Source organism: Bradyrhizobium genosp. P (genome assembly GCF_049949265.1).
Taxonomy (GTDB): Bacteria; Pseudomonadota; Alphaproteobacteria; order Rhizobiales; family Xanthobacteraceae; genus Bradyrhizobium.
On sequence record NZ_CP188195.1, the window covers coordinates 1,072,138 to 1,185,535 of the forward strand.

Sequence of the window (113,398 nt, forward strand, 5' to 3'; positions counted from 1 at the left end):
CCCGTGAACTTGATCTGACGCACCGGCGTCTTGACGCCCTCGGTGATCCCATAGATGAGGTCGACCCGGCCGTTGCCGCGGTCGATGATCTCCGGCGTCACACGGACATCGTTACGTCCAACGTGCCGGTAGGCCTCCAGGATGTGGGCGCTATCCGCCTGGACTGTGGCGCGCTGCAGGCTGCCGCGCGGCTTGGATTCTATCGCTGTGGCAAGATCAGCATCGTTTACTTTTTTATTGCCTTCGAACGCGACTCGATCGAGCACGGGAGCTTCGGTCACGTGCACGACCAGCCGTGCGCCGGCGCGCTCAATCAGGACTCTCTCGAAAAGGCCTGTTGCGACCAGCGCCTTCAACGCTGCGTCGCGCGCGGCCTCGTCGAACCGCCCGTCGGGCGCGGCATGAAAATAGGAGCGAACGGTATCGGCTTCGACGCGGCGATTGCCCTCAACGGTGATTGAGCCTTGTAGCGACAACGCGGTTCCGGCCGCAGCCGCCGTCGCGACGATCACTCCGATCGCGGAGGCAACCGACCAGCCCGCCACACGCCGCTGAAGCGATCGCCAACGTTGCGTGATGCGTTTGATCTTCACGTCCCACCGGCCTCCCGCCGACTGGCCGCGATCGAATTGCTCGCGCAGGGCAAAACGATGTCTTGCGCGAGGTCAGTTGCTGGCCGGATTCGCGCTGAACGCCACAATTTCGACGGCTCACCTTAATGTAGGCGCTCTCAGAATTGTCGTAATGGTCACCCCATGCTTGGGGACCGAGACGCTCGCGCTGCGCGGGTCGCATGCGCCAACGCTCGCCAGGAGCATCACATGCGTTTTGCAGCTCTCATCGCCGCCTCGCTCATGCTGATTGAGCCGGCGCTTGCGGAGAAGACGACAGACATCGATCCTCGCGCTTCGCTCGCTGTGGTCCAGCAATGGATCTACAACTACCGCGCCAAACCCGACTACGCCCACATTCCAGCGGCCGTGCGCGTGCTCTTCCATTCGCAAAGCTTCAAGGAGCCGGAGAACTCCGGCATTTATCTCGGGTTCATCGCGGGCGCGATCGGCTCCGATCCGGCAAAGGCCGAACAGCTCATCGCAAGTTTCTTTCCCATCCCGCCAGAAGATGAGTGGGTCATCGTCCGCGCTATTGCCTATTCGGGACTGCCGGACTGGCGAAACATATTGCGCCGGCTTGAGCCGCGGATACCCGAGCGCAGGGTGATGATCGACAGCTACCTCTCCGGTAAACTGCCGATTTTGACCGCTATCCCGCTGGAAGAGCCAAAGCCCGGCATGCTCGACAAGCTGCGGGGCACCTTCGCGCGAAATCCCTTCTCCAAGGACGAGAGGAAATCGAACACCACGCTGACGTTTGCCGGCAATCAGGACCTCCTGGACACCTTGTGGGGATATTATTTCGCGACCGGGTCTCACGTACCGGTTCAGCGCATCATCCAGATGCTGCCCTGGAGCAAGAGCCGCGACACCGTTGACAAGCTGACGGTCGGAAGCCTGGCGCGCTATACGCTGGCAAGCTACGCGATCCGTGACGCCAGCTTGCGCGACTATCTGCGCAGCGAACTAACTACGCAACCGGCACCGATCAGGGGCCCCCTCGCCGAGGTGGTCGAGGCCGCCGATACCGTGGAAATAGGGGCGTTGCGCAAGGATGCCTTGGCTGCTGTCGACGAGCTCAAGATCAAGGGCTCGGACAGCCGGCGTAACCTGGACTTCTGGGGGCAGCTTGGCGTGGGCGCGGTGGCGTTGGGCTGCGTTTCGGCGGCGGCGCTGGGGCAGATTGCGGTTGGGATCCCCTGCGTGATCGGCGGCTCGGCCTCGCAAGGCTTGTTGCAGTTCTGGGAGAAGCAGCAATGATCGCTAAGACGCGATCACTCAACGTCTCCTTACGCACGGTGATCCTCGATAGCTCGTACCTCACGAAGCCGTCCTCTCGCTCACCGTCTTACGGGCGTTTCGCCCTCAGAATCTCTTGCCCCTGCCGCCGTATGGCTTCTGAACAGTGGTTGCGCTCTTCATTTTGTCCTGCCTGACCCGGCAGTCGCCGCTCTAGCCAGACCGCAACTGGTAAATGTCTTCCCCGTTTCACCTGCGGCAACTCCGAAACGGCGCAGTCGCTTCTGCTGAAACTGGAGACCGGATTGGCGTCAGAGAGATGCTGTGACAATCCGATTCAAGACGTTGGACGAGCTGAACGCCTGGTTGCTCGATAAATGTATCGCCTACGCTAAGGCCCAGTCCAACGCCGGTTGACATTCTGCATCTTGCCTAAGCGGAAACAAAACCCCGACTAGCGGCAAGCCGGTGTTCGTCTGGGCATATCCCGGTCGCGGAAAATTCAACGCAGCCGTGCCGATCAGTCCAATGAACTCCCGCCGCCTCATGTCGGCCCCTAAATTTATTTGAGGCAATGCTAACAGCGGATTTGGAGCGCGGTAAGTGCCGAGGTGAGCGCGAACAAGACCGTCCTACCATGACTGCGAGGGTAAAATCACGAGCTTCGGGGTCGGCTTTGGGGTCAGAAGCCGAACTCACCGTAGCAACCGCTTTTGTCGCGGGAGCAGACATGAGCCACAGTATTTGGCGACCCGTTGAAGAAGCCGCAGCTCAGAGCACGTTGATGCGGTCGAGCGCCAGAAACCCCATCAATGCAACGGCTATGACCATCGTCAAAAGCGAGATCGGGCGCCGCACCGGTCAGTGCGGTTTTCTACCCGCTGTTTGACGTTGCCTTCATCATCAATACCTTCCTCTTCGCCCGTTGACGTCCTCGGCAGCGGACTATTCACTCCGCAGGAAGCGTGGTGGTATCGCCGTGAGCAGCATGCCCTTTCCCGAGCGTCGAAACCCAGATTCGAAGACGATCGAGGTAGAGATAGACCACCGGTGTCGTGTACAGGGTCAGCAGCTGCGACACGAGCAGACCACCCACGATGGTGTATCCGAGCGGCTGACGAAGCTCCGCGCCGACACCGGTCCCGATCATCAGGGGCACGGCGCCCAGCAGTGCTGCCATCGTGGTCATGAGGATCGGGCGAAAGCGCAGCACGCAGGCCTTGTAGATGGCGTCTTCCGGCGACAAGTGCTGATGGCGTTCGGCCTCGAGCGCGAAATCGATCAGCATGATCGCATTTTTCTTGACGATGCCGATAAGCAGGATGATTCCGACCAAAGCGATCACGCTCAGATCGAAGCGAAATGCCATCAGGATCAGTAGCGCGCCAATGCCGGCGGACGGCAGCGTCGAAAGGATCGTGATGGGGTGAACGATGCTCTCGTACAGCACGCTCAGGATGATGTAGATGACGATGAGCGCCGCGGCGATCAGCATCGGCGTACTCGACAGCGATGACTGGAATGCCTGTGCGTTGCCCTGGAAGCTGGTGCTCAGGGAGAGCGGCTTGTTCAGTTGCCGCTCTGCCTGCTGGATAGCAGCCACCGCATTGCCGATCGACGCTCCGGGCAGCAGATTGAAAGAAATCGTGGTCGAGGGGAATTGGCCCTGGTGGTTGATCACGATTGGCGCGACTTTCTCGACGGCCTTGACCAGGGTGTTCAGGGGCACCTGCTGCCCGCTCGACGAGGTAACGTAGATATCGCTCAAGGCGCCGGGCCCGAACTGGAACTCCGGGGAGACTTCAAGCACCACGTGATACTGGTTCTGCTGGGTGAGTATGGTCGAGACGATGCGCTGACCGAACGCGTCGGAGAGCGTATTGTCGATGGTCGCGGGCAGGATTCCGTGGCTCGAAGCAATGTCGCGATTGATGGTGATATCGAGCAGAGGGCCCGCGTTCTGCTGGTCGCTGGCGACGTCGGAAATGCCGGAAATGCTCTTCAGCTTGTCGAGGAAGATCGACGACCAGTAGTTGAGTTCGCCGGGGTCTGCGTCGACAAGCGTATATTGATACTGCGTTCTCGAAAGCCGCCCGCCAATGGTGATGTCCTGCGCCGCCTGCATATAAAGCGTAATCCCCTGAATCCGGGCGAGCTTTGACCGCAGCCGATTGATGACGTCGTCCGCACTGGCGGCACGCTCGCCTTTCGGCTTCAGCGTGATGAATATCCGGCCGTTGTTCAGTGTAGCCGTCGGGCCGCCAGGCCCGATATACGAGCCGACCGAGGCGATCGCAGGATCCTGTAGCACCGTATCGACCACCGCCTGCTGACGCTCGGACATCGCCTGGAAGGAAATATCCTGGGAGGCCTCGGTAATGCCGAAGATGAATCCGGTGTCCTGTTGCGGGAAGAACCCCTTCGGAATGATGACGTAAAGGTATCCCGTCAGGGCAATCGTGGCCAGCAGGGTCATCAGCGTGATGAATTGGTGACGCATCACGATCTTCAGTCCGCGCTCGTAAAGCGCGAGCAGCCCATCGAATCCGCGTTCGAGTATCCGATAGAGGAAGCCGTGCTCACGGCTCTCGGGTTTGAGCAGGCGCGAACACATCATCGGCGTGAGCGTCAGTGAAATCACGAGCGACAGCACCAGCGATACGCTGACGGTGATCGCGAATTCCCGGAACAGCAGTCCGACATAGCCGCCCATCAGGAACAGCGGGATGAACACGGCGATCAATGACAGCGTGATCGACACAATGGTGAAGCCGATCTCGCCTGCGCCGGTGAGGGCCGCCTGCATCGGCGAGAGGCCATCCTCGAGATGGCGGACGATATTCTCGATGACCACGACCGCGTCGTCCACCACGAAACCGACAGCGATCGTCAACGCCATCAGCGACAAATTGTCGAGGCTATAACCGAGTTCGTAGAGCACAGCGAAAGTACCGATCAGCGAGAGGGGTACGGTCACGGCTGGAATGATCGTGGCCCAGAAATTGCGCAGGAACACAAAGATCACCATGACCACCAGCGCGACCGTCAACACCAGCGTGAATTGCACGTCGCGGATCGAGGCGCGGATGGTCTGGGTACGATCCGACTGGATCGAAACCTTGATGTCGGAGGGAATCGACGCCTGCAGTTGGGGCAACATTGCCTTCACGCGATCGACGGTCGCGATGACGTTGGCGCCCGGCTGGCGCTGGATGGCGAGTATGACAGCCGGCTGGCGGTTGTACCACCCGGCGAGCAGATCGTTCTCGGGCGCGCTGATTGCCTTGCCGATGTCGCTCACCCGCACCGCCGAGCCATTGCGATAGGCGACGATCAAGGAGTTATAGGCATCCGGAGTTGGCAGCTGATCGTTGGTATTGATCGTATAGGTCTTGCGCGGGCTGTTGAGGGTGCCCTTTGGCATATCGACATTGGCCTGGCTAACAACGTTGCGCACGTCTTCAAGGCCGATCCCGCGCGCGGCGAGCGCCTGCGGATTGACCTGTATCCGTATCGCTGGCTTTTGCTGGCCGCCGATGCCGACGAGACCCACCCCGGAAATCTGTGAGATTTTCTGCAGCAGGATGTTCTCGGCGTAGGCATCGACCGTGGTCATCGGCAGCGTATTGGACGTCAGGGCGAGGAGAAGGACTGGTGTGTCTGCTGGATTGACCTTGCGGATGGTTGGCGGAAAGATCATGGCAGGCGGCAACTGCCCGCTGGCGGCATTGATCGCGGCCAACGCATCCGTCGCAGCTCCCTCGATGTCGCGATTGAGGTCGAGTTGCAACGTGATCGCAGTGGTCCCAAGCGCGCTCGAGGAGGTCATCTGGATGAGGCCAGGAATTTGGCCGAACTGCTCCTCGAGCGGCGTTGCGACCGAAGACGCAATGGTCTGGGGATCGGCGCCCGGCAGTTGGGCTGTTACCGAGAGGGTCGGATAATTCACGTTCGGCAGCGCCGCGACCGGCAGCAGCGGGTAGGCTGCAAGGCCGAGCAGCAACAAGCCGACCATCAGCATTGAGGTCGCGATCGGCCGCATGATGAATGGCGCGGAAATGCTCATGGGATGGCAATCTGCTGGGCACTCTGCGCGGCGGCCTCGGCTGCTGCCTTGCCGTGCAGGATGGTGACATGGCTGCCGGGTTGCAGCTTGTATTGCCCGTCGACGACAACCTGTTCGTTCGCGGCAAGCCCGCTATCGATCAGCGCCTGACCGTTGCTGGTTTGCCCAACCGTAATCGTTCGCGCTTCAACGGTGCTGTCGGGCTTGATCACGTAGGCATAAAAACCCTGCTGGCCCTGCTGAACAGCTCCGGCCGGAACCGTCAATCCATTCTGCCGCGTATCGAGCAGCAGCCGCGCATTGACCAGTTCCCCCGGCCACAGCCGATGCGCGGTGTTTAGAAATTCGGCCTTGAGCTGGACCGCGCCGGTTGTCTGCAGAATCTCGTTATTGATCAGATCGACCTTGCCGATATCAAGCTGGACCTTGTCGTCCTGGCTGTAGGCAAGAACCTTCAGCGGAGTTTGGCTGGCCGCCATCTGTTGCTGGATTTGCGGCAGATCAGTTTCGGGGAGCGTGAAGATCAGCGAGATCGGTTCGATCTGGGTCACGACAACCAGACCATTGGGGTCGCTCGGGTGAATGATGTTACCGACGTCGACCTGCCGCACGCCGGTGATGCCCGAGATCGGCGACGTCAATCGGGTATATCCAAGCTGGACCTGGGCCTGTTCGATCAGTGCGTTATCGGATTTGACGGCGTTTTGCAGTTGCGCCACCTGTGCCTTCTGGGTGTCGAGGAGCTGCGCCGTCGCATCTCCTTTGCTCGCCAGTTGCACGTAGCGACCGAGGTTGGCAAGCGCGTTTGTCAGCTGTGCCTGATCGCGATCGCGCGTGGCGGTCACTTGGTCCAGCTGCGACTGAAAGGGACGCGGATCGATCTGGGCCAGCAGATCGCCAGCTTGAACCACGTGGCCTTCGGTGAAAGCGATCTGCGTCAGCTGGCCCTGGATCTGGCTGCGCACGATATCGGTGTTGTAGGCGATGACGGTGCCGATACCGCGCAGGTAGATCGGCACGTCCTGGGTGCTGACGGTTCCGGCGACGACCGGCATCGAAGGTGGCGGCGCTTGCTGCGGTCGCGGTGAGGCTTTGTGCGTAACGGCAAACGCGCCGCCGCCTGCGATCACGATGCCAACGATGGCAGCAACGGGCGTTCGCAAATGCATGATGTGGGTCCTGTGAACGTGGTGTCAGCAGCCACTGGAGGACATCGATGATCCTGCCATGGTCGACGCTCCCGTAGTCGGACATGGCACGGGACCGGTCGGCGCGACGGTCGACTGGTTCTGCGTAGGATCCGGCGATGGACTAATGCCGCCCGTTCCGAGCTCGGTCGATCCCATCGAAATTCCGACGCGGCCAACGGTGCTCCGCGAGCCGAGGGTTGGAGACGAAGCCGACGAGGTTGGACTGGACGATGCGGTCGCAGCGCTCGTGCACGTACCCGACGCGGTTCCGGCGATCCCAGTGCCGTCGAACAGCGGGGTCGGCGCCGAGGTTCCGGAAATAGCCCCCGTCGACGAAGATTCTCCCGGGAGCGAACCGGCGGTTCCGCCTGTCGAATTGCCCATGCCGGAGGTTGCCGTCTGCATTGCTCCCATGGTGCTGGAACACGCAGAGGGCGCCGTCATCGCGCTTAAGCCAGACGAATTTGCCGTCATCGGACTAACGCCCGGCGTCGCAAGCTCGGTGGCCCCAAGTGGAACGCCGGTCACGCCGACCGGCGCCGCTCCACCGATTCCGAGCGGCGAAGTCATACCCAGCGGCGGGGTGACGGCCCCCATGCCGACCTGTGCGAATGCGGCGCCAATGTCACACATTGACGAGACGGCCGCAGCGATCAAAATTCCCTTCGCAGCCCTTTGTGCATTACAGTTCTTCATTCTGATCTCTCTTTCTCTGGCATTGTTCCGAGGAACTCGGCGTGAAATCGATCGGTTGGGCTCACCGGACCCAGACCGCGATGATGACATCGACATTGCTGCGGATCGCATTCGAGTACGGGCAGATCGCATGAGCACCCTCGACGAGCCGTTCAGCGGTCTGTTGGTCGATGCCGGCAATGGTTACGCCAAGCGCGGCGGCCACGACGAAGCCTCCTGTGCCATTTCGACCAAGGTCGATCCTGGCGACGACGTCGATATCGTCATCGGCAAAGCGGTGGCCGCCATCCCGGCTCACATGAAGGAGTGCGTTCTCGAAGCAGGCCGCATACCCGCCGGCGAAGAGTTGTTCGGGATTGGTCGCATTGCCGCTTCCGCCAAGGGCCCGGGGCAGCGCGAGCTTGAGGTCGAGCAGACCGTCTTCGCTGCGGATCGAACCGTGACGGCCTCCGCTCGCCGTGACTTTTGTGGAATATAGACTGGCCATGACACATATGCCTTCTTCGCTGGGAGTCGCTGATTTGGGACCGGTCGTCCGGACTTCGCCGCACGTCATCAGCGAACGGCCCGTGGACGTGGACGCACACCTGCCAAGTGGGCGGGCTGTCCGGCGGCTTCCAGGATCAACCGGGTGATTTCGTCGGGATGAGAGATCATCGAGAGATGGCTCGCCTTTACTTCGATGGTCTTGGCGCCCATGCGCTTGGCCATGAAGCGCTCGAGATCGGGATTGATCGTCCGGTCTTCCGTTGAAACGGCATAGAAACTCGGCTTCGACCGCCAGGCCGCATGCGTCGTCTTGCCCGTGAGCAGAGCCTTCTGGAACGGCTCCTGGACCGCATAGAGGATCTTCGCCTTCGCTTCCGGCAGGTCGCCCGCGAAATCGCGCAAGAACGCGGCCTCGCTGAGACGTCCTTCATCGCCGTCGAAGACAATCCCGGCGGACGCCGGTGGCGCAGGAAATGCCTTGGCCAATGCCGTGTAATCCTCGCCCGCATCCGGCGCCCGCGCCGCCACATAGACAAGAGCCGACACGTTCGGATGCTGACCTGCCTCTGTCACGATCATTCCGGAGAAGGAATGCCCAACCAGCACCGTCGGACCATCCTGCCGCGCCAGCACGCGCTCGGCCGAGGCTACCGCGTCAGGCAGCGTTGTCAGAGGATTTTGCACGGACGTGGCATTGAGCCCCGCTGCCTGCAATCGTGCGATCACTTCGGACCAGGATGACCCGTCCGCGAACAGCCCGTGCACCAGGACGACGTTTCGGGCCCTCGGCGCGGGCTGCGCAGCGGAGGCGTTGCCCTGGATGAGAGTGCTTGCCGCCCCCGCAGCCACCATGCTTACGAATGCGCGTCGATTGATTGGATGTCTCTGCCGAAGATCGTCTTGGCTGTTCATGGAAGTTCTCCTTTGCGTAAAGTTGGAGTTGGCTACTGGAAGAGTTTGAGTTGGCTACATGGAAAGTTTGAGTTCGTGAGAGTCGATTGCAGATCCTCCTATTGCCCTTGGCTTTCTGGCTACCTGAGTTCGGCACCGAATATGTTCGGCGGCCAACAACGTCTCGACGTTGCCTGTGAGTTCATCGCGAGTTGATGTGGTCTCACGTGACTACTAACGCCCGGCGGGCGTTATGCTGGCATTGGCGTCCTTTGCGACCTGCCGCGCATTCAGATGGTGTTTCTGTGCCATGACGGGAGTTGCCAGCATGGCTGCAGCAATCATCCCAGCCGACGGAAGTTTAAGCTTAGTCATTTAGTTTCTCCTTAGCGAAGCGATGCGCTTCAATGCGTCCTTCGGGCGAAATGCCGCTTTCGCAACCGGCTCACGCGGCTGTGATTCAAATTTCTGAGGCGAGAACCTACTTTGTAAGCCTGAGGCAGCGAGAGCCGAATAGATGATCGTGGAAGAGCGCGAGCAGCGCTGGGCAGAGGCCATGCACGCCGAGCGGCGCGGCGAAGGCCTCGCATATGAGCGCATGCTCAAAGAAATCGCGACTGCCCTGCGTCGCTCGCTTGCGCCGCGTCTCGCTCGCGTGGGTCTCGGCGCACATGAGGCTGAAGATTTGGTACAGGAGATACTCATCGGCCTGCACGGCAAGCGGCATACCTGGGATCCGACACGCCCGTTCCTGCGTTGGTTGTACGCGATCGCTCGCTACAAGCTCATTGACTTCACGCGCCACCGCCGACATGAGACGCGGCGGCGCGTCGATCTGCCTCTTGAGGATTGGCTCAATATCGTTGAGTCGCCGGCCGACGAGGCCAATCACTCAACGTGGGAGGTGGATCGGCATCTTGCGGTGTTGCCCGTCAGCCAACGCAAGATCGTCCGCGCGATCGCGATCGAAGGCGTATCCGTCCGCAATGTCGCCCTGGGCCTTGCGACCAGCGAGGGCGCGGTCCGGGTGACGCTGCACCGCGCGATCAGGCGTCTTCTGGGCGCTGCAGATCCTGCTCCGACGATCGAACCGCCCTCCAAGGAACGCGCATGACAAGCACCGATGATCTCATCCGCTCCCTTGCGAGCAGGGCCGGCACGCGGCGGAGCGCTTCCCTTCAGGCCGCCTTCGCAGTGACCGGTGCCGCGTCGCTTGCCTGCGCGCTCCTTCTTGTCTTTTCGGTGATCGGCATCCGTCAAGACTTCGCCGATATGGCGGTCCGCATGCCGTTCGCGTTCAAGCTTGCTTACACGGGCGTCCTGGTGGTCGGGTCGTCCGTCGTGGCGCTCTACGCCGCGACGCCCGGCGCATCGGCGACTGCGCTATACGCTTTATCGCCAGCGGTCATTTTACTAACTTTGGGCGTCATATTCGATCCGACCGCTTTTCCGATCATGGGAAGAACCAACACTGCCGTTGCCTTCTGCATGGGCCACATTCTTTTTCTTTCGCTGCCGGCCATGATCCTGATCTTCGTCGTCGTCATGCGGAAAGGCGCGTCGACGCGGCCTCTCTTCGCGGGAGCAGTCATTGGAATGCTTTCCGCATCTCTCGGCGCCATGGCATATACGCTCGCCTGCAAGAATGACGGCACGGCTTTCGTCGCGATCTGGTACGGAGTGGCCTGCGCCATCATGGCGGCCATCGGCGCTATCGTGGGACGCCGCGTCCTGCGCTGGTGAGATGGAGGCGTTGAGTCGTCAGGAATCTTCGCCGGTCGGCGCGATGGCAACGTAACGTCCGTCGGACGCTGCATAGGCGTGCCGCCCGGTACCGGATTTGAAGACGAATACCAGCTCATGCTGGGAGCGGGAGAGCGATCCCATCCAACGATTGTTTTTTATCCACACCGCAATATTTTTTAGCTCGGAGTAGACGTCTTCACCAGCCGCAAGCAATTCTGCAGCGTGCCGCCAATCCATACAAACATAATGGATCGCCCCATCGATGCTATGCTTCGCGAGCAGTCCGCAACTACTGGTCAAAAAGCGAGTAAACTCGTCTCGCTTGAACTCGCCAGAACCCTGGGCGAACTCGCGATGTCGGATCTTTCCCTTTCCAGAAACATGGTCCTCAATCCGAACATTCTACGGCGGATCGACGAAAACCACTTGTGCGAGCTCTTCTTTCATCAAGATCTCGAAAGAGGCCTCGGAGGTCGCGTCCATCCCTAGTTTTTTTGCTGCAAGCACCCGGCCGTGCCCAATAGTGCCCTGAAACAACTGCACAAATCGACAAGGTGGTGGGGTCCCGATCGGCGCCGATCGGGACCCCGCCCTGAACGAAATTTCTTCCGCTATATTAGGGGCTTGAAGCGGATCGGCGGGGGGGCCCACTTCGGTGCTGATTTACAACGGGCAAGGGTAAGGCCGTCGTGTGTTTCGTTTCCTCTAGGACGATGCTCGATTGCGTTTCGCCGACTCCTTCGATGGCGACGAGGCGGTCGCGTATAAAGTGTCTGTAAGTCTCCACATCCGCCACGCGCACGTGGATCAGGTAATCATAGTTGCCGGCGAGTAGGTAACAGCCCATCACCTCCGGCAACTTCCTGACCGCCGCTTCGAACGCGTCGAACGTTTTTGCCGCCTGCGTGTTCAGTCGCACATTCACGAAGACCCTCAGCCCAATGCCCAGCTGCTCCGGATCGAGCAGGGTCACGTAGCGATCAATCACGCCTTCGTCTTCCATTCGCTTCACCCGGCGCGCGCATGGCGTGGCGGAGAGCCCCACGCGCTCCGCCAGTTCCTGCGTGGTAACGCGTGCGTTCTCCTGCAGCACACGAAGGATTTTCAAATCGAACTCATCGAGCGGTATCATGGAATCACCAAATATCTTGAAGTTATTGGTTATAGTCACCGCAAATTCTGGCTTCAAGACGAAAAATAGCCAATTATCACTCCCATCTTGGCGTTAACATTTGCCAGCTCTCGACCTTCGGGAGGATCGCTAGATGACGTCAACGAGGACAGAAATGGACGGTATACGGACAAGATTCAACGGTTCGGACAGCGCCGTGACGGGTGTGGTCCCCATGCCATCCGCTCCCATGAATGGGGCCCAGAGCTTGGCGCATACGCTCGTCGACAGCGGCGTGGATGTCTGTTTCGGCAACCCGGGTACCTCGGAGATGCACTTCGTGAGCGCCCTCGATCGGGTGCCTGGCATGCGTTCGATTCTCGGACTTTTCGAGGGCGTCGTTACCGGCGCGGCCGACGGATATGCCCGCATGACGGGCAAGCCAGCGGCAACTCTGCTTCACCTGGGGCCGGGTCTGGCGAACGGGCTCGCTAACCTGCACAACGCCCGCAAGGCAGGAACGCCCGTCGTCAACATCATCGGGAACCATGCGACGATCCACCAGTGCTTCGATGCGCCGCTGACCTCGGACGTCGCCGCCTTCGCGCATACCGTGTCACACTGGGTCCATGAGTCGCGTAGCGCTCGGGACGTCGCGGCTGATGCGGCCCGGACAGTGCAGGCAGCGCGCGTCGCCCCAGGCCAAATCGCCAGTCTGATCCTGCCGGCGGACACCGCCTGGAACGACGCCGAGCGCTCCTATCCGGCGCTGCCCGTGAACGGCCCCGCCCAGGTTGGCGATCTGGCGGTCAAACAGGCCGTTGCCGCGCTCCGTACCGGCGGCAAGGTTGCTTTCTTGTTGCGTGGGGAAGCCCTGCGCGGCCATGGCCTTGCGGCCGCCGGGCGGATCGCAGCCGCCACAGGAGCCCGGCTCATCTGCGACACCTTCGCGCCCCGGATCGCGCGCGGCGCAGGGCGTGCGATCGTAGAACGGATGCCTTATCGGCCGAAGCCGGCGATCGAGTTCCTGACCGGAACCGAGACGTTGATTTTGGTTGGCACGCAGGCACCGGTCGCCTTCTTCGCCTATCCTGGCCTGCCAAGCGAGTTTACGCCTCCGGGATGCACGCTGCTCGTGTTGGCACAGCCGCATGAGGACGGTCCGGGCGCGCTCGAAGCACTCGCCGACGCGATCGGCGCCAGGAAGGCCGCCACTGTCGCGCGGTTGCACCCCCCCGATATGCCGACGGACGGCGCCCCGCTGAGCAATGAGGCGGTGCTCAGGATTGTGGGGCAATTGATGCCGGAAAACGCGATCATCGTCGATGAGAGCCTGACGGCTGTCTTCCCATACTACGATCTGCTCGATACTGCGGCTCCCTGCGACTATCTGCAACTCACCGGTGGCTCAATTGGTGATGGCATCCCGCTGGCGACCGGTGCCGCGGTCGCCTGTCCGGACCGGAAGGTGGTCACTCTGCAGGGTGACGGAAGTGCTATGTACACGCTACAGGCGCTGTGGACGCAGGCACGCGAGAAGCTTGACGTCACCACGATTATCTATGCGAACGGCTCCTACGCGATATTGCGCCAGGAATTGGAAAAGGTGGGCGCGGCCGAGGGGGACAAGGCCTTCGCGATGCTTGACCTGCACAACCCGACGCTGGACTGGGTCCACCTCGCCCAGGGCATGGGCGTGGAAGCCGTGCGCGTTGACACTTGCCGTGGGTTTGAGGCGGCGGTCCGTTCCGCGATGAAGGCGCGCGGCCCACGCCTCATCGAGGCCCTCGTCTAACATCAGGCAAAATCATCAACAGCGATATTCTGCGTCATGGCGTGATCTCCTCCGGCTCCCGAACTGCCGGGTTGCTTGCAGTTGCAATTTCAGCGCGCTCCGCAGAGCCGTCAGGACGTTTCGCAGCTCCGCCCCGTTGGCTTCTAGTGTGAAAGGACAAGTAGCCGTGACCCTCGTGCAGAGCGTTCGCCCAACGGTGACCATCGCCGGCTTTCCCCTCTCCGCCTGGGCTTTTGCGCTGCGGATCTGGGCGGCCATGATGGTAGGGCTGTACGCGGCGTTCTGGCTGCAGCTCGATAGCGCCTCGACCGCTGCGGTCACCGTCGGCGTTCTCGCTCTGCAGACGCGGGGGCAGGCCTACCAAAAGGCCGCCTACCGGGTCCTCGCCACTATCATTGGGGTTGTCGCGTCGTTTGTGATCGCTGGGTTGTTCCCGCAGACGCGCGAGCTGTTCATGGTCGGCTTCGCGGGCTGGCTCGGGCTCTGCGTCTATGTCGGTGGACTTTTGGACGGCAACAGGGCCTACAGCGCCGTGCTGTCCGGTTATACGGTTGCTCTGGTCGCTGTGACCGAGATCGACTCGCCGCAGAACATTTTCTTGGCCGGCGTCAACCGCGGCGCGGCGATCGTAGTAGGAATTGCCGCGCTCGCCCTGGTCAGCGACGTGTTTGCCGCCCCGAATGTCCACACGGGCCTTTCCGGCAAGCTTACGGCAGCCCATCGGCGCGTGCATGTCTTCGCGCTCGCCATCCTCGGCGGTGAGTGTGCGGACCCGATCCGGTCGGCGAATCTGCTGCGCGAGATCACCGCCCTTCATCCCGACATCACTTCGCTCGCCTCCGAATCGAGCGGCGGATGGGCGCGAGGCGCGGCAGCCCGGAGCGCCGCCGTCGCATTGGTCGCCGAGGTCAGCGCCGCGCGCGCAATGGCGTCGCTCCCTGCCACGACGTTGCCATATCTTCGCAAAGCGCTTGGCAAGGCCCTCGCCGATGGCCTCGGGGAGGAGAGCCGTGCGTTGCAGCTTTGCCTGCAGGCGCACACGGATGTTACCTGCGCCGATCCGCACGACGCGCTTTTCGCCCGCCATGCTCGCGGCTTACTAATCGCGAATCGGCGGGCGCAGGACGCCATCGAAGACCTGGAGGCGGGCCGCGATCCTGCGCGCCGTATCCTTACCCCCATCTACCGCTCGCGTCGGGCGGCAGTGCGAGACGGTCTGCGTGCGTTTCTGGTGGTGCTGATCTCCGCCACCCTGTTTTCCCTCGGCGGCTGGCCGTTCGCGTCGCAGGCCGTCTCCCTGGTTGGGGTGTTCATAGCTTTGAGCGCGAACACCCAGAACCCGCGAGCCTTCGCGGCCAGCGCTGTTATCGCGATGCCGATCGCCGCGCTGCTTGCGGGCGTGACGGAGTTCGTGATCCTCGACGGCGTCGACCAGTTTCCCCTTCTGGCGATCGGCATGGCGCCAGGCGTCCTCGCCGCCGCCTTGCTGGTCACGATCCCGAACCCGGGACTGGCTGGGATCGCGTCCCTGGTGCTCGTCTTCTTCCCCACGATGCTCGCCCCAACGAACCCGCAAAGCTATAACCCCGATACCTATCTGTTCTTCAGCTTCATGGCGATCACGTCCGCCATCCTGGTGTTTGTCCTTCTGCGGATTGTCCTGCCGACATCCGACGCGCTACGGCGGCGCTGGTGCCTGGCATCGGCACGAGCGGAGATGCGCGACCTCCTGGCCGGCGGCCGGTCCCGACGCCTGGATGACGAGGCCCTGTTCCGCGACGCGGATCGCATCGGGCAACTGGCCGCACTGCAGCCCACCGACGACGATGAACGCCGTGACGACCTGTGTCAGGCTCTCGACATCTTCGGACGCGCGGCGGCTGTGCGACGGGTCAGGACAGCGCTCGCCGAACTGTCCGCTCGCACGGGCGGGCGCCTGGTTGGGGACGGATATTCCGCCCTGGTCGCCTGTGACCCCTCTGGCCTGCGCCGCGCCGCCGCCGATCTCGCGGCTACGGCGACCCAGCTCGATCATGATGGTCAGGCAAAAGCTCGCGCGGCCAGCCTGGATCTGATCTGGGCCGCCTTACTGATCGACACCAGTCCTTTCGGCCTCGATCCACACCGGAGGACCAGCTCATGATGCACAGCTTCCCCGAATTGACGATCGGCGGGGTGCTCGTCGCTCCTTTCGTGATTTACGCGGGCGCCGCGATCGCGATCTTCGCTGTGCTGCGTCCTTTCCTTCGCCTCGTCGCCTTTGGTCGCGCCTTCAGCAGCCCGCCGGTCGCGGAACTGAGCCTCTACGTTCTGATCCTCGCGCTGCTAATCGTGCTGTTCTAGGAGGTGTCCTTGCAATCGCCGAGCTCCATCCCACACGACCGAACGACGTCCGACGTCGCCGAGCTTGGTCGGGGGCCGGCCGAGCGCTCCGTGCTTTACGTCGGCACCCCCGTGCCGAGCGAGGAGGGTGGAGCTGCTTTGGAAGGGCCTACGCCGATCGCCGATCCAAGTGAGCGTCCACCGAAAGGGCCGGCGCCCGGTCGTCCAGGTCGTACGGCTCGTTTTGCTCGGGAAATGCTCAAGACGGCGGCGACGCTGCTCATCCTCGCCCTCGCGGTGCTCGCCGCGCTGGTCATCTGGGACTTCTATGTCACCGCGCCCTGGACACGAGACGGCAGCGTCCGCGTGCAGGTCGCGAGCATCGCGCCCGAGGTGTCGGGGCAGATCACGGAAGTCCGGGTTGTCGACAACCAGTTCGTCCATCAAGGCGACGTGCTTTACGTCATCGATCCCTTCGACTTTCAGGTGGCGCTCGACACAGCCAAGGCGCAGCTGCAGCAGAAAGCCGCCGATCTGCAGGTCAAGAGGCAGCAGGCGGAGCGTCAGCTGCACTTGGACGACCTCGCCACGACAGCGGAGCAGCAGCAGCTGTTTGTCGGCAACGCCACGCAGGCGCAGGCCGCCTTCGACGCCGCCCAGCAGCAGCTCGCCCAGGCCGACATCAACCTCAAGCGGACGCGGGTGCGCAGTCCCGTGAACGGCTATCTCACCAATCTTCTGATGCGGGTGGGCGACTTTGCTCACGTGGGTACGACGAACATCTCGGTGATCGATGCCGACAGTTACTGGATCGACGGCTATTTCGATGAAACCAAGCTGGCCCATGTCTGCGTCGGCGACCGCGCCGAGGCGATGTTGATGGGCTACCGCGAGCCGATCGTGGGGCGGGTCCAGACCGTGACCCGCGGCATCAGCGTCTCGAACGCCGCGTCGGGCACCCAGGGCCTGCCGAACGTCGATCCGGTCTTCACCTGGGTACGACTAGCGCAACGCGTGCCGGTCCGCATCCGCATCACCGATGTCCCGGCCGGCGTCCCGCTCGTTTCGGGTATGACCGCGACCGTGACGATCCGCGACGCCGAGGCGCGGGAAAGCGGTGGCTGGCGCCAGCGCTTCGCCAGCCTTGCGAATCGCCTCGGTGACATCATTCGCGGGTCGAAGCCGTCACCCGGCTGCATTCCACGGATCGGAGGCGAGAGTGGCGCGACAGTAGCCCTTCCCACACCCAAACCCGCTACACCTCTCAATCCCGAAGAACTCAACCCTGGCCTCGCCCCCGGCATGAACAAGCCACCCGCGGCGCAGTGAGCCGCGATGCCTTGCAGAATGCTCACGCTCCAATCACCCCGATTGGGGGACCAGCCGTGACCAAACGTCCTAGTGCGGTATCGAGTGGGATACTTGTGCACCAGGATTATCGTGCTGTGTTGCTTCGGCGCGAACTCTCCACTTCAGATGGCCACCAAGCTATTGGCGCTCACCGACGATTTTTCTCCGGATTGCTTACTTGCTCGAATGAGCCGGCGCTGGAGCTTTTATCGGAGCGCGCATACAGCGCTGTAAAATAAAGAAAAACCGGCGTACCCGACACTTCAAACGTGTGACCTTTGCCTTCGGAGCGCAACGGTCAGGCGCGCAGACGATCTCTTAGTCACGGTGTGCTACGGAAGGCATAGATAAATCTACTCCTCATTCACGCCTTAGCCGTCCAGCGACCCAATGAAAGTAATCCGCTGGGCCTCTGTTGCGACATCGTCAAACCAGTGTTCGCTGGAGCGACATGGCCGGCTCCAGCTCGACCAGGCTGATCGAGAGCTGATGCTCGGCGTCAGCGCAGCCACCATTGATCGCCTGCTGGTCGAGCGAAAACTGCCGCGGCCGGCGGTAAGCGGGGGCGCCAGGCATATTGGCAAGACGGCGCGAAAAATTCTATTCCGCCGTTGATACTCCGAAGTCTTCGAATGTTCGTTGATGCACGCTGCCATACGCGCCGGCCCTCGGATGTTCGCATTGACGTTGGACGTCACTTAGTCGACTCTGGCTTTGCTGAGTTTTAGCGCGAATAGGAGGGTTCGTGAGATACCGTCCACGAAAAGTGAATGAGAGAGAGCAGCCACAACTTGCTCCATGCACCGCGAAATCCGGAAATCCGCATACGATTCCATTTGCTCAGCGGTTCACCTGTACGATCGACGAAGCCTACGAGGCAACCGGCCTAGGGCGCACAAAGCTCTACGAGCTGATAGGCGCTGGCCAACTCGTCACTACAACGGTCGGACGCAGGCGTTTGGTGCTAGTGCGATCCCTTCTCGCACTTCTGGACGCGCGGCTACGTCGACGTGACCAACTGCCACTTCTGAGTGTTCTTCAAGCGCTTATTGTGACAATGCGACCGTTGTCTTCACGATCCGTCCGCCCACCAGCTCATCATTCGTACGCGTTCTTGCCAAAATTTGGCGGCGTGGATGTAGGCGCCACTGATTTCATTGCCTCCTGATGCGCATGCTGATGTTCGATCGCATCCGCGTGCCGTTTGCCGCCTTCATTTAGGAGCGTTGACGCGGTGGATCGCAGCCCGTGAACGGGCAATTCGGTCTTATCGATATCCGAGACGACGCGGGGGTGCGTTGAGAGTGTGGTGACGATGTTAGGGTTGCCCTGACGGAAGCTGATACTTTGATCCGCCAGTGAGGTCTTGCAGCTCGCCGAGGACGGCAAGCGTTTGAGGCGCCGACAGTCAGCCCGTGCGGTCCCCTGGCCTGCGTTTTCGAGGGGCACGACCCTGTAGGAAGGGCCGGTGTTCTGGCAGTGCGGCCCAGCACAGAGGTGGGGCGGAACGACAGCGTCTTCCAAAATGCTCGAAAAAAAAGCAGGGCGCGACCGGCATCACCACGGTCGCGCCCTACGTCACCGGTCAATGGGGCAGGGGGAATAACCGGCTGCCGTGATGACTCGGAGCCCCCGGGACTCGTTCCAGGCGAGTGAAAATATTTTCGTACACGGTTAAGTGATGGTGGGGCTCGCGAACCCCTGGGTTCCACTCGCGTTGTGTTCCTGATCGCCAAGGGAATTTTCACGGGGCGAGGGACATCCAAACATGTCACAGATTCAAAAGGGAATTCTCGGCGTCCTCGCGGTCGGCCTGACGATCAGCGTCGTCCAGTTCGCATTCGGCCACGATCTGATCGGCAGCAAGGTCACCACGTCGGCCATGCCTGAGTCTGCCGTGCCTGAAACTGTCGTCAATCGCGCCGGCAAGACCGATCGCGCCGAGGTTCCGGCGCTCGGCCAGAAGAGCCGGACCATTGCACTGAAGTTCGACGGGCTTGCCGATACGTCAGTGCTGGTTCGCATTCCCTCGGCGAGGGAGGAGGCACGCAGCCGCCCGGCTGGTCCCGGCCTGTCGAAGCCCGGCGAGGGCCGCAAGGTTGCCTGTGAGCCCGTGGTCAGCGTGTTGACCGACGTCGCCAAGCTGCTGCAGCCCGGCCGTTGCATCACCTGAGCTTCGGATCGCAAGCCGCCCCTGGCACTGATTTGCCCGACGGGGGCAAGCCCCCGTGACAAAAACATTTCCGTTTATCGGAATTGCAACTTAGTGTATGAATCCGCCTGTCCCACCCGATTGAGGGGCGAGCGCACGTCACGAACGCGCGGTGGGATGCGGTGGACGCCGATTGCGCAAAGAGCACGTATAAGCCGTAACCCATCGCGCAGGGAAAGCCGGAGTTCCCGGTTACACCTGTGGTCCTACCCCCGTGCTTTTTGTTGCACCGGGCCCATGGGTGCGATCGGCACCCGGCTTTCCCTGCGCCCTCTACCAAGAGAGAGGGCAAACGAAATGCAAAGCTCGTGCAAATCATGTCGCGAGAACGCGGAGCTGAATCCCCCTTCACATCTGTCATCGCCCGGCTTGACCGGGCGACCCAGTATTCCAGAGACAGTCGTGATTGAGCTGATGTGTCAGCTATGTCTTCGAACACCCGTCAGTGATCTGTCCCGGCTAAACATCAAGCCGGGCGATGACATCATCTTGGTGGAGGCCGTAGTGATGCTATCGGATCAGCGCGACCTTGGAACGCTACGGCTCCTCCGCGGCCTCGCTGCTCGCTGCGCTGCGGCTGGCCATCACACCGAGGGCGATGCCGCCGACGGCCAGGATCGGGATCAGGCGCTTGACCCCGATGGCGCGGACGATCTGCAGGCCGGTGGCGAGCAGCATGGGGTCGGCAAGCAGGCTAGTTGCTGCGGCCGATTTGGCGGTTTTCGCCGCCTCCGCGGCCCGTCGCCGCATCTGACGCTTGCGCACCATGTAGCTGATGGCTGCGATCAGCGCGACCACGAAGAAGATCGCGGCGCCGGCCAGGCACGCCGGCACCGGACCGAAGTTCTGCAGCACTGCCACGAAGGCGGCGGCGCACAGGAAGGCGGTGGTGATGAACAGCGCAATCGCGGCGGCGCCGGCGAGCGACGTCAGCCGCACCGCGCTCCCGGCCGATTCCTTGACGTCATCGATCAGCCGCTGAAGCATGGAGTTGCCTTGCCTTGAAGGGTTGCCTTGCCTTGAAAAGAGCGTGGACGAAATTCGCGGCAACAAACCAGCGCTGCCATCTCGCCCAAAAGGGTGGTTTGCGCGCGACTGCCATCACTGGCCTCATCGGCTGGGGAATATCGTCTGCTTACCGTCGCCAAGTAACGCCAATCAGAAAGCCGATGCCGATGGCGAGGCCGACGGTCGCGAGCGGCCGCTGCGTGATCACCTCTTCCAGCGTCTCCTCGATCGAGGAAGCCGCATCCTGCGCCGCGCCCATCATCGCGTTGCCGCGCTCCGACATGTCGTCGAAGGTGGATTCGGCGTTGGCGCGCGCGTCCTTGTAGCGGCGGCGGGCTTCCTTGCTCGCATTGCCCGCAAACGAATTGAGCGCGTCGGTGATCTGTTCGGTGAGGGCGGCGATATCGTTTTTCACGGCAGTGACATCCTTCTCGAGACGATCGTAGGTTGCTTTGTCCGTCATGGTCCTGCTCCCAAATGCGCTGTCCGTGCTCGACATCGAAAGCTCCCGGAAAACCTGCGTTTCGATGAGCAAACGTTCGGCCGCCGCCGAAGTTCCGTCGCGGAAACCCAAGGCAAACCTAGAGCTAACCGTCCGGCAACTGCGGCGAATTGACCGGCATCAAATGCTCTTTCACGATCAACCCCACGATCAGCAGCGGCGACGACAGGAAGGCGCCCATCGGGCCCCACAGCCAGGTCCAGAACGCCAGCGCGAGGAACACCGCGAGCGCGTTCAGCGACAGCCTGCGGCCGACGATCGTGGGCGTCACGAAATGTCCTTCGAGGAACGTCACGACCGCGAAACACGCCGGCGCGATCAGCCCGGCGCCGATGGTCGGAAAGGCGATGATGCCGACGGCGATCAGCACCGCGAACATCGCGACCGGGCCGATGATCGGGATGAAATTCAGCGTCGCGGCGAGCGCACCGAGGCCGGCCGGGTTCGGCATGCCTGTGATCGCGCAGATCACGCCGGTGATGACGCCGACACCGACATTGATCATGGTCACCATGAGCAAATAGTTGCCGAGATGCGTCTCGAGCTCGTTAAGGATGCGCAGCGCGCGCAGCCGGGCCGCACGCTCGCCGAAGGTCATCACCAGCGCGCGGCGCAGATCCTTCCAGCTCGCGATGAACAGGATCAGGGTCGCGATGAACAGCAGGAATTCGGCGAAGGTCGGCGACAGGAATTCCAGCGTCGGCTGTACCCATTCGAATTTCGGCAATTGGAAGGTCGCCAGCGTCCCGGGGCCTCCGACCATGGTCTGCAGTTCCTGCCACAGCGCGAGCGGCCGGTCGAACGCATGCATCTTGTCCCTCAGGATCGCGCCGAGTTCGGGCAGCCGGGAGCTCCACTCCATCAGCGGTGCGGAAATCAGCCCGACCATGAAGGCGACCGTGGCGCCGACCGCGGCCACCAGCAGGACCGCGCCGAGCGGGCGGGGAATCCGGTAGCGTTCGAGCAGGCTTGCGGCCGGCGACAGCATGGTGCCGACGATGAAGGCCATGGTGATCGGGAGGAACAGCGCCCGGGCCTGATAAAGCACTGCGACCACGACGATGACGAGGAGCGCGACCAGCGCGAAGGCCACCACCTCGGCGCGGCGGATCACCGGCGGCAGTTCGGCCTCGCTGTCGGGGACCGGTACACCTTGAGGGCCACCTTTGGACGCGTTGGGGAGCAGTCGTTCACCGGGAAGCACACGCACAAATATTCTCCCGCCGAGGCGCGGCCGAAGCCGCGCCGCCAAGTCGCCTCGCGTGTCGAACTGATGGGGTGCCAACGGCCAGTCCTGACGAAGGTTCCATCGCGGGATCGTGAGGTTGCGCGGGTTGACAATCGTGCCCTTGGGATGATTCGCGGCGGAACCGGCGGCCATGGGCGGCGTTGGCTCGGCATAGCATCACCACGATGCGTCACGCTTCAGGGGCAGTCCATGACACAGCAGTCTGCATCCAGCCGCCGGCTTCCTCCGTCGCGCGCCGCGCGCACTCTTCCTTCGCGCGCCGCTCGCACGCTTGCCATCGCCAGCGTTTTGCTCGTCGCGCCGTTCGTCGCCGCCAGCTCGGCCAGTGCGCAAAGCTACGGCCAGAACAGCTACGGACAGGGCACCTACGACAACAGCCAGGCGCTCGGCTATGCGCGGACCCAGCCCGGCGGGTTTCCGAACGACCAGGTGATGACCGATCCCGCCACCGAGGACGGCGCGCTGCCGGAGCGGCTGCGCCGTACCACGGTTGCGATCAACACCAACGAGGCGCCCGGTACCGTCATCATCGATACCGGCAACACTGCACTCTATTACGTACTCGGCGGCGGCCGGGCGATCCGCTACGGCGTCGGCGTCGGCCGCGAGGGTTTTACGTGGTCCGGCGTGCAGACCATCAGCAACAAGGCAGAGTGGCCGGATTGGCATCCGCCGGCCGAGATGATCAAGCGCCAGCCCTATCTGCCGCGCTTCATGGCGGGCGGCCCGGGCAACCCGCTCGGCGCGCGCGCCATGTATCTCGGCTCGAGCGAATATCGCATCCACGGCACCAACGATCCCACGACGATCGGCAAGTTCGTGTCGTCCGGCTGCATTCGCCTGACCAATGAAGACGTCAGCGACCTGTTCAGTCGCGTCAACGTCGGCACCAAGGTCGTGGTGCTGCCGAAGAACGCGCCGCACATCGCTGCCCGCGAGCTCGGCCCGACGACGACGCAGATCTCGGTCCGTCCGGGCTCGGCGCAGCCGCGTCCGGCGGTCATGACGACGTCCTCGCTGTACTGAGGATCGATCATGGCGAGGCGTCATACCAGGCGATGGGTGTTCGGGACGGTCGCGCTGCTCGGTCTCTCGCTGGCGCCCGCCGCCCAGGCCCAGGACTTCTTCTCGCAACTGTTCGGCGGCTTCATGCATGGCCGCCCGCCGGTAATCCGGATGCCGTTCGATGACGGCAGCGCGCCGGTCGTGCAGCGGGTCGAGCGCCAACGCTTTGGCGGCGGCCAGGCCTATTGCGTGCGGACCTGCGACGGCCGCTATTTCCCGCTCGCGGCAACCGGCAACCAGAGCAAGGCCGAGGCCTGCAACAGCTTCTGTCCCGCGAGTGCCACCGAGGTGGTCTATGGTGGCAGCATCGACAGCGCCGCGACCGAAAACGGAAAACCCTATTCCGAGCTGCCGAATGCGTTCCGCTATCGCGACCAGATCGTCGCCGGCTGCACCTGCAACGGCAAGGATCCAGTTGGGCTCGCGGCGGTCAAGATCGAGGACGATCCGACGTTGCGCAATGGCGACATCGTCGCCGCCAAGGACGGGCTGATGGTCGCCCGCCGCGTCGATCGCCGCGGCGCCGAGCTGAACTTCACACCGGTGCCGGAGCGCATCCGCGCCAAGTATGAGCGTGCGCCGATTGTGGCGCGCGAGTAGCGCCGCTGTCGCGCAGCCGATCTGTTTGGGTTCCATGGCATGGAACTGGCCACCCCTTGGCACGTTGATGAAGGGCGAACAGCACTTTCACCGATGCCATCAGGGGGCCCAGCATGCTCGTCGGCGTACTCGTCACATTCCTTGTCATTATTCTCGTGCTTTATCTCATCAACATGCTGCCGCTCGACGGCCGCGCCAAGCAGATCGCCCGCCTCGTGGTGATCATCATCGGCATCGTTTCGCTGCTGAAATATCTCGCGGTGTTCTGAGCTGCGGCCAACAAAAAAGCCCCGGCTCGGTGCCGGGGCTTTTGCTTGTCGTCGCGGTTTCGCGGATCAGCCCGCCGCCTTCGCCTCGCGGCGGCGCGCGGTGAGGATGTATTCGGTGTAGCCGTTCGGCTGCGTGCGTCCCTCGAAGACGAGGTCGCAGGCCGCCTTGAACGCCACGCCATCGAACGACGGCGCCATCGGCCGGTAGAGCTGGTCGCCTGCGTTCTGCTTGTCGACGACGACGGCCATCCGCTTCAGCGACTCCATCACCTGGTCGTGGGTGACGACGCCCTGATGCAGCCAGTTCGCCAGATGCTGGCTGGAGATACGCAAGGTGGCGCGGTCTTCCATCAGGCCGACATCGTGGATATCAGGCACCTTGGAGCAGCCGACGCCCTGATCGATCCAGCGCACGACGTAGCCCAGGATGCCCTGGCAGTTGTTGTCGATCTCCTGCTTCACGTCGTCGGGCGCCCAGTTCGACTGCGACACCGGGATGGTGAGGATGTCGGACACCTTGGCGCGCGGCCCGCCCTTGGTCAGCTCCTGCTGCCGTGCCATCACGTTGACCTGATGATAGTGCAGCGCGTGCAGTGTGGCTGCGGTCGGCGACGGCACCCAGGCGGTGGTGGCGCCGGCCTGCGGATGGCCGATCTTCTGTGCCAGCATGTCCGCCATCTTGTCGGGCGCGGCCCACATGCCCTTGCCGATCTGGGCGTGGCCGGGCAGGCCGTCGATCAGGCCCATGTCGACGTTCCAGTCCTCATAGGCCTTGATCCAGGGCTGCGCCTTCATGTCGTTCTTGCGGATCATCGGACCCGCTTCCATCGAGGTGTGGATCTCGTCGCCGGTGCGGTCGAGGAAGCCGGTGTTGATGAACATGATGCGCTTCGAGGCGCGCTGGATGCAGGCCTTGAGGTTGACCGTGGTGCGGCGCTCCTCGTCCATGATGCCGACCTTGATGGTGTTCTCGGCGAGCCCGAGCATCTTCTCGACTTCGGCGAACAGCTCGCAGGTCAGCGTCACCTCGTCGGGGCCGTGCATCTTCGGCTTGACGATGTAGACCGAGCCGGTGCGGCTGTTTTTGAGCTTCGACGAGCCCTTGAGATCGTGGATCGCGAGCAGGCCCGCGACGGCGGCGTCGAGAATGCCTTCCGGAATCTCCTCGCCATTGGCGTCGAGCACCGCGTCGGTGAACATGTGGTGGCCGACATTGCGCATCAGCAGCAGGCTGCGGCCGTGCAGCTTCAGCTCGCCGCCATCAGGTTTCTTGTAGACGCGGTCGGCATTGAGCGCGCGGGTCAGCGTCTTGCCGCCCTTCTCGAAATCGGCGGACAGCGTGCCGTTCATCAGGCCGAGCGTGTTGCGATAGACCAGCACCTTGTCCTCGGCATCGACGGCGGCGACCGAGTCTTCCATGTCGAGGATGGTGGAGACGGCCGATTCCATGACCATGTCGGCGACGCCGGCCGGATCGTCCTTGCCGGTGGTGTGGCTGCGGTTGATCCTGACCTCGACATGCATGCCGTTGTTGACCAGCAGGATCACGGAAGGCTGAGCCGCATCGCCCTGGTAACCGGCGAACTGCGCGGCGTTCTTCAGCGCGGTGGCGTTGCCGCTCTTCAGCTTGGCCGAGAGCTGGCCTGCGATCACGCTATAGGAGGTGACGTCGGTGTGGCTTGCGGTCGCCAGCGGCACGGCGGCATCAAGGAAGGCTTTTGCCTTGGCGATCACCTTGTCGCCACGCGCCTTGTTGTAGCCCTTGCCGGTCTCGCTCGCATCGTGCGGGATCGCGTCGGTGCCGTAGAAGGCGTCATAGAGCGAACCCCAGCGCGCGTTCGCAGCGTTCAGGGCATAGCGGGCGTTGGTGAGCGGCACCACGAGCTGCGGGCCGCAAATCTTGCCGATCTCCTCATCGACATCAGCGGTCTCGACCTTGTGCGTCGCAGGCTCAGGGAGCAGATAGCCGATCTCCTTCAGGAACGCGGTGTAGGCGTTGAGGTCGAAGGCCTTGCCTTTATGAGCGCGATGCCAGTCGTCGATCTTGCCCTGCAGCGTGTCGCGGACGGCGAGCAGCTCGCGATTCTTCGGCCCGAGCCGCTCGACGATGGCGGCCAATCCGGCCCAGAACGCGTCAGGCGCGATTCCGGTCTTGGGCGTCGCCTCCTTGGCGATGAAATCAAACAGGACAGGGGCGATCTTCAATCCGTGGGCATTGACACGAGTCATGGTGGGCTTTCTCAAAAGAACCGGGCGTTTAGAGACTGCCTTCAGAAGAAAAACAGCAAGAAACGCGCCAAAGGGCCGCGTTGACGGTTCTTTTAGCCCTAAAGCCACGGTTCTGAGAAGGCCCCCTTTATCGCCCCGCGCTGCTGTCATGCCCCGCTTCAAGCGGCGCATCCAGTACGCCGCGGCCGTTCGGCTCTCGCGTCGGCGTCTCTGGAATACTGGATCGCCCGGTCAAGCCGGGCGATGACAGCGGAGGAGGCCTCGTTAGATATTCGCCGCGAAGTCGGCCAGGTCGTCGAACAGGATGCCGGTATGGGCCAGCATCCGCTCGATCTCGTCGGCGGCCTCAGTAACCGAACGGTTCGAGGTGTCGATGGTCAGTTCGTTGCCCGTCGGCGGCTGATAGTCGTTGCCGATGCCCGTGAAGCCTTGCAGGGCGCCCGAACGGGCCTTGGCGTAATGGCCCTTGGGGTCGCGCGTCTCGCAGACTTCGGCCGGGGTTGCGACATAGATCTCGCGGAACGCGCTGTCGGCGATGCGGCGTGCAGCGGCACGGTCGGCGGCCGCCGGCGACACCGCGGCAACGATCGCGATGTGGCCGTTGCGCGCCAGATGCGTCGCGACCTCAGCGAGCCGGCGAATGTTCTCGGCCCGGTCCTGTGGCGAGAAGCCGAGATCGCTGTTGAGGCCGGCGCGCAAGGTGTCGCCGTCGAGCAGGATCGGCGAGCCGCCAAGGCTGAACAGCCGTCGCTCCAGCGCGCGCGCCAAGGTCGACTTGCCCGAGCCGGGCAGGCCGGTCAGCCAGATCACCGCGCCGTTGTGGTGATAGCGCGCCGAGCGCTCGTCGGGCCGCAGTGCTGATTCCACCGGCACGATATCGACCGGCACGGCACGCTGGCCGGCATCGACCGACAGCACGAGGCCACCGCCGGCGATGCGGCCGTTGACCTCGATCACGAGACGGCCGGTGCGCGGATTCTCGGTATAGGGATCGGTTGCGACCGGCTGCGCCAGCGAGATGTCGATCTCGCCGACATGGTTGCGCGCGATCGCCGTGGTCTCCTCGTTCGACAGCGCGCCGGGATCGACAGCCTTCTCGATCGCAACCACGCTGCCGCGGGTTTCGCGCGTGCCGAGCCGGATCAGGATCTGGTCGCCCTTCGACAGCGGCTTGTCATGCAGCCAGAAAATCCGCGCGTGAATGCGGCGGGTTTCCCGCGGGCTCTCGCCGACATGGCCGATCACGTCGCCGCGCTCGATGAACAGCTCGCGGTCGAGCGTGATGCCGACCGAGCGCCCCGCGGTCTGCGGACCGTCAACCGGGGTCACGGGCCAGCTCTCGACGGTCTTGATCTTCGCGATCTTGCCGGCCGGCATGATCACGATCTCGTCGCCGGCCTTCAGGCTACCGGACTCGATGCGGCCAGCCACGATGCGGCGGTCGTCGAATTTGTAGATTGCCTGCACCGGCAGGCGCAGTGCGAGCTGCTCCAGCGGCCGCGCCGGCTCCAGCGCATCGAGCGCCTCGACCACGGTCGGACCGGCATACCAACCGATCCGCGGCGTCCGTTCGGCAACGCCGTCGCCGTCACGTGCCGAGATCGGGATCACAGCCGTTGGCTTCACGCCGAGGCCGGTCAGATGCGCCGAGATCTCGTCGCTGATCTCCTTGAACCTGTCAGGGCTGAAGTCGACGCGGTCCATCTTGTTGACGACGACTGCGACCTGCTTCACGCCGAGCAGATGCAGGAGGTAACCGTGCCGCCGGGTCTGGTCGCGCACGCCTTCGAGCGCATCGATGATCAGCACCGCGCCGTCGGCCTGCGAGGCGCCGGTGATCATGTTGCGCAAAAACTCCGCGTGGCCGGGCGCGTCGATCAGCACGACGTCGCGCGAGCCGGTGCGGAAGCGGATCTGCGTGGTGTCGATGGTGATGCCCTGGTCGCGCTCGGTCTGCAGCGCATCGAGCAAGAACGACCACTCGAACGGCATGCCGCGCCGCGCGCTGACTGCCCTCAGCATCTCGAGCTTGCCGTCCGGCAGGCTGCCGGTCTCATGCAACAGCCGGCCGACCAAAGTGGACTTGCCGTGATCGACATGGCCGACGATGACGATACGCACTTGCGGCCGGGTGGTGCCGTTGGGCGTTGCCGAGATCGCGGCGGTGGGAAGGATCATGTTCATCGGAACGCTCGCACGAAGGGGAAAGCCCAGTATTGTCTAGAGATAGCCGGCGACACGCAGCCGCTCGAACGCATCCTCGGTCTCGTGATCGAGCGCGCGGCCGGCCCGCTCCGGAACCTTGGTATCCTCGAGTTCGGTCAGGATCTCGTCGATGTTGGAGGCGGTCGAAGCGACGGGGTTGGTGATGTCCTGATCGCCCAGCGAGCGGTAGCGCTTGCCGTCTTTGGCGAGATACAGTGGGATGATCGGGATGTTCTCGCGCTTGGTGTAGGCCCAGATGTCGGCTTCGGTCCAATGCAGGATCGGGTGGATGCGCAAATGCGCGCCTTGCGGCGGTGAGGCGTTGAAATGATCCCAGAACTCTGGCGGCTGATCGCGGACGTCCCATTCGCCCTCGAGCCCGCGCGGCGAGAACACCCGCTCCTTGGCACGCGTCGCCTCTTCATCGCGGCGGATGCCGGCGATCAATCCGTCAAAGCCGAACTTGTTGAGCGCGAGCTTCAGCCCCTCCGTCTTGCGTGCGGCCGAGCGCGCCGCCGGCGGCAGGGTCGGATCGACGCTGTCGATCGGCGGGCAGGGCTCGACCTTCAGGTCGAGGTCCCATTCCTTGCCGAAGCGCTCGCGAAACGCATACATCTCCGGGAACTTCTTGCCGGTGTCGACATGCAGTGCCGGAAACGGCACGCGGCCGAAGAACGCCTTGCGCGCCAGCCAGATCATCACATTGGAGTCTTTGCCGAGCGACCACAGCAGCGCGAGCTTCTTCAGCCGTGCGAACGCCTCGCGCAAGATATAGATGCTCTGCGCCTCCAACTCGTCGAGGTGATCCATCGACGGGGCGGCCCCGGCCGAAATCGTCGGCACGGAAGCTGCTTTGATCGAGGTTGCGGATCGCAACCCGGCGGCGGCGGATTCCTTGTCGAGAAGATGCATCTATCGGCCTTGGCCTGAGGAGGTGAAAATTCTAAAGTTGCGGCGCAATATAGAAGAAATAATTTTCTCTTTATCGACCTTGATTGAGAGATAAATAGAAAATAATTTCAGTCAACCCCCAAGTTGGGGAAGCGAGTGTCTGATGCGATACCTGCCTGTGTTTCTGGATCTGCAAAGCGGCAAGGTGCTGCTCGTTGGAGCGGGCGACCTCGCGCGCGCCAAGTTGCGGCTGCTCGCGGCCGCGGGTGCGCAGGTCCGCTGGTACGCGACCGATGGCGATCACGATCTCGCCGGTTTCACGGCGGACGAAGCGGCGCGTATCGAGCGTGTCGATGGCGATCCGCTCGCGGCAGATCTCTCTGGCATCATTGCAATTCTCTGCGCGGGCGCGGGTGATATCGGCGTTGCGATGTCGGCGCGTGCGAAGGTGGTCGGTCTGCCCGTCAACGTGATGGACGACCTCGCGCATTCGACCTTCATCATGCCGGCGATCGTCGATCGCGGCGATGTCGTGGTCGCAGTCGGCACCGGCGGCGCGTCGCCGGTCGTGGCGCGGCGCGTCCGCGAGCGCATCGAGGCGGTGCTGCCGGCCCGCATCGGCGATCTCGCCACCTTCATCGGACGTTTCCGTAAATCGATCAATGCCCGCATTGGAGAGTTTCCGCTGCGCCGCCGTTTCTGGGAGCGCATCATTGACGGCCCGATCGGCGCGCTGGTGCTCGCCGGCCGCAAGGACGAGGCCGAGCTGACGCTGAACGCTATTACCGATCCTGCCGCATTCGCCGGCGCGAGTGCGGAAGGAAAAGCTATTGGGCACGTGACGCTGGTCGGCGCCGGTCCGGGCGATCCCGACCTGCTCACCGTGAAGGCGCTGCGCGCGCTGCAGGACGCGGACGTTGTATTCTACGACGAGTTGGTGTCCCCGGAAATTCTCGACCGGATCAGGCGCGATGCCCCGCGCGTTCCGGTCGGCCGCCGCGTCGGCAAGCCCGGCATCGGCCAGGACGCCATCAACAAACTGATGATCGAGGCAGCGCAGTCAGGCCAGCGCGCGGTGCGCTTGAAGGGCGGCGATCCCTTCATCTTCGGCCGCGGCGGCGAGGAGATCGAAGCGCTGCGCGAGGCCGACGTCGCCTATTCCATCATTCCCGGCATCAGCGCGGGGCTCGGGGCCGCCGCGCAATTCGAGGTGCCGCTGACCTATCGGCACGAGGCGCTGCGGATCACCTTCCTCACCGCGCACAAGGCGCGCGATGCCGAAGTCGTGGACTGGTCGGTGCTGACCGACAAGAAGATGACCGTGGTCGTCTATATGGGCATGACCGCCGCGCCATCGATCCGCGACGGCCTGCTCGCGGCGGGCCGTTCGCCGGAGACGCCGGTCGGCGTATTCGCGCGCGTGACGCGGCCGGATGCCAAGGCTGCGGTCGGCACCTTGGCGCGGCTGCCTGAGCTGGTCAGACAGATCGATGGCGGTCCTGCGATTCTCATCATCGGCGACGTGGTCGCGCATTCCGCGCCGTGGAGCCAATCCAATGTCACTCAACTATTCTCCAACCAGATGTTCTCCGAACTGCTGAAGGCTGCCGAATGACCTCTCCGCTCGAACAGAAGAAAATCAGGATTACGGGCCCGTCGGTGGTGACCGCCAATCGCACCTGGGATGGTGCCGTGGTGTACCGGACCGCGCAAAATAGCTGGTCGACCGTATTGCGGGACGCCGCGACGGTCAGCACATCAGATGATGCGCGCGCCTTGCTCGCCGAAAGCGTAGCCGACGATGTCGGCGCGATCGGCGCCTATATCGCGCCGGTTGAAATCAAGGACGGCGGCAAGATCAAGCCCGGCAATCTCCGCGAACAGATCCGTTCCGAGGGCGTCACGATCGACATCCCGGTACCGGCGTAAGGTTCATCCATCATGTATGCATATGACGAACTCGACCGCACGCTCATCAACGAGCGCGTTTCGGAATTCCGCGATCAGGTGAAGCGCCGTCTCTCCGGCGAACTCACCGAGGACGAATTCAAGATCCTGCGGCTGCAGAACGGCGTGTACCTGCAATTGCACGCCTACATGTTCCGCGTCGCGATCCCCTATGGCACGCTGTCGTCGAAGCAACTGCGCCGGCTTGCCCATGTCGCGCGCCGCTATGACCGCGGCTACGGCCACTTCACCACAAGGCAGAACATCCAGTTCAACTGGATCAAGCTCTCCGAGCTGCCGGATGCGCTGGCCGATCTCGCCGATGTCGGCATCCACGCGATGCAGACCTCCGGCAATAACATGCGCAACGTCACCTCGGATCAGTGGGCCGGCGTTGCGCCGGGCGAGGTCGAGGATCCCCGTATCTGGTCCGAGCTGATCCGCCAGCACACCACGCTGCACCCGGAATTCTCGTTCCTGCCGCGCAAGTTCAAGATCGCGATCACCGCCTCCGAGCACGACCGCGCCGCGATCAAGATCCACGACGTCGGGCTGCGCCTGCACAAGAATGCGGACGGTGAGGTCGGTTTTGAGGTGCTGGTTGGCGGCGGACTCGGCCGCACGCCGTTCATCGCCAAGACCATCAAGCCGTACGTAGCAGGCCGCGATATCCTGAGCTATATCGAGGCAATCCTGCGCGTCTATAACCAGTACGGTCGCCGCGACAACATCTACAAGGCCCGCATCAAGATCCTGGTGCACGAGCTCGGCATCGAGAAGTTCGCCAAGGAGGTCGACGAGGAGTGGAAGCTGATGGGCGATGTCGGGCTGACGCTCGATCGTGCCGTCGTCGAGGAAGTCCGCTCGCGGTTCTCCTATCCGGCCTATGAAAAGCTGCCGCACATGCCGGACGAACTGAAGCAGGCCGCGCATGATCCGCTGTTCGAGCGATGGCGCAAGAATTCAGTTTCGGCGCACAAAGTTCAGGGCTATTCGATCGTGACGCTGTCGCTGAAGCCGGTCGGCGGCCCGCCCGGCGACGCGACCGCCGATCAGATGGATGCGGTCGCCGATCTCGCCGACAAATATTCGTTCGGCGAGATCCGCGTCGGCCACGAGCAGAACCTGGCGCTGCCGCACGTCGCCAAACGCGACCTGCCGGTGCTGTTCAAGGCGCTCGACCGCCTCGGCCTTGCGACGCCGAACGTCAATTTGGTCACGGATATCATCGCCTGCCCGGGGCTCGACTACTGCTCGCTGGCCAATGCGCGTTCGATCCCGATCGCGCAGGAGCTGACGCGGCGCTTTGCCAACCATGACACCGCGGGCCTGATCGGCCGTCTCCACATCAACATCTCCGGCTGCATCAACGCCTGCGGCCATCACCATGTCGGCCATATCGGCATTCTCGGCGTCGAGAAGAACGGCGAGGAATTCTACCAGATCACGATCGGCGGCCGCGCCGACGAGAACGCGCAGATGGGCACGCTGATCGGTCCGGCCGTTCCCTATGCGGAAGTCGCCGACGTGACCGAAGACATTGTCGAAGCCTATCTCGCGCTGCGCGACCGTCCCGAGGAATTGTTCGTCGACACGGTGAAGCGTCTGGGCGTCGAGCCTTTCAGGGAGCGGGTCTATGCCACTCGTTAAGCAGGGAAGATTAACCACTGATCTGTTCGTCCACGTTGCCGACGGCGCCGAGCTGCCGGGCGACGGCGCGGTGCTGGTGACATCGGAGCGATTCCTCGCCGACCCGGAGGCGCTGCTGCGCCGTTCCGGCAAGACCGGCGTGATCTGGCCGAACAACCGCAACCTCGACGATCTCGTGCCTTACCTTGATCGTCTGGCCACGGTCGCGCTGGTGTTCCCGACCTTTCGCGATGGCCGTGCCTACAGCCAGGCGCGCTTGCTCCGCGAGCGCCACGGTTATGACGGCGAACTGCGCGCCACCGGCCAGGTGCTGCGTGACCAGTTCGTGTTCATGACGCGCGCCGGTTTCGACGCCTTCGAAGTGAAAAAGGACGCCGACGCTGACGCCTTTGCCGAGACCATGAAGCGCTATTCGGTGTTCTACCAGCCGACTGGCGACGGCCGCGTCACCGCGCTGAACCGCCGCATGCAGCTGCGTCACTCGGAGAGTGCCGGTCAGTGAGCATGCTTGCACCAGAGCTGTCGCCGGCGCCGCTGGGCGCATTGCCGTCTGCGGCGGCACTCGATCGCGCGCTGCACGCGGCGTCGCCTGCTGAAGTGATTGAGACGGCTCTCAAGACGATCGGCCGCGAACGGCTGGCGCTGGTGTCATCGTTCGGCACGGAGTCCGCCGCGCTCCTCAAGGTGATGGCGGATGTCGATCCATCGATTCCCGTGATCTTCCTTGATACCGGCTGGCTGTTCGACGAGACGCTCGCCTATCGGGACACGCTGATCGAGACACTCGGCCTCACCGATGTGCGTTCGATCCAGCCGCTCGACGAAACGCTGTCGCGAGAGGATCCCGACCGCGAGCTGTGGTTCAGCGATCCCGACGCCTGCTGCCGCATCCGGAAGGTCGAGCCATTGGCGAGGGCGCTAAAACCGTTCTCGGCCTGGATCAACGGCCGCAAGCGATTCCAGGGTGCCGCCCGCGCCGACATCCCGGTCGTCGAGGACGACGGCATCAGGCTGAAGTTCAACCCGTTCGCCAACGTGTCGCGCGAAGAGATTGAGGCGATCTACACGCTCGGCGAGCTACCGCCGCATCCACTTGTCGCATCGGGTTATCAGTCGGTCGGGTGTATGCCTTGCAGCAGCCGCGCCGTTTCAGGCGAGGATGCACGCGCCGGCCGCTGGCGGGGCCGGACCAAGACCGAATGCGGCATCCACACGACAAAGACGTCGTAGCGCAGCGAATTCGTAGCACAGCTGCGCTGCGCGGCCGCGAACAATGAAAAGCGGTTTCGTTGACTCAAGACCACTTCACCGCGAGTTATGTCTTGCATATTCCCTGACATTCTCAGGTTGAATGGAGAAAGAAATGGTCCGCCGTATCCTGCCGCTGATCGCGGCACTGTTGTGGGCAAGCTCGGCCTTCGCCGCCGATGTTTCGCTGCTCAACGTGTCCTATGATCCGACGCGCGAGCTCTATGTCGACTTCAACAAGGCGTTCGCCGCGGCCTATCAGAAGGAAACCGGCAAGAGCGTCGAGATCAAGCAGTCGCATGGCGGGTCGGGTTCGCAGGCGCGTTCGGTGATCGACGGCTTGCAGGCCGATGTCGTCACGCTGGCGCTCGCCTATGACATCGATGCGATCGCGGCCAAGGGCTTTCTCCCGGCCGATTGGCAGAAGCGGTTACCGCTCAACGCATCCCCTTACACCTCGACGATCGTGTTCCTGGTGCGCAAGGGCAATCCCAAGGGCATCAAGGACTGGGACGATTTGATTAAACCCGGCGTCAGCGTCATCACGCCGAACCCGAAGACGTCAGGGGGGGCGCGCTGGAATTATTTGGCCGCCTGGGGTTACGCGCAGAAGAAGTATGGCTCGGCCGAGAAGGCGAAGAAGTTCGTCGCCGATCTCTACCAGAACGTGCCGGTGCTCGATACCGGCGCGCGCGGCTCAACCGTGACCTTCGTCGAGCGCGGCGTCGGCGACGTGCTGCTCGCGTGGGAGAACGAAGCCTATCTGGCGCAACGCGAATTCGGCCAGGACAAGTTCGAGATCGTAGCACCGCCGCTGTCGATTCTCGCCGAGCCGCCGGTCGCCGTGGTCGATACGGTTGCCGATAAAAAGGGCACGCGCGCCGTCGCCGAAGCGTATCTGAAATACTGGTACAGCAAGGAAGGCCAGGAAATCGCTGCGCGCAATTCCTATCGGCCGCGCGACCCTGAAATCGCCAAGGAGTATGAAAAATCCTTCGCGAAGGTCGAACTTTTCACCATCGACGACGTTTTCGGCGGTTGGACCAAGGCCCAGAAGGATCACTTCGGCGAAGGCGGCATCTTCGATCAGATCTACAAGAACTGACGTGGTCGCGAGCAGAGTTCAACAGGGGGATTTGTGAGCACAGCGGTCGCACGGCGCAGCACCATGCCGGGGTTTGGTCTCACCATGGGGCTGACCCTGACCTGGCTCTCCGTCATCATCTTGATTCCGCTGGCAGCCCTTTTCCTCAAGACGTTCGAGCTCAGCCTCGATCAGTTCTGGGGCATCGTCACCAGCCGCCGCACGCTGAATGCGTTGAAGATTTCGTTCGGCCTGTCGTTTGCCGCGGCGTGCGTCAATCTGGTGATGGGTACCATCATCGTCTGGGCGCTGGTGCGTTATCGCTTTCCGGGACGGCGGCTGTTCGATGCCATCGTCGACATTCCCTTTGCGTTGCCGACCGCGGTGGCCGGCGTCGCGCTGACACAGTTGTTCGCACAGAAGGGCTGGCTCGGTGCGCCGCTCGCCGAGCTCGGCATCAAGGTCGCGTTCACGCCGATCGGGATCTTCGTCGCGATGGTCTTCATCGGCATTCCCTTTGTCGTGCGAACCGTGCAGCCGGTGCTGATCGACCTCGATCCCGAGATCGAGGAGGCGGCGGCGAGCCTCGGCGCCAACCGCTGGCACACGATTTTCCGCGTCATCCTGCCGAGCCTGATCCCGGCCTTGCTGACCGGCTTTGCGCTCGCCTTTGCGCGGGCTATCGGTGAGTACGGCTCGGTGATCTTCATCGCCGGCAATCTGCCGAATGTTTCGGAGATCGCGCCGCTGTTGATCGTGATCCGACTGTCCGAATTCCGCTATGCCGATGCCACCGCGATCGCGGTCGTGATGTTGTTGGCCTCGTTCCTGATCATCTTCGTGATCAACCGGCTGCAGCGCTGGGCGCAGGCCCGCATTCCCGTGCATTGAGGATGTCAGGGATGTCGATGCAAACGGGATTGGCGACCTCGACCACGGAGTTGCGGACCTACGCGCCGGCAACCGACGTCGGTGTCGCGGCTCCGGCGCCGCGGCTTGAGATCGCGCATGCCCGGCCGAGCACTGCGCTGCGGAATCTGCGCACCGAGCCGGGGCCAATACGGTTCATCATCATCGCGCTGGCGATCACCTTCCTCAGCGTGTTCGTCGTGCTGCCGCTGGTCGTGGTGTTTGCTTCGGCCTTCTCGAAAGGCGTCGGCGCCTATTTCGCGGCGCTGGTCGAGCCGGAGGCGCTCGCCGCCATCAAGCTAACGCTGCTGGTCGCCGCGATCTCGGTCACGCTCAATCTCGTCTTCGGCATCGTCGCGGCCTGGGCGATCTCGAAGTTCGAATTCACCGGCAAGACCTTCCTGATCACGCTGATCGATCTGCCGTTCTCGGTCTCGCCGGTGATCTCGGGCCTCGTCTTCGTGCTGCTGTTCGGTGCGCAGGGCTACTTCGGGCCGTGGCTGCAAGCGCACAACGTCCACCTCCTGTTCGCTGTGCCCGGGCTGGTGCTGGCGACCATCTTCGTCACGTTCCCGTTCGTAGCGCGCGCGCTGATCCCGCTGATGCAGGAGCAAGGCACTCAGGAAGAAGAAGCGGCGATCTCGCTCGGCGCATCCGGCCTGCAGACCTTCTTCCGGGTCACGCTGCCCAACATCAAATGGGGCCTGCTTTACGGTGTGCTGCTCTGCAATGCGCGCGCCATGGGCGAGTTCGGCGCGGTGTCGGTCGTCTCCGGCCACATCCGCGGCGAGACCAACACGATGCCGCTCCTGGTCGAGATTCTCTACAGCGAATATCAGTTCGTATCGTCGTTCGCGATCGCGTCGCTGCTCGCGATGCTGGCGCTGATCACGCTTGTCGTGAAGACCATCCCCGAGCGGCGTCTGGACGAAACCGAGGTGCCCGATGGCGATTGAAGTCAGGAACATCGTAAAGAAGTTCGGCAGCTTTGCCGCGCTCGACAATGTCGACCTCAAGGTCGCCGACGGCGAGCTTCTGGCGCTGCTGGGCCCGTCCGGCTCCGGCAAGACCACGCTGCTGCGGATCATCGCAGGGCTGGACTGGCCTGACACCGGCGAGGTCGCGATCGACGGCGAGAATGCGCTGTCTCGTGGTGCCAGCGAGCGCCAGGTCGGCTTCGTGTTTCAGCATTACGCACTGTTCCGCCACATGACGGTGTTCGAGAACGTCGCCTTCGGCCTGCGCGTGCAGCCGCGGGCGATCCGCAAGGACGAGGCGACGATCCGTGCCCGCGTCAAGGAGCTGCTCGATCTGGTGCAGCTCGACTGGCTTGCGAACCGCTATCCGAGCCAATTGTCCGGCGGCCAGCGTCAGCGCATCGCGCTGGCGCGGGCGCTCGCGATCGAACCGCGCATCCTGCTGCTCGACGAACCGTTCGGCGCGCTCGATGCCAAGGTGCGGAAAGAACTCAGGCAGTGGCTGCGCTCGCTGCACAACGAGATCCACGTCACCTCGATCTTCGTCACCCATGATCAGGAGGAGGCGCTCGAGGTCGCGAACCGGGTGGTGGTGATGGACAAGGGCAAGATCGAGCAGATCGGTACGCCCGGCGAGGTCTACGACAATCCAGCGACCGCCTTCGTGCACGGCTTCATCGGCGAATCCGTCGTGCTCCCGGTCGACGTCAGCGGCGATGCGGTGCGGCTGGACGGCCGCCCCCTGAATATCGCGGCCCATGGCGCGGCATCCGGCGCGGCCAAGCTGTTCGTCCGTCGCCATGACATGGCGATCGGCCCGGCGGGAACCGGTGTGCTGGACGGTGCCATCAGGCATGTCCGCTCGTTCGGCCCGATCCAGCGCGCGGAGGTCACCCTGTCGGGCGGCGAGGGCAGGACCGTGATCGAGATCGATGCCCCTCGCGACCGCGAACTGCAGGCCGGCGAAATCGTCTCCCTGCAACCCCGCCGCTACCGGATCTTTGCCGCCCAGGAGTAGGTGCCTGTCATTCCGGGGCGGTCCGCAGGACCGAACCCGGAATCTCGAGATTCCGGGTTCGATGCTTGTCGCATCGCCTCGGAATGACGGCGTATGGGCGGCCAAATTTCCCTCTCTTCACCATTCAGCCACGGTTGGTATGCAACAACGGCAGGCCAACCTTGGGGATTCTCTCAGTGAAACGGATGACGGTCGCCCTTTTCGGGCTTCTGGTGCTTGCCGGCTGCGCCGCGGACACCAAAATCCCGGAAGAGCCAGCCATGTATCTCAACATGGCTCAGCCTGGCGCCGTCCTTGACGCCCCGGCGGCGGCGATCCTGTTCTCGCAATATCGCCAGAACAATGGGCTTGGCGCCGTGGTGGTGGATCCCGACCTGATGAGGCTCGCCGATCAGCAGTCGCAGGCGATGGCCGCTCGCAACAAGATGGACCACGATGTGAAGGCTCCGCTCGGCAAGCGCCTGGAGGCCGGCGGCTATCCCGCGACGGTGGCGGTCGAAAACATCTCCGCCGGCTATCACACACTGGCCGAAGCATTTTCCGGCTGGCGCGATTCCCCGCCGCACAAAGCCAACATGCTGAAAGGCGGTGTCACAAAAATGGGCATTGCGGCGGCCTATGCTCCAAACAGCAAATACAAGGTGTTCTGGACGCTCATTCTGGCGGCAACCTGATTTCGATAAATTCCGCGTGATCTGACCCCTCATCTCGCTGATTGACGCGGTGCCGAACAGCGGCCACGGTGCGCATCACCTCATTTCCTGACTGAACGGTTTCGAATGGATACCTCGGATTCCGCGCCAGACTCGGCGCCCGCGCAAGCGCAGCGCGTGCTGGTTCTCCAGGGCGGCGGCGCGCTCGGTTCCTACCAGGCCGGTGCCTTTCTGGCGCTTTGTCACGCAGGCTTCGAGCCGGAATGGATCGCCGGTATCTCGATCGGCGCCATCAATGCCGCGATCATCGCTGGCAACGATCCGGACAAGCGCGTGGCTCGCCTGAAGGAATTCTGGGAGATGGCGTCGTCGCCGGTGCCCTGGAATCCGTTGGTCTCCGGCGAGCGCGCCCGCTCGCTCTTCAACGAGACCAGCGCCGCCATCATCGCGACCTTCGGCGTGCCCGGCTTCTTCGCGCCGCGCATCCCGCCGGCGCCGTTGTGGCCGCCCGGCAGCTCGCAATCGCTGAGCTATTACGACACCTCGCCCCTGAAAAAGACGCTGGAGCGTCTGGTCGATTTCGACCGCATCAACGATCTGAAGACGCGCCTGTCGGTCGGCGCGGTCGGCGTCACCACGGGCAATTTCCGCTACTTCGACAATCACGAATTCAAGAAACTCGGCAAGAAAATCGGCCCGGAGCACATCATGGCCTCCGGTGCGCTGCCGCCGGGCTTTCCGTCCGTCGTCATCGAAGGCGAACATTACTGGGACGGCGGCATCGCCTCCAACACGCCGCTCGATTTCGTGCTCGAAGAGGAGACCGACCGCGATCTCCTGATCTTCCAGGTCGACCTGTTCAGCGCGCGAGGACGCTTGCCGGAGACGCTGCTGGAGGCCACCGAGCGCGAAAAGGACATCCGTTTTTCCAGCCGGACCCGGATGAACACCGACAAGAACAAGCAGGTTCACAACGCCCGCATGGCGGTGCGCGACCTGATCAACAAACTGCCGGAGCATCTGAAGGACGATCCGTCGGTCGAGCTCCTGCGCAAGGCCTCGAAGGAGAACACCGTCACGGTGGTGCACCTGATCTACAAGAGCAAGAATTACGAGAGCTCGTCGAAGGATTACGACTTCTCGCATGTCGGAATGGTCGAGCACTGGAGCGCCGGGGTCCGCGACGTGCATTTGTCGATGCGTCACAAAGAATGGCTAGAACGGCCACAGTCCGGGGAAACGATGGTGACTTACGACCTCACGGGGGACGATTCCAATCCCCCCGAAAGCAAATAGGAGCGAAGCAGAATGGGTACGTTGACAGGCAAGACCGCCGTTGTGACCGGCTCGACCAGCGGCATTGGATTGGCGTATGCGCGCACCTTCGCCGGCGCCGGCGCCAATGTCGTCCTCAATGGCATGGGCGTTCCAGCCGACATCGAGAAGGAACGCTCCGGCATCGAGACCGACTTCAAGGTCAAGGCCGCGTATTCTCCGGCCGACATGACCAAGCCGGCCGAGATCGCCGACATGATCGCGCTCGGTGAAAAGACCTTCGGTTCGGTCGACATCCTCGTCAACAATGCCGGCATCCAGTTCGTCTCGCCGATCGAGGAGTTTCCGCCGGAGAAGTGGGAAGCGATCATCGCGATCAATCTGTCGTCCGCCTTCTACGGCATCCGCGCCGCGGTGCCCGGCATGAAGAAGCGCGGCTGGGGCCGTATCATCAACACCGCCTCGGCGCATTCGCTGGTCGCCTCGCCGTTCAAGTCGGCCTATGTCTCGGCCAAGCACGGCATCGCCGGCCTGACCAAGACCGTGGCGCTCGAGCTCGCCCAGTTCAAGATCACCTGCAACTGCATCTCGCCGGGCTATGTCTGGACGCCGCTGGTCGAGCACCAGATTCCGGAGACCATGAAGGCGCGCAACATGACCAAGGAACAGGTCATCAAGGACGTGCTGCTGGCCGCGCAGCCAACCAAGGAGTTCGTGACCTCTGAGCAGGTCGCAGCGCTGGCGCTGTTCCTGTGCGGCGATGACGCCGCGCAGATCACCGGCGCCAACCTCTCAATCGACGGCGGCTGGACCGCGGAGTAACACGGCGGACACAGGTAGCGAAAAGCCGGCCCTGATTGGATCAGGGCCGGCTTTCGTTTTGGATCAATATTATTCACTGATGCGATTGGCTTGCGCCTATCTGCGTTTCCCGAACGCCAGCACGTGCAGGCCGAGGCGCGAGCGCACGACGTAGAACAGCAGGATCGTTTCGAAGGTCAGCGAGATCGAGGTCGAGGCCGCCGCGCCTATGCCGCCGTAGCGCGGCACCAGTGCGATGCAGAGCCCGACATTCATCAGGAAGGATACCGCATATGCCATCGCGCAGATGCGCTGATGGCCGAGCATGTTCAGGAGCCGCTCCACCGGCCCGATCGCCGAGCGCACGACGAGCCCGATCGCCGCGACGAGCATGATGTTGTAGCCGGCGACGAAATGCGGGCCGAACAGCCATAATAGCGGCCTGCCGAATGCCAGCAGAGCGACGGTAGCAAACAGCGACGGCCAGAATGTCCAGCTGATCGCGTGCGCGACATAGGCCGACAGCCGGTCCTTGTCGCCGAGCGCGTTGTATTCGGCGAAGCGATGCGCCGTGGTCGCCGACATCGCGTAATGGATGAAGGATACCAGCGCCAGCGTCTTCACCACGGCAAAGTAGATGCCGACCTCCTCGGAGGAGCGGAATTGCTGTAGCACCAGCACGTCGGTGTAGTTGAGCAGCAGATAGAAGCTCTCGACCAGCATGATCGGCAGAGAGATCGCGAGCCAGCCTCCCACATCATAGGTCTTCTCGCCCGGCCCGACATGGGCGGCGAGGCGTCGGTTCAGCGCGATCATCTGGCCGATCGCCGCGATGTAGACCGCCGCCGCGCTCGCGGCCATCGCAACCGTCGCGCCGAGATTGAGGCTGAGCACCAGCGCACCGGCAGTCAGGGCGATGATCAGCCCCTGGCGCACGATGAATTGCGGCATCAGGCCGAGCTGCATCCAGTCGTGCGCGCGCGCGATGCCGTCCTGCGTGTTGGCGACGACGAAGGGCGGCAACGTCAGGCAGCCGATATAGAGCGGGACAATCGCCTTGGCATCGATCCAGGGTGACAACGCCCGGATCGAGCCCGCGAGCAGCAGCGCGACAATGGTGGACGCTGCAAGCGTCATCCAGCGGCTGCCGGACAGGAAGCCGCGCATCTTAGCGCTGTCGCCGCTGGCGCGGTATTCCGGGATGATCTTCTGCGCGGAGGCGGCAATGCCGAAATCCATGGTGCTGCCGAGCAGCAACACCCAGGTCCAGACATAGACGTAGATGCCGTAGTCCGAGCCGCTCATCCAGCGCGCCAGCAGGATCTGCGCCAGGTAGGCGATGGCGGCACTGATGACGCGGATGATGAAGATGGTGCCGGCAAGCCGCTTTGTGACCGACGCCTCGCTGGTGCCGCCGACCATACGCGCCAGCAGCCCGCGCAGGCGTGCGACCGGGCCCGACGGCACCGTGGTTGTGGATTGGGTTTCCATCACGGTCAAGGCAGGAAATTCCTGAACGCCGCGAGGCGGCGGCAATGCCCTGACCTATCAACGAAACGTTAAGATTAGGTTGGATGGCGACGCCTACTTGTCGTCCCGGCATGCGCCTGGCGAAAGCCGGGACCCATACGCCGCGGCCTGCGGAAAAGGCACAAGCGGAGTCGGCTTTTCTCACTCATTCAATTCGCTGGTTGATGGGGTCCCGGCCCCCGTGCGCAATTGCGCACTAGGTCGGGATGACGATGGAGGCGGGCTCAAATGCCAACCCGCCAGCTAATTCAAATTAATATTGAATTCATAGCTCTTGCCGCCGCCGACCAGCGTCAGCTTCAGCGCGGCACCTTCGGGGTTGGCGCCGGGGGGCAGGCCGTCGAGCTCGAAGGAGAAGCGCTTCACGCCGGGCGGCGAGTTTTCGACCAGCTTCGGTACCGGCAACGCCCAGTCCGGTGTTGGCCCCTCGACGTACAGGCTGAGATCGCGGCTCTCGGGAGCGGTGACGTCGACCACCACGTTGTTCTTGCCGTCGCGCTTGACGTCGCGGATCGTCAGTGGGTTGGGATCGCCGACATTGGCGGGCTTCGGCACGGCGTTGAGCGCCTCCGACAATGCGCCGTCCTCGGTGCTCGCAACGCTCGCGAATGCAAGCTCGGCCTTGGCTTCCACCGGCACGCACAGCTTCTCGCACACCGCGTAGTTGATGTCGGCGCGCAAGGTCAGCGGCTTGTCGGGATTCTTCGCGACGATGCGCAGTGGCAGCACCACCTGATGCTTGTAGCCGAGCGACGTGCCGCCGGCGCCGTCGTCGAATTGCCGCGGTGCCGGCCACATCACGGTCACCGCTTCGACATTATCCGACTTGGAAAAATCGAACCGCGGCGGCACGCCGGAATCGCCCGGCGTCCGCCAGTAGGTTTTCCATTCGCCCTGCAGCCGGATGGCGATGCCGCCGAGCAGCACCGCGCCGCTGCGCGATCCCGCCAGCAGCCTGACCGCGGAATGCGTATCCTGCAACCACGGCGAGGCGTCGTCGGCACGCACCTGCGTTGCCATGCATGCGACGGACAGAGCGGCGGCAAAGCCGAATGTGGCCCGCAAGGGAACTATGACGATCATGAGACGTCTTTACCTGCAACTTTCGTTGCCAACCATTGAATTGCTTGTGATGCATCGCGGCGAGGGCCGCGAAGCTTGATTGACAGAACCGCGACCCAATATCAGGATGCCAAATCAGCAGGAAAGGCCTTTGCGGATGCGCCCTGAAGGCAAGGAAGCCAAGACACGCAAGACACCTCGCGGCAAGAGCGCCGGCATCGGTCATAACGCGACCGACGAAGGCTACCTTGACGGCCAGTTGCTGATCGCGATGCCTGTGATGAGCGACCCGCGCTTCGAGCGTTCCGTGATCTACATGTGCGCCCATTCCTCCGAAGGCGCGATGGGCATCATCGTCAACCGTCCGGCCGGCAGCATCGATTTTCCCGGCCTGCTGGTCCAGCTCGACATCATCCAGAAGGCCGACCAGATCATGCTGCCGGAAAATGCCGAGATGATGAAGGTGATGAAGGGCGGCCCGGTCGATACCGGCCGCGGCTTCGTGCTGCACTCCAGCGACTTTTACATCCAGGACGCGACGCTGAACATCGACGACGGTATCTCGCTGACCGCGACCGTCGATATCCTTAAGGCGATCGCCAAGGGCGCCGGCCCCAAGCATGCGATCCTGGCGCTGGGCTATGCCGGATGGGCGCCGGGCCAGCTCGAGACCGAGATCCAGCACAATGGCTGGCTGCACTGCGACGCCGATCCGGAACTGATCTTCGGCGCGGATGTCGACGAGAAATACCTCCGCGCCCTGCGCAAGATCGGCATCGATCCCGGCATGCTCTCCAACGAAGCCGGGCACGCGTAGTTAATCTTCCATCCGCTTGCTCCGACCCGCCTCTCCCCTTGTGGGAGAGGCGGGAACGCATGCAGCGCAGCGGAATGCCGTCCGGGTGAGGGGTACAGGTCTTTCGAGGGACTGCCGCTCGCCGATAGTTCTGAACCCCTCACCCGGATTGCATCTGCGATGCAATCCGACCTCTCCCACAAGGGGAGAGGTGGTGTATGCCGCGCCTGCATCGCGCAAAAACTACCGTCTACTCCGCGGCTTGCTGCGCCACCGTAGGCTGAGTGCCCGCCACCGTGGCGCGGCGCATGTCGCGGGGCTGCGACTGATCGTAGCGGCGCACCCGGTGCATGGTCTGCCGGTTGTCCCACATCACGAGATCATGCAGCGTCCATTTGTGCACGTAGACGAATTCGCCCTGCGTGGCGTGCTCGGTGAGATCGCGCAGCAAGACCCGGCCCTCCGGCATGCTCATGTCCCTGATCGCTCCCGCATGCGACGACAGATACAGCGACTTGCGGCCGTGCACCGGATGGGTGCGCACCAGGCGTTGCAGCACCGGCTTGAACATCTCCTTCTCCTCGTCGGAGTAGTCGAGGAAGCCGAGCGAGCCGCGCGAATACATCAGCGAGTGCTCGCAGATCATGTCCTCGATCTCGGCCTTGGTCTCGTCGTCGAGCGCGTCGTAGGCGGCGCGCATGTCGGCGAATTCCGTGTTGCCGCCCTTCGGGTTCACGATGCGCGCCGACAGCAGCGAGAATTTTGCCGGGATCGGGCGGAACGAGCTGTCCGAGTGCCACAGGCAGTTGCCGAGATTGAACAGATGGGTGCGGTGATCCTTCGGCAGCGGCTTGCCGTCCTTGCCGAGATTGGAAACGTCGTTCAGCCCGGAGGAGAGGCGGTAGTCCTCCTTCTTGGTCACCGTGCCGCCGCGTGACTTTTCGCGATCGCCGAAGTTCAACGCAAACCCAAGCTGCTGCTCATCGGTGATGTCCTGGCCGTGGAACACCAGCACGGCATATTTGTCCATGCCGGCTTCGATGTCGATCGCCTCCTGCTCGGTCAGCGGCTTGCGCAGGTCGACGCCGGACACCTCGCCGACGAAATGTTTGTGAAGCTGCCGGATCAGGACAGTCATGACGTATCTCCCCGTCGCGCTGCGGGCGGCTTGTCCCGCTTCGTTTGAAGCGAAGGCTACTCCGTGACGTCGAGCTGTCAACGCTCGAAGGCCGAGCGCACATCAGGCATTCCTCGCCATCAACCCGCCGTCCACCGGAATGACCGCCCCGGTCAGGAACGATGCGGCGGGCAGGCACAGGCTCAGCGTCATGTGCGCGACCTCTTCCGGATCGCCGTAGCGGCCGAGTGCCGTGCGGCGCTTGGCGTAGATCGTCTTGTGCTCCTCGGAGATGCGATCGGTAATCGCCGTGCGGATCGGTCCCGGGCAGATGCAGTTCACGGTGATGCCATCGCGGCCCAGTTCCACGGCGAGGGAGCGCGTCAGCCCGGTGACGCCGGCTTTCGCCGCGGAATAGGGGCTGTGCAGCGCGGTCGCGCCGAGCCCCTCGGTGGAGGCGATGTTGACGACGCGCGGCGACCTCGACTTGCGCAAATAGGGCAGCGCGGCACGGATGATGCGCGGATGCGCCGTCAGCATCACCGCTATGCCTTTCGCCCAGGCATCTTCATAGCCGGGATCGTCGATCGGCACGCGCACCGAAATGCCGGCGTTGTTGATGATGATATCGAGCCCGCCGAAATGCGCGGCGACATCGTTGACGACCCTGGTGATGGCATCACGATCCGAAACATCGAGCACCCAGGCCTTTGCGGAGCCGCCGGCGGCAGCGATCTCTTTCGCCACGGCTAGCGTGCCCTCCGCGGTGAGATCGGTGACGGCGACATTGGCGCCTTCATCGGCGAACACGCACGCGGTGGCATGGCCCATGCCGCTGGCTGCTCCCGTGACGAGAACGGTGAGTCCCTTCACCGAGCGGTCAAGCTTCTTGAATTCGGACATGGCGGTACTCGCGGAAGGAGGCGTGGTGCGTTGTGAGAGTGACAAGGCTGGCACCGATCCGCCGAGAGGTCAAACCGATGACCTGATCCGGGCAGCGTGGCAGCGCATTAACGCAAGTTCGACGTTGGCTTTCGGGGAATGATCATGCCCAATCACAAGAAGAGCAGACGAGAGGACCGCGCGATGAACGAGCTCGATTTCTCAGGCAAGCAGGTGTTGGTGGTCGGCGGCTCCAGCGGCATCGGCAACGGCATCGCGCAGGCATTCCGTGCCAAGGGTGCGGGCGTCGGCGTCTGCGGCACCCGCGCAAGTGCGAGCGATTATTCCGCCGAGGACGGCTCAGATCTCGACGGTCTCGCCTACGCGCAGCTCGACGTCAGCGATCCGCAAGGCATCGCCCAATTCAAGCCGTCGTTCGATCGGCTCGACGTGCTGGTGCTGGCGCAGGGCGCGGTGATTTACCGCCGCGGGGAATTCGAGATGGAAGGCTTCCGCAAGGTGATGGAGGTCAATCTGATGAGCCTGATGGCCTGCGCGACAAAATTCCATCCGATGCTCAGCGCCAGCAAAGGCTCGCTGATCATCGTCAGCTCGACCGCGGCCTATCATTCAACGATGGGCAATCCGGCCTACAACGCCTCGAAGACCGGCGCGGTCGGTTTGACCCGCACGCTCGGCGAGGCCTGGGCCGAGGATGGCATCCGCGTCAACGGCATCGCGCCCGGTCTCGTCGACACCAAGATGACCAGGGTGACGACGTCAAATCCCAAACGCCTCGAAGGTGCGCTTGAGCGTATCCCCCTGAAGCGGCTCGGCACGCCCGCAGACATGGCCGGCGCCGCGTTGTTCCTGGCCTCGCCGCTGTCGTCCTACATCGTCGGCCAGACCATCATCGTTGACGGCGGTCTCATTCTCTAAAGCGTTTTCTTCCCGCGAAGTGGATACCGGTTCGCGTCTGGAAAACGCGTCCAAAAAGGAATCGAGAACCCCGTTCCGATTCCAGCGGAACGGGGCTCTGGTCGCAGGAACTTGCGACGGGCTTGCAGGTTAGCTCCCTGACAAATCAGGAGCAGCCACGATGGACAAGGATCGTATCTACGGATCGGCGAAAGAGTTTGCCGGCAAGGTCGAGGGTGCCGCAGGCGATTTGACAGGCGACGCCAGCACGCAGGCCACGGGTCGCGTACGTGAGGCTGCCGGATCGGTGCAGGATCTCTACGGCCAGGCCAAGGACGCCGCGCGCGATGCGGCTGACACGGCAGTCAACTATGCAAAGGATGCTTACGACAACCGCGGCGAAACCATCCGTGGTGGCCAGAAGGCGATGGCCCAGACCGTGCAGGACAATCCGCTCGGTTCGCTCCTAATCGCCGGCGGCATCGGCTTTGCGCTTGCCCTGCTGATGACCCGCCAGCCGCGCCGCCCGCCGCCGCGCTGGCGCTATTACGGCTGAGACTGAGCTGCACGGAGTGCGTGGGGCGGGTTGGCGACGCCTAACCCGCCGTTTTTGCGCGATGTATCAGTGGGGAAGGCGTCCCACTCATCCGCCCACAGTCCGCAATCGCTTGTCTATTGCACGGCGTTACCCGGCACCGACGCGGCGCGGCCGACATTGGCCGGCGGTCGTGGCGGTCCCGGCGCGCGCGGCTGCGGGGCGACCAGCGGCCGTTGCGGCGGCGCGCCGAACCCGAAGAAATCACGCAGCGATGGCTGCGGCGGCGGTTGGGTCTGGGCCGGGCGGAACACGCGCCTCGGTGCGGGCTTCTGCGGCGCGGTGATGATGGTGCCGTCAGGTGCGATTGCCGTGGTCGAGGGCGGCGGATTCGCCGGGGCGGCCGGCGTGGTTGCTGCGACCGGGACGTCGCCCTTGGCCTGTTCGCGGCCGATCTCGCGGCGCGGCCAGGCGAAATCGTCGGCGCGGCCGGCGGGCGGCGCCAGCGGCTCGCCCTTCACCAGCGTCTTTGCGGCGAGCGCGTCGACGGCAGCGGGTCGCGACCCCGGTCCGCCAAGCAATTGATCGGTGCCTACCGAGGACGCGACCAGCGGCAGGATCGGACCAGCGAGCGGACGCGGCGCGGGCTTGCCCGGCTCGGCGCTGGCGTCGGGCGTTGCCGGTTCGCTCGGCAGCGCGATCGGGCCGGTGCGCGCGGCGAGCAGGCGCGTCACCTCGCGCTCGACATAATGCGCAAGCTTGCGCGCGCCGGGCTTGGTGAAGAACACACCGTCATAGGTGCGCAGCTGGCGGATCTGGCCTTCGAAGTCCGGTCCCTTCTGCAGGAAGCGGCCCGACTCGTCGACGAATCCGTCCCAGACGTCGACATAGGTGATGCCGGCCTTACCGGCGGCATCGCGGTAGAGCGCGTCGAGGAACAGCATGTCCGAGGTGCCCTTCTGGCCGCGGATCGCGGGCAGGCCGACCCACAGCACTGGCACGCCTTTGCTCTTCAGCACGTTGATCATCTCCTCGATCTTCTTGCTGTAGAGCTCGACCCAGCGGTCGTCGCGGAACTCGTAAACGCCGTTCGGCGTGCGCGCGGCCTTGTCGGGCGAGCTAAGCTGCGGCGTGTCGCTGTCGGCAGCGTCGTCGGGCGACAGCTCGGTGTCGACCGGCTTGTCGGCAGGCTTCGCCACAGCATCGGGCTTCGCGTCGCCGGACTTGGTATCGGACTTGGTATCAGACTTGGTATCAGACCTGGCATCAGACCTGGCGTCGCCGGGCTTTGCATCCGGCTTGGCATCGGTTTTGGCGCGTGGGTCCTTTTTGTCGTCCTTCTTGTCGACCTTCTTTTCCACGACCGGTTCGCGCATGGAGATGCGGTCGTTGAGGCCGAGCATCACGACGATCGCATCGGGAGTCTCGGTGGCGAGAATGCCCCTGGCGGCCGCTGCCCAGTCCGCGGGATCGCCCTTGGGCTGATAGCGGATCAGGCCCGACACCGTCTTGTGCTTGCGGATCACGCCCATGTCGGGTTGGTCGGAATAGGCATCCTCGAGACCATAGGCAAGCCAGTCGGCCATGGCGTCGCCGAGCACCAGCACGTTGCGCTCGGCCGCGGTGTCACGTTTGGCCGGCCCCGGTGCGCGCGAGAAATCCTCGCGTGGCCGCTGCGGCTGTTGCGGCTGCTGCTGCTGGAACGGCGCGAAGAAGTCGCCACCGAACCAGCCACCGCCACCGCCGCCGCCGCCTCGCTGTCGCTGCGGCGCCTGTCGTTGCGGCGGATTGCCGAAACCCGGGAAGTTGAAGAACTGCGCCGAGGCGGGGCCTGCGATGCCAAGCAGCAAGACGACCACAACTGTTAGCGCGACCAGCGGGCCGGCTTCGGTGAACACGCGCAGAAAGGATTTCGGCTTCGGCATTGGGTTCGGTCGCAATGATCTGGAAGTGCCCAACATACTAGCGGAATCGGGCCGCACGCGGGCAGCTTTTCCACCATAAATCGGGCTGAACCGGCCGCCGTCAAGGCGTCAGCCAAATACCGGATTTCACGGTTACTTTCGGCCCGCACGGACCGGCCTAGCGGCCGCGCAGCCGTTCCAGAACCTCGGCGGAGGCAAATCCGTCGGCCGGCGCCCCGATCGAGGCCTGGAAGCCACGCAGCGCCTCGCGGGTCATGCCGCCGAGCTGGCCGTCCGGAGTGCCCCGGTAGAAGCCGCGCTGGGCGAGCAGCTGTTGCAGTTCCAGCCGCTCGGCCCGCGACAGCACGCGTTCCTGGCGCGGCCAGGGCTGTATGAAAGGCGGGCCGCCGCGCAGGCGGTCGGCGAAATGGCCGATCGCCAGCGCATAGGCCTCGGCCGGATTGTATTTCATGATCACCCGGAAATTCTGCAACATCAGAAAGCCCGGGCCGGAGGTCCCGGCTGGGGCCAGCAGATAGGCCTTCTCGGACGGCCGCGGGAACGGCTCGTTGTTGGCGCGCTTCAGCCCGAGATGCTCCCATTGCGACAGCGGCATCGCCTTGGCGCGGTCGGCCAGCATGTAGTTGAAGCCCTCGGGAACCACGACCTCGTAGCCCCAGCTCGCGCCGCTCTGCCAGCCGTCCTTCTTCAGATTGTTGGCGGTCGAGGCGATCAGGTCGCTCGCATCGTCGACCACGTCGCGGCGGCCGTCACCGTCTCCGTCGACGGCGTAGCGCTTGAACGCGGTCGGCATGAACTGGGTCGGGCCGAAGGCTCCGGCCCAGGAGCCGCGCATCTGCTCAGGCCGCAGATCGCCGCGGTTGAGGATCTCAAGCGCCGACAGGAACTCGTCCTTGAAATAGGCCTGGCGGCGGCCGACGCAGGCAAGTGTCGCGGTCGATTGCACCACGCTGCGGTCGCCCATCTGGGTCGAATAATTCGACTCGATGCCCCAGATCGCCGCGATGATATAGCGGTCGACGCCATAGGCCTTCTCGGTGGCGTCGAATTGCGGCTTGTACTTGGCGAGGATCTCGCGGCCCTTGGCGAGTCTGACGTCGTTCACCAGGATGTCGAGATAGTCCCAGATCGCCTTGGTGAATTCGGGTTGCGAATCCAGGAGATCCATGATGCGCAGGTCGGGCTGGAGGCCCGCGGTGAAGCGCTCAAAATTCGGCTGGCTGATGTTGCGCCGTGCGGCATCCGGCCACATCGAGGCGACGCAGTTCGGAAAGTTCGCCGCCGCCTGACGGATCGCGTCGGCGGTCATCAGCGGATGGCCGGAGGCGCCGTCCTCGCCGCTCCAGGGTGGCGCCGCGCCGTCCTGTCCGGTCGCAGCCTGCGGCGGCGGGCTCGACTTCGAAAAGATGCTATCGATCAGGCTCGTCAGTCCGTTGCCCGATGATTGGGCCAATGATTGGGCCAAGGCCTTGCCGGGCACGAAGAGGCCGCCGCCGGACACCAGAAGTGCCAGCACGACAATGATCGTGCCGGCCCGGTTGGACTTCGCTGATGCCATCGACCGCATGGGTGCCTGCCTTGGAACGTTCGTCTCAGAAGGCCTCGTCACGGTTTCCAATAGCTTAACAAAGGCGAGATTTTGGAGGCGGCGGCACGTGCCGTCCGGCTTCGTCACTCGACCTTGGACGGTTCTCTGATGCCGGCCAGCACATCTTCGATGTTTTCATAGCAATCGCCACCGGGAGGCAGCGCTTCGATCTTCGCGATCACCGTCTTCAGACCGGCGTGCGTTTCGGACAAGCGCCGCTGAAGGGTTTCGACGTCGATCACCTTGCCCTTGAGAGCGGCCAGCAGCTTGCCACGGCTCTGGCCGGCCTCACCAGGGGGCGGCAGCAGGTTGCGGATCTCGTCGAGCGAAAATCCGGCTTGCTGGGCGATAATGATGATCTCCAGCAGCTGTCGGGTCCCGCGCGAATACTGTCGATAGCCGTTGATGCCCCGGTCGATCGAGCCGATCAGGCCCTGGCGCTCGTAATAGCGGATACGTGAGGGCGCCAGGCCGGCCTCTCTCGCCAATTCTCCGATCTTCACGCCATGCGCTCCCAATTCATCCTTGACCTTAAAGTCAACTTTAATCTTAGAGTGCCGCGCGTCAACCGAAAGGCGCGGCCATGTCACCATTCGAATCGCTCACACTGCCCAACGGAACCGTTGTTCCCAACCGTATCGCCAAGGCGGCGATGGAGGAGAACATGGCTGATGCCGAGCACCTGCCCTCGGCCGAACTGCTTCGCCTCTATCAGGGATGGGCGGACGGCGGCAGCGGCCTGATCATTACCGGCAATGTCATGATTGATCGCCGCGCCATGACCGGTCCCGGTGGGGTCGTGCTGGAGGACGGGGTTCCGCTCGAGGGGTTCCGCAACTGGACGCGTGCCGGGCGGGCCAGGGGCGCCCAGATGTGGTTGCAGCTCAATCATCCCGGCCGGCAGACGATGAAGAATCTGGGCCAGGAAACTTGGGCCCCGTCGGCGGTGCCGCTCGACCTCGGCAAGCATTCGAAACTGTTTACGACACCGAAGGCGATGACCGAGCAGGATGTCCTTGAGGTCATCACACGTTTTGCCAACGCGACGATACTCGGAGAGCAGGCGGGTTTCTCCGGCGTCCAGATCCATGCTGCGCACGGCTATCTGATCAGCCAGTTCCTGTCGCCGCTGACGAACCGGCGTACCGACCACTGGGGCGGGTCGCTCGAGAACCGGGCGCGGATCTTGATCGAAACCGTGAAAGCCGTCCGCGCGGTCGTGTCGCCGGGTTTTTCGGTTGCGGTCAAGCTGAACTCGGCCGATTTCCAGCGTGGCGGCTTCGATGCAGCCGACGCGAAAAGCGTCGTCGCGATGCTGAATGCGCTGCCGGTCGATCTGGTGGAGCTTTCCGGCGGCAGCTACGAGGCACCGGCGATGCAAGGCGTCGCCCGTGATGGCCGCACACTGGCGCGAGAGGCCTATTTCCTGGAATTCGCGCGCGACATCGCAGCGGTCGCGAGGATGCCGGTGATGGTCACCGGTGGCATCCGTCGCATCGGCGTCGTGCATCAGGTTCTCGACAGCGGCGTTGCGATCGCAGGCATCGGGACTGCGCTGGCGATCAAACCCGATTTGCCGCTTACCTGGCGCAATGGCGAGGACCCGCGGCCAGAAGTCGCGCCGATCACCTGGAAGAGCAAGCCGCTCGCCTCGGTCGCCACGATGGCCGTCGTCAAATTCCAGCTCAGGCGGCTGAGCCGGGGCCGCGACCCCAATCCCGGCGTTTCGCCGCTCAAGGCGTTGTTGCTCAGCCAGCTACGCACTGCGTTGCTCACCCGCAAGTACCGCCGCTGGATGGCGTCGTCATCGGTTGTTGGTACGCCCAAGGATTCGCGGACCTCATCGCAAACGAGTGCACATGTCGCCGGGATGTCACGATAGCGGCGGCCGGAAGGCTGGCTAAGAAATAGGCGCGCTGTTGCCGATCGGGGACGCTGTCGCGATCACACATCCGCCTTTGTTCTCGGCTGCAAAACAGCTACCAAGGCGTGATTACCTCGCGCCTTCCCATCCGTTTCAAGGCCTCCGATCATCCCATGAAAATCCGCAAAGCCGTTTTTCCCGTCGCCGGTCTCGGCACCCGCGTGCTGCCTGCCACCAAAGCGATGCCGAAGGAGATGCTGACCATCGTCGACAAGCCGCTGATCCAGTACGTCGTCGACGAAGCCCGCGAAGCCGGCATCGAGCATTTCGTGTTCGTCACTGGCCGCAACAAGGGCGTGATCGAGGATCATTTCGACCGCATGTTCGAACTCGACACCACGCTGGCCGCGCGTGGCAAGAAGACCGAGCAGGAGATCCTGGCGCAGAGCCAGCCCGAGGCCGGCGCGATGAGCTTTACCCGGCAGCAGGCGCCGCTCGGGCTCGGACACGCGGTATGGTGCGCGCGCGACATCATCGGCAACGAGCCGTTCGCGGTGGTGCTGCCGGACGAACTGGTGCTGAACACGCCGGGATGTCTCAAGCAGATGATCGAAGCGGCGGCGAAGCTCGGCGACAAGTCGAATGTGATCGCGGTCGAGCCGGTGCCCGACCATCTCACCCATCAATACGGCATCTGTGGCGTCGGCAAGCGCACCGGCAAGATCTTCGAGGTCAACGGCATGGTGGAGAAGCCGGCGAAGGGCACCGCGCCCTCCAATCTCTCGATCACCGGCCGCTACATCCTGCAGCCCGAGATCTTCAAGATCCTGGAGACGCAGGAGCGCGGCGCTGGCGGCGAGATCCAGCTCACCGACGCGATGATCGGGCTTGCCAAGACGCAGAGTTTCTACGGCGTCGAGTTCGAGGGCGAGCGCCACGACTGCGGCTCGAAGGCCGGCTTCCTCCGCGCCAACATCGCCTACGGCCTCAAGCGCGCCGATCTGCGCGACGGCTTGCGCGCCGAGATGAAGAAGTATCTGGGGGAGTGACCGGAGCGGCGCATCGCGATGCGCACGCGATGACGACGTAAGGCAACAAATTCGGTGTCGTCCCGGCGAAAGCCCGGGACGACGATGGGGCGAGAGTCGCGCAACTAGCCTCACGCCACCAGCGAAAACTTCGGACCGCTTGCGAGCACCGACTGGTTGCGGCCGTTGGCCTTGGCGGCGTAGAGCGCCTTGTCGGCGGCCTCGATGAGGTCGGCCCATGACTGGCCCGTATCCGGCCGCATGCTGGCGATGCCGATGCTCACCGTCGTGGTGATCTCGCCTTCGCACCATTGCTCGACCCTCAAGCGAACGGCTTCGGCGACGTTGAACGCGTCGACCGCGCTGGTTCCGGGCAGCAGCACCGTGAACTCCTCGCCGCCGAAACGCGCGGCGCATTCGCCGGCGCGACGGACCGCATCCGAAATGCAGATCGCGATCCCGACCAGCACCTGGTCGCCGGCCTGATGGCCGTAAGTGTCGTTGTAGGCCTTGAAATGATCGGCATCGATCATCAACAGCGCGACCGGCTGGCCCTGCCGCGCCGCGCGGCGCCACTCGATGTCGATCTCGGTGTCGAACTTGCGGCGGTTCTTCAGGCCGGTGAGCGCGTCGGTCGTCGCCATCTCCTCGAGCCTGTCCTCGGCGTCGGCGCGGCGGCCGATCTCGCGGCCGAGGAACATTGCCGTGCCGAGCACAAACACGATCAGCGCCGCCATGACGGCGCCGATCCGGATCGCCTCAGTGCGCCAGAGCTTGAAGATGCTGTCGAGCGGCTTTCCGACCACGACGAAAAGCGGGCTGGCTCCGCCGCGCCTGATATAGAGCCGTGGCGTTGCGTCCACCGGGCCCTGTCCGGCAAACGAGCCGCCTTCCTTCAGGTTCGCGGGATTCCAGGTCGGCCGCTCCGCGAGGTTCTTGCCGATGACGTCGAGGTCGAACGGCGTCCGCATGATGATGGTGCGGTCATGGCGCAGCACGGTGATGGTGTCGCCGCGCGCGAGGTTCAGCCGCCCGAACAAATCGTGGAAATAGCTGAAGCGGATCGAGCCGACCACGACGCCGAGGAAGCGGCCGTCTTCGCCCGTGATGCGCCGGCTCAGCACGATGGCATAGGCGCCGCGATGCAGCATCGGCCGGCTGATGAACAAGCCGACATTGGGATCGTCGCGATGAACGGTGAAGTATTCCTCGTCGCTGCGGTTCTCCGGCCGCGGATCCAGGCTGGCGGCGTCGACGGTCAGATTGCCGCCTGCGTCGAACACCTGGATCGCGCCGAAATGCTTGGCGGTCGCGGCGTGATCGAACAGGATCAGGTGAAGCAGTTCTTTTTTGACGTTACCGAGCTCGGGCATCACCAGATTGCTGACGACCGCACGCAGCGACAGGTCGTAGAGCTCGATGTTGCGGCTGATGTCGGCGTCGATGCCGGATGCCAGATTCTCCAGCGTCTGGCGGGCCAGTTCCTCCTCGCCGCGGCGCATATCGAGCATCACGCTGGCGCAGATGGCGGAGAAGCCGATGACGGTCGCAACCGACGAGGCGATCAGCAGTTTCGCCGATAGCCGCCAGCGCCGTCTTGGGTCCTTACCCCGCCGAAATGGCATGTCCCGCTCCAAACTGCAGTCATGCATCCGGAAATGTTGTTGACGCCTTAAGTGACGACAGCGGCCGCCGAATGGGTTAACGGGTGGTTGCCAGAACCTTGAACCTTGTCATCGAGGACATCGTGAACGACTACGACGCGCTGCGGGACCATCTGAAGAAGCTGCATCTTCCCGAATTCGTGCTGACCTTCGAGGAGATCGAGGCCATCATCGATGCGTCGCTGCCGCGCGCCGCGCATCGTGCGTCGTGGTGGGAAACCCTGCGCAGCCCGCAGGAGAAGATGCCGCAGCGCGAAGCCTGCCTCGACGGCGGCTACATCGCCACGCGCCAGGCCGACGGCAAGAGCGTCAAGTTCAAGCGGATGCCGCAGCGCCGTTAGCTCGCGGCCTCGAGCCGTTCTTCGGTAAGCAGTCGCGTCGCCGCGTCGGCGTCCATCGGCTCGCCGAAGGCGAAGCCTTGCGCGTATTCGCAGCCGAGCTGGTAGAGCTCGACCGCGTCCGAATCCGTCTCGGCGCCTTCCGCCACCACATCCATGCCGAGGTCATGCGCGAGCGCGATGATCGATTTCAGGATCACCGGGCGGGTGCCGCGGCTGGTGGTGCGGACGAAGGACTGGTCGATCTTGATGGTGTCGAACGGGAAGCGCTGCAAATAGGACAGCGAGGAGTGGCCGGTGCCGAAATCGTCGAGCGACAGCCCGGTGCCGAGCTCGCGGATCCGCGCCAGCATCTGGGCGGCGTGCTCCGGGTTCTCCATGACCAGCGATTCCGTCAATTCGAGCTTGAGCGTGCCGCGCGCCACCGACGAGCGCGACAGCACCGTGCGGATGTCGTGGATCAGGTCGTGGCGCAGCAATTGCCGCGACGAGACGTTGACCGAGGCAAAGATTGGATCGCGGGCGCGCATCGCGCGTTGCCACACCGCGAGCTGGCGGGCGGTCTGGTCCATCACGAACATGCCGAGATCGATGATCAGGCCGGTCTCCTCAGCGACGCTGATGAATTCCGACGGCGACATCCGGCCGAGTTTGGGATGATCCCAGCGCACCAGCGCCTCAAAACCTGCGATCGAGCGATCCTCCAGCCGCACGATCGGCTGATACAGGATCGTGAGCTCCTGCCGCTCGATGGCGCGGCGCAGATCGCTCTCCAAGGTCAGGCGATCGGTCTTCCGGGCGCGCATCGCCGGCTTGTAGACGTCGATGCGGTCGCCGCCGATGCGCTTGGAATGATACATCGCAAGCTCGGCGTCCTTGATGATCTCGTCGGTGAGCGGCGCCTGCGGATCCGATAGCGCGAGGCCGATCGAGGCGGTCAGGAAGATCTCGCGGTCGTTGAACGCGATCGGGGCGCGGATGGTCTTGCGGATGGTCTCGGCGAAATTGGTGATCCGCGCCGGATCCTGCTCCGACAGCAGGATCAGGCCGAACTGGTCGCCAGCCAGCCGCGCCAGCGTGTCCTGCGGCTTGAGGATGCGGGTCAGCCGGCGCGCCAGGGTCAGCAGGATCGAATCGCCGACCGCGATGCCGACAGAATCGTTGACCTGCTTGAAGCGGTCGAGATCAATCACCATCAGCGTCGGCCGCAGCGTCGGCATCGTCTTGGCGAGATTGGCCACCGCGCCGAGGCGATCCATGAACAGCCGGCGGTTCGGCAGGCCGGTCAGATTGTCATGCACCGAATCATGAAGCATCCGCTCTTCGGCATTCTTGCTTTCGGTGACGTCGGTGAGCGTGCCGACCACGCGCGAGACCTCGCCGTCGGAGCCGACCACGGGCCGCGCCTTCAAGGCGAACCACATGAAATGGCCGTCCGGCGTGCGCAGGCGAAAATCCTGAACCAGACGGCCGCGGCGCTGGTCGAGCACGCTGTCCAGCGCGGCGCGGAAGCGGTCCTGATCGAGCGGATGCAGCACCTCCAGCCATTTGGCGGCGGGGCCTTCCAGCGTGCCGCGCTTCAGGCCGAGCAGGGCTTCGGTCTCGGGGCTGGTGAACACCTTGTCGGCGGAGACGTCCCAGTCCCAGATCAGGTCGCCCGAGCCGGTCAGGGCGAGTGCGCGGCGCTCGACGTCGGAGACGACACCGGTCGTCGCGCCGCCGCCGGCGAAGGCGTGCTGCATCACGGTGAAGCCGATCAGCATCACGATCAGCACGAGGCCGCCGAGCAGCGCGGGGCCGACGATGTCGTTGGTGACGCTGCCCGCAACCGCCATGCCGGCCGCGATCACCCAGACCACCAGCAGGAACCAGGTCGGGATCAACAGCACCGCGCGGTCGAAGCTGTGGGTCGAGAGGTAGACGATCAGCGCAAAGCCGGCGAAGGCGATCATCACCAGCGACATGCGCGCGATGCCGGAGGCGACCGCAGGATCGAACAGCGCGAGCGCCACCAGCGAGCCGAGGAAGGCGAGCCAGCCGATCGTGATATGCGAGTAGCGCACGTGCCATCGACTGAGATTGAGATAGGCGAACAGGAACACCAGCAATGTCGCCGCGAGGATCGCCTCGCCCGCCGCGCGCCAGACGCGCTCGGCGTTGTTCGACATGTCGAGCACCTTGCCCCAGAAGCCGAAGTCGACGCCGATATAGACCAGCACCGCCCAGGCCAGCGCCGCGGCGGCTGGGAACATGATCGAGCCCTTCACCACGAACAGGATCGTGAGCACCAGCGCGAGCAAGCCGGAGATACCGATCACGATGCCCTGGTAGAGCGTGAACGAATTGACCTTGTCCTTGTAGGCGTCAGGTTCCCACAGATAGAGCTGCGGCAGCTTGTCGGTGCGCAGTTCGGCGACATAGGTGACGACGGCGCCGGGATCGAGCGTGATGCGGAACACGTCGGCGGTCGGGCTGTCCTGCCGTTCGGGACGGTCGCCAACCGACGGGGTGATGGTGGCGATGCGCGACAGGCCGAGATCGGGCCACAGCAGGCCTGATGACACGATGCGATAGTGCGGCGCAACGATCAGGCGGTCGAGCTGGTCGTCAGTATTGTTGGCGAGTGCGAACACCACCCAGTTCGTTCCACCTTCGCGGGCGCGGACCTCGATGCGGCGCACGATGCCGTCGGTTCCGGGCGCGGTGGAAACCTGGATGCGGTCGCTTTCGGTGTGCTGATGGTCGAGCACGGCGGTGAGGTCGATCGCCGGCGCATCGCTGCGGACGCTGACGGCGTCGATCGCGTACGCATCAGGCGCAGCGGCAAAAATCATGAGGCCCAGCGCCAAGAGCGCAAGGCACCTGATCAGACGCAATGTGAGTACTCCGCGATCGACAATCGGTCCGGGCCCGGCGAACGGCCCAATGGTTGCGCGATAAATGACACGAAAGCGAAGGGAATCAAAGGGTTTCCACCCCTGCTCCGGCCGCGATCGTTAAGTGACCAACACAATTTTGCCAATATGTTCGCTGGTCTCCATGCGCCGGTGCGCGTCGGCGGCCTTTTCCAGCGGGAATGTGCTGTCCATCAACGGCTTGATCCGACCATCGCGCAGCAGCGGCATCACCTTGGCCTCGATGGCTACGATCATTGCCGCTTTATCCGCATTACTACGGGGGCGCAGCGTGGAGCCGGTGTGATGCAGACGTTTCACCATCAGCTTGGCGAAGTTGGCTGTCGCCTTCGGTGTTCCCGACAGGAACGCGATCTGGACAATGCGGCCTTCGACGGCGGCGGCCTCGTAGTTCCGCTCGATGTAATCGCCGCCGACCATGTCGAGGATGACATTGGCCCCAGTGCCGCCGGTCAGCTTCTTTACGGCATCGACGAAATCCTCGGTCTTGTAGTTGATGGCGTGATCGGCGCCGAGCTTGAGGCAGGCATCGGCCTTGTCCTTGGAGCCGACAGTCACGATCACCTTGGCGCCGAATGCCTTCGCGAGCTGGATCGCCATGGTGCCGATGCCTGAAGAGCCGCCATGGATCAAAAGCGTCTCGCCGGCCTTCAGCGCGCCGCGCTCGAACACATTGTGCCACACCGTCATCAGCGTCTCCGGCGTGGCGCCGGCCTCCTGCATCGACAGCGCCGGTGGCACGGTCATCGCCTGCGCGTCCTGCGCGATGCAATATTGCGCATAGCCGCCGCCGGCGACGAGCGACATCACCTTGTCGCCGAGCTTGTGCCGCGTCGTGCCTTCGCCGAGCGCCACCACTTCGCCTGAGATCTCGAGGCCGGGCAGGTCGCTGGCGCCCGGCGGCGGCGGATAGGAGCCGGAGCGCTGCGCGACATCAGGGCGATTGACGCCGGCGGCTGCGACCTTGACCAGGATTTCGCCCGGACCCGGCACCGGCACAGGGCGGGTCTCCGGCAGCAGGACCTCCGGGCCGCCCGGCTTGCTGATGGCGACGGCGGTCATTTGGGCGGGGACCTGTGGCATGGTTCGTCCTTGGTCAGGGATGAGGTTCGGCGGATGGCATATCGCCTTTTCCGCCGAAGTGAAACGCCGTCAAGCCCCGAACCTCGCAGCCAGATGGCTTGCTCGCTCAGGCGTGATTTTTTCGACCAGTGGGCCGAGCTGCGCGACCGGCGTACCGGCGCCGGCATCAAGCAGGGCGGCGAGTGGGCCATTGGGCCAGTGCGGAACGCTTGCCTCACATGTTGCGCGCACGCGAAAGTGGCTGCAAAATTCCCATCAGGAAGCCAAGGCGCCAGATCATCATTGCCGGGAGGACACATGCCGATTGAGGAAGACGACCGGCCGCCGAAGAAGATCACTCACGAGATCGGGCAGGACCTCTCGCTGTTGTCGGTCGAGGAGTTGACCGAGCGCATCGCGCTTTTGAACACCGAGATCGATCGCCTGAACGAGGCGATGTCGAAGAAGCGCGCGTCGAAGGATGCCGCGAACAGTTTCTTCAAGTCGTAGCGCGATAGCGATGATGAGAGCGAAGCTTCTGGTCGGCTTGATCGCCGCCGTTTCGGTTGCCGGAGCGGCCAGCCCGGCCTTCTCCCGCACGCCTTCGGCCTGTGCGAAGGGCGACAGAACCGCGCGCCAATGCAAGGAGCGCGACTGCCAGGGCCTGTTTGAAGCGAACCTCGCCGCGTGTAGCGAACTGCCTGCCAACAAATCGTGTGTGGACATGGCAAAATCGCAAAAGGGCCGGTGCGATCAATTCTGCGATGCCAACTATTCCGATACCGAGGCTGGCTGCCCGGAGAAATAGGTCACGCGCAATTTCACGTGTTCCGTAACCGGATGGAGCCAACGGGTCGCGCGAACACGCGCCCGGTTGGCCCCTTCCGGGTACGGATCTGTCTGCGCCCTGTCCCAGACTGGGCCAATGGCCGACATGGCAAACGAAACATAAAGAAATCCGTTCGTTTACGGTCCGTTAAGCTTTCTCGATTATGACTGGATTGTCCTCGTTTGGACACCGAGTGGCTCCTGTCCACTCTGTTTGACGCCTCCCTGTTATCAACTTCAAAAGCCGCCGGAAACGGCGGCTCTTTTTTGTGCGCCCCACCAGCTGGAAACCATAATTCGGGTTGCGGCTGGACTCTTCACCACGCCCGCGCAATGATTTGTTCATCATAAGCTGGCGCGCTAGACGCCAGTGGGCGTTACGGTGGTGTGAGGGCGTTAACCATGGCGGATCGTTCGCTCGGCGAATCCGGTCTTGTGCTGTTCAGTGAACGGCTGACCAATTCTGCGGCATTTGGCGTGCTGTTCCGGGAAGGGATGGACCTGGTCGAGCAGACCGCGGCCTATCTCGACGGTGACGGCCGCTCTGAGGCCAAGGCGCTCGAACGCTCCGTCAGCCTCACTTATGCCACCGAGAGCATGCGCCTGACCACGCGGCTGATGCAGCTGGCGTCCTGGCTGCTGCTGCATCGCGCGGTCAAGGAAGGCGAGATGACGCTGACCCAGGCCAACCGCGAAAAGACCAAGGTCAAGCTTTCGGCCGCCGATCCCGGCGGGGCCGACATGATCGAGAAACTGCCCCACCAATTGCAGGACCTGATCTCCCGATCGATGGACCTGCAGACGCGGGTGCGCCGACTCGACACCACGATCCATGCGCCTGCGCCGGATCGCACCTCGATCGGCAATCCGCTGGTGCCGCAGCTCAACCGCCTCAAGGCGGCGTTCGAGCAATAGGATCGGCGCGCGTCGTCACGGCGCGCGATGCGGAATGGCCGCGAGACTTTCGCGTCTCCGAACTATTCGACCACGTCGCAGTGTACGCCGGAAAGACTGACCTGCAGGCCTGCTGAGTCCTGTCGCATCTGCTGTAGCGACGCGCCCGTCCAATGGGTTTGGAATGCGTCCGCGCTCGCGTAGACCTCGTAAAGCACGAGCGTGTCCGCTTCCTCCTTTGGCACCATGATCTCGAAGGAGAGGGTGCCAGGCTCGCCTGTCAGGCAACGCTGACGATGTGCCCTTAGGTGGTTCAGGTATTCGTCCCGCTTTCCAGGTACCGTCTTGATGGTCGCTACGATTGCCAGTTTGGCCATTGACCCCTCCAATGCGAGCTGAGGCTGTCATAATCATCCGGAGGATACCGGGTGCGTTCAATTCGGCCAATGTCCGCGACGGGGCATTCTCGACCGATCTTGCGGGGGCGGCCGGCTGGAATGAAGACACATGTCCGACGGCCGCGTGCGCGCTAAAGCGTGATGAGTTTTGGTCGAGTCGGTTCGCGGCGGTTTCGGTTCACCTCTCCCCGCCGGGGAGAGGTCGGCGCGAAGCGCCGGGTGAGGGCTCTTGCTTCTCGATAGACCCTAACCCCTCACCCGATTTGCTGCGCAAATCGACCTCTCCCAAGGGAGAGGTGAACCTTCGTCGCCGTTCGATCTCGACCTTATCTCATCACGCTCTAGCGAGTCCTCGCCCGCGCCCGTAGCCGCAACCCGTACTGATCCATCGCCTCGCCCAGACGCATCGCCGCGGCCTCCAGCTCCTCCGGCGCGAAGCCGCCGAAGCCGAGCATCAGGCCGGGCCGCGGTGCGGTCTTGTACATCGGCGAAATCGGCCGCACGACGAGGCCGTCGGCAAGTGCAGTCTTCGCCAGCCTTACGTCGTCGACGTCCCGCGGCGGCCACAGCAGCAGATGCATGCCCTGGTCGCTTGGTTGCAGCGTGACGCCGCGTGGCATGTGACGTTGGAGCGCCGCGATCAGCGTCGTGCGCCGCGCGGCATAGACGCCGCGGATGCGCCTGATATGGGCTTCGAAGAGACCCTCCCGCATGTAGGCTGCCAGCACGTGCTGGTCGGCGGTCGGTGAATGCCGGTCGAGCAACGCCCGCGCGCCGGCAAAGGCATCGATCAGCGGCGCCGGCGCAACGACGTAACCAAGCCGCAACGAAGGGAACAGCACCTTGCTCAGCGTGCCCAGATAGACCACGCGCGAGGGGGCGAGGCCTTGCAGCGACGGGAAGGGGTGGCCGGCGTAACGCAGCTCACTGTCGTAATCGTCCTCGACGATCCAGGCGTTGCGGCGCTGCGCCCATGCGACCAGCGCCTTGCGGCGCGCCATGCTGATCGGCATGCCCAGCGGATAGTGATGCGAAGGCGTGACGAAAGCAGCCTTCGCATTCGGGCAGGCGGCGATTCCGGCATCGACGTCGATGCCCTGTGCATCGACCGGGACGCGCGTCGTGACGAGATCGAGATCGTCGAGCACGGCGGTCATGCCGGGATAAGCGGGATCCTCGGTCCACACATGATCGCCTGATGACAGCAGCACGCGGCCGGCGAGGTAAAGCCCCTGCTGGGTGCCGGCGGTGATCATGACTTGCTCCGGCTCGCAATGCACCGCGCGCGATTTGCGAACGTAGTCGGCGATCGCCTGCCGCAATTCCATCACGCCGCGTGGATCGCCGTAACTCGATGGCGCCGCGGCACGCGAGGCCCGCACCCGGTTGCCGAGCCGCCGCCAAGTGTCGTCGGGCGCGACGGCGCCGCCGGGAACAGCGATCGCAAACGGTGCTTCCGGCATCGGCGTGAAGGCGGCGGCGACCTCGGCCAGCCTTCTGGCGCGGAGCGGTATCTGAAGCGGCGATGACCTGGCGTTCCGGTCGAGCTTTGGACCGGCAGGCCGCGGCTGGTCGGCGAGCATCGCGGCCACTCGCGTGCCGGCGCCGACCTGCGATTCCAGATAGCCCTCGGTCTGCAATTGCTCGAAAGCTTCCACGACAGTGCCGCGGGCGACGCCGAGCGAGGCTGACAGCGCGCGGGTCGAGGGCAGCAATTCGCCGGCTTTCAGCGCATTGCCGGCAATGGCCGCGCGCAACGCCCCGGCAATCTGGCGTCCGACCTGGCCTGCGGCACGGTCGACGGCTCCGAGCCAGGGAATGCTGATGATCGTGCGCGGGCGCGGCACAGTGGTCTATCCAGAATAACAGGAAGTGGTCCTTATCATAGACCATTTCCAGGCTATCATGCGAGTGGTCACTGATGAGGTCTGCCATGTACCTGCCGCCGCACTTCAAGATGGACGAACTCGGCGCGATCCATGCCGCGATACGCGCCTCGCGGCTCGCGACGCTGGTCACCGCGACTGCGGATGGATTGATCGGAACGCCGCTGCCGCTGATCCTCGATGAGCGCGAGGGCGATTACGGCACGCTGTACGGCCACGTCGCGCGGCCCAATCCGCAGTGGAAGCTGCCCGCGATCGGCGAGGCGATGGCCGTTTTCACCGGGCCCGACGCCTATGTGACGCCGTCCTGGTATGTGACCAAGACCGAGCATGGCAAGGTAGTGCCGACCTGGAATTACGTTGCCGTGCATGCCTATGGATCGCCCGAGTTCTTCGAGGACGCGGATCGCCTGCTCGACGTCGTGACGCGGCTGACCGAGTTCCATGAGCGTTCGCGCGAAGAGGCCTGGCAGGTCAGCGACGCGCCGGCCGACTTCATCAAGGCGCAGCTCCGTGGCATCGTCGGCTTCCGGATGCCGATCACGCGGATCGATGCCAAGCAGAAGATGAGCCAGAACCGCAAGCTCGAGGATCGCGCCGGTGTCATCGAAGGTCTCGGCGCCAGCGACAGGCCGAGCGATCGCGAGGTTGCCGCGATGATCCCGGCGAAGTGAGCGAACGCAGCAGATGGAATTGTACTTAGCGTTCGCGATCACGACCGCAACCTTCGCGTTGATGCCGGGCCCCGCGATGCTCTACGCCGCCGCCCGCACGCTGGCGGGTGGCCGGCGCGCGGGCCTGATGGCCTCGCTCGGACTGCATCTTGGCGGCTACGTGCACGTGGTCGCCGCGGCCGCCGGCCTCGCCTTGCTGTTTCACGCGGTGCCGCCATTGTTCATGGCGATGAAGCTTGCGGGTGCGGCCTATCTGGTCTGGCTGGGCCTGTCGCTATTCCACGATAGCCACGGAACGAAGCAGCCAAAGCTTGCGCCAGTCTCGGCGCAACGCGCCTTCGTGCAAAGCGTCGCCGTCGAGGTGCTCAATCCGAAGACCGCGATTTTCTTCCTGGCGTTCCTGCCGCAATTCGTCGATGCGTCCTCGAGCGTGCCGGTATGGGCCCAACTGCTCGCGCTCGGCACGATCGTCAATCTGATGTTCTCGCTGGTCGACATTGTCTGCGTGATGTTTGCGAGCGCGGTGATGTCGAGGCTGCAGCGCTCGCGCCGGTCGCAGAAGATCATGCAGCGGATCGGCGGCAGCATCCTGATCGGGCTCGGCGCGCGGCTCGCGTTCCAGGATAGGTAGGAGCCGTAATCCTGCAGGGGTTCGTAGCTAACCCGCGACCTTCGCTGCTCCATCCTATGTAAGGTGAGCACGCGAGGGTGGGGAGAGGGGTAGCCCCAGGCGAGACCGACGATGAGCGCGTGCACTCGCACTCTCTTGTCGCGCGTCGTCGTTAAGCATACGGAGACAGCACGCCGTGCGGCACCCCTCTCCCTAACCCTCCCCCGCAAGGGGGGAGGGAACCCATCCAGTTGTGCTTCCCTGACGCGCCAATCACTGATTTGCCCGACGAGGCAACCCCTCGCATCAAAAATATTTCGCTTTATCAGAAATAAGAATTGCTGTATGAATCGATCCGTCTCACCCGCTTGAGGGGCGCGTCGCGGTCGTCACGAGTGTTGCGGTGGGATGCGGTGGACGCTGATGTCGCGATTGACGATCGTGGCAGATGGCGGACGGCGAAATCGTGCAGGCCTGACGCCCTAGTGGCAGGTGTCTCATCAGCGAGGGACTAGCGTTCCTGCTGACGGCGGTGACAAGAAAGCCCAGTCTCACCGGGGAGAGTACGTATAAGCCGGAAGACCATCGCGCAGGGAAGGCCGGGTTGTTCCCGGTTACACCTGTGGTCCTACCCCGGTGCTTTTTGTTGCACCGGGCCCATGGGTGCAATCGGCACCCGGCTTTCCCTGCGCCCTCTGCAAGATGAGAGGGCAAACGAAATGCAAAACTCGGACAAATCGTGTCGCGAGAATGCGAAGCCACACCCATCGCTGTCATCGCCCGCGAAGGCGGGCGATCCAGTACGCCGCGGCCCATCGGCTCAATCACAACTGTCTCTGGAATACTGGATCGCCGGCGTGTGCGGGCGATGACAGCGAGCACGTGCCCCAAAACAAAAACGCCCCCGCGAGGGGGGCGTTTGCATCTGACCGCAAAAAAGCGATCTGCGCGGACGTTAATCCTTCTTGAGGAAGCCCGAGAACTTCTTCTGGAAGCGCGAGACGCGGCCGCCGCGGTCCATCAGCTGCTGGGTGCCGCCGGTCCAGGCCGGGTGCGACTTGGGGTCGATATCGAGGTTCAGCGTGTCGCCTTCCTTGCCCCAGGTGGTGCGGGTCAGGTATTCGGTGCCGTCGGTCATGACGACCTTAATCGTATGATAATTCGGGTGAATATCGGCTTTCATGGCAGTTCCTTCGGCGCGCCGGCGCCCATCTCAAGAATATCTGGGATACGGGATTTGGCCGGCTCTATAACGCATGGAGGCCCCTAAAACAAGGCCACGAAGCCCACCAAATGTATCGCCGGATTGGGACTTTCCGCCCATTTGCCAGCGGGGGGCGACGGGCCTATCTGGAGGCTGAAAAAACCGGTCTGGATTCATGAGCGTAGCCGAACAGATTGCGACCCCTGACGGCGCCCCGCAGCCCCCTCGCGACGCCCTGCTCGATGAAGAGGCCTTCATCGAGAGCCAGCTCACGGAGCCGGCCCAGAGCCGCGCCCGGCTGCGGCCGCTGCTTGCTCTCGCGCCTTACGTGGCGCGCTACAAGGGACGGGCGATCCTCGCGCTGATCTCGCTAACGGTCGCGGCGATCACCACGCTGATCGTGCCGGTCGCGGTGCGGCGGATGATCGATATGGGCTTCACGCCCGAAGGCATCGCGATGATCAACAGCTATTTCAGCGTGATGATCGCCGTCGTCGCGGTATTGGCCGGCGCCAGCGCCTCGCGCTACTACCTCGTGATGACGATCGGCGAGCGCATCGTCGCCGATCTCCGGCGCGACGTGTTTGCGCACCTGATCGCGCTGTCGCCGTCGTTCTTCGATTCCTCGCGCTCCGGTGAACTGGTATCGCGGCTGACAGCCGACACCACGCAGATCAAGTCGGCGGTCGGCGCCTCGGTTTCGATCGCGCTGCGCAATGTGATGCTGTTCATCGGCGCTGCTGCGATGATGGTGATCACGAGCCCGCGGCTGTCCGGCTTCGTGCTGCTGGCGATCCCGATCATCGTGATCCCGCTGGTCGCGTTCGGCCGCTGGGTCAGGCGGCTGTCGCGCAATGCGCAGGATACGCTGGCGGATGCCAGTGCCTACGCCTCCGAATTGATCGGCGCCATCAGGACCGTGCAGGCCTATACCAGCGAGCGGTTCGCCAACACGCGCTTTGCCCGTGAGGTTGAACAGGCCTATGAGGCGGCGCGCAGCTCGACCAAGGCGCGCGCGGTGCTGACGCTGATCGTCATCTTCATCGTCTTCTCCAGCGTGGTCCTGATCCTCTGGGTCGGTTCGCATGACGTGCTGACGGGAGCGATCAGTCCGGGACGGCTCGGACAATTCATTCTCTATGCCGCCTTTGCCGCGAGCGGCCTCGGCCAGCTCAGCGAGGTCTGGGGCGAGGTCTCGGCCGCGTCGGGCGCCGCCGAGCGGCTGTTCGAGATCCTGCGCGTCAAACCGGAGATCGCTTCTCCCGCCAGACCGCGCGCGCTGCCGCAGCCGCCGCGCGGCGATGTCGGCTTCGATCAGGTCAGCTTCGCCTATCCGACCCGCCCCAATGTGCTTGCCGCCGACGGCGTGTCGCTGTCGGTGCGGTCGGGCGAAAAGGTCGCGATCGTCGGTCCCTCCGGCGCCGGCAAGAGCACGCTGTTCCATCTCTTGCTGCGGTTCTACGATCCGAAGTCGGGCACGATCTCGCTCGATGGCGTGCCGATCCGGGAGACCGATCCGGTCGACGTCCGCGCGCGCATCGCGCTGGTGCCGCAGGATTCCGTCGTGTTTGCGGCAAGCGCGCGCGACAACATCCGCTTCGGCCGCCCCGATGCTGATGATGCCGAGGTCGAGCGCGCCGCCGATCTCGCGCATGCCACCGAATTCCTGCGCCGTCTGCCCGGCGGCTTCGAGGCCCAGCTCGGCGAGCGTGGCGTGACATTGTCGGGCGGCCAGCGCCAGCGCATCGCGATCGCGCGCGCCATCCTGCGCGACGCGCCGCTGCTGCTGCTCGACGAGGCAACCTCGGCGCTCGACGCCGAAAGCGAGACGCTGGTGCAGACCGCGCTGGAAGAGCTGATGCGCCACCGCACCACGCTCGTCATCGCGCATCGCCTCGCGACCGTTTTGTCCTGCGACCGCATCCTGGTGATGGACCAGGGCAAGATCGTCGAGCAGGGCACCCATGCCGAGCTGGTCGCCGCGGGCGGCCTCTACGCGCGGCTGGCGCGGCTGCAGTTCGAGGGGATTTGAAGGGGGAGGCTCGTTTCTGGTCTAGCGAACGGGCGGCCGGTCCAGCAGCGAAAGCATCTCGGCCGTCGTGGTGGTCTCGCCGAGGCGCGGGAAGATGCGTTCGACGCTGTGTTGATGCGCGACGGGATCCATATCGGTCATCGCATCGACCACCAGGGCAACGTGATAGCCATGATCATGCGCGTTGCGGGCGCTGGACTCGACGCCGATGCTGGTGGCGATGCCGGTCAGGACGACCTGGGTCACGCCGCGCCGCCGCAGGAAATGATCGAGCGATGTTCCGTGGAACGCGCCCCATTGCAGCTTCGTCACCCGGTGGTCGTCGGGATGTTGCTCGAGCTCGGGCACCAGTTCGGCCCAATCCGGCGGGAGCTGCAGCTTGTGAGAGACGGCGATACGGCCGGGCGCTTGTCCCGCGACATTCACAAGCACCACAGGAAGGCCATGGCTCCGGAACGCTCGCGCCAATCTTGCATTGTTTGCGGTGATCTGTTCGGCCGGATGCGCCGTCGGCAAGCCGACGATGCCTTTCTGCATGTCGATGACCACGAGAGCGGGGTTCTCGTCGAGCTGAGAGAGCGGCATTGAGAGTCCTTTCAGTGGGGACGCGGGTTGGTATTGGCGGAACGGGAAATCGTTCGATCGAAGATCGTGCCGGCAAAGAGCACGGCGCTGAGCACTCCCATCACGAGCGCCAGGCGATGCAATCCCTGGTCGGTCGCATGCTGGCCATACACGAGCCCAAGGAGGCTGGTCGCCGCGATCGCGCCGATATATTGCGCCGTGCGCTGCAGGCCGGCGGCCGTTCCGATCTCTTCGGCCCGGGCTTGCGTATAGACGGCGGTCTGCGTCGCGGTCGAGAACATGCCCTGAGGCGCGGCAAAGAAGATCACAGCGGTCGCGATCAGCAGCACGGGTGTCGCGCCGTTCAGGAACAGCAGACAGATGCAGCCGATGACGCCGGACCCGATGCTGATCAGGAGCGGCGTCCGGACACTGCCCTTGTGGGTGCCGGCCAGCGAGGAGAGCGCTGCGACGATCGACATCGGGATGGTGATGAGCCCGGCCTCTTTCTCGGTGAAGCCGGCGGCGCTTTCCAGCCACTGCGCGAAGCCGTAGAGGATGCAATAGACCATCATGAGCATCGTCCCCGCGCGAAGGTAGGTCACGGCGAGCGCCCGGTTGCGGGCCAGCATCCGCACGTCGATGAACGGCTGCTTGCGCCGTCTGGAATGCACGACGAGAGCTGTGCAGAAGGCAATCGAGAGCGCGAGTGCGATCCAGATCGGGCGATCAAGGTCCAACAGAAAGATCATCAGGCTCAGCAGAAACGCCGTGAACAGCCCGATGCCGGGCAGATCGAGCTCTTCCAGCAGGCGGCTCAGCCGCTCGGCGGGCCGCTCGTCCTTCGGCACCCACAACAGCACCAGCGCCATGATCCCGAGGGCGATCGGGACATTCACGGTGAAGATCGCGTGCCACCCGAAGGCGGATGTCAGGACGCCGCCGAGAAACGGGCCGATCGCAAGCATCGCGGTGCCGCTCATCGAGAGGACCCCCATTGCGAAGGGCGGCGGCTCGCGGCCAAGCTTGTCCGCCTGCACGCGATAAATCCGCATCGCCGACGGATAGGCTCCCGAGGTTCCGATCCCCAGCAACACGCGCACGACCACCAGGCCGCCCAACGACGGCATGAATCCGGCGAGCAGGCCCGCGAACGCGACGAGCAGAAGGCAGGCGAAATAGATGCGGCGGGGCCCGAACAGGTCGGCCAGGCGGCCCATGGTCGGCTGCGCGATGGCGCTGGTGAGATAGAGCCCCGCGATCAGCCAGCCGGTCTCGGCGACGCTTGCATGAAAATCAGCCGCGATCGACACCAGCGCCGTGGAGATCATCGTGGAGTTGACGGGGTTGAGCGTCGAACCCAGCGCAAGCGGTACGACAAGGCGCATGCCAAAACGCGCTTGCTGTCCTCCAGGAGAGGAGGATTGTGTCGTCAGTTCTTCACTCATGAGTTTGCGAGGCGGCGGATCAGCTCGATCGCGGAGACGAGCGTCTTCTGTTCGGCAGGCGTGAGCTCGGCGACCGCGGTCATCAACCATTCGTGCTTGGCAAGCCTGACCTTGCGCCGGGTCTCGAGACCTTCCGCGGTGAGTGCGAACAGAACCTGCCGCCCGTCGCTCGGATGCGACCGGCGCTCGACGAGCCCTTCCTCTTCCATCGCGCCGAGTGTCGCGCCCATCGATTGGGGCTTCACGGCTTCCGCCCGAGCCAGGTCGGCGATCGTCATGGGGCCAGCCTGTTCGAGCCGCGCCATCACCGCCACCTGCGACCACGTCAGTTCGCGCGTGTTGGTCATGGCCCGCAGCCGGCGCAGCAGCTGGCCCATCACCGGCAGCAGCTCCGTGACGGCAGTTTCGAAGTCCTGTGTTCTTGTCATGCTGAGAGGCATATTATCCAACAGGCAAACTTGCAAGTTAATCTTGCAAGTTTTCCTGTTAAATATTCTCGGTCGCTGATGCCGCCTTCTTGCTCGAGGTCGAGGTGGTTGCGATCCAGCGCCTGTCGCGGCGGATCGGGGTCGTGGTTCCGAACTTTCAGATGGTGCCGGCCTTGCTGCAAGGCTCCGACATAATCGCGTCGCTTCCGTCGCGCGTCCTGGCCGATTTCAGGGGGCTCGTTGCCTTCCCGCCCGCCGATCGCGGTGTCAGGCTTTTCCCTGCATTGGCCTGGTACCGGCGGCGCGCGAAGGACGTGGCATTACAACATGCCGGGACAATCCTGACCACCTTGTTGCGATAAGAGGGCGATGCCTTTTTGTGTGTTGGCGCCGTGCGTCGCGGGTCGTAAATCGTCTCCAGAGCGGCCGCGGGCCGTGGGACGTGAATTTTTGGAATGCAGGAGTGGGCAATATGGGTGGTTTGGTGATCAGCGGCGGCCGGGTGGTGGATCCGGCCAGCGGGATGGACGCTGTCGGCGATGTGGCGGTGCTGGATGGCCGGATCGCCGCTGTCGGCACCGGGCTCGGCGGCGCTGAACGGCAGATTGACGCGACCGGGCTCGTGGTGGCGCCCGGCTTCATCGACCTGCACGCGCACGGCCAGACGATCCCGGCCGACCGCATGCAGGCCTTTGACGGGGTGACGACGACGCTCGACCTCGAGGCCGGCGTGCTGCCGGTTGCATCCTGGTATCAGCGCCAGGCTGAGAAGGGACGCGTGCTGAATTACGGCGCCGCCACCAACTGGGCCTTCGCGCGGATCGGCGCGATGACCGGCTCGAATGCGGAAAGCTCGCTGGAAGCATTCGGCAATGCGATGCGCGACCGCCGCTGGATCGACAATGTCGCCAGCGATACCGAGATTGCCGGCATCCTCGAGCGCATTGCGGGCGGTCTGAACGAGGGCGGCATCGGCATCGGCATTCTCAATGCCTATGCCCCGGGCGCCGGCGTCCAGGAACTCACGGCCGTGTGCCAATTGGCGGCGGCGCAAAATGTGCCGACCTTCACCCACGTCGCCTACATGTCGCGCATCGACCCGGAAAGTGCGGCCGAGGCCTATATCCGCCTGATCGGCTATGCCGGCGCCACCGGCGCGCATATGCACATCTGCCACTTCAACTCGTCGAGCAAGACGGATATCGAGCGTTGTGTCGCGTTGATCGCCAAGGCTCAGGCGCAGGGCCTGCCGATCACGGTCGAGGCCTATCCTTACGGTACCGGTTCGACCGTACTGGCGGCGGCGTTCTTCAGCGATCCCAAATTCGAGGAGCGCAATGGGCTAGGCTATGACACGGTGCAACGCGTGACCGACGGGCATCGCTTCCGCGACCGTGAGGAATTGTTGGCGGCGCAGGCGGAAGAGCCCTCGACGCTGGTGCTTTGGCATGTGCTTGATATCGAGAACAACCCGCACCATCGCGACCTCCTCGACATGGCGGTGCTGTATCCCGGCGGCGCGATCGCGTCCGATGCAATGCCGTGGACGCTGCCGGACGGAAGCGTCTACAAGGGCGACGCGTGGCCGCTACCGGAGGACGCGACCTCGCATCCGCGCTCGGCGGGTTGTTTCACCCGCTTCATCCGCGAATGGGTGCGCGAGCGCCGGAAGGTGTCGTTGCTCGAAGGCATCCGCAAATGCGCGCTGATCCCGGCGGAGATCCTCTCTGCCAGCACGCCGGCGATGCGTAACAAAGGCCGGCTGCACCCGGGTGCCGATGCCGACATCGTGGCGTTCGACTTCGAGACGCTGAGCGATCGCGCGACCTTCACTGCGATGAACCGCGCGTCGGAGGGCGTCCGGCACCTGGTCGTCAGCGGCCAGCCGCTGATATCAGATGGCGTGATGGATGTGGCAGCGCGGCCCGGCCGGCCGGTGCGCCGGCCAGTCGTTGCCGAGAGCTGATTGTGCCGGTCCCGATCCTGCTCGTCGCGGGCTTCCTGGGGGCGGGCAAGACCACGGTCGTGAATCATCTGCTGGCGCATGCGCAGGGCAGGCGGATCGCCGCCGTGGTCAACGATTTCGGCGCTGTTAACATCGATGCGGAGCTGATCGCCGGTGCCAGCGACGGCGTGGTGAGCCTGAGCAATGGCTGCATCTGCTGCTCGCTGGAAGGCGATCTGCTCCGCACCATCGCCACGCTGCTGCGGCGCGATCCGCGCCCTGAATTCATCGTGATCGAAACCAGCGGGGTGGCCGATCCCGCCGACATCGTGCGCAACCTGATGGACCCGGTGATCTGGAAGGAAGCACCGCTCGAAACCGTGCTATGCGTGGTGGATGCAACGCGGCCGACGGCTGCGTTGAACGATGCGCTGGTGCGATCCCAGCTGCGCGCCGCCGATGTGGTGGCGCTGAACAAGGTGGACCTGGTGGACGCGGAGGCGCGCATGCAGATGCACGATGCCATCCGGGCGCTGCGTCCGGCTGTGGTGGTGGTCGATGCGGTGCACGGCGAGGTCCCCACGGCGCTGCTGTTTCCTGCGGATATCGATCGCGTGCCGCAGCCACGGGAGGCGGCACCCCCGCGGCCGGTGGTCGATCGGTTCGAGACCTTGAGCTGGACGTCGGAGCGGCCGGTGCGATTGCCGCGATTTCAGCAGGCGATCGGCCGGCTGGCGCCGAAGCTCGCGCGCGCGAAGGGATTGTTCGAGACGGTGGAGCAGCCCGGGCGGCTGATGGTATTTCAACTCGCGGGCGGACGGGCGACACTGGCGGCGGGTGGCATGTCGGCGCCGGGCGTGCCGCGAACACGGATCGTGTTCATTGCGGAGCTTGGCGTTCTGTCGCGCGCGGAGATCGACGGGATCATGGAAGGGTGCGTCGACGTCGGATGAAGATTTCACTGCAGCTCGTCGGGTTCGCCGAACCATTGCGACGCGCGGCTTGAGTAGCCTGCGCAAGGTCCGGGGCAGCTTCACCGGCCCAGGCGACAAAACCATCGGGGCGCACCAGCACGGCGCTCAACCCCAGCCGGTCCTTGACGTCGCCTGCGACATACGCGATCCGGCCGCTCCAGCGGCTCGCAAGCGCCCGAAGCGGCGACCACGCGTCAAAGTCGAGCAACAGACCTCTTCCCGTCCGGAGGAGTTCGTCCGCGAAAAATCTCACCGCCCGCGCGAATGGTCACGTCTTCGCCCGATTGGTCGAGATCCTCGACGCCGAGGCCGCGCCTGATCTCGACGCCAATCGTGGTCGCGCGAGCGGATTCGAGGTGCTCCATCTCGACCGCGATGCTGCCGCTGGCAGGACCTGGCAAGCGATACGGCCATTTCGAGGATTCGATGGTGTCGTGGAAAAACTGGATACCGGCGAAATGGCCGCCAGGGCGGCGCGGCTGTTGCATCCAGTGAGCCGATGTCGAAGCGCTGCTTTGGCCGGAGTCGTCTTTCGCACGCGACGGCGTCGCGATGTCGCCCAACAGCCCACGACGATGGAAGGCTTCGATGGTCGGCGCGGAAAGGCCGCGCATGCCGAATGGAAGCCGCTTCAGCGGGCAGTGCATGTTCTCGTTTTGTTCCAGCACCGCGGAACGGCCGCAGGGGCTGCGAGAACGCAAGCGGCAGGAGACGTCCGAGCGGATCATCGAGAAGGGTTTGAAACTGTTCGTGAAGAACGGATACGAAGCCCCGACGCTCGATGCGATCGCGCAGGCAGCCGGCATCTCGCGCCGGACGTTCTTCTACTATTTCAAGTCCAAGGAGGACGTGCTGCTGGCCGCGCACGATAGCGGCTTCCGGGAAGCGCTCGGGCCCGCGATGCTCGACGAGCCTCCCGATCAAGCTCCTCTCGAAGCCGTCCAGAAGTGCCTGATCAAGCTCGCGTCACACTACGAGACCAAGGAGTCCGTCGTCTTCGACCGCCTGATGCAATCGACCGAAGCGCTCCGCGCGCGGAAGGAAGTCGTTTTCGTCGAGACGGAGCAGATCCTGCTGGAAGCGATGTGCGAGCTTTGGCCGGCGCCGGCGCGACGGGCTTCGGCTGGTCGCGATGGTGGCGATGGGGACGCTGCGGCTGGCCCCCGAAAAGTGGAAACAGAACGACGCGGCGCACCCGTTGGCCTATTACATCCGTCAGGGGTTCACGCTCCTGGCAAAACAGTTTTGATTGCCGCGCGACGCATCATGCCGACGCTCGCTGCGGAGAAAATAGTCAAAACCGAAACGACAGCCCCGAATAGACCTGCGCCTTCGGAGAATTCCTGTTTAATCCCAGATTGAGACCGATATCGACGATACTGTGCTTGTCGAGCTTGAAATTTGCCCCGAGATCGAAGGTGTAGACCGGGCGCGTCGCCGGGTCGGTGCCGGCAGAGGAATACAACTCGACCGTCGCATTGACGCCATCGAGGCCGGGTACCGGATGGCTGACGCCGATCAGGTTGACGAAGTTGGTGTAGCGGCCGTTGCCGGTTGCGGTTTTCAACACGTCAATCTCGGTCATCAACGTGATGATGTAATCCGCCGGCCGCAGGGCCAACGGCGCGATCAGGCCGCCTTCGACGGCGCCATTGCTGATAAGCGGCGCGGCGGAAGGCAGCTTGACATAGGGAATGAGAGCGAGCCCCGCGAACCCGCTATCATTGCCGAACAGGTTCATCTTGGTGCGCAGGAACACATCGCCGAAGCCGCTGCCGTCAATGGTCGTGCGACCCGACGCGGTGTCGAATAAGCGTGTATATTGCAGCCCGTTGAACTGCACTTCGACATCCATCCAGTCGGTCAGCCCAAGCTTGAAGTTCGGGTCGAGCGCCTGGATGCCGCGGGTGATGGTGCCCTGGCCGTTCGAATAGGTATAGCTGGCGAAATCGGTCTCGATCTCGACATGGCCGGCATCGACGGTGCGAACCGAAAACCCCTTTGCCGGGCGATCGGGCGTGAACTTCCGCATCTCGTCATCGGGCGTTGGATTGAAGAGCGTATAGCCGCTCTTGTCCGGCACAGGATCGGATGGCGGCGCGGCATCATCCGCGTGGGTCGGTTGCACGGCGGACGCCAGCATGCCCATCACAAGGCCCGTGAGGCCCGCCGCGCGCGGCGCAGACGGGCGGCTTCCCCGGATCATCGCACGCACCATCTGGACCTCGCCGGCATCCAGTATGCTCGGCGACGGAGCCGCCAGGCCGCCACGGCCTACGGATCCAGCTCCGTATCCCAGTAGAGGTAGTCGAGCCAGCTGTCGTGCAGATAGTTCGGCGGGAACAGCCGGCCGTTGCGGTGCAACTGGTGCACGGTCGGCGCATACGGCGCCTGCCTCGGAAACATCCTGGCCTGCTGCGGCGTCAGGTTGCCCTTTCGCAGATTGCAGGGCGAGCAGGCGGCGACGACGTTCTCCCAGGTGGTCTGGCCACCCTTGCTCCGTGGAATGATGTGATCGAAGGTGAGGTCGTCATCCGCCGAGCAGTATTGGCAGATGAAGCGGTCGCGGAGGAAGACGTTGAAGCGGGTGAAGGCGGGGTGGGTGGTCGGCTTGACGAAGGATTTGAGGGATACGACGCTGGGCAGCTGGATTTCGAAGGACGGACTTCGTACCGCCCTGTCGTAATACTCGACGATGTTCACGCGATCGAGAAACACCGCCTTGATCGCGTCCTGCCAGGACCAGAGCGATAGCGGGTAGTAACTCAGCGGCCGGAAGTCCGCATTCAGCACAAGCACCGGCCAACCGCCTTGCGAGACATGTGCGTTCAAATAACGCTCCTGACTCCCATTAGCTGCGAAGCAGCATGCACTCACATACTACAGGCAGCGTGACGGGATTGTGAAGAGCAATGAGCCGCTTATCCGCGGTTTGGTCGCCATGTTCCTGCCGCGATTGCATACCGGCCACAAGGCCCGCTAAAGGGAGCCGCAGGCCCTTTTTTCGCCTGCTGACGGACCCTGCTGATGACCACCACGTCCCGCTACCTCGAGGCGCCTCGCCGATTGCGCGCGTTCGTGCGCGCCCACGAAACCAGCCTGGTGGTGCTGGCCGTCCTGATCGGAGCCGTTGGCGGGCTTGTGGTCGCGACCATGAGCGGGCTGGTCTCGGTGCTGCATGCGGTGCTGTTCAATTTGCCGTGGGGCGAGCGGCTCTCAAGCCAGCCGAGCATCGATCCGATTCGCGCGCTCGCGGTTCCGGCGCTCGGCGGCCTGCTGCTGGGATTCGCGTTCCTCCTCCTGCTCCGCTGGCGGCCGGCGCGCGAGATCGACCCGATCGAGGCCAATGCGCTCTATGGGGGGCGGATGTCGTTCCGCGGCAGCGTGATCGTGGCGTTGCAGACGATCTGGTCGAGCGGCGTCGGCGCGTCGGTGGGTCTCGAGGCCGGCTATACCCAGCTTGCGAGCGGCCTCGCCTCCTCGCTCGGCCGTGGCTTCCACCTCCGCCGCAACGACCAGCGCATCATGGTCGGATGCGGCGCCGCGGCGGCGATCGCCGGCGCTTTCGGCGCGCCGCTGGCAGGCGCGTTCTACGCTTTCGAACTCGTGATCGGGGGCTATACGCCGGCGAGCTTGGCTCCGGTCGGCGTGGCGGCGGTATCGGGCTATTTCGTCGCTCACGCCTTCTCGCCGCTGTCGCTCGGGGTCGGTGTCGGCACCGTCGGCGACGTACTCGGGCGGGATCTCGCGATCGCCGCGCTGCTCGGCGTGGCCGCAGCGCTCACCGGTATCGTGATCATGCGCGGGGTGGCGCTGTGCGAGGCGCTGCTCGCCAAGACCCGCCTGTGGTCGCCGCTGCGTCCGGCGGTCGGCGGGCTCGCGGTCGGCGGCATGGCGCTGGTGACGCCGCAGGTGATGTCGTCGGGCCACGGCGCGCTGCATTTCGCAGGCATCGTGGCAATGCCGCTCGCCTTCATCGCCGGCGTGTTCGCGCTGAAGGCGATCGCCTCCATCATCTCGCTCGGCAGCGGCTTCCGCGGCGGCCTGTTTTTCGCAACCCTGTTCATGGGCGCGCTCGGCGGCCGGCTGTTCGCGGCCGGCGTCGACATCGTGTGGCCGGGGCTGAACCTCGATCCGAACGCCTATGCGGTGATCGGCATGAGCGCGCTGTCGGCCTCGGTGATCGGCGGTCCGCTGACGATGTCGTTCATCGCGCTGGAATCGACCGGCAATCTCTGGCTCTCGACCGCGGTGCTGGTCGCCGTCATCATCTCGACCACGATCACGCGCGAGCTATTCGGCTATTCGTTCGCGACCTGGCGGCTGCATCTGCGCGGTGAGACCATCCGCAGCGCCGCCGATGTCGGCTGGATCCGTGATCTCACCGTCGTCAGGATGATGCGGCAGGACGTGACGACGGTGGACGCCGCGATGCCGATCGAGACGTTTCGCGAAAAATTCCCGCCAGGCTCGAAGACCCAGGTGGTGGCGGTCGACGGCGCGGGGCATTACGCGGGGCTGGTGCTGATCGCGGAGGCGCATGCGCCCGACATGGAGGCCGAGAAGGGGCTCGTCGGCATCCTGCGGCATGCCGACGTCGCGCTGCATCCGATGATGAACATCCAGGAGGCGATCGCGGTGTTCGACGCGGCCGAAGCGGAATCACTCGCCGTGATCGAGGCCGATGGCGATCGGCGGCCGATCGGGACCCTCTCCGAGGCGCATGCGATGCGGCGCTACGCGGAAGAATCCGAGCAGCGCCGCCGCGAGGTGATCGGAGATCTTTGATTTCGCCTGTAGCCCGGATGTATGGGCAGGGGCGTTCGACATTACGCCGAAATCTTCTCCAGCTTCTGCAAACACCGCGTCACGCGCACCGATGCCGGCATTTCGGTGTCCGGAAAACTCGTCTTCCAGTCGGTGACGCCGACTTCGCCGATATAGATGTCACCCCTGGAATCCAACGCGATGCCGTGCGGCGCCAGGAATTTTCCGGTCTCGATGCCGGGACCATGCTCGCCGCCGAGGCGGGCGATGCGCTTGCCTTTGGCGTCGACGATCGACAGCCGCGGGCCGAGATTGGGCACCTTGCGGTTGACCGCCATGCCGGGGCCGAGCTCGCCGATGAGGAAGGTCGGCTGCTTGCCGCCCCTGTAGCAGCACAGCGCGCAGGGCCGGTGCAGATTGTTCCACTGCGTCTCGTATTTGCCGTTGCCGTCGAACACCTGCACGCGATGGTTCTCGCGGTCGGCAACGTAGACGAAGCCGTCGGCGTCGGTCGCGATGTTGTGCACGATGTTGAACTGGCCCGGATCGGTGCCGGGTTCGCCCCAGGTTTTGATCAGCTTGCCGTCCGGCGTGTATTTGTGGACGCAGGCATTGCCATAGCCGTCGGAGACGTAGATCTCGCCCTTCGGCGACAGCGCGGTGTGGGTGCAGCGGTGGAACGGCTCGCCGCTCATGAACGGCGCCGGCTCGTTCGGGATGCCGATGGTCAGCAGCACCTTGCCGTCGGCTGAGCATTTACGCACGGTGTGGTCGCCGTCATCGGTGCAGTAGAGATTGTCATCGGCATCGATGTGCAGGCCGTGGGCGCGGGAGAACACGGCTTCGCCCCAGCTCCTGATGAAGTTTCCCTCGCGGTCCAGCACCACCATGGGATGTTCGCCGCGGTTGAAGACATAGATGCGGTCGCGGCTGTCGACCGCGACCGAGGCGACGTCGGTCAGGCTCCAGCCGTCGGGCAGTTTTGCGAAATTCTCCACGACGCGGTAGCGATGCTCGCCGGTGCCGAGAATGGTTGGCATGCGTTTTCTCCCCTCGCGATGTCATTCCGGGATGGTCCGAAGGACCAGACCCGGAATCTCGAGATTCTCAGGTGCGCAATTGCGCACCATGGTTCGTCCTTCGGATGCCCCGGAATGACAGTGGTGGGTTTACGACAACTTCGCCACCGGTCCCACATCGCGCGGCAACAACCCGGCCTCGATCGCCTTGATCTGCAGCGCGAGGTATTGCGAGTTGATGCGGCATTGCGCGAGGCTGCCGGCGATGAACCACAGGCCTGGCTGCGGCGTGCGCGTGTACATGTTGCGCAGCTCCTGGCCGTCGCCAAAACCCCAGATCGGACCGACCCGCGCCGCCATCGCCTCGCCGAACAACTTCTTCACCAGTTCTTCCTGCGGCCGGTAGCCGGTCGCGAGCACGATGAGGTCGGCCGCGACAGTATCGCCGTCCTTCAGCCGCGCGCCGTCGCTGACGAACGTCTCGATATCGGAGAACTGGGCGAGCTTGATCGCGCCGCCGGCGACGAGATCGGCGCTGCCGACGTTGAAATAATAGCCGCCGCCGCGGGTCAGGTACTTGAACTGCCAGCCGGTGCCGCCGTCGCCGAAATCGAGCTTGAAGCCGACGCGCGCGAGTCCGTCGAGCAGTTCCTTGTCGAGCTCCTTCGACTGCTCGGTGATCAGCACATGGCTGCGCTTGGAGAGTGCCAGCGGCATCGAGGTCGCGATCAGATCATTGTCCTCGAGCGTGCCTTCGTTGTAGGCGGCGTAGGCGAGCTGTGCCGACGGCTCGATATTGGTGATCAGCGTCGAGGAGCGCTGCACCAGCGTGACCGCAGCCCCCGAGGAATGCAGATCCTGCGCGATGTCGTGGCCGCTGTTGCCGGTGCCGATCACCAGCGCGCGCTTGCCGTGCCAGTCCTCGCCGTCCTCGTAGCGGCTGGAATGCATGACCTTGCCGGCAAAATTTGTCAGGCCGGGAATATCGGGCAGGTTCGGGATGCCGCTGACGCCGGTCGCCATCACGACATGGCGCGGCTGCATCTTGCGCGCCGTGCCGTCGGCGCGGCGCAGCTCCACATTCCAATGTCCGCCCGCGTCATCATAGCTGCCGCCGGCGAATTCCGTGCCGGTCCAGAAATTCAGCTCCATGGCGTCGACGTAAGCTTCGAACCAGTTGGCGAGCTTGTCCTTCGGGATGTAGACGGGCCAGTTCGGCGGGAACGGCATGTAAGGCATGTGATTGACCTGCACCTGGTTGTGCAGGGTCAGCGCATGATAGCGCTTGCGCCAATTGTCGCCGACACGCGCCTCGCGGTCGACGATCAGCGTGTCGATCCCGAGCTGCTTCAGCCGCGCGGCGATCACAAGTCCCGCCTGTCCTCCGCCGACAACGAGGACATCAGGATCGCGGTCGGCATATTCGGCCGACGCCTTGCGCAGGTCGAGCCAGTTAGGGCCGCGGAAGTCGCGTGAATAGGCCTGCCCGCGCGGCCGTGTGTGGCCCTGCTGCTCCTCAAACCCCTTGAGCTCCTCCAGCGCGGTGAGCAGCGTCCAGGCCTTCAGGCGGTCGTCGTCGGCGGCGTCGGGGATCAGCCGCACGATGCCGTGGCCGCGGCCGATCGCCGTCTCGAACTTGAAGATCGCCTCGATCGCGTTGGTTCCCGCCCGTATCACCCGCCGCGGCGCGGCGCGATCGGCGTCGATGCGGAAAGTGTGCGGCGCGCTGCGTCGCGCATGCGCGGGCAGTTCTTCGAGGATCGCAAAGGCGCGGTTGACGGTCTGGATGTTCCAGCTCAGCGCCAGCACGTCGCGCCAGTGGCTGTCGGGATGGAACAGAGGCTTCAGAAGAACGTCGTCTGGGCTCGCCAGCGCGTCTTCGAACTGCACAAGCCAATTGTCGGCGGCAACCGAAATATCGTCCGTCTTGTCGAGCATCCGGCGTCTCTCGTCCCTAGAGCGTTTTCGAGCGAAGTGGATACCGGTTGGCGTAAAGAAAACGCGTCAAAAGAAAACCCAGAGTCCCGCTCCGATTGCATCGGAACGGGGTCGGGCCGTCTGTGCGGCGTCCACCTGGACCAGAACCTATACCCATTCGGCGGCCTGCAGAAAGGGCGTGGCGAGATGCCGCCTATTCGGCCAGCGACAGGATCAGGCCTTGATCCGGCGGGACGCGGCCATTGAGGGTATCGAGATAGGCCTGTCGCACCGCCTCGGGTCCGCGTCGCTCGACCACCTCGAGCCACTCCGGCAGATGCGGCGCGAGCCCTGCCCATGCCGCGCCGAAGCGCTGCTCGATACCGCCCGGGCCCCATTCCTTGGCCCGTTTGCGAATCTGGTCGGGCGCGAAGAACCAGACCGGCTTGGCGCCGGGCAAAACGGCCTCGTCGGGAGCGCTCGCGCGATGGGTCAGTCCGACCCGGCCGGAATATTTCATCTGCTCGCCAAAGTGCCGGTGCAGCGTCTCACGTAGTGCGCTGTTGCCGGCCATGTCGACATAGGCGACCGGCTTCGCATCGGGCATCGCGGTGACGCGGTCATAGGTGACGACCTCGTCATAGCAGCCGAGTGAGGTGACGAAATCGACATTGCCTTTGGAGGTCAACCCAATCACCCGGATGCCGAGTTGCTTGTGCAGCAGATGGGCGAGACCGAACGCGGTCTTGCTCGACGCCGACGACAGGATCACGCTGCTGGCGCCGAAGAAATCATTCTCGGCGAGGAAATCGTCGACTAGGAATGACAACATGAACAGAGGCACCATTAGTGCGCGGTAGTCGCCTTGCCGGCCGGCATAGGTCGGGTCGCCGGTGACGCGCGCGTAATTGTTATAGACCGGCGATACCTCTTGCCGGTGCGCGGCGGCATCGCGCAGGCCGCGCTTGCCGACGTCGGCGGCCTCGATGACGAGGTGTGTCGCCATCGGGAAATAGCCGAACAAAATTTCACCGACTGCGACGTTGGGATGTTTCGAGGCGATCACCTCGCCCAAGCCCCAGACCGGGACGATGCCGTAACCATCAGGTGCCGGGAATAATTGCCAATATTTCAGCTGGTCGCCGATCACGGCGTAAGTGATGTTGTTGGCGGTGAGCGCGAAGCGCGTGACGTTCACCAGCAGCGCTTCGGTCGGCAAGTCCGCGGCTTCAGGCAATTGCGTCTCGATCACCTTGCATTGCTGCAGATCGTTGCGGATGACGATGAAGTCCGTGGATTTCATGACGGTGCTCCCGGCTACGATGCGCCCGCATCATTGGGTCGAACGATGACTTCTTGCAACAGCAACAAAGTTTGAAACGTCGTTCGTTTCGCCGTCACTCCGCCGCGTGAAGGCCCCCGTCGCGGTAGAGATCGCGCAGCTTGCGCTTGAAGATCTTGCCGGTGGCCTCGCGGGGCAGGGCGTCCAGGAACTGGACGTCCCTCGGCACCTTGAAATTGGCGAGCTTGCCGCGCAGGAAATCCTTGATGGCGGCGACCGTGAGCGCCGCGCCGGCTTCCGGCTCGACGCAGGCGAACAGCCGCTCGCCATATTCGTCGTCGGGAACGCCGAACACCGCGCAGTCGCGCACGCCTGCCATGCCGATCAGCGCATTCTCGATTTCGGCGGGATAGATGTTGACGCCGCCCGAGATCACCATGTCGCGCTTGCGGTCGCACAGGAATACATAACCGTCGGCGTCGAGATAGCCGACATCGCCGACGCTGACGAGGCCGTCGCGGTCAGCCTCGGCGCGCGCCCTGGCGTTGCCGTGATAGTCGAAATCCGACAGCGCCGTCTGACGCATGAATATCTCCCCGGGCTCGCCGACGTCGCACGGCGTGCCGTCGGGCCGGAATATCCTGACGATGCCGCCCTCGATCGCGCGGCCGACGGTGCCGGGCTTCGCCAGCGCTTCCGCCGCCGTATGCCAGATCGGGATGCCGGTCTCGGTGGCACCGAGATATTCGTTGATCACGAGGCCCCACCACTCGATCATCGCGCGCTTGACCTGGACCGGGCAGGGTGCCGCGCCGTGGACGATGAAGCGCAGCGACGACAGGTCGTAGCGGCGGCGTGTCTCCTCCGGCAGGCGCAACAGCCGCACGAACATGGTCGGCACCATGTGCATGTGGCTGACGTGGTGGCGTTCAGTCAGTTGCAGCAGGTCCTCGGGATCGAAACGCGGCTCCAGCACGATGGTGCAGCCGCAGCGGAAGGCGAACATGCCGTAGGAGTGCGGGGCCGAATGGTACATCGGCCCGTTCATCAGGACCACCTGGTCGTCGTCCGGCTTGATGCCAAAGGTGATGGTGCCGATGTGCGCAGCGGCCAACTGTTGCTCGGGCGGCAGTGGCTTGCGCCGCACACCCTTCGGCAGGCCTGTCGTGCCTGATGTGTAGAACATCGGCGCGGCGCCGACCGGCGCGTCGGTGAGAGGCTGGTGGGTGTCGCGCCAATGGTCCCAGTCGGTCAGGCCGTCAGGCACGCGCGCAAGGTCCGGCGTCACGCCATAGGTCGCGGCGATCTCCGGCGGTGTCGTCACGACCAGCAGCTTGATCCCGGCCGGCAAACCATCCCGGATCTGCGGCAACAGGTCGGCGTGACAGACCAGCGTGTCGGCGCCAGAGTCGGAGAGGATGTAGGCGACCTCCTCGGCCTTGAGATGCCAGTTGATCGGTACCACCGGACTGCCGAGCGCGGCCGATGCCGCGACCACCTCGAACAGCGCGAAGTCATTGCGCAGCATCATGCCGACCGGCTTGCCGTCGCCCACGCCGAGTTCACGGAAGCCGTTGGCCGCCCGCGCAATGCGGGCGTGAATGTCGCTATAGCTGATGCGCCGCTCGCCGCTGATGATCATGTCGTACCCTCTCGGCGCTCACCCGGAGGTCAGGCGCTGGCCCGCAAGAAATTGTTGCGCGCCTCGGTGTACTCCGCCTTAAGCCGTCCCACCAGTTCGGCGACCGGCGGGGCGTCGGTGATCTGGCCGATGCCCTGGCCCGAGCCCCAGATGTCACGCCACGCCTTGGCCTTGGTGTTGCCGCCGGAGCCGAAGTTCATGCTGGATTTGTCGGCGACCGGCAGGTTGTCGGGATCGAGTCCGGCTGCTGCGATCGACGGCCCGAGATAGTTGCCATGCACGCCGGTGAACAGGTTCGAATAGACGATGTCGTGCGCCGCATGCGCGGTCAGCCCCTGCTTGTACCTGATATCGGCGTTGGCCTCCTCGGTCGCGATGAAGCGGGTGCCGATATAGGCGAGATCGGCGCCGAGCGCGAGCGCGGACGCGATGCTCCAGCCGTCGGAGATCGCACCCGACAGCAGGATCGTGCCCTTGAACCATTGCTTGACCTCGCGGACCAGCGCGAACGGCGACAGCGTGCCGGCGTGCCCGCCGGCGCAGACCAGGATCAGCCCGTCGACGCCCTGCTGGGCAGCCTTGCGCGCGTGCTTCACATTGATGACGTCGTGGAACACCACGCCGCCATAGGAATGCGCGGCTTCGACGATCTCGGACGGCGGCCGCAGCGAGGTGATGATGATGGGAACCTTGTGCTTCACGCAGGTTTCCATGTCGCGCATCAGCCGGTCGTTGGAGGCGTGGCAAATCTGGTTGACCGCATAGGGCGCGACCTTCTTCTCCGGATGCAACGCCTGGTATTCGCCGAGCTCGTTCTCGATCCGGGTCAGCCACTCGTGGAGCTTTTCGACCGGGCGGGCGTTCAGCGCCGGGAACGAGCCGACGATGCCGGCCTTGCACTGCGCGATCACGAGCTCAGGTCCCGAGACGATGAAAAGCGGCGAGCCGACGACCGGCAGTTCAAGCTTGTTGGCGAGTGAAACGGGTAGCGGCGTCCTGGATCCTCCACGCGCATGCCGATCGGCCGATGGCCGGGCGGATCGCGTCCTGTTGTGATGGCTGGAGCCATGGCTCTGTCGCGAGGATGCTGGATCAAGAATGAACCTAGGTGACCGGGCTTTTCGGCAAAGCTTGCGCGTCTCAATTCCTGCGGTAGGTGGCTATCTGCCAGACGTTCGCCCAGGAATCCCGGACCGTGGCTCGTCTGTCACCATAAGGCATATCGGCGGGAGTCTCGATCGCTTCTGCGCCTGCAGCAATCGCCCGCTGATAGGTCTCGTCCGCGTCTTCAACATAGACATGGAGAAAGGCCGGCATTGCCTCTCGTGCGTCTCCGCCGTCGCTGATCAGGATAATCGAATCTCCGATTCGGACTTCGGTTGGCGCTCCGAACCGAAGTTCGCCTTCCGCACCGAAAACGACTCTCAAGAATCCGGCCAAGCCAGCGACGTCGCTCGTGAAGATTCTCGGCACTACGGAAGGCCAGCCGACGGGTTTGGATTGGCTCATGTCCCTGCCTCTGACCAAGCAACGACGGTGCGTTGTCGATCAAGGTTACCACGAAGGTAGTCACGTCGTCTTGTGGCCGATGGCGGAAGCGACCGGCTAGTCTAACGATGTCCGCTCACGCGGGGGAAAGCAGACCTCGTACGCAAGACCGTCCGACTTCCGAGTCTGACCCAGGCTGTGTAAAAACGTCTTTCCTCCCCCAAAAACTGCACGCAACCGGGGACTATCCGTGTCAGACACGACGGTCTGAGCATATTTTTGCTTTGTCGGGTCCAGAGTCAACCCGGCCGCAAGCCCGGGCCACGCTGGCTACCTGAACGGTCACACGATACGCATAACAACACGAACTCTTCACGCCCGGATTGCCATCAGGAGTGGCTTGATGCCGACGATGTTCATTACGCGCGTGAGGTTGTAGGCGAGTACGTTCAGCGCCATTTCGGTCGCTACATTGGGCAACCGCTTCATTAGAAAGTGCGTCGCACCCATCCGCATCTTCAGTGTGGCGAACGGGTGCTCGACGGTTTCGCGGCGCACACGCATGGCTTGCGGGTTCTGATCGAGCCGCGTCTGCGCGGCCTCGACGACATGTTCATGTTCCCAGCGCTTGATGCGGCGCTCGTTGGACGTTGTGCATTGATCCTTGAACGGGCAGATGCGGCACGCCTTCGTCAAGTAAATCCGCATTTTCTGGCCATCTTCGTCAGCGGTGAAGTGGTGCGCCAGCTTCTCGCCGGCCGGGCAGCGGTAGACATCGTCCTCGGCCAAATAAACAAAATCAGATTTCCCAAAACGGCCTGCCGACTTGGCGCCCGAGGTCTGCGGCTTGGGCAGAGTGACCGCGACCCCGGCCCGTTCGCAGGCCAGGATTTCTTCACCTTTAAAGTAGCCCCGATCCGCCACGACGTCCAAGTTACCGCTGCACAGCGCGGCTTTCGCCGCCTGCGCCATCGTCGCCAGTTGCGATCTATCGGTGCCGACGTTGGTGACCTCGTGCGCGACAATCAGATGGTTCGTGGTGTCGACCGCACTTTGTACGTTGTAGGCGACCATGCCTGAGCCGCGTCCGCTCGTTGCCATCGAGCGGCAATCGGGATCGGTCAGCGATATCTGCTTGTCGGGCGAGGCGAGCAATGCCTTCTCAATCGCGGCCAGCCGTTTTACCTCTTCTTCTAGCTTCGCCAGCTTTTCCTTAAGCCGCGTCTTGGTCAGAAGCACCGTTTCCGACGGCTCTTCTCCTGCGGCAGTCTGACGGTCGGCGGTGTCGAGTTGGTTCATGTAGCGCGCCACGCTCTCTTCGATCTGCTTCTGGCGGCGCTGGATCTTGCCCTGCGTGAAGTTGTTGTCGCGACTGTTCACGGCCTTGAACTTGCTGCCGTCGATGGCAACGCTGGCCTTCGTCAGCAAGCCCATCTTGCGGCACAACGCAACGAATTGCGCGCAAACTTTCCTGATCGCTGGGCCATTGTCCTTGCGGAAGTCCGCGATCGTTTTGTGATCCGGAGCGAGCCGTCCGGTCAACCACATCACCTCGATATTGCGGCCAGCCTCGCGCTCCAGCCGCCGGCTCGATTGGACCCGGTTGAGGTAGCCGTAAATGTAGAGCTTGAGCATCGGCGATGGATGATACGCCGGCCGGCCGGTCGCTGCAGGATCAACACCATCGAACCCGAGGTCGCGCAGTTCCAACGCATCCACGAACACATCGACCGCCCGAATAGAATTGCCCTCGTCGACCCAATCATCGAGGCATCCCGGCAACAGCGTCGTCTGCTGGCGATCCGCCCCTTGAACGAAACCCTGCATCTCTTCCCCCGCCGATTCAGCAAGAGAATCATAGCATCGACTGGGTTTTCACACAGCCTGGACCCAAACCGGAAGCCGCGCTTCCAATCAAATGCAGCTATTCTAGCACTATATCAGTTAGTTGAAATTCGATGGCTTAAGCGTCGTAGCATAGTGATCGAAACGCATCGTGAAAGTCGCACGCCCTCGGCTCCTAGAGCGCAGGCTATTCACGTAGCCGAACATGTTCGTGAGCGGCACCATCGCGGTGATGACGTTGGCGTTGCCGCGCATGTCTTGGCCCTGAATCTGGCCGTGCCGCGAACTCAAGTCGCCGATGACCGAGCCCGTGCAGTCTTCTGGGGTCACCGTCAAATTTCCGGATGTTCCAACATAGAGACAGAGCAACTCGCTCGAAGGCACTTTACTTCGCGTTGGCGATGACGCCTTCGCGTTTCCTGAGCACGCGATAGTAGGCCCACCACAGATGCGCCGCCGCGCCGCGCAGCGGTCGCCACGGTTCGGCGAGCGGCGCCATCTGCTTCGGCGTCGGCCGTTCCTTCAGCCCGAGGCCGACCTTGACGGCTTCCTGCACGGCAAGGTCGCCGGCCGGCCAGGCGTCGCCATGGCCAAGGCAGAACAGCAAATAGACGTCGGCGGTCCACGGGCCGATGCCGGGCAGCGCGGTCAGCGTGTTGTGCGCGGCGTCAGCCTCTTCATTGGCGAGCACGTCGAGGTTCAGCCGCTCATCGGCGAGCTCGCGCGCGATATGCTTCAGCGTCTTGATCTTGGCCGCTGACAGCCCGAGCCGGCCAAGCCGGTCGGCGCGGGCTTTGCGGATCGAATCGTGATGGAACGGATCGAACGCCGTGCTGACGCGTCCCCAGATCGCCGCCGCGCTTGCGGTGGAGAGCTGCTGGCCGCAGATGATCGCGGCAAGGCCGGCAAAGCCCGGCTCGCGCTGGCGGATCGCCGGCATGCCGGTCAGTTCAAGGATCGGCCGAAGACGCCGGTCCTGATCAACGAGCTTGTGGATCGCGTCGTCGAGGTCGCCCTGGGTTTCGAGGTGGATCAGCATGTGGGGATCAGCATCAGTTTGTCACGCGCAGGCTTGACCCGCGCATCAATCTCCTATCGTAACAGAGTCTTGTTCAGATGGATTGCCGGGATAGGCGAGCGGAAGCGACGCCGTCCTTCAGACGTCTATGCCCGGCAATGACACGTGACCAACCGCCATGCCACACGTTTTCCGGTTTGCGCCGAGCCCGAACGGTTACCTTCACCTTGGCCATGCCTATTCGGCGTTGCTCAATTTCGACCTGGCGCGACAGTCGGGCGGGCGCTTCCTGCTGCGGATCGAGGATATCGACACGACGCGCTGCCGGCCGGAGTTCGAGGAGGCGATCTATGAAGACCTCGCCTGGCTCGGCATCTCCTGGGAGAGCCCGGTGCGGTTGCAATCGGAGCATCTTGCCGCCTATCGCGAGGCGATCGACCGCCTCTCGGCGCAGGGGCTGATCTATCCGAGCTTCGAGAGCCGTGCCGAGATCGCGCGGCTTGTCGCCGACGGGGAAGCCCGCGGCGCGTGGCCCCACGATCCCGATGGCGCGCCGATCTATCCGGGCACGGCCAAATCGCTGTCAGCAGGCGAGCGCGACCAGCTGATCGGAAAGGGCATGCCCTTTGCGCTACGGCTCGACATGGCGGCGGCGTTGGCGCGCACAGGCCAATTGCACTGGCGCGAGCAGGGTGAAGGTCCCACCGGCGAGACCGGAGACGTCGCCGCCCGGCCCGAGGCCTGGGGTGACGTCATCCTGGCGCGCAAGGAGACCCCGACCAGCTACCACCTCTCCGTCGTGATCGACGACGCCCTGCAGGGGGTTACCGACGTGGTGCGCGGAACGGACCTGTTCTGGTCGACCAGTTTCCATCGCCTGCTGCAGGATCTGCTCGGTCTGTCCGCACCGGCGTACCGGCATCACGCGTTGATCCGTGACGAGGTCGGCCAAAAGCTCTCGAAATCAACCTGGGCGACCGGACTGCGCGAATTACGCGCGGAAGGCGTGAGTCCGGCCGACATTCGCCGCCTGGTAGGCCTGCCGTAGTTTTGCGGTTGGGAATCCGGCGACGCCGCCGTGACTCCGATGCTGCGGGCATGGCATGCTGTCTCCGGGCAGGGACAACGGAGACCATGGCGTTACCATCGCGCGGACGGCGCAGCTCGCGGCAACTGAAGAAGAAGCCGCCGAAAAAGCGCGTCCCGGCAAAGGCCAAGCCGCGCCGCAAGCCTGCCCTCGCGAAGTCTGCCGCAAAGCCTGAATCCGGCATGATCGAGACGGCGCTCGCCGCCTTTGCCCACGAGGTGCGCACGCCGCTAACCGGGATCCTCGCGATCAGCAATCTGCTCGCAACCTCCGATCTCGGCGAGCGCGAGCGGCGCTGGGTCGACACCATCAAGGCCGGCGCGGAACATCTGGCGAACCTGGCGACGGTGTTTGTCGACGCCGCCCGGAGCGAGGGGCCGGGGCTCGAGGTCCGGCAGGATTTCTTCGATCTGCGGACGCTGGCGCGCAACGCCGGCGATTCGCTGGCCGGCCGTGCCGCGGCCAAGGGACTGCAGGCGTCCGTCGAGGTCGCTGACAAACTGCCCGCCTTCGCGGTCGGCGATCCCGTCCGCCTGCGGGCGGCGCTGGAAAACCTGATCGACAATGCCGTCAAGTTCACCGAGCAGGGGCGCGTCGCGCTGCACGTCGCGCCGATCCGTGCGACCAAAGGCAGGATCGGCGTCGTCTTCGCGGTCTCCGACAGCGGTATCGGCCTGTCGCTGAAGGAGGCGAAGCGGCTGTTCCGGCCGTTCTCGCAGGCCAATGTTTCGATCGCCGCACGATTCGGCGGCGCCGGGCTTGGCCTCTCGTCGGTCAAGCAGCTCGCGCGCGCCATGGGTGGCGACATCGTCGCCGGCGAGCGCAAGGGCGGCGGCACCGTGTTCACGCTGACCGTGTTGCTGACGCCGGCCGCGGGGCCGGTCACCATCATGTCCGATGGTGATGCGGCCGGAGCGATGCAGCCGCTGCGGCTGCTCAGCGTCGAGGACAATCCGTTCGGCCGCGTCGTGCTCAATACGATCCTGACCGAACTCGGGCATCACACTGAATTTGTCGGTCAGGGCGAGGCGGCGCCTGATCGGCTCGGACAGGGCGCCTTCGACGCGGTGTTGATGGATATGGTGCTGCCGGGCATCGGCGGGGTCGAGGCGATCACGCGGATCCGCGCGCTGCCGCCGCCGCACGGCGGCATCGCGATCATCGGGATTTCCGGCCGCGGCGAGGATGAGGCCGCCGCGCGCGCCGCCGGCGCCGACGCCTTCCTGATCAAACCTGTGTCTCCGCGGGCGTTAGCGACTGCGCTGCTTGAAGCGACACGCCGCGCGGCAGCCGCGACTTGATGATCGCCGCGTTCAACTCGCCGCCAAAGACGAAGATCGCGGCGATGAAATACAGGAACACCAGCGCGATGACCACCGAGGCGAGCCCGGCATACATCGTGACGTAATTGTTGGCGAAGCGCGCCAGATACATGCCGAAGCCGATGCCCGAGAGCAGCGACGCCACCATGGTGAAGATGATGCCCGGCAGGATCTGCGTAAAGCCGCGGCGGCCGGCCGGCAGCCAGGCATGCAGGATGAAGAGCGCGACGACGAGCGCCAGGATAGTGATTCCGTAGCGGGCGGTGTTGAGCATGCTCTCGTTGGATTCGACGAAGAACGGGATGTAACGCCGCGCCGCTTCCAGCATCAGCGGCCCGAGCACGATCAGGAACGCCATCGCCAGCGACGTGACCGCCGCGACCAGCGTGTAGCCGATCGACTCCAGCCGCAGCCAGTACCAGCGCCGCGGCTCGCTCACGGCATAGGCCCGGTTTAGCGCCACCCGCAGCGCCTCGACGCCGTTGGAGGCGAAGTAGACCGCAAGCACCGCGCCGATGGTCAGAATGTCGCCGCGGGTCTTGGTCAACACATCGTGGATCTGGCCGGACAGTGCTTCGGCGACCCGCGCCGGCCAGACCTCCAGCAACAGCCCGACCGCCTGGTCGGCGAGTTCCTTGGAGCCGAAGAAGCCGGCCAGCGACGTCAGCACGATCAGGAACGGAAACAGCGCCATCAGGCTCGACAGCGCGATATGGCTCGCGATCGCCCAGCCGTCATCGGCGAGGAACGTGTAAAAGGCATCCATCACGACGTGGGTGACGTAACGAAGCTGCTTCACATTCCACCCGGCAAACGCCTCGATCCGAAAACTGGCCCAGCTTCTGATATTACGCGGCGAAATGCCAGTTGGTTGCACCGCCGGGGTGTGTGGAAGTCCGCCTCATGCGGTGTTATGTACCTTGGATGACATCCTTTCTCAGCATGATCGTCCTTCCCATCGCCGTCGGCGCCGTGGCGCTGGTATTGCTGCTCGGCCTCATCAACATGATGAGGGGCGGCTCGCCAAATCGTTCGCAGAATCTGATGCGGATGCGCGTCCTGCTGCAGTTCATCGCGATCGTCATCACCATGGTCACGGTCTGGGCGATGGGGCACTAAAGCGATGCGCAAAGCATCACTTGTTCGAATAGCAGCCGCGACGGAACTGGACTCCCTCTCCCGCAAGCAAGCGGGAGAGGTGCAGCGAACCCGTTGCACCAATTCGATCTGATTTCGTCCCGCTCTAGGAGACCACGACAATGGTCGTTCTCAATCGGATCTACACGCGCACCGGCGACGACGGGACCACCGCGCTCGGCTCCGGCGAGCGCCGCCCGAAATACGATCTGCGCGTCGCCGCCTATGGCACGGTCGATGAGACCAACGCTTCGATCGGCGTTGTGCGGCTGCATCTCGCTGATACGCGTGAACTCGATGCGATGCTGGGGCGGATCCAGAACGATTTGTTCGATCTCGGCGCCGACCTCGCGGTGCCCGAGCGCGAGGGCAAGGCCGAGCGCTTGCGGATGTTGGCAAGCCAGGTCGAGCGGCTCGAGCGCGACATCGACAGCCTCAATGACGAACTCGCGCCGCTGACCTCGTTTGTGCTGCCCGGCGGCACGCCTGCTTCTGCATATCTGCATCTCGCCCGCACCATATGTCGCCGGGCGGAACGGATCATGGTGGAACTCGCAGCCCAGCCGGACGAGCCGGTTAACGCCGCTGGCATCCAGTATATGAACCGGCTGTCGGATTTCCTGTTCGTTGCCAGCCGCTTCCAGAACAACAAGGGGGCCGGAGACATTTTGTGGGTGCCCGGTCAGAACCGTTAGCTAGATCGGCTCAAAACCAAGGTCCGGTTTTTTGGCTTTCGCGCGTTGACCGGGGGTAGCGGGACCTTTAGGTTCCGCGCCAGCCAACCGAAACCCATAAAATCAAAGCGAAAGAGGATCGATGAAGGTTCTTGTGCCGGTGAAGCGGGTCGTCGACTACAACGTCAAGGTCCGCGTCAAGAGCGACGGATCGGGCGTGGAGCTCGCCAACGTCAAGATGTCGATGAACCCGTTCGACGAAATCGCCGTCGAGGAAGCGCTGCGGCTGAAGGAAGCCGGCAAGGCGACCGAGGTGGTGGTGGTGTCGATCGGACCGGCGCAGGCCTCGGAGACCATTCGTACTGGCCTCGCGATGGGCGCCGACCGCGGCATCCTCGTCAAGGCCGAAGGCATTGTCGAACCGCTCGCGGTCGCCAAGATCCTGAAGGCGGTGGTCGATGCGGAAAAGCCCGGCCTCGTCATCCTCGGCAAGCAGGCGATCGACGACGATTCGAACCAGACCGGCCAGATGCTGGCCGCGCTGCTCGGCTGGTCGCAGGCGACCTTTGCCTCCAAGCTCGAAGTCGACGGTTCCGATTTCAAGGTGACGCGCGAGGTCGATGGCGGCTTGCAGACCATCAAGCTCAAGGGCCCGGCGATCGTCACCACCGACCTCCGCCTCAACGAGCCGCGCTACGCCTCGCTGCCCAACATCATGAAGGCGAAGAAGAAGCCGATCGCCGACACGAGTGCGGCTGACTACGGCGTCGATCTGACGCCGCGTCTGGAAATCGTGAAGACCACGGAACCGGCAGGCCGCAAGGCGGGCGTCAAGGTCAAGGACGTCGCCGAACTCGTTTCCAAGCTCAAGAACGAAGCCGGGGTTCTCTGATGACGACGCTGTTGATTGCTGAACACGACCACGAGACCCTGAAGGACTCGACCAACAAGGCGCTGACCGCGGCTTCCCAGCTCGGTGGCGACGTGCATGTGCTGGTCGCCGGCGGCGGCCAGGGCACCAAGGCGGCCGCCGAGGCTGCGGCCAAGCTCGACGGCGTCAAGAAGGTGCTGGTGGCCGAAGGTCCGGCCTATGAGCACGACCTCGCCGAACCGCTCGCCGCGCTGATCGTGGCACTGGCGCCCGGTTATGATGCGTTCGTTGCGCCCGCGACCTCGCGCTTCAAGAACGTGATGCCGCGCGTCGCGGCCCTGCTCGACGTGATGCAGGTCTCCGAGATCATCAAGGTGGTCGCGCCCGACACCTACGAGCGGCCGATCTATGCCGGCAACGCGATCCAGACCGTGAAGTCGAAGGACGCCAAGAAGGTCATCACCGTGCGCACCTCGACCTTCGCCGCAGCCGGCGAGGGCGGCAGCGCGGCAATCGAGAACGCGGCTTCGGCCGCCGATCCGGGCCTGTCGTCGTTCGTTGGCGAGGAAGTCGCCAAGAGCGATCGTCCCGAGCTGACCTCGGCGAAGATCATCGTGTCCGGCGGCCGCGCCATGCAGAGCCGGGAAAACTTCGCCAAATATATCGAGCCGCTCGCCGACAAGCTCGGCGCCGGCGTCGGCGCCTCGCGCGCCGCGGTCGATGCCGGCTATGCGCCGAACGACTGGCAGGTCGGCCAGACCGGCAAGGTGGTGGCCCCGGAACTCTATGTCGCGGTCGGCATCTCCGGCGCGATCCAGCATCTGGCCGGCATGAAGGACTCCAAGGTGATCGTCGCCATCAACAAGGATGAGGACGCACCGATCTTCCAGGTCGCCGATTATGGCCTGGTCGCCGACCTCTACCAGGCGGTTCCGGAACTGACTGAAGCGCTCGGCAAGCTCGGAAAATAAGCGACAAGACACCGGCCGGATGGCTAAGCTGCGGCCGGTGTTTATATTTTGGAGCATGATTCGGAAAAGCGGGAACCGGTTTTCCAAAAAAGATCATGCTCGAACAAAAAGATGAGGTCATGATGCGATTTTTCGTGATCGCATCATGCGTTCAGGCGTTTTCCGGTGAATTGGGCACCCGGAAGGCTGCGCTTTCGGGTATCGTTGGGATTGGGCAGGCGCTGTTAGCGCGCCGTTCCGGTGGATGGCAAGATGACGGTGGCAATCAAGAAGGTCGGCGTGATCGGTTCGGGCCAGATGGGCAACGGCATTGCCCATGTGGCGGCGCTGGCCGGCTTCGACGTTGTGCTCAATGACGTATCGGCTGACCGGCTGAAGTCGGCGCTGGCCACCATCAACGGCAATCTGACCCGCCAGGTCTCGAAGAAAATCATCAGCGAAGCCGAGCGCAAGCAGACGCTCGACCACATCACCTCAGCCGAGACATTTGATGCGCTGGCGGATTGCGATCTGGTGATCGAGACCGCGGTCGAGAAGGAAGAGACCAAGCGCAAGATCTTTCACGACCTCTGTGCGGTCTTGAAGCCCGAGGCGATCGTCGCCTCCAATACCTCGTCGATCTCGATCACGCGGCTCGCGGCATCGACCGACCGTCCGGAACGCTTCATCGGCATTCATTTCATGAATCCGGTGCCGCTGATGGAGCTGGTCGAGCTGATCCGCGGCATCGCCACCGACGACGTGACCTTCGACACCGCGAAAGCCTTCGTCAGCAAGCTCGGCAAGCAGGTCGCCGTCTCCGAAGACTTCCCGGCCTTCATCGTCAACCGCATCCTGCTGCCGATGATCAACGAGGCGATCTACACGCTCTATGAGGGCGTCGGCAACGTCGAGGCGATCGACGCGGCGATGAAGCTCGGCGCGCATCATCCGATGGGGCCGCTCGAGCTTGCCGACTTCATCGGCCTCGATACCTGCCTGTCGATCATGCAGGTGCTGCATGAGGGCCTCGCCGATTCCAAGTACCGGCCGTGCCCACTGCTGGTGAAATATGTCGAAGCCGGCTGGCTCGGCCGCAAAACCCAGCGCGGCTTCTACGACTATCGCGGCGACAAGCCGGTCCCGACGCGCTAAAGCGCGATGAGATTGGGTCGAATCGTCATCGCGCTTTAGATCCTCCTCATCCGTATGCTGCAGTAGCGAAGGCGGATTCCGCCCGTGGGGCGGGGCCTGATGGCCATTCCGCGTGCGCGCTTGACTTGATCCGCACAGGGCTTATCGAAAACCAATCTCCGCGCCGACCGCGCGCGCCTAGCAGGGCTTTTACCGATGGACGCTCATTCGAAGACCGCCTTCTCCCGCCGCCCCACGGAACGGCCGGTGGCGGCCGACGTCAGGGCCGGCCTGTTGAAGGATCCGGGCTTCGGCAAGGTCTTCACGGACCACATGGTGACGATCCGCTGGACCAAGGATGACGGCTGGCACGACGCCGAAGTGCGCGGCCGCGCGCCGATCACGCTCGATCCGGCCGCCGCCGTCCTGCACTACGGGCAGGAGATCTTCGAGGGGCTGAAGGCCTATAATTTCGGCGACGGCTCGATCGCGCTGTTCCGTCCGGATCAGAATGCCCGCCGCTTCCAGGCGTCGGCCGCCCGCATGGCGATGCCGGAGTTGCCCGAAGCCGTGTTCCTGCAGGCGGTGGACGAACTGGTGAAGATCGATTCCGCCTGGATCCCGAAGGGCGACGGCAGCCTCTATCTGCGTCCCTTCATGTTCGCGACCGAAGCCTTCCTCGGCGTCCGCCCGTCCTACGAATATCTGTTCATCCTGATCGCAAGCTCGGTCGGCTCGTACTTCAAGGGCGGCGAGAAGCCGGTGACGGTGTGGCTGACCGACCGCTACACCCGCTCCGCCGAAGGTGGTACCGGCGCTGCCAAATGCGGCGGGAATTATGCCGCAAGCCTGCTCGCGCAGGCCGAAGCCATGGAGAATGGCTGCGATCAGGTCGTGTTCCTCGATGCGGCCGAGCATCGCTGGGTTGAGGAGCTCGGCGGCATGAACGTCTTCTTCGTGATGGACGACGGCTCGCTGCTGACGCCGCCGCTATCAGGCACGATCCTGCCCGGCATCACCCGCGATGCCATCATCACGCTGGCGCGCAAGGACGGCCGGACGGTGCGTGAGGAACGCTACTCGATCGAGCAGTGGCGCGCCGATGCCGCGAGCGGCAAGTTGAAGGAAGCGTTCGCCTGCGGCACCGCCGCAGTCGTCGCTTCGATCGGCAAGATCAAGAGCAGCGCGGGCGACATCGTGATTTCAGACGCTGCGACCGGGCCCGTCACCGCCGCCCTCAAGGCGAAGCTGGTCGGCATCCAGCGCGGTGACGTCGCCGACGAATTCGGCTGGGTGCGCCGGGTGGGCTAGCTAGCGCTGCGTCAGCGTGACGCGGCAATCCCTACCAGGCGTTACCGGGCGTTAACCTTTGCGGCGTTACGCCATGGTCGAGTTGGGAGTACCGCGTATGGAAACGATGAGCATGGTCAGCAGCATCCTGGGGATGCAGCAGGGCAATTTGCAGGACCAGATCGCGACCACGCTGACCAAGCAGAATCTCGACGCCGAGAAATCCGCGGTTCAGACCCTGCTCGGCACCGGCACGTCATCGACGGCCAATCTCGGCGCCGGCATCGGCGGCAACCTCGACGTCTCAGCCTGAGAGCTAAAATCCGGCCGCAGCCGGCTGCACCGCGGCCTTGACCAGCTTGAGGGCGTCGTCGCTGGACCATTCCGCGGGGCCTGCGATATTGGCGATCTCGCAGCCCTTGGCGTCGACCAGCACCGAGGTCGGCATCCCCAGCGCCTTGCCTATATTCTTAAGGTCCTGAAAAACCTTGGCTTTCTGATCGCTGAAATAACCGAGATTGGTCAGATTGGCCTCTTTCAGGAAGTTCTTCGGCTTGTCGGGGTCGCGGGTGTCGATGTTGATCGCGACCACCTCGAAATCCTTGCCGCCGAGCTTGGTCTGCAGGCTGTCCAGGGCTGGCATCTCGCGGCGGCAGGGAACGCACCAGGTCGCCCACAGATTGACAAGCACGGTCTTGCCGCGCCAGTCGGAGAGCTTCTTGGGCTGGCCGTTGGCGTCCTCGAAGGTGAGGTCGGGCAACTGGAGCGGGGTCGTGGCCATGGTCAGCGCCGCAACCTCGCCATGGGCCAGCGGCGCAATCTTCTTGGCCAGATCCACCGCGCCGTTGCAGGCCACATCGCCGGCGGCGGGGTGCTTCAGGCAGGCGACCCCGGCATAGCCGATCACAGCTCCAACCAGCACCGCGCCGATCACGATCGGAAGCCGCCGCATAGAAGCCGGCTTGCCAGTCTGCTTGGCCGTCGGTTCGGGTGGGGTCGTTTCGGGCATATCGTTTGTCATCCTGAGGCAGATGTGGCTATGCAGTGCCGAGCACGCCGCGATCTCGATCGCATCGTGCTCTCATCTAGTTGTTTGAGCATGATCTTTCCGGAAAACCGGTTCCCACTTTTCCGGATCATGCTCTATTACGATGGGAACCTGTACGCCGTTTCGCCGATCCCGCGATCAATCGGCGTGGCCTGAATACAAAGTCGTGAGCGAGAAGTCATGAGCAACAAGATGTGGGGCGGCCGGTTCTCGGAGCGTCCCGATGCGATCATGGAGGAAATCAACGTCTCCATCGACGTCGATCGTCACCTTTATGCTCAGGACATCGCCGCGTCCAAGGCCCACGCGGCCATGCTTGCCGCACAAGGCATCATCACGTCAGCTGATGCGAAAAATATCGGCAAAGGTCTAGACACGATTTTGTCAGAGATCTCCAAGGGCGATTTCGACTTCAAGCGCGCGCTCGAGGACATCCACATGAATGTCGAGAGCCGCCTGTCCGAGCTGATCGGGCCGGCCGCGGGGCGGCTGCACACCGCGCGTTCGCGCAACGACCAGGTCGCGACCGATTTCCGTCTCTATGTCCGCGACACGATCGACGAAACCGATGCGGCGCTGGCCGCGTTCCAGCAGGCGCTGGTGGCCCGCGCGCTGGAGCACGCCGGCACTGTGATGCCGGGCTTCACCCATCTGCAGACGGCACAGCCGGTGACCTTCGGCCACCATTTGCTCGCCTATGTCGAGATGGCCGGCCGCGACCGCGGCCGCTTTGCCGATGCGCGCAAGCGGCTGAACGAATCGCCGCTGGGCGCCGCCGCGCTCGCCGGCACCTCGTTTCCGATCGACCGCGTCGCGACCGCAAAGTCGCTCGGCTTCGATCGTCCGATGGCCAATTCGCTCGATGCGGTATCCGACCGCGATTTCGTGCTCGAGACGCTGTCGGCGGCCTCGATCTGCGCCGTGCATCTGTCGCGCTTTGCCGAGGAGATCGTGATCTGGACCTCGCCGCTGGTCGGCCTGGTCAGGCTCAGCGACAAGTTCACGTCAGGCTCGTCGATCATGCCGCAGAAGCGCAATCCGGACGCGGCGGAGCTGGTGCGCGCCAAAACGGGACGCGTGATCGGCGCGCTCACCGCGCTCCTGATCGTGATGAAGGGCCTGCCGCTCGCCTATCAAAAGGACATGCAGGAGGACAAGCAGGGCGCGATGGAGGCCTTCGCCGCGCTGTCGCTCGCGATCCGCGCCATGACCGGCATGGTCGAGGACCTCGTTGCCGACGAGGCACGCATGCAAGCGGCTGCCGGCGAAGGCTATGCCACCGCGACGGACCTGGCCGACTGGCTGGTGCGCACCCTGAAAATGCCGTTCCGCGACGCCCATCACGTCACCGGGCGGATCGTCGGATTGGCCTCCGGGCAGGGTGTGGCGCTGCACGAACTGCCCCTGGAGGCGATGCAGGAGGTCGAGCCTGAGATCACCGCGGATGCGCTGAAGGTGCTCAGCGTGGAGTCGTCGGTGAAGAGCCGGACCTCGTTCGGCGGAACGGCGCCGAAGAATGTGCTGGCACAGGCCAAAGCCTGGGCCAAGCGGCTGGAAAAAGAGCGAAAATTGGGCTGAATGGAAAATTTCGTTGTCATTTCAGCGAGGCCCGGGTCTCGCCAGAGCGTGGCAATGTTTGTATGGTGCAGCCCGAATTGGGGATTTCGTCGTGACTAGCAAGACAAGCCTGACCCGGTCGGGATGGGCCACCATTGTGCTCTGCGCCACAGCTCTCGCGCTGGGCGGCTGCGGCCGCAAGGGACCGCTCGATCTGCCGCCGACGGCGTCAGGCGCCCCTGCGACGGCGCAGGCGACCAGCAGCGACACCGAGACCGAGCGCGCGAGCCAGCCCAGCCTGTTCAATTCGACCTACGGAACGGACGCCGCGCCGGCCGCGCCGAAAGGCAACAAGAGACCCTTTATCCTCGATCCGCTGCTCAATAGTAACTAGGGCAGGGTCCGGGCGCTGCCGCTTCGGCCCTTGCCCGACGCGTTTTGCCGACGCGGCCCACGTCGCCTAAAACGCCATAGAGCGAACCATGAATCATTTCGACTATCGCAACGGCGTGCTGCACGCCGAGGCGGTCAATCTCATCGAGCTTGCGGAAGCCGTCGGCACGCCGTTCTACTGCTATTCGACGGCGACGCTGGAGCGTCATTACCGCGTCTTTGCCGAGGCCTTTGCCGATGAGAAGGCCCTCATCCATTACGCGATGAAGGCGAACTCCAACCAGTCGGTGCTGCGCACGCTGGCGAAGCTCGGCGCCGGCGCCGACGTGGTCTCGGGCGGCGAGTTGAAGCGGGCGCTGGCGGCCGGCATTCCACCCTCCAAGATCCTGTTCTCCGGCGTCGGCAAGACCGCGGTCGAGCTGCGCGCCGCGCTTGCGGCCGACATCCTCTGCATCAACGTCGAGTCCGAGCCGGAGCTCGAACTGCTGTCGCAGCTTGCGGTCGAGATGGGCAAGACCGCGCGCATTTCGGTGCGGGTCAATCCCGACGTCGACGCCGGCACGCATGCCAAGATTTCGACCGGCAAGTCGGAAAACAAGTTCGGCATTCCGCTGGTTCGTGCGCGCGAGGTCTATGCCCGCGCGGCCAAGCTGCCGGGCATCAAGGTGACTGGCACCGATGTTCATATCGGCAGCCAGATCACCGATCTCGGACCGCTTGAGGCCGCCTTCCGGCTGCTGGCCGAATTCGTGCAGACGCTGCGCGCCGACGGCCACACCATCTCGCATATCGACTTCGGCGGCGGCCTCGGGATTCCCTATTACATGGATCGCGCCGCGCCGCCGGCGCCGGCTGCCTATGCCGCGATGGTCAAGCGCGTGACCCACAATCTCGGCTGCACGCTGATGTTCGAGCCGGGCCGCATGATCGTCGGCAATGCCGGCATTCTCGTTGCCCGCGTGATCTATGTGAAGCCGGGCGATGCGAAGAATTTCATCATCATCGATGCCGCGATGAACGATCTGATCCGGCCGACGCTGTACGAGGCGCATCACGACATTCTGCCGGTGCGCCAGCCGGCGCCTGATACCCCGACCATCACAGCCGACGTGGTCGGCCCGGTCTGCGAGACCGGCGACTACCTCGCGCTCGATCGCAGGCTCGCCGAGCCGAAGGCCGGCGATCTGCTGGCGATCATGACCGCCGGTGCCTACGGCGCGGTGCAGGCCGGGACCTACAACACGCGGCCGTTGGTGCCGGAAGTGCTGGTCAAGGACGACCAGTATGCGGTGGTGCGCCCGCGCATCGACGTCGACGCGCTGATCGCGATGGACAAGCCCGCGCCGTGGCTGTGACAAGCGGCAGTGTAGCCGCGTGTTCCCACCTCTCCCCTTGTGGGAGAGGTCGGAATTCAAGCGCAGCTTGAATTCCGGGTGAGGGGTTCAGGTCTGTCCGTTCGGCCGAAATCCCTCGATAGACCGTAACCCCTCACCCGCACCGCATTACGCTTCGCTGCATGCGCTGCGGCCTCTCCCGCAAGGGGAGAGGCGATCCGAGCAAGTGGAGATATCGCCTCACGGCCCGTATTTCGGCGCCGGCGTCTGGTTGTGGTCGTTCTCATCAGCTACGCACGTGAAGTTGGCGGCGATGCTGGTGCTGCCGCTGCCGTTGTACTTCGCGACCTTGGGGTAAAGGCAGAGCGGCCGGGTCATCTGCACCGCCGGCGGCGTATCGGCGACGAACTTGGTCGCAAGGATCGTCTCCGGCGGAGCGCCGGTCTCGACCCAGTTGACCAGTGGTGTCAGCGCGTCGAACGTGTTGGGGCCGGGACCGCCGGAGCAGTGGTACATCCCGGGCACCATGAACAGCCGCGCGTAGGTCTGGGTCCGCTGCAGCGCCGGACTGCCACCCGGGAAATTGCCACCCGGGAAGAAGCCGGCCTGCTGGACTCCACGGCCGTCATTGCCGACCAACGCGTTGAAGTAGTTGATGCTGCTCTGCGACGGGATCAGCGGGTCGGCCCAGCCGTGATACATCAAGAGCTTGCCGCCATGTCCGCGGAAGTCGCTGAGATCGGTGCTGGTCGCGTTCAGCACCGCAGCCAGCTGGTCGTCGACCGTGTCGACGGCGTGGTGGAAGTCGAAATTGGCGAAATTCACCGCGCTTGCAGGGTAGCCGAAGCTTGGTCCGAACACCCAGTAGAACAGGCCGTCGAAGGCCGGCTCGGGAAGCCGCTCCTGGAACGCCAGCCCGAGGGCGAGCAGGTCGTCGGTTTCGTTGCCGCGCTCGGAGCCCGGATTGATGACCTGCCCGTTCACCGGGTCGATCGCGCCGGCGTAGTATTTCTGCATGGTCGTGACCTGGTCGGCGGTCAGGCATGCCGGCGGCAGCTGACCGCCGGTGCAGAGCAGGGCCTTTGGATCGAAACGACAGTCGCGCGGATCGGTCAGGAACGGGTCGGTGCTGGCGCCGCCGTCCTGGCCGACGCACTGCTTGAGCACGGCCTGATTGATCAGCGTCATCTGGCCGGCCTGGATGAACCGGCCGGGGCTCGCATGGGTGTTCTGCCAGCCCGCAAGCCCTGCCATGTGCAGATGGGTGCGGTTGAACGCCGCGGCGCCCGCCAGGATGCCGTCATAGTCGTCGGGGAAGCGCTGCGCCTCCATCAGGGCATTCTGGCCGCCGGTGGAACAGCCGGCGAAATAGGCCCGTTGCGCGTGATGGCCATAGAACGCCTTGGCGATCTCCTTGCCGTGGACGGTCATCAAATGGATGGCCCGGTAGCCGAAATCCTTGATCCGCTCGGGATGCCCGAACAGGCCGGTCGACGGCGCCGTCGGATCGCCGAAGTCGATCGCGAGCGCATTGCCCATATTGCCGTCTGACCCGCAGAACAGCGGGTTGCAGCCCGAGGATCCGGTGCCGAGATCGCTATTGGTCGCAGCGAAGCCGGCCTGGATGCCGCTGGCGAGCTCGGTGTAGGTGATCTGACCCTGGAAGCCGCCGCCGCCGGTGCCGAGGAACCTGCCGTTCCACGCGCTTTCAGGCAGCCAGACCTCGACCTTGATGCTGGAATCCGAACTCGGGGTCAGCGTCGCGGTGACCCGGCAGAAGGGCGGAAGGCCGGTGAGAGTGGTGGGGGGATTGGAACCGGGGACGACGAAGGTGCCCGTGGTGTTGTCGGTCGCCGAATTGATCGTGGCGTATTGCAATTGCAAGGATTGGAGATTGCTGCACGGCGTTGCCGCCGCGGGCGAGCTGGTGAACACTGCTCCGGCCAACAGGGCTACGGTCGCGCCGACGAGATAGCGTGGATCACGCCTCATTCTGTCCTCCCTGATTTTTTTGTAGTCGTGGGACAGGCAGGATAGCCGACCGCGATCACAACTCAAGGATGAACTCGTGCGAAAGCGTCACGAGCGCGGCGCACCATACGACAACGCGAAGTCTGCTTGTGACCGAGCGAGGCATCGCCTTGCGATATGGTTGCACGTCCGACGGGTATGAATCGCCGGACATGCCACTCAGGCGTGTTCCGGGCTCCGCTACTTCGCCGCGTGCGCGCCGCCCTTGCCGCCGCCGACGATCACGCCGGCCGCCTTCTCGATCGGCTTGATCGCCGCGGTGAAGTCCGACTCCGGCCCCTCGTCTCGGATGATGGTTTCCCAGAGCCGGCCGACCGCTTCGGCGACCTCCATCGACAGCCCGAGCGACCGCATCTCTTCGACCGCGAGCCGCACGTCCTTCACCATCAGTCCGGTGGCGAAGCCGAAATCGAAGGTGCGCGGCAAGACGGCGCGGGGAAACTTGTCGCGGCTCGCGGTGTTTAGTCCCGAGCCCGCATTGATGACGTCGATCATCACGGCCGGATCGAGCCCCGACTTGACGCCCATCACCACGGCTTCCGAGGTCGCGACCATCGCGGTCGCCGACAGGAAGTTGTTGGCGAGCTTCATGGTCTGGCCGGAGCCCGGCTTGGTGCCGATGAAGAACACCTTGCCGATCACGTCGAGCGCCGGCTTCACCAGCTCGAAATCGGCTTTCGGCCCCGACACCATCACCGCGAGCGTGCCCTTCTCGGCGCCGCCGACGCCGCCAGAGACCGGGCTGTCGATCTGCACGATGTTCTGCTTCGCCAGCAGATCATGAATCTTGACCGCCATCTGCGAGCCGACGGTGGAGAGATCGATGAAGCGCTTGACGCGGGTGCCCTCGATCACGCCGCCGGCGCCGGTTGCAACTTCGAGCGAAGCCTGCAGCGACGGCAGGCTCGCCATCACGGTCTCGACGCGGTCGGCGATGTCCTTCGGTGACGATGCAGCCGCGGCGCCGAGCGCTGTGAGCTTGCCGACAGCGTCCTTGCTTGTGTCGAACACGGTGAGCTGGTGGCCGGCCTCGATCAGCCGGCGCGCCATCGGGAAACCCATTTTCCCGAGGCCGATGAATCCGATGTCCATGGTGTAGTTTTCTCCCTTGCGTCATTGCGAGCGCAGCCGCGCGCCTCACATTCGATGTCGTCCCTGCGAAAGCAGGGACCCATAACCACCGCTCCTGATTGTTGCGTCACGCTGGGGCTCCATATGTGGACGGCCCCCGTGGCACAAGAGCTTTTTGAGCGGATCGGATCGCTTGCATCCATATGTCCGGCCTTTTGAGTGCGATCGGATGGATCGCTGGCCAAGATGGTTTGCGCGATGCGAGTTCCAAACAACCACGCGGCCTGTTGACGGCCGATGGGTCCCACGGACTGTCTCGCATCGTTGCTCGATCGATCGCTCCATCTGCTCCTGCAGCTCCGGGTCGGCTGACGAGCGAGCCCGCCAGCCGGCCAATCTGTTAGACGGCGACTGCCGCGGTGGCATTGATCCGTGCGGCGTCATAACTCTCGCCGGTCGCCATCAGCTTCCAGGCGATGCGGGCCACCTTGTTGGCGAGCGCCACGGCGGCAAGCTTCGGTGGCTTGCGCTTGATCAGGGCCAGCAGCCAGCGCGAGTGATGGCCGCGCCCGCGTCTGGCCTGCTGGATGACCGCCGTTGCCCCGATCACCAGCAGGCGGCGCAGGTCCTCGTCGCCCGCCCGCGTGATCCTGCCAAGCCTGGTTTTGCCGGCGGTGGAGTGATCCTGGGGGGTGAGGCCGAGCCAGGCTGCGAAGTGACGGCCGGAGCGGAAAGCATGGGGATCGGGTGTCTTCATCACGAGCGTCGTTGCAACGATCGGCCCGACAGAAGGGATCTGCGCCAGACGCCGGCCCACGGCGTCGGAGCGGTGCCAGGCCATCAATCTGGCTTCGATCTCCTGCAGCTCGCCCACGAGTCTGGTGTAGTCGCGGCCCAGCACCGTAAACAGCTCGCGTGCCAGGGCAGGAAGCGTCTCGTCCTGCGCAATCCGCGCCAGCAGCGGCTCGATCTTGTCGGTCCCTTGGGCCCCGATCAGGCCAAACTCCGCCGCATGGCCGCGGATCATATTGCCGAGCTGGGTGCGCCGGGCGATCAATCCAGCGCGGACACCCGTCAGCATCAGCGCGGCCTGCTGCTCGACCGTCTTGACCGGCACGAACCGCATGCTCGGCCGGCTCATCGCTTCACACAGCGCCTCCGCATCCCGACCGTCGTTCTTGTTCCGCGACACATAGGGCTTCACCAATTGCGGCGCCATCAACTTCACCTCGTGGCCCAGCTTGCGAAGCTCCCGTGCCCAATGGTGCGAGGCCCCGCAGGCCTCCATCCCGATCACGGTCGGCGGCAACTTGGCGAAGAACTCCAGCACCTGCTTGCGCGCAAGCTTCTTGCGCAACACAGGCTGTTCCGCCGCATCAACCCCATGCAGCACAAAAATATACTTCGACGTATCCATTCCAATGCGGATAATCTCTCTCACGGACGGCTCCCTTGTCTGAGATTTGCAACAACCTCATTCTGGCACACTGATGCCGTAGGGGGCCGTCCACACCATCAACCACCGCTCCTGATTGTTGCGTCACGCTGGGGCTCCAGCGTTTCTAACCACGAAGGCCTGTGGTTATGGGTCCCTGCTTTCGCAGGGACGACGATGGGGAGGTGGTCACGCCTCTCTCACGCCTTGCCGTCCAGCTCAGCGAACACTTCGCGGGCGATGCGGAAGCTGTCGACGCCGGCGGGGATGCCGGCATAGATCGACACCTGCATGAAGACCTCGCGGATCTCGTCGCGGCTGACGCCGTTGGTGAGCGCGCCCTTGATGTGCGCCCTCAATTCATGCGGCCGGTTCAGGATCGAGATCATGGCGAGGTTGAGCATGCTGCGCGTCTTGCGCGGCAGCTCCTCGCGGCCCCACACCGCGCCCCAGCAGTATTCGGTGACCAGTTCCTGGAATGGCTTGTTGAAGCTGTCGGAGTTCTTCAGCGCGTTGTTGACATAAGCCTCGCCGAGCACCGCCTTGCGGATCTCGAGCCCCTTGTCGTGCGTTTTCTGGTCCATGACGTTTCCTCATCCGTTAAAGCGATGGTTCGGGCCGGGACGTTACGGGGTCGAACGGCCGCCGTCACGCCTTCGTGTTATGCGTATTTCCGGGTGTGGGTTACGCCCTGAAATGGGTGCCTCAATGCCGCCGCTGTGCTAAGGTGATCTGCCGGCAACCCGGAGATTTTATTGAACGGTGCCAACCTCGACCCGTCAGAGAACCCGTCACGCGGCGTGGCCGACAGCGATGCGATCGCACGGCTGAAGCTGGCGCAGGCTCTGCAGCGGGCAAAGCTATCGATCGCATGGGAGCGGGCCTGGCCGCATCTGGCGCGGTTCCTGACGGTCGCCGGTCTGTTCCTGGTCGCATCATGGGCCGGGCTGTGGCTGGTGCTGCCGTTTGCCGCACGGCTGGCTGGCGCTGCCCTGTTCGCCTTGGCCGCGCTCGCGGCGCTGCTGCCGATGGTTCGTTTCCGCTGGCCGACCCGTGAAGAGGCCCTGAGCCGGCTCGACCGCGGCGCCGGCGTTCGCCATCGCCCGGCGACCACGCTGTCCGACACGTTGACGACGCAGGATCCGTTCGCCCGCGCGCTGTGGCAGGCGCAGCGCGAGCGCACGCTGGCCTCGATCAAGCGCATCCGCGCCGGTCTGCCGTCACCGAAGCTTTCGATCCACGATCCCTGGGCGCTGCGCGCGCTGGTCATCGTGATGCTGGTCGCAACTTATGTTGCGGCCGGCGACGAGCGCGGCCTGCGGGTCGCCTCCGCCTTCGACTGGAACGGCATCATGGCGCCGGCCAACATCCGGGTCGACGCCTGGGTGACGCCCCCGAACTATACCGGCAAGCCGCCGATCATCCTGTCGAACGCCAACAAGGACGCTGCCGCGGCCGAGAGTGGCCCGCTCGCGGTTCCGGCCGGCTCTACGCTGTTGGTGCGCTCCAGCGGCGGCAATATCGACGTCGTGGTCGGTGGCGGCGTGACCGAAATTGCGCCGAGCGAGGAGGCGCCCAAGGGCACCAACGAGCGGCATTTCAAGATCGCCGGCGACGGCACCGCGCATGTCCGCGCGCCAGCCGGCCAGCCCTTGTGGAAGTTCACCGCGACCGCCGACCGCCCGCCGACCATCGCGCTCGCCAAGAATCCGGAGCGGCAGGCGCGCGGGGCGATGCAGCTGTCCTACAAGCTCGAGGACGATTACGGCGTCACCGAAGCCCGCGCTCAGGTCGCGCTCCGCCCGGGCCAGGCTCAGAAGGATCCGAACCGCGACGCCACCAAAACCGCCGAGACGCGTCCGTTGTTCGATCCGCCGCAGTTTCCGCTGGTGCTGCCGAACGCCCGCACCCGCAACGGCGTCGGCCAGACGGTGAAGGATCTCAGCGAAGACCCTTACGCCGGCGCCGACGTCACGCTGACGCTGACCGCGAAGGATGAAGCCGGCAATGAGGGCAAGAGCGAGCCGTTCAACATGCGGCTGCCCGAGCGTCTGTTCACCAAGCCGCTCGCGCGCGCGCTGATCGAGCAGCGCCGGACACTCGCGCTCGACGCCAACCAGAACGGGCAGGTGTTCACCGCGCTCGACGCGCTGATGATCGCGCCCGAGATGTTCACGCCGGAGACCGGCCATTATCTTGGCCTCTACAGCGTGGCCCGGCAGCTCGAGGCGGCGCGCACCGACGACCAGCTGCGCGAGGTCGTCGCCAGCATGTGGGCGCTTGCCGTCACCATCGAGGATGGCAACATCACTGATGTCGACAAGGCGCTGCGCGCGGCGCAGGACGCGCTCAAGCAGGCGCTGGAGCAGGGCGCGACCGACGAGGAGATCAAGAAGCTCACCGACAATCTGCGCGCGGCGCTGGACAATTTCCTGCGCCAGCTCGCCGAGCAGCTTCGCAACAATCCGCAAGCCCTGGCCCGGCCGCTCGATCCCAACACCAGGATGTTGAGCCAGAACGATTTGAAGAACATGCTCGATCGCATGGAGCGGCTGTCGCGCTCCGGCGACAAGGAGGCTGCGAAGGAGCTGCTCGAGCAGATGCAGCAGATGCTGGAGAATTTGCAGATGGCGCAGCCCGGTCAGGGCGGCGACCAGGACATGGAGCAGGCGCTCAACGAGCTCGGCGATATGATCCGCAAGCAGCAGCAATTGCGCGACAAGACCTACAAGCAGGGCCAGGATTCGCGGCGCGACCGGATGCGCGGCAAGCAGGGCGACCAGTCGATGTCCGACCTGCAGCAGGATCAGCAGGCGCTGCGCGACCGGCTGAAGAAGCTGCAGGACCAGTTGGCCAAGCAAGGCATGGGACCGGATCAGCGCGGTCAGAAGGGCCAGCAAGGCCAGCAAGGCGAGCAAGGGCAGCAGGGACAACAAGGCGAGCAGGGCGACCAGAGCGGCGACGGCGAGGACGGTCTCGATCAGGCCGATTCCGCGATGGGCGACGCCGGCGGCCGGCTCGGCGAAGGCAACGCCGATGGCGCGGTTGATTCGCAGGGGCGTGCGCTGGACGCGCTGCGCAAGGGCGCCCAGAATCTCGCCGACGCCATGCAGCAGGGCGATGGCGACCAGCAGGGCGACGGCCGCGGCAACCGCGCCGGCCGCCAGCAAAGCGGCGGCAACCAGACCGACCCGCTCGGCCGCCCCTTGCATGGCCGCGAATTCGGCGACGACTACACGGTGAAGATTCCCGGCGAGATCGAAGTGCAGCGCGTGCGCCGCATCCTCGAGGAACTGCGCCGCCGCCTCGCCGACCCGTCGCGGCCGCAGATCGAGCTCGATTACATCGAGCGGCTGCTCAAGGATTATTGAGGTTCGCCACACACTCCGCTGTCATCGCCCGGCCTGTGCGCAATTGCGCACATGGACCGGGCGACCCAGTATTCCAGAGACGTCAGTGCTTGAATCGAGAGGCCGCGGCGTACTGGATACCCCGCATGCGCGGGGTATGACACAGTGTGTGGCGGCTGCTCGCGATGACGGCGCGATGCCGCGCATCTCCCGCTGTCATCGCGCGGCCTGTGCGCAATTGCGCACATGGACCGCGCGACCCAGTATTCCAGAGACGTCAGTGCTTGAATCGAGAGGCCGCGGCGTACTGGATACCCGCCTTCGCGGGGCATGACACAGTGTGTGTGTGTTGGGCCGATCGAGCGCTACGCCTTCCTTGCCGCCAGCGCGTCCGCCACCGCGGTGCGGATATCGGCCACCGAGAACGGCTTCGTCACCACGTCATGGACGATCGCATTGAGGCCGGAGGCGCGCTCGCGCTGGTCGGCGAAGCCGGTCATCAACAGGATCTTCAAATCCGGGAAGTCGCGCGCCGCGGTCAGCGCCAGCGCGATGCCGTCCATCACGGGCATCTGGATGTCGGTCAGCAGCAGGTCGAACGCGCCCTGGTCCTGCGTCAGCAGCTCCAGCGCCTCGGCGCCGTCCTGCGCGGTGACGATCTCATGGCCGTCCATGGCGATGGCGCGCGCCACCAGCGTGCGCATGGAGTCTTCGTCGTCGGCAATCAGGACGCGCGGCATAACGGTTCATTCCCGAAAAACAGCGGCGCCGCGGCTCAGGCGCGGCCGCCGACGAGATCGTGCTTGTTGAAGAAGCGTATGTCGATATTGCGGCCCTCGGGCGGCGGCGAGGCGAGGCGCGACTTGAAGAAGGCCTGTTCGCCGGGCTTGAGCATGGCCTGCTCCAGCACCGCGTTCCAGGCATAGATCTCGGCGCCTTGCGCGTCGCGGACCGCAAAGCGCAGTCGCGGCAGTTCGACCGCCTTGCGGGTCTGCCCGACAATCATGCCCTCGATCACCAGCACCGGCTTGCCATCGACGGTCTCGTTGGTGATCTTGAGGTCCTTGAACGCAAGCCCGCGCAGATTCACGTCGAGCCCGACCATCTTGTAGAATAGCGCCGTCTGCGGCAGCAGCCGCACCACATCGTTGCGCCAGACGAATAGCGCCAGGATCAGCGCGCCCATCGCCGCGCAGGTGGTCGGCAGGGTGCCGATCACTGGCATGAAGGGAATTCGGGGCAGCGAGGGCAGGCGGAACAGGTTCGGACGGAACAGGCGTGGCAGGCGGAAGCGGTGTTTGGCCCCCGCCGCGGGATCAGCGTCGAGATGGGCCTCGGCATCCTCCTTGGCGACCGTTGGCCAGTCCTCGTCCGCCGTGTCTTTGCCCTCCGGCCAGTCGGACGAGATCGAGGGGCTGTCGACCACAGGGGTCTCCCCGGCGTCCTCCTGCCGGGCCATCGCCTCCCATTCCGCGGCAGCGTCGGAGCCGGCGGACTGGCCTGCGGCCGCCATCGCGGGCATCGCGGCGTCGACGGCATCCTCCGGCCGCGCCAGCCAGACCTCCTTGCAGCGGGAACAGCGCACGGTCCGCCCGGCGTCGCCCAGGGTGGCCAGATTGATGGCGTAGGATGTTGTACAATGCGGGCAAACGATGTGCATGGAGCCCCTATCTCCACCGTGTCTTTGCCCGGATGCTACAGAGCGACCGTTAACGAATCGGAAACCATAACCGAAGCACAACCCTTTTGTGCGGTTCGCGGCCGGTTCGCCGGTCTCAGGGCCAATTGTGCAGGGTTTTGGGCGATCGCCCCTCTCGCACGGAGCTAGCGCTTGGTTCGGTTCGAAAATGTCGGTTTGCGCTACGGGCTCGGCCCGGAGATTCTGCGCGACCTCTCCTTTGCGATCCCCGCGCATTCGTTCCAGTTCCTCACCGGGCCGTCGGGCGCCGGCAAGACCTCGCTGCTGCGGCTGTTGTTCCTGTCGATGCGGCCGACCCGCGGGCTGGTCAATTTGTTTGGCCACGACGTCTCGCTGCTCAGCAAGGACCAGGTCGCCGATTTGCGCAAACGGATCGGCATCGTGTTGCAGGACTTCCGCCTGCTCGACCACATGACCACCTATGAAAACGTCGCGCTGCCGTTCCGCGTCATGGGCCGCGAGGAATCCAGCTATCGCCGCGAGGTGATCGATCTGCTGAAATGGGTCGGCCTCGGCGAACGCATGGACGCGCTGCCGCCGATCCTGTCGGGCGGCGAAAAGCAGCGCGCGGCGATCGCACGTGCCGTGATCTCGCGGCCGCAATTGTTGCTGGCCGACGAGCCGACCGGTAGCGTCGACCCGACGCTCGGGCGGCGCCTGCTGCGTCTGTTCATCGAGCTCAACAAATCGGGCACCGCCGTCATCATCGCAACCCACGACATCACGCTGATGGATCAGTACGAGGCGCGGCGGCTGGTGCTGCATCAGGGACGGCTGCACATCTATGAGTAGGAGCGGCGACGAGCAGGTCTCATTGGTGGATCTCGGGCGCGAACGCCCGCAGCTCCCGGCCACGGCACGCAACATGTCGCCGATCGTGCCGCGCGCCTCGATCTCGGGGCGCGCGCTGGTCGCGGTCGTCGCGATCATGACCTTCCTCGCCTCGATCACGACCGGCGCCGTGCTGCTGGTCAGCGCGTCGGCGGCCGAGTGGCAGTCGGAGGTCGCGAGCGAGATCACCATCCAGGTGCGTCCCTCGGCCGGCCGCGACCTCGACCGTGACGCGCAGGCGGCGGCGGATGCGATGCGCGCTCAGCCGGGCATCCTCGAGGTCCGGCCGTTCAGCAAGGAGGAGTCGGCGAAGCTGCTGGAGCCGTGGCTCGGCAGCGGGCTCTCGATCGACGAATTGCCGGTGCCGCGCGTGATCGTGGCGCGGGTGCAGCCCGGCACGACGCTCGATCTCGCCGCGCTGCGCGCCCGGGTGACGCAGGCGGCGCCGACCGCCAGCGTCGACGATCACCGCGCCTGGATCGAGCGCATGCGCTCGATGACCGGCGCCACCGTGTTCGCCGGCATCGGCATCCTGATTCTCGTGATCATCGCCACCATCATCTCGGTCTCGTTCGCCACGCGCGGCGCGATGGCGGCCAACCGCCCGATTGTCGAGGTGCTGCATTTCGTCGGCGCCGGCGACACCTATATCGCCAACCGCTTCCTGCGGCATTTCCTCAGACTAGGTCTCGAAGGCGGGCTGATCGGCGGCGGCGCCGCGATGCTGACGTTCGGCTTCTCCGAATCGATCGCCAACTGGTTCTCCGGTACGCCGGTGGGCGACCAGTTCGCGGCG

The 113,398-nt window shown here is 64.1% G+C and carries 105 protein-coding genes and 2 pseudogenes (2 of these 107 running past the window's edge); 56 read left to right on the top strand and 51 right to left on the bottom strand.

The window, feature by feature from the left end; translation table 11 throughout:
* A protein-coding gene (gene bamA / locus ACP2YO_RS05190) for an outer membrane protein assembly factor BamA (protein WP_426439677.1) crosses the window boundary here: on the bottom strand, positions 1–593 show its 5' portion. 1,765 nt of this gene lie to the left of the window's left edge; only the first 593 of its 2,358 coding nucleotides appear in the window; the start codon lies at positions 591–593; its stop codon lies off the left edge, out of view.
* A 228-nt stretch (positions 594–821) separates the two neighbouring features.
* Here bamA and ACP2YO_RS05195 point away from each other — a divergent pair, with 228 nt between their 5' ends.
* Positions 822–1,874: a hypothetical protein gene (locus ACP2YO_RS05195; protein WP_426439679.1), complete on the top strand. Its 1,053-nt coding sequence runs from the start codon at positions 822–824 to the stop codon at positions 1,872–1,874.
* Positions 1,875–2,802: 928 nt separating this feature from the next.
* Here the strand turns inward: ACP2YO_RS05195 and ACP2YO_RS05200 are convergent.
* From ACP2YO_RS05200 to ACP2YO_RS05220, 5 genes are all read right to left on the bottom strand, one after another.
* Positions 2,803–5,919 (bottom strand): multidrug efflux RND transporter permease subunit, encoded by a 3,117-nt coding sequence (locus ACP2YO_RS05200; RefSeq protein WP_426439681.1) that lies wholly within the window; start codon positions 5,917–5,919, stop codon positions 2,803–2,805.
* On the bottom strand, positions 5,916–7,088 hold the full coding sequence (locus tag ACP2YO_RS05205; protein ID WP_426439683.1) for an efflux RND transporter periplasmic adaptor subunit: 1,173 nt from the start codon (positions 7,086–7,088) through the stop codon (positions 5,916–5,918). Before ACP2YO_RS05205 ends, ACP2YO_RS05200 begins: the two co-directional genes overlap by 4 nt.
* Before the next feature lie 778 nt (positions 7,089–7,866).
* Entirely contained in the window at positions 7,867–8,361 is a 495-nt protein-coding gene (locus tag ACP2YO_RS05210) for an organic hydroperoxide resistance protein (RefSeq protein WP_426439685.1), read from the bottom strand.
* Positions 8,361–9,206 (bottom strand): alpha/beta fold hydrolase, encoded by an 846-nt coding sequence (locus ACP2YO_RS05215; RefSeq protein WP_426439687.1) that lies wholly within the window; start codon positions 9,204–9,206, stop codon positions 8,361–8,363. Before ACP2YO_RS05215 ends, ACP2YO_RS05210 begins: the two co-directional genes overlap by 1 nt.
* A gap of 213 nt (positions 9,207–9,419) precedes the next feature.
* Entirely contained in the window at positions 9,420–9,560 is a 141-nt protein-coding gene (locus ACP2YO_RS05220) for a hypothetical protein (protein ID WP_426439689.1), read from the bottom strand.
* 142 nt (positions 9,561–9,702) lie between these two features.
* On the opposite strand from ACP2YO_RS05220, the gene ACP2YO_RS05225 reads away from it, so the two are divergent.
* Together ACP2YO_RS05225 and ACP2YO_RS05230 are read left to right on the top strand one after the other, a co-directional pair.
* The gene (locus tag ACP2YO_RS05225) at positions 9,703–10,299 is read left to right on the top strand and encodes a sigma-70 family RNA polymerase sigma factor (RefSeq protein WP_426439691.1); all 597 of its coding nucleotides are present in this window, start codon (positions 9,703–9,705) and stop codon (positions 10,297–10,299) included.
* Positions 10,300–10,379: 80 nt separating this feature from the next.
* Positions 10,380–10,928 (top strand): NrsF family protein, encoded by a 549-nt coding sequence (locus ACP2YO_RS05230; protein WP_426439693.1) that lies wholly within the window; start codon positions 10,380–10,382, stop codon positions 10,926–10,928.
* 18 nt (positions 10,929–10,946) lie between these two features.
* On the opposite strand, the gene ACP2YO_RS05235 is transcribed toward ACP2YO_RS05230, so the two are convergent.
* Both ACP2YO_RS05235 and ACP2YO_RS05240 read right to left on the bottom strand, forming a co-directional pair.
* The gene (locus tag ACP2YO_RS05235) at positions 10,947–11,231 is read right to left on the bottom strand and encodes a hypothetical protein (protein WP_426439695.1); all 285 of its coding nucleotides are present in this window, start codon (positions 11,229–11,231) and stop codon (positions 10,947–10,949) included.
* A gap of 316 nt (positions 11,232–11,547) precedes the next feature.
* Positions 11,548–12,120: an Lrp/AsnC family transcriptional regulator gene (locus ACP2YO_RS05240; RefSeq protein ID WP_426439697.1), complete on the bottom strand. Its 573-nt coding sequence runs from the start codon at positions 12,118–12,120 to the stop codon at positions 11,548–11,550.
* Positions 12,121–12,292: 172 nt separating this feature from the next.
* Between ACP2YO_RS05240 and ACP2YO_RS05245 the strand changes: the two genes are divergently transcribed.
* From ACP2YO_RS05245 to ACP2YO_RS05270, 6 genes are all read left to right on the top strand, one after another.
* A complete protein-coding gene (locus ACP2YO_RS05245) occupies positions 12,293–13,837 on the top strand; it encodes an acetolactate synthase large subunit (protein WP_426443070.1) in 1,545 nt (514 codons plus the stop codon).
* Positions 13,838–14,003: 166 nt separating this feature from the next.
* The gene (locus tag ACP2YO_RS05250; RefSeq protein WP_426439699.1) at positions 14,004–15,980 is read left to right on the top strand and encodes an FUSC family protein; all 1,977 of its coding nucleotides are present in this window, start codon (positions 14,004–14,006) and stop codon (positions 15,978–15,980) included.
* Complete coding sequence (locus ACP2YO_RS05255) at positions 15,977–16,180, top strand: DUF1656 domain-containing protein (RefSeq protein WP_426439701.1); 204 nt, start codon at positions 15,977–15,979, stop codon at positions 16,178–16,180. The genes ACP2YO_RS05250 and ACP2YO_RS05255 overlap by 4 nt, the downstream gene beginning before the upstream one ends.
* A gap of 9 nt (positions 16,181–16,189) precedes the next feature.
* Positions 16,190–17,488, top strand: a complete 1,299-nt coding sequence (locus tag ACP2YO_RS05260; RefSeq protein WP_426439703.1) for a biotin/lipoyl-binding protein — start codon at positions 16,190–16,192, stop codon at positions 17,486–17,488.
* A 510-nt stretch (positions 17,489–17,998) separates the two neighbouring features.
* Positions 17,999–18,124 carry a hypothetical protein gene (locus tag ACP2YO_RS05265; RefSeq protein ID WP_426439705.1) on the top strand — a complete coding sequence of 42 codons (126 nt, stop codon included), beginning with the start codon at positions 17,999–18,001 and terminating at the stop codon, positions 18,122–18,124.
* 1,153 nt (positions 18,125–19,277) lie between these two features.
* Positions 19,278–19,682, top strand: a complete 405-nt coding sequence (locus ACP2YO_RS05270) for a hypothetical protein (protein ID WP_426439707.1) — start codon at positions 19,278–19,280, stop codon at positions 19,680–19,682.
* Between the two features lie 576 nt (positions 19,683–20,258).
* On the opposite strand, the gene ACP2YO_RS05275 is transcribed toward ACP2YO_RS05270, so the two are convergent.
* The 3 genes from ACP2YO_RS05275 to ACP2YO_RS05285 all read right to left on the bottom strand — a co-directional run bounded on the left by ACP2YO_RS05275 (position 20,259) and on the right by ACP2YO_RS05285 (position 22,441).
* On the bottom strand, positions 20,259–20,708 hold the full coding sequence (locus tag ACP2YO_RS05275; protein ID WP_426439709.1) for a hypothetical protein: 450 nt from the start codon (positions 20,706–20,708) through the stop codon (positions 20,259–20,261).
* A gap of 148 nt (positions 20,709–20,856) precedes the next feature.
* Positions 20,857–21,228: a DUF883 family protein gene (locus ACP2YO_RS05280; protein WP_426439711.1), complete on the bottom strand. Its 372-nt coding sequence runs from the start codon at positions 21,226–21,228 to the stop codon at positions 20,857–20,859.
* Between the two features lie 88 nt (positions 21,229–21,316).
* The gene (locus ACP2YO_RS05285) at positions 21,317–22,441 is read right to left on the bottom strand and encodes an AI-2E family transporter (protein ID WP_426439713.1); all 1,125 of its coding nucleotides are present in this window, start codon (positions 22,439–22,441) and stop codon (positions 21,317–21,319) included.
* Positions 22,442–22,669: 228 nt separating this feature from the next.
* On the opposite strand from ACP2YO_RS05285, the gene ACP2YO_RS05290 reads away from it, so the two are divergent.
* The 3 genes from ACP2YO_RS05290 to ACP2YO_RS05300 all read left to right on the top strand — a co-directional run bounded on the left by ACP2YO_RS05290 (position 22,670) and on the right by ACP2YO_RS05300 (position 24,414).
* Positions 22,670–23,506 (top strand): L,D-transpeptidase, encoded by an 837-nt coding sequence (locus tag ACP2YO_RS05290; protein ID WP_426439715.1) that lies wholly within the window; start codon positions 22,670–22,672, stop codon positions 23,504–23,506.
* A 9-nt stretch (positions 23,507–23,515) separates the two neighbouring features.
* Positions 23,516–24,145, top strand: a complete 630-nt coding sequence (locus ACP2YO_RS05295) for a DUF2865 domain-containing protein (protein WP_426439717.1) — start codon at positions 23,516–23,518, stop codon at positions 24,143–24,145.
* A 113-nt stretch (positions 24,146–24,258) separates the two neighbouring features.
* Entirely contained in the window at positions 24,259–24,414 is a 156-nt protein-coding gene (locus ACP2YO_RS05300; protein WP_426439719.1) for a Thivi_2564 family membrane protein, read from the top strand.
* Positions 24,415–24,480: 66 nt separating this feature from the next.
* On the opposite strand, the gene ACP2YO_RS05305 is transcribed toward ACP2YO_RS05300, so the two are convergent.
* From ACP2YO_RS05305 to cysD, 3 genes are all read right to left on the bottom strand, one after another.
* Positions 24,481–26,643, bottom strand: a complete 2,163-nt coding sequence (locus ACP2YO_RS05305) for a malate synthase G (protein ID WP_426439721.1) — start codon at positions 26,641–26,643, stop codon at positions 24,481–24,483.
* 264 nt (positions 26,644–26,907) lie between these two features.
* On the bottom strand, positions 26,908–28,827 hold the full coding sequence (gene cysC, locus ACP2YO_RS05310; RefSeq protein WP_426439723.1) for an adenylyl-sulfate kinase: 1,920 nt from the start codon (positions 28,825–28,827) through the stop codon (positions 26,908–26,910).
* Between the two features lie 36 nt (positions 28,828–28,863).
* Positions 28,864–29,658, bottom strand: a complete 795-nt coding sequence (gene cysD / locus ACP2YO_RS05315) for a sulfate adenylyltransferase subunit CysD (RefSeq protein WP_426443071.1) — start codon at positions 29,656–29,658, stop codon at positions 28,864–28,866.
* 244 nt (positions 29,659–29,902) lie between these two features.
* Here cysD and cysG point away from each other — a divergent pair, with 244 nt between their 5' ends.
* From cysG to ACP2YO_RS05375, 12 genes are all read left to right on the top strand, one after another.
* Positions 29,903–31,354, top strand: coding sequence for a siroheme synthase CysG (gene cysG, locus ACP2YO_RS05320; RefSeq protein ID WP_426439725.1), 1,452 nt, complete (start codon positions 29,903–29,905; stop codon positions 31,352–31,354).
* Complete coding sequence (locus tag ACP2YO_RS05325) at positions 31,351–31,668, top strand: DUF2849 domain-containing protein (RefSeq protein WP_426439727.1); 318 nt, start codon at positions 31,351–31,353, stop codon at positions 31,666–31,668. Before cysG ends, ACP2YO_RS05325 begins: the two co-directional genes overlap by 4 nt.
* Positions 31,669–31,680: 12 nt before the next feature.
* Complete coding sequence (locus tag ACP2YO_RS05330; RefSeq protein WP_426439729.1) at positions 31,681–33,336, top strand: nitrite/sulfite reductase; 1,656 nt, start codon at positions 31,681–31,683, stop codon at positions 33,334–33,336.
* Positions 33,323–33,838 carry a DUF934 domain-containing protein gene (locus tag ACP2YO_RS05335; RefSeq protein ID WP_426439731.1) on the top strand — a complete coding sequence of 172 codons (516 nt, stop codon included), beginning with the start codon at positions 33,323–33,325 and terminating at the stop codon, positions 33,836–33,838. The genes ACP2YO_RS05330 and ACP2YO_RS05335 overlap by 14 nt, the downstream gene beginning before the upstream one ends.
* 2 nt (positions 33,839–33,840) lie before the next feature.
* The gene (locus ACP2YO_RS05340; RefSeq protein ID WP_426443072.1) at positions 33,841–34,566 is read left to right on the top strand and encodes a phosphoadenylyl-sulfate reductase; all 726 of its coding nucleotides are present in this window, start codon (positions 33,841–33,843) and stop codon (positions 34,564–34,566) included.
* Positions 34,567–34,699: 133 nt separating this feature from the next.
* Positions 34,700–35,689: a sulfate ABC transporter substrate-binding protein gene (locus tag ACP2YO_RS05345; RefSeq protein ID WP_426439733.1), complete on the top strand. Its 990-nt coding sequence runs from the start codon at positions 34,700–34,702 to the stop codon at positions 35,687–35,689.
* A gap of 63 nt (positions 35,690–35,752) precedes the next feature.
* Positions 35,753–36,559 carry a sulfate ABC transporter permease subunit CysT gene (gene cysT / locus ACP2YO_RS05350; protein WP_426443073.1) on the top strand — a complete coding sequence of 269 codons (807 nt, stop codon included), beginning with the start codon at positions 35,753–35,755 and terminating at the stop codon, positions 36,557–36,559.
* Between the two features lie 11 nt (positions 36,560–36,570).
* Positions 36,571–37,533 (top strand): sulfate ABC transporter permease subunit CysW, encoded by a 963-nt coding sequence (gene cysW, locus ACP2YO_RS05355; RefSeq protein WP_426439735.1) that lies wholly within the window; start codon positions 36,571–36,573, stop codon positions 37,531–37,533.
* Positions 37,523–38,572, top strand: a complete 1,050-nt coding sequence (locus ACP2YO_RS05360) for a sulfate/molybdate ABC transporter ATP-binding protein (RefSeq protein WP_426439737.1) — start codon at positions 37,523–37,525, stop codon at positions 38,570–38,572. The genes cysW and ACP2YO_RS05360 overlap by 11 nt, the downstream gene beginning before the upstream one ends.
* Before the next feature lie 185 nt (positions 38,573–38,757).
* Positions 38,758–39,246, top strand: coding sequence for a CAP domain-containing protein (locus tag ACP2YO_RS05365; protein ID WP_426443074.1), 489 nt, complete (start codon positions 38,758–38,760; stop codon positions 39,244–39,246).
* Positions 39,247–39,351: 105 nt separating this feature from the next.
* The gene (locus tag ACP2YO_RS05370) at positions 39,352–40,521 is read left to right on the top strand and encodes a DUF3734 domain-containing protein (protein WP_426439739.1); all 1,170 of its coding nucleotides are present in this window, start codon (positions 39,352–39,354) and stop codon (positions 40,519–40,521) included.
* A gap of 12 nt (positions 40,522–40,533) precedes the next feature.
* Positions 40,534–41,322, top strand: coding sequence for a 3-hydroxybutyrate dehydrogenase (locus ACP2YO_RS05375; RefSeq protein ID WP_426439741.1), 789 nt, complete (start codon positions 40,534–40,536; stop codon positions 41,320–41,322).
* Between the two features lie 96 nt (positions 41,323–41,418).
* Here the strand turns inward: ACP2YO_RS05375 and ACP2YO_RS05380 are convergent, their stop codons facing one another.
* Both ACP2YO_RS05380 and ACP2YO_RS05385 read right to left on the bottom strand, forming a co-directional pair.
* A complete protein-coding gene (locus tag ACP2YO_RS05380) occupies positions 41,419–42,792 on the bottom strand; it encodes a lipopolysaccharide biosynthesis protein (RefSeq protein ID WP_426443075.1) in 1,374 nt (457 codons plus the stop codon).
* A 282-nt stretch (positions 42,793–43,074) separates the two neighbouring features.
* Positions 43,075–43,914: a protein-disulfide reductase DsbD domain-containing protein gene (locus ACP2YO_RS05385; RefSeq protein WP_426439743.1), complete on the bottom strand. Its 840-nt coding sequence runs from the start codon at positions 43,912–43,914 to the stop codon at positions 43,075–43,077.
* 136 nt (positions 43,915–44,050) lie between these two features.
* Here ACP2YO_RS05385 and ACP2YO_RS05390 point away from each other — a divergent pair, with 136 nt between their 5' ends.
* Positions 44,051–44,710: a YqgE/AlgH family protein gene (locus tag ACP2YO_RS05390; RefSeq protein WP_426443076.1), complete on the top strand. Its 660-nt coding sequence runs from the start codon at positions 44,051–44,053 to the stop codon at positions 44,708–44,710.
* A gap of 229 nt (positions 44,711–44,939) precedes the next feature.
* Here the strand turns inward: ACP2YO_RS05390 and ACP2YO_RS05395 are convergent, their stop codons facing one another.
* Positions 44,940–45,827, bottom strand: coding sequence for a TauD/TfdA dioxygenase family protein (locus ACP2YO_RS05395; protein ID WP_426439745.1), 888 nt, complete (start codon positions 45,825–45,827; stop codon positions 44,940–44,942).
* Between the two features lie 102 nt (positions 45,828–45,929).
* Entirely contained in the window at positions 45,930–46,709 is a 780-nt protein-coding gene (locus ACP2YO_RS05400; RefSeq protein WP_426439747.1) for an SDR family NAD(P)-dependent oxidoreductase, read from the bottom strand.
* Between the two features lie 183 nt (positions 46,710–46,892).
* On the opposite strand from ACP2YO_RS05400, the gene ACP2YO_RS05405 reads away from it, so the two are divergent.
* Both ACP2YO_RS05405 and ACP2YO_RS05410 read left to right on the top strand, forming a co-directional pair.
* Positions 46,893–47,627, top strand: a complete 735-nt coding sequence (locus ACP2YO_RS05405) for an SDR family NAD(P)-dependent oxidoreductase (RefSeq protein ID WP_426439749.1) — start codon at positions 46,893–46,895, stop codon at positions 47,625–47,627.
* A gap of 160 nt (positions 47,628–47,787) precedes the next feature.
* Positions 47,788–48,162, top strand: a complete 375-nt coding sequence (locus tag ACP2YO_RS05410) for a CsbD family protein (protein ID WP_426439751.1) — start codon at positions 47,788–47,790, stop codon at positions 48,160–48,162.
* Positions 48,163–48,278: 116 nt separating this feature from the next.
* Here ACP2YO_RS05410 and ACP2YO_RS05415 read toward each other — a convergent pair whose 3' ends face one another.
* The 3 genes from ACP2YO_RS05415 to ACP2YO_RS05425 form a co-directional block, all read right to left on the bottom strand.
* Positions 48,279–50,066 (bottom strand): DUF459 domain-containing protein, encoded by a 1,788-nt coding sequence (locus tag ACP2YO_RS05415; RefSeq protein ID WP_426439753.1) that lies wholly within the window; start codon positions 50,064–50,066, stop codon positions 48,279–48,281.
* A 157-nt stretch (positions 50,067–50,223) separates the two neighbouring features.
* The gene (locus tag ACP2YO_RS05420) at positions 50,224–51,633 is read right to left on the bottom strand and encodes a lytic murein transglycosylase (RefSeq protein ID WP_426439755.1); all 1,410 of its coding nucleotides are present in this window, start codon (positions 51,631–51,633) and stop codon (positions 50,224–50,226) included.
* Positions 51,634–51,737: 104 nt separating this feature from the next.
* Positions 51,738–52,157, bottom strand: coding sequence for a MerR family transcriptional regulator (locus ACP2YO_RS05425; protein ID WP_426439757.1), 420 nt, complete (start codon positions 52,155–52,157; stop codon positions 51,738–51,740).
* 80 nt (positions 52,158–52,237) lie between these two features.
* Between ACP2YO_RS05425 and ACP2YO_RS05430 the strand changes: the two genes are divergently transcribed.
* Both ACP2YO_RS05430 and galU read left to right on the top strand, forming a co-directional pair.
* Complete coding sequence (locus tag ACP2YO_RS05430; RefSeq protein ID WP_426439759.1) at positions 52,238–53,536, top strand: NADH:flavin oxidoreductase/NADH oxidase family protein; 1,299 nt, start codon at positions 52,238–52,240, stop codon at positions 53,534–53,536.
* A gap of 155 nt (positions 53,537–53,691) precedes the next feature.
* Complete coding sequence (gene galU / locus ACP2YO_RS05435) at positions 53,692–54,567, top strand: UTP--glucose-1-phosphate uridylyltransferase GalU (protein ID WP_426439761.1); 876 nt, start codon at positions 53,692–53,694, stop codon at positions 54,565–54,567.
* A gap of 110 nt (positions 54,568–54,677) precedes the next feature.
* Here the strand turns inward: galU and ACP2YO_RS05440 are convergent, their stop codons facing one another.
* Positions 54,678–56,171, bottom strand: a complete 1,494-nt coding sequence (locus ACP2YO_RS05440) for a sensor domain-containing diguanylate cyclase (protein ID WP_426439763.1) — start codon at positions 56,169–56,171, stop codon at positions 54,678–54,680.
* A gap of 122 nt (positions 56,172–56,293) precedes the next feature.
* Here ACP2YO_RS05440 and ACP2YO_RS05445 point away from each other — a divergent pair, with 122 nt between their 5' ends.
* Complete coding sequence (locus ACP2YO_RS05445) at positions 56,294–56,551, top strand: hypothetical protein (protein ID WP_426439765.1); 258 nt, start codon at positions 56,294–56,296, stop codon at positions 56,549–56,551.
* Here ACP2YO_RS05445 and ACP2YO_RS05450 read toward each other — a convergent pair.
* Together ACP2YO_RS05450 and ACP2YO_RS05455 are read right to left on the bottom strand one after the other, a co-directional pair.
* A complete protein-coding gene (locus ACP2YO_RS05450) occupies positions 56,548–59,424 on the bottom strand; it encodes an EAL domain-containing protein (protein ID WP_426439767.1) in 2,877 nt (958 codons plus the stop codon). The two genes, ACP2YO_RS05445 and ACP2YO_RS05450, sit on opposite strands and share 4 nt — an antisense overlap.
* A 120-nt stretch (positions 59,425–59,544) precedes the next feature.
* A complete protein-coding gene (locus ACP2YO_RS05455; protein ID WP_426439769.1) occupies positions 59,545–60,546 on the bottom strand; it encodes an NAD(P)H-quinone oxidoreductase in 1,002 nt (333 codons plus the stop codon).
* A gap of 297 nt (positions 60,547–60,843) precedes the next feature.
* Between ACP2YO_RS05455 and ACP2YO_RS05460 the strand changes: the two genes are divergently transcribed.
* From ACP2YO_RS05460 to ACP2YO_RS05470, 3 genes are all read left to right on the top strand, one after another.
* The gene (locus ACP2YO_RS05460) at positions 60,844–61,035 is read left to right on the top strand and encodes a DUF1192 domain-containing protein (protein WP_426439771.1); all 192 of its coding nucleotides are present in this window, start codon (positions 60,844–60,846) and stop codon (positions 61,033–61,035) included.
* A 13-nt stretch (positions 61,036–61,048) separates the two neighbouring features.
* Positions 61,049–61,333 carry a hypothetical protein gene (locus ACP2YO_RS05465; RefSeq protein ID WP_426439773.1) on the top strand — a complete coding sequence of 95 codons (285 nt, stop codon included), beginning with the start codon at positions 61,049–61,051 and terminating at the stop codon, positions 61,331–61,333.
* Between the two features lie 422 nt (positions 61,334–61,755).
* On the top strand, positions 61,756–62,268 hold the full coding sequence (locus ACP2YO_RS05470) for a DUF1465 family protein (RefSeq protein WP_426439775.1): 513 nt from the start codon (positions 61,756–61,758) through the stop codon (positions 62,266–62,268).
* A gap of 62 nt (positions 62,269–62,330) precedes the next feature.
* Here the strand turns inward: ACP2YO_RS05470 and ACP2YO_RS05475 are convergent, their stop codons facing one another.
* A complete protein-coding gene (locus ACP2YO_RS05475) occupies positions 62,331–62,624 on the bottom strand; it encodes a putative quinol monooxygenase (protein WP_426439777.1) in 294 nt (97 codons plus the stop codon).
* A gap of 362 nt (positions 62,625–62,986) precedes the next feature.
* A complete protein-coding gene (locus ACP2YO_RS05480; protein WP_426439779.1) occupies positions 62,987–64,492 on the bottom strand; it encodes a PLP-dependent aminotransferase family protein in 1,506 nt (501 codons plus the stop codon).
* 86 nt (positions 64,493–64,578) lie between these two features.
* On the opposite strand from ACP2YO_RS05480, the gene ACP2YO_RS05485 reads away from it, so the two are divergent.
* Positions 64,579–65,205, top strand: coding sequence for an FMN-binding negative transcriptional regulator (locus ACP2YO_RS05485; protein ID WP_426443077.1), 627 nt, complete (start codon positions 64,579–64,581; stop codon positions 65,203–65,205).
* A 13-nt stretch (positions 65,206–65,218) separates the two neighbouring features.
* A complete protein-coding gene (locus ACP2YO_RS05490) occupies positions 65,219–65,836 on the top strand; it encodes a LysE family translocator (RefSeq protein ID WP_426439781.1) in 618 nt (205 codons plus the stop codon).
* Positions 65,837–66,770: 934 nt separating this feature from the next.
* On the opposite strand, the gene rpmE is transcribed toward ACP2YO_RS05490, so the two are convergent.
* Positions 66,771–66,998 (bottom strand): 50S ribosomal protein L31, encoded by a 228-nt coding sequence (gene rpmE, locus ACP2YO_RS05495; RefSeq protein WP_426439783.1) that lies wholly within the window; start codon positions 66,996–66,998, stop codon positions 66,771–66,773.
* Positions 66,999–67,194: 196 nt separating this feature from the next.
* On the opposite strand from rpmE, the gene ACP2YO_RS05500 reads away from it, so the two are divergent.
* Positions 67,195–69,051, top strand: coding sequence for an ABC transporter ATP-binding protein/permease (locus ACP2YO_RS05500; protein ID WP_426439785.1), 1,857 nt, complete (start codon positions 67,195–67,197; stop codon positions 69,049–69,051).
* A gap of 21 nt (positions 69,052–69,072) precedes the next feature.
* Here the strand turns inward: ACP2YO_RS05500 and ACP2YO_RS05505 are convergent, their stop codons facing one another.
* The 3 genes from ACP2YO_RS05505 to ACP2YO_RS05515 are packed head-to-tail and all read right to left on the bottom strand — an operon-like array spanning position 69,073 to position 71,440.
* On the bottom strand, positions 69,073–69,636 hold the full coding sequence (locus tag ACP2YO_RS05505) for an isochorismatase family protein (protein ID WP_426439787.1): 564 nt from the start codon (positions 69,634–69,636) through the stop codon (positions 69,073–69,075).
* An 11-nt stretch (positions 69,637–69,647) separates the two neighbouring features.
* Positions 69,648–71,003, bottom strand: a complete 1,356-nt coding sequence (locus ACP2YO_RS05510; RefSeq protein WP_426439789.1) for an MFS transporter — start codon at positions 71,001–71,003, stop codon at positions 69,648–69,650.
* Positions 71,004–71,059: 56 nt separating this feature from the next.
* Positions 71,060–71,440 carry a MarR family winged helix-turn-helix transcriptional regulator gene (locus ACP2YO_RS05515; protein WP_426439791.1) on the bottom strand — a complete coding sequence of 127 codons (381 nt, stop codon included), beginning with the start codon at positions 71,438–71,440 and terminating at the stop codon, positions 71,060–71,062.
* Positions 71,441–71,580: 140 nt separating this feature from the next.
* Here ACP2YO_RS05515 and ACP2YO_RS05520 point away from each other — a divergent pair, with 140 nt between their 5' ends.
* From ACP2YO_RS05520 to ACP2YO_RS05530, 3 genes are all read left to right on the top strand, one after another.
* Positions 71,581–71,853, top strand: coding sequence for a hypothetical protein (locus ACP2YO_RS05520; RefSeq protein ID WP_426439793.1), 273 nt, complete (start codon positions 71,581–71,583; stop codon positions 71,851–71,853).
* Between the two features lie 110 nt (positions 71,854–71,963).
* Positions 71,964–73,457 (top strand): amidohydrolase family protein, encoded by a 1,494-nt coding sequence (locus tag ACP2YO_RS05525; protein WP_426439795.1) that lies wholly within the window; start codon positions 71,964–71,966, stop codon positions 73,455–73,457.
* 2 nt (positions 73,458–73,459) lie between these two features.
* Entirely contained in the window at positions 73,460–74,389 is a 930-nt protein-coding gene (locus tag ACP2YO_RS05530; RefSeq protein WP_426439797.1) for a CobW family GTP-binding protein, read from the top strand.
* On the opposite strand, the gene ACP2YO_RS05535 is transcribed toward ACP2YO_RS05530, so the two are convergent.
* Positions 74,361–74,663 (bottom strand): hypothetical protein, encoded by a 303-nt coding sequence (locus ACP2YO_RS05535; protein ID WP_426439799.1) that lies wholly within the window; start codon positions 74,661–74,663, stop codon positions 74,361–74,363. The two genes, ACP2YO_RS05530 and ACP2YO_RS05535, sit on opposite strands and share 29 nt — an antisense overlap.
* Positions 74,611–75,138: pseudogene (locus tag ACP2YO_RS05540) on the bottom strand (FAD-dependent oxidoreductase); the annotation flags it as partial. The gene ACP2YO_RS05535 and the pseudogene ACP2YO_RS05540, both read right to left, overlap by 53 nt.
* On the opposite strand from ACP2YO_RS05540, the gene ACP2YO_RS05545 reads away from it, so the two are divergent.
* Positions 75,023–75,772, top strand: coding sequence for a TetR/AcrR family transcriptional regulator (locus ACP2YO_RS05545; RefSeq protein WP_426439801.1), 750 nt, complete (start codon positions 75,023–75,025; stop codon positions 75,770–75,772). The pseudogene ACP2YO_RS05540 and the gene ACP2YO_RS05545 sit on opposite strands and share 116 nt — an antisense overlap.
* On the opposite strand, the gene ACP2YO_RS05550 is transcribed toward ACP2YO_RS05545, so the two are convergent.
* Both ACP2YO_RS05550 and ACP2YO_RS05555 read right to left on the bottom strand, forming a co-directional pair.
* The gene (locus ACP2YO_RS05550; RefSeq protein ID WP_426439803.1) at positions 75,705–76,628 is read right to left on the bottom strand and encodes a transporter; all 924 of its coding nucleotides are present in this window, start codon (positions 76,626–76,628) and stop codon (positions 75,705–75,707) included. The genes ACP2YO_RS05545 and ACP2YO_RS05550 overlap by 68 nt on opposite strands.
* A gap of 56 nt (positions 76,629–76,684) precedes the next feature.
* Complete coding sequence (locus ACP2YO_RS05555) at positions 76,685–77,242, bottom strand: HNH endonuclease (protein ID WP_426439805.1); 558 nt, start codon at positions 77,240–77,242, stop codon at positions 76,685–76,687.
* 195 nt (positions 77,243–77,437) lie between these two features.
* Here ACP2YO_RS05555 and ACP2YO_RS05560 point away from each other — a divergent pair, with 195 nt between their 5' ends.
* Complete coding sequence (locus ACP2YO_RS05560; RefSeq protein WP_426439807.1) at positions 77,438–79,198, top strand: chloride channel protein; 1,761 nt, start codon at positions 77,438–77,440, stop codon at positions 79,196–79,198.
* A gap of 41 nt (positions 79,199–79,239) precedes the next feature.
* On the opposite strand, the gene ACP2YO_RS05565 is transcribed toward ACP2YO_RS05560, so the two are convergent.
* The 9 genes and pseudogenes from ACP2YO_RS05565 to ACP2YO_RS05605 all read right to left on the bottom strand — a co-directional run bounded on the left by ACP2YO_RS05565 (position 79,240) and on the right by ACP2YO_RS05605 (position 89,409).
* The gene (locus ACP2YO_RS05565) at positions 79,240–80,217 is read right to left on the bottom strand and encodes a peptidyl-alpha-hydroxyglycine alpha-amidating lyase family protein (RefSeq protein WP_426439809.1); all 978 of its coding nucleotides are present in this window, start codon (positions 80,215–80,217) and stop codon (positions 79,240–79,242) included.
* Positions 80,218–80,346: 129 nt separating this feature from the next.
* Entirely contained in the window at positions 80,347–82,134 is a 1,788-nt protein-coding gene (locus ACP2YO_RS05570; protein ID WP_426439811.1) for a flavin-containing monooxygenase, read from the bottom strand.
* 193 nt (positions 82,135–82,327) lie between these two features.
* Positions 82,328–83,416 (bottom strand): DUF2855 family protein, encoded by a 1,089-nt coding sequence (locus ACP2YO_RS05575; protein WP_426439813.1) that lies wholly within the window; start codon positions 83,414–83,416, stop codon positions 82,328–82,330.
* Between the two features lie 94 nt (positions 83,417–83,510).
* Positions 83,511–85,037, bottom strand: a complete 1,527-nt coding sequence (locus ACP2YO_RS05580; RefSeq protein ID WP_426439815.1) for an acyl-CoA synthetase — start codon at positions 85,035–85,037, stop codon at positions 83,511–83,513.
* A gap of 29 nt (positions 85,038–85,066) precedes the next feature.
* A complete protein-coding gene (locus ACP2YO_RS05585) occupies positions 85,067–85,996 on the bottom strand; it encodes an NAD(P)H-dependent flavin oxidoreductase (RefSeq protein ID WP_426443078.1) in 930 nt (309 codons plus the stop codon).
* Between the two features lie 181 nt (positions 85,997–86,177).
* Positions 86,178–86,546 carry a VOC family protein gene (locus ACP2YO_RS05590; RefSeq protein WP_426439817.1) on the bottom strand — a complete coding sequence of 123 codons (369 nt, stop codon included), beginning with the start codon at positions 86,544–86,546 and terminating at the stop codon, positions 86,178–86,180.
* A gap of 351 nt (positions 86,547–86,897) precedes the next feature.
* Complete coding sequence (locus tag ACP2YO_RS05595) at positions 86,898–88,352, bottom strand: IS1182 family transposase (protein WP_426439819.1); 1,455 nt, start codon at positions 88,350–88,352, stop codon at positions 86,898–86,900.
* 117 nt (positions 88,353–88,469) lie between these two features.
* Positions 88,470–88,700: pseudogene (gene fusA, locus ACP2YO_RS05600) on the bottom strand (elongation factor G); the annotation flags it as partial.
* 55 nt (positions 88,701–88,755) lie between these two features.
* Positions 88,756–89,409, bottom strand: a complete 654-nt coding sequence (locus tag ACP2YO_RS05605) for a DNA-3-methyladenine glycosylase family protein (protein ID WP_426439821.1) — start codon at positions 89,407–89,409, stop codon at positions 88,756–88,758.
* Positions 89,410–89,566: 157 nt separating this feature from the next.
* Between ACP2YO_RS05605 and gluQRS the strand changes: the two genes are divergently transcribed.
* The gene (gene gluQRS, locus ACP2YO_RS05610) at positions 89,567–90,436 is read left to right on the top strand and encodes a tRNA glutamyl-Q(34) synthetase GluQRS (RefSeq protein WP_426439823.1); all 870 of its coding nucleotides are present in this window, start codon (positions 89,567–89,569) and stop codon (positions 90,434–90,436) included.
* Between the two features lie 86 nt (positions 90,437–90,522).
* The gene (locus ACP2YO_RS05615; RefSeq protein WP_426439825.1) at positions 90,523–91,776 is read left to right on the top strand and encodes an ATP-binding protein; all 1,254 of its coding nucleotides are present in this window, start codon (positions 90,523–90,525) and stop codon (positions 91,774–91,776) included.
* Here ACP2YO_RS05615 and ACP2YO_RS05620 read toward each other — a convergent pair.
* A complete protein-coding gene (locus ACP2YO_RS05620) occupies positions 91,703–92,563 on the bottom strand; it encodes a YihY/virulence factor BrkB family protein (protein WP_426443079.1) in 861 nt (286 codons plus the stop codon). The genes ACP2YO_RS05615 and ACP2YO_RS05620 overlap by 74 nt on opposite strands.
* 158 nt (positions 92,564–92,721) lie before the next feature.
* Between ACP2YO_RS05620 and ACP2YO_RS05625 the strand changes: the two genes are divergently transcribed.
* The 7 genes from ACP2YO_RS05625 to ACP2YO_RS05655 all read left to right on the top strand — a co-directional run bounded on the left by ACP2YO_RS05625 (position 92,722) and on the right by ACP2YO_RS05655 (position 98,166).
* Positions 92,722–92,916: a twin transmembrane helix small protein gene (locus ACP2YO_RS05625; RefSeq protein ID WP_426439827.1), complete on the top strand. Its 195-nt coding sequence runs from the start codon at positions 92,722–92,724 to the stop codon at positions 92,914–92,916.
* A 140-nt stretch (positions 92,917–93,056) separates the two neighbouring features.
* Complete coding sequence (locus ACP2YO_RS05630) at positions 93,057–93,629, top strand: cob(I)yrinic acid a,c-diamide adenosyltransferase (RefSeq protein WP_426439829.1); 573 nt, start codon at positions 93,057–93,059, stop codon at positions 93,627–93,629.
* Between the two features lie 121 nt (positions 93,630–93,750).
* A complete protein-coding gene (locus tag ACP2YO_RS05635; RefSeq protein WP_426439831.1) occupies positions 93,751–94,500 on the top strand; it encodes an electron transfer flavoprotein subunit beta/FixA family protein in 750 nt (249 codons plus the stop codon).
* Positions 94,500–95,450, top strand: a complete 951-nt coding sequence (locus ACP2YO_RS05640; RefSeq protein WP_426439833.1) for an electron transfer flavoprotein subunit alpha/FixB family protein — start codon at positions 94,500–94,502, stop codon at positions 95,448–95,450. Before ACP2YO_RS05635 ends, ACP2YO_RS05640 begins: the two co-directional genes overlap by 1 nt.
* 252 nt (positions 95,451–95,702) lie before the next feature.
* Positions 95,703–96,584, top strand: a complete 882-nt coding sequence (locus ACP2YO_RS05645; RefSeq protein WP_426439835.1) for a 3-hydroxybutyryl-CoA dehydrogenase — start codon at positions 95,703–95,705, stop codon at positions 96,582–96,584.
* A 195-nt stretch (positions 96,585–96,779) separates the two neighbouring features.
* The gene (locus tag ACP2YO_RS05650) at positions 96,780–97,874 is read left to right on the top strand and encodes a branched-chain amino acid aminotransferase (protein ID WP_426439837.1); all 1,095 of its coding nucleotides are present in this window, start codon (positions 96,780–96,782) and stop codon (positions 97,872–97,874) included.
* A 97-nt stretch (positions 97,875–97,971) separates the two neighbouring features.
* Positions 97,972–98,166, top strand: coding sequence for a putative motility protein (locus tag ACP2YO_RS05655; protein ID WP_426439839.1), 195 nt, complete (start codon positions 97,972–97,974; stop codon positions 98,164–98,166).
* 3 nt (positions 98,167–98,169) lie between these two features.
* Here ACP2YO_RS05655 and tlpA read toward each other — a convergent pair whose 3' ends face one another.
* The gene (tlpA, locus tag ACP2YO_RS05660) at positions 98,170–98,862 is read right to left on the bottom strand and encodes a thiol:disulfide interchange protein TlpA (RefSeq protein WP_426439841.1); all 693 of its coding nucleotides are present in this window, start codon (positions 98,860–98,862) and stop codon (positions 98,170–98,172) included.
* Between the two features lie 219 nt (positions 98,863–99,081).
* Here tlpA and argH point away from each other — a divergent pair, with 219 nt between their 5' ends.
* The 3 genes from argH to lysA all read left to right on the top strand — a co-directional run bounded on the left by argH (position 99,082) and on the right by lysA (position 102,206).
* The gene (gene argH / locus ACP2YO_RS05665) at positions 99,082–100,479 is read left to right on the top strand and encodes an argininosuccinate lyase (protein ID WP_426439843.1); all 1,398 of its coding nucleotides are present in this window, start codon (positions 99,082–99,084) and stop codon (positions 100,477–100,479) included.
* Positions 100,480–100,570: 91 nt separating this feature from the next.
* A complete protein-coding gene (lptM, locus tag ACP2YO_RS05670) occupies positions 100,571–100,852 on the top strand; it encodes an LPS translocon maturation chaperone LptM (protein ID WP_426439845.1) in 282 nt (93 codons plus the stop codon).
* Positions 100,853–100,940: 88 nt separating this feature from the next.
* Entirely contained in the window at positions 100,941–102,206 is a 1,266-nt protein-coding gene (lysA, locus tag ACP2YO_RS05675; RefSeq protein WP_426439847.1) for a diaminopimelate decarboxylase, read from the top strand.
* Positions 102,207–102,425: 219 nt separating this feature from the next.
* Here lysA and ACP2YO_RS05680 read toward each other — a convergent pair whose 3' ends face one another.
* From ACP2YO_RS05680 to ACP2YO_RS05695, 4 genes are all read right to left on the bottom strand, one after another.
* Positions 102,426–104,177, bottom strand: coding sequence for a tannase/feruloyl esterase family alpha/beta hydrolase (locus ACP2YO_RS05680; RefSeq protein ID WP_426439849.1), 1,752 nt, complete (start codon positions 104,175–104,177; stop codon positions 102,426–102,428).
* A gap of 219 nt (positions 104,178–104,396) precedes the next feature.
* On the bottom strand, positions 104,397–105,308 hold the full coding sequence (locus ACP2YO_RS05685) for an NAD(P)-dependent oxidoreductase (protein WP_426439851.1): 912 nt from the start codon (positions 105,306–105,308) through the stop codon (positions 104,397–104,399).
* Positions 105,309–105,687: 379 nt separating this feature from the next.
* The gene (locus ACP2YO_RS05690) at positions 105,688–106,728 is read right to left on the bottom strand and encodes an IS110 family transposase (RefSeq protein ID WP_426434766.1); all 1,041 of its coding nucleotides are present in this window, start codon (positions 106,726–106,728) and stop codon (positions 105,688–105,690) included.
* 194 nt (positions 106,729–106,922) lie between these two features.
* Positions 106,923–107,306, bottom strand: coding sequence for a carboxymuconolactone decarboxylase family protein (locus tag ACP2YO_RS05695; RefSeq protein WP_426439853.1), 384 nt, complete (start codon positions 107,304–107,306; stop codon positions 106,923–106,925).
* Between the two features lie 171 nt (positions 107,307–107,477).
* Between ACP2YO_RS05695 and ACP2YO_RS05700 the strand changes: the two genes are divergently transcribed.
* Positions 107,478–110,093 carry a TIGR02302 family protein gene (locus ACP2YO_RS05700; RefSeq protein ID WP_426439855.1) on the top strand — a complete coding sequence of 872 codons (2,616 nt, stop codon included), beginning with the start codon at positions 107,478–107,480 and terminating at the stop codon, positions 110,091–110,093.
* A gap of 344 nt (positions 110,094–110,437) precedes the next feature.
* Here the strand turns inward: ACP2YO_RS05700 and ACP2YO_RS05705 are convergent, their stop codons facing one another.
* Positions 110,438–110,812, bottom strand: coding sequence for a response regulator (locus tag ACP2YO_RS05705; protein WP_426439857.1), 375 nt, complete (start codon positions 110,810–110,812; stop codon positions 110,438–110,440).
* Between the two features lie 35 nt (positions 110,813–110,847).
* Complete coding sequence (locus ACP2YO_RS05710; RefSeq protein ID WP_426439859.1) at positions 110,848–111,732, bottom strand: MJ0042-type zinc finger domain-containing protein; 885 nt, start codon at positions 111,730–111,732, stop codon at positions 110,848–110,850.
* A gap of 171 nt (positions 111,733–111,903) precedes the next feature.
* Here ACP2YO_RS05710 and ftsE point away from each other — a divergent pair, with 171 nt between their 5' ends.
* A complete protein-coding gene (gene ftsE, locus ACP2YO_RS05715) occupies positions 111,904–112,563 on the top strand; it encodes a cell division ATP-binding protein FtsE (protein ID WP_426439861.1) in 660 nt (219 codons plus the stop codon).
* Positions 112,556–113,398, top strand: the 5' portion of a protein-coding gene (locus ACP2YO_RS05720) for a cell division protein FtsX (RefSeq protein WP_426439863.1). The gene runs 129 nt beyond the window's last position; the window shows 843 of its 972 coding nt (coding positions 1–843); the start codon lies at positions 112,556–112,558; its stop codon lies beyond the right edge, outside the window. The genes ftsE and ACP2YO_RS05720 overlap by 8 nt, the downstream gene beginning before the upstream one ends.

Bases quoted from the DNA above. Each gene is read 5' to 3' on its own strand.
- ACP2YO_RS05195 (WP_426439679.1), top strand. From the start codon at position 822: ATGCGTTTTGCAGCTCTCATCGCCGCCTCGCTCATGCTGATTGAGCCG.
- ACP2YO_RS05200 (WP_426439681.1), bottom strand. From the start codon at position 5,919: ATGAGCATTTCCGCGCCATTCATCATGCGGCCGATCGCGACCTCAATG.
- ACP2YO_RS05205 (WP_426439683.1), bottom strand. From the start codon at position 7,088: ATGCATTTGCGAACGCCCGTTGCTGCCATCGTTGGCATCGTGATCGCA.
- ACP2YO_RS05210 (WP_426439685.1), bottom strand. From the start codon at position 8,361: ATGACGTGCGGCGAAGTCCGGACGACCGGTCCCAAATCAGCGACTCCC.
- ACP2YO_RS05215 (WP_426439687.1), bottom strand. From the start codon at position 9,206: ATGAACAGCCAAGACGATCTTCGGCAGAGACATCCAATCAATCGACGC.
- ACP2YO_RS05220 (WP_426439689.1), bottom strand. From the start codon at position 9,560: ATGACTAAGCTTAAACTTCCGTCGGCTGGGATGATTGCTGCAGCCATG.
- ACP2YO_RS05225 (WP_426439691.1), top strand. From the start codon at position 9,703: ATGATCGTGGAAGAGCGCGAGCAGCGCTGGGCAGAGGCCATGCACGCC.
- ACP2YO_RS05245 (WP_426443070.1), top strand. From the start codon at position 12,293: ATGAATGGGGCCCAGAGCTTGGCGCATACGCTCGTCGACAGCGGCGTG.
- ACP2YO_RS05255 (WP_426439701.1), top strand. From the start codon at position 15,977: ATGATGCACAGCTTCCCCGAATTGACGATCGGCGGGGTGCTCGTCGCT.
- ACP2YO_RS05265 (WP_426439705.1), top strand. From the start codon at position 17,999: ATGCTCGGCGTCAGCGCAGCCACCATTGATCGCCTGCTGGTCGAGCGA.
- ACP2YO_RS05270 (WP_426439707.1), top strand. From the start codon at position 19,278: ATGTCACAGATTCAAAAGGGAATTCTCGGCGTCCTCGCGGTCGGCCTG.
- ACP2YO_RS05275 (WP_426439709.1), bottom strand. From the start codon at position 20,708: ATGCTTCAGCGGCTGATCGATGACGTCAAGGAATCGGCCGGGAGCGCG.
- ACP2YO_RS05280 (WP_426439711.1), bottom strand. From the start codon at position 21,228: ATGTCGAGCACGGACAGCGCATTTGGGAGCAGGACCATGACGGACAAA.
- ACP2YO_RS05290 (WP_426439715.1), top strand. From the start codon at position 22,670: ATGACACAGCAGTCTGCATCCAGCCGCCGGCTTCCTCCGTCGCGCGCC.
- ACP2YO_RS05295 (WP_426439717.1), top strand. From the start codon at position 23,516: ATGGCGAGGCGTCATACCAGGCGATGGGTGTTCGGGACGGTCGCGCTG.
- ACP2YO_RS05300 (WP_426439719.1), top strand. From the start codon at position 24,259: ATGCTCGTCGGCGTACTCGTCACATTCCTTGTCATTATTCTCGTGCTT.
- ACP2YO_RS05305 (WP_426439721.1), bottom strand. From the start codon at position 26,643: ATGACTCGTGTCAATGCCCACGGATTGAAGATCGCCCCTGTCCTGTTT.
- cysC (WP_426439723.1), bottom strand. From the start codon at position 28,827: ATGAACATGATCCTTCCCACCGCCGCGATCTCGGCAACGCCCAACGGC.
- cysD (WP_426443071.1), bottom strand. From the start codon at position 29,658: ATGGATCACCTCGACGAGTTGGAGGCGCAGAGCATCTATATCTTGCGC.
- cysG (WP_426439725.1), top strand. From the start codon at position 29,903: ATGCGATACCTGCCTGTGTTTCTGGATCTGCAAAGCGGCAAGGTGCTG.
- ACP2YO_RS05325 (WP_426439727.1), top strand. From the start codon at position 31,351: ATGACCTCTCCGCTCGAACAGAAGAAAATCAGGATTACGGGCCCGTCG.
- ACP2YO_RS05330 (WP_426439729.1), top strand. From the start codon at position 31,681: ATGTATGCATATGACGAACTCGACCGCACGCTCATCAACGAGCGCGTT.
- ACP2YO_RS05335 (WP_426439731.1), top strand. From the start codon at position 33,323: ATGCCACTCGTTAAGCAGGGAAGATTAACCACTGATCTGTTCGTCCAC.
- ACP2YO_RS05340 (WP_426443072.1), top strand. From the start codon at position 33,841: ATGCTTGCACCAGAGCTGTCGCCGGCGCCGCTGGGCGCATTGCCGTCT.
- ACP2YO_RS05345 (WP_426439733.1), top strand. From the start codon at position 34,700: ATGGTCCGCCGTATCCTGCCGCTGATCGCGGCACTGTTGTGGGCAAGC.
- cysT (WP_426443073.1), top strand. From the start codon at position 35,753: ATGCCGGGGTTTGGTCTCACCATGGGGCTGACCCTGACCTGGCTCTCC.
- cysW (WP_426439735.1), top strand. From the start codon at position 36,571: ATGTCGATGCAAACGGGATTGGCGACCTCGACCACGGAGTTGCGGACC.
- ACP2YO_RS05360 (WP_426439737.1), top strand. From the start codon at position 37,523: ATGGCGATTGAAGTCAGGAACATCGTAAAGAAGTTCGGCAGCTTTGCC.
- ACP2YO_RS05365 (WP_426443074.1), top strand. From the start codon at position 38,758: ATGACGGTCGCCCTTTTCGGGCTTCTGGTGCTTGCCGGCTGCGCCGCG.
- ACP2YO_RS05370 (WP_426439739.1), top strand. From the start codon at position 39,352: ATGGATACCTCGGATTCCGCGCCAGACTCGGCGCCCGCGCAAGCGCAG.
- ACP2YO_RS05375 (WP_426439741.1), top strand. From the start codon at position 40,534: ATGGGTACGTTGACAGGCAAGACCGCCGTTGTGACCGGCTCGACCAGC.
- ACP2YO_RS05380 (WP_426443075.1), bottom strand. From the start codon at position 42,792: ATGGAAACCCAATCCACAACCACGGTGCCGTCGGGCCCGGTCGCACGC.
- ACP2YO_RS05385 (WP_426439743.1), bottom strand. From the start codon at position 43,914: ATGATCGTCATAGTTCCCTTGCGGGCCACATTCGGCTTTGCCGCCGCT.
- ACP2YO_RS05390 (WP_426443076.1), top strand. From the start codon at position 44,051: ATGCGCCCTGAAGGCAAGGAAGCCAAGACACGCAAGACACCTCGCGGC.
- ACP2YO_RS05395 (WP_426439745.1), bottom strand. From the start codon at position 45,827: ATGACTGTCCTGATCCGGCAGCTTCACAAACATTTCGTCGGCGAGGTG.
- ACP2YO_RS05400 (WP_426439747.1), bottom strand. From the start codon at position 46,709: ATGTCCGAATTCAAGAAGCTTGACCGCTCGGTGAAGGGACTCACCGTT.
- ACP2YO_RS05405 (WP_426439749.1), top strand. From the start codon at position 46,893: ATGAACGAGCTCGATTTCTCAGGCAAGCAGGTGTTGGTGGTCGGCGGC.
- ACP2YO_RS05410 (WP_426439751.1), top strand. From the start codon at position 47,788: ATGGACAAGGATCGTATCTACGGATCGGCGAAAGAGTTTGCCGGCAAG.
- ACP2YO_RS05415 (WP_426439753.1), bottom strand. From the start codon at position 50,066: ATGCCGAAGCCGAAATCCTTTCTGCGCGTGTTCACCGAAGCCGGCCCG.
- ACP2YO_RS05420 (WP_426439755.1), bottom strand. From the start codon at position 51,633: ATGCGGTCGATGGCATCAGCGAAGTCCAACCGGGCCGGCACGATCATT.
- ACP2YO_RS05430 (WP_426439759.1), top strand. From the start codon at position 52,238: ATGTCACCATTCGAATCGCTCACACTGCCCAACGGAACCGTTGTTCCC.
- galU (WP_426439761.1), top strand. From the start codon at position 53,692: ATGAAAATCCGCAAAGCCGTTTTTCCCGTCGCCGGTCTCGGCACCCGC.
- ACP2YO_RS05440 (WP_426439763.1), bottom strand. From the start codon at position 56,171: ATGCCATTTCGGCGGGGTAAGGACCCAAGACGGCGCTGGCGGCTATCG.
- ACP2YO_RS05455 (WP_426439769.1), bottom strand. From the start codon at position 60,546: ATGCCACAGGTCCCCGCCCAAATGACCGCCGTCGCCATCAGCAAGCCG.
- ACP2YO_RS05460 (WP_426439771.1), top strand. From the start codon at position 60,844: ATGCCGATTGAGGAAGACGACCGGCCGCCGAAGAAGATCACTCACGAG.
- ACP2YO_RS05465 (WP_426439773.1), top strand. From the start codon at position 61,049: ATGAGAGCGAAGCTTCTGGTCGGCTTGATCGCCGCCGTTTCGGTTGCC.
- ACP2YO_RS05470 (WP_426439775.1), top strand. From the start codon at position 61,756: ATGGCGGATCGTTCGCTCGGCGAATCCGGTCTTGTGCTGTTCAGTGAA.
- ACP2YO_RS05475 (WP_426439777.1), bottom strand. From the start codon at position 62,624: ATGGCCAAACTGGCAATCGTAGCGACCATCAAGACGGTACCTGGAAAG.
- ACP2YO_RS05485 (WP_426443077.1), top strand. From the start codon at position 64,579: ATGTACCTGCCGCCGCACTTCAAGATGGACGAACTCGGCGCGATCCAT.
- ACP2YO_RS05490 (WP_426439781.1), top strand. From the start codon at position 65,219: ATGGAATTGTACTTAGCGTTCGCGATCACGACCGCAACCTTCGCGTTG.
- rpmE (WP_426439783.1), bottom strand. From the start codon at position 66,998: ATGAAAGCCGATATTCACCCGAATTATCATACGATTAAGGTCGTCATG.
- ACP2YO_RS05500 (WP_426439785.1), top strand. From the start codon at position 67,195: ATGAGCGTAGCCGAACAGATTGCGACCCCTGACGGCGCCCCGCAGCCC.
- ACP2YO_RS05505 (WP_426439787.1), bottom strand. From the start codon at position 69,636: ATGCCGCTCTCTCAGCTCGACGAGAACCCCGCTCTCGTGGTCATCGAC.
- ACP2YO_RS05510 (WP_426439789.1), bottom strand. From the start codon at position 71,003: ATGCGCCTTGTCGTACCGCTTGCGCTGGGTTCGACGCTCAACCCCGTC.
- ACP2YO_RS05515 (WP_426439791.1), bottom strand. From the start codon at position 71,440: ATGGGCCAGCTGCTGCGCCGGCTGCGGGCCATGACCAACACGCGCGAA.
- ACP2YO_RS05525 (WP_426439795.1), top strand. From the start codon at position 71,964: ATGGGTGGTTTGGTGATCAGCGGCGGCCGGGTGGTGGATCCGGCCAGC.
- ACP2YO_RS05545 (WP_426439801.1), top strand. From the start codon at position 75,023: ATGCCGAATGGAAGCCGCTTCAGCGGGCAGTGCATGTTCTCGTTTTGT.
- ACP2YO_RS05550 (WP_426439803.1), bottom strand. From the start codon at position 76,628: ATGGTGCGTGCGATGATCCGGGGAAGCCGCCCGTCTGCGCCGCGCGCG.
- ACP2YO_RS05560 (WP_426439807.1), top strand. From the start codon at position 77,438: ATGACCACCACGTCCCGCTACCTCGAGGCGCCTCGCCGATTGCGCGCG.
- ACP2YO_RS05565 (WP_426439809.1), bottom strand. From the start codon at position 80,217: ATGCCAACCATTCTCGGCACCGGCGAGCATCGCTACCGCGTCGTGGAG.
- ACP2YO_RS05570 (WP_426439811.1), bottom strand. From the start codon at position 82,134: ATGCTCGACAAGACGGACGATATTTCGGTTGCCGCCGACAATTGGCTT.
- ACP2YO_RS05575 (WP_426439813.1), bottom strand. From the start codon at position 83,416: ATGAAATCCACGGACTTCATCGTCATCCGCAACGATCTGCAGCAATGC.
- ACP2YO_RS05580 (WP_426439815.1), bottom strand. From the start codon at position 85,037: ATGATCATCAGCGGCGAGCGGCGCATCAGCTATAGCGACATTCACGCC.
- ACP2YO_RS05590 (WP_426439817.1), bottom strand. From the start codon at position 86,546: ATGAGCCAATCCAAACCCGTCGGCTGGCCTTCCGTAGTGCCGAGAATC.
- ACP2YO_RS05595 (WP_426439819.1), bottom strand. From the start codon at position 88,352: ATGCAGGGTTTCGTTCAAGGGGCGGATCGCCAGCAGACGACGCTGTTG.
- ACP2YO_RS05605 (WP_426439821.1), bottom strand. From the start codon at position 89,409: ATGCTGATCCACCTCGAAACCCAGGGCGACCTCGACGACGCGATCCAC.
- gluQRS (WP_426439823.1), top strand. From the start codon at position 89,567: ATGCCACACGTTTTCCGGTTTGCGCCGAGCCCGAACGGTTACCTTCAC.
- ACP2YO_RS05615 (WP_426439825.1), top strand. From the start codon at position 90,523: ATGGCGTTACCATCGCGCGGACGGCGCAGCTCGCGGCAACTGAAGAAG.
- ACP2YO_RS05620 (WP_426443079.1), bottom strand. From the start codon at position 92,563: ATGGATGCCTTTTACACGTTCCTCGCCGATGACGGCTGGGCGATCGCG.
- ACP2YO_RS05625 (WP_426439827.1), top strand. From the start codon at position 92,722: ATGACATCCTTTCTCAGCATGATCGTCCTTCCCATCGCCGTCGGCGCC.
- ACP2YO_RS05630 (WP_426439829.1), top strand. From the start codon at position 93,057: ATGGTCGTTCTCAATCGGATCTACACGCGCACCGGCGACGACGGGACC.
- ACP2YO_RS05635 (WP_426439831.1), top strand. From the start codon at position 93,751: ATGAAGGTTCTTGTGCCGGTGAAGCGGGTCGTCGACTACAACGTCAAG.
- ACP2YO_RS05640 (WP_426439833.1), top strand. From the start codon at position 94,500: ATGACGACGCTGTTGATTGCTGAACACGACCACGAGACCCTGAAGGAC.
- ACP2YO_RS05645 (WP_426439835.1), top strand. From the start codon at position 95,703: ATGACGGTGGCAATCAAGAAGGTCGGCGTGATCGGTTCGGGCCAGATG.
- ACP2YO_RS05650 (WP_426439837.1), top strand. From the start codon at position 96,780: ATGGACGCTCATTCGAAGACCGCCTTCTCCCGCCGCCCCACGGAACGG.
- ACP2YO_RS05655 (WP_426439839.1), top strand. From the start codon at position 97,972: ATGGAAACGATGAGCATGGTCAGCAGCATCCTGGGGATGCAGCAGGGC.
- tlpA (WP_426439841.1), bottom strand. From the start codon at position 98,862: ATGCCCGAAACGACCCCACCCGAACCGACGGCCAAGCAGACTGGCAAG.
- argH (WP_426439843.1), top strand. From the start codon at position 99,082: ATGAGCAACAAGATGTGGGGCGGCCGGTTCTCGGAGCGTCCCGATGCG.
- lysA (WP_426439847.1), top strand. From the start codon at position 100,941: ATGAATCATTTCGACTATCGCAACGGCGTGCTGCACGCCGAGGCGGTC.
- ACP2YO_RS05680 (WP_426439849.1), bottom strand. From the start codon at position 104,177: ATGAGGCGTGATCCACGCTATCTCGTCGGCGCGACCGTAGCCCTGTTG.
- ACP2YO_RS05685 (WP_426439851.1), bottom strand. From the start codon at position 105,308: ATGGACATCGGATTCATCGGCCTCGGGAAAATGGGTTTCCCGATGGCG.
- ACP2YO_RS05695 (WP_426439853.1), bottom strand. From the start codon at position 107,306: ATGGACCAGAAAACGCACGACAAGGGGCTCGAGATCCGCAAGGCGGTG.
- ACP2YO_RS05705 (WP_426439857.1), bottom strand. From the start codon at position 110,812: ATGCCGCGCGTCCTGATTGCCGACGACGAAGACTCCATGCGCACGCTG.
- ACP2YO_RS05710 (WP_426439859.1), bottom strand. From the start codon at position 111,732: ATGCACATCGTTTGCCCGCATTGTACAACATCCTACGCCATCAATCTG.